At 71.7% G+C, this 110,191-nt stretch carries 110 protein-coding genes, 3 pseudogenes and 1 riboswitch (2 of these 114 running past the window's edge); of the genes and pseudogenes, 59 read left to right on the top strand and 54 right to left on the bottom strand.

What is annotated here, in order from left to right; translation table 11 throughout:
• The 8 genes from ACWFR4_RS30610 to ACWFR4_RS30575 all read left to right on the top strand — a co-directional run.
• Positions 1–674: the 3' portion of a DUF881 domain-containing protein gene (locus ACWFR4_RS30610; RefSeq protein ID WP_453465305.1), read on the top strand. It extends 235 nt beyond the left edge of the window; only the last 674 of its 909 coding nucleotides appear in the window; its start codon lies beyond the left edge, outside the window; it ends in the stop codon at positions 672–674.
• Positions 671–1,003: a small basic family protein gene (locus tag ACWFR4_RS30605; protein ID WP_100597644.1), complete on the top strand. Its 333-nt coding sequence runs from the start codon at positions 671–673 to the stop codon at positions 1,001–1,003. The genes ACWFR4_RS30610 and ACWFR4_RS30605 overlap by 4 nt, the downstream gene beginning before the upstream one ends.
• A gap of 5 nt (positions 1,004–1,008) precedes the next feature.
• Positions 1,009–1,887, top strand: coding sequence for a DUF881 domain-containing protein (locus ACWFR4_RS30600; RefSeq protein ID WP_453465303.1), 879 nt, complete (start codon positions 1,009–1,011; stop codon positions 1,885–1,887).
• A gap of 82 nt (positions 1,888–1,969) precedes the next feature.
• Complete coding sequence (locus ACWFR4_RS30595; protein ID WP_453465308.1) at positions 1,970–2,932, top strand: FHA domain-containing protein; 963 nt, start codon at positions 1,970–1,972, stop codon at positions 2,930–2,932.
• 16 nt (positions 2,933–2,948) lie between these two features.
• A complete protein-coding gene (gene ftsR, locus ACWFR4_RS30590) occupies positions 2,949–3,692 on the top strand; it encodes a transcriptional regulator FtsR (protein ID WP_453465301.1) in 744 nt (247 codons plus the stop codon).
• 86 nt (positions 3,693–3,778) lie between these two features.
• The gene (locus ACWFR4_RS30585) at positions 3,779–4,252 is read left to right on the top strand and encodes a bifunctional nuclease family protein (RefSeq protein WP_100597640.1); all 474 of its coding nucleotides are present in this window, start codon (positions 3,779–3,781) and stop codon (positions 4,250–4,252) included.
• Between the two features lie 194 nt (positions 4,253–4,446).
• The gene (locus tag ACWFR4_RS30580; RefSeq protein WP_453465299.1) at positions 4,447–5,091 is read left to right on the top strand and encodes a MerR family transcriptional regulator; all 645 of its coding nucleotides are present in this window, start codon (positions 4,447–4,449) and stop codon (positions 5,089–5,091) included.
• A gap of 56 nt (positions 5,092–5,147) precedes the next feature.
• Positions 5,148–6,578, top strand: a complete 1,431-nt coding sequence (locus ACWFR4_RS30575) for a DNA polymerase IV (protein WP_453655449.1) — start codon at positions 5,148–5,150, stop codon at positions 6,576–6,578.
• Here ACWFR4_RS30575 and ACWFR4_RS30570 read toward each other — a convergent pair.
• Positions 6,564–6,947 (bottom strand): PRC-barrel domain-containing protein, encoded by a 384-nt coding sequence (locus ACWFR4_RS30570; protein WP_227293540.1) that lies wholly within the window; start codon positions 6,945–6,947, stop codon positions 6,564–6,566. The two genes, ACWFR4_RS30575 and ACWFR4_RS30570, sit on opposite strands and share 15 nt — an antisense overlap.
• A gap of 114 nt (positions 6,948–7,061) precedes the next feature.
• Positions 7,062–7,158: riboswitch (glycine riboswitch) on the top strand.
• A gap of 184 nt (positions 7,159–7,342) precedes the next feature.
• On the opposite strand from ACWFR4_RS30570, the gene gcvP reads away from it, so the two are divergent.
• On the top strand, positions 7,343–10,228 hold the full coding sequence (gcvP, locus tag ACWFR4_RS30565) for an aminomethyl-transferring glycine dehydrogenase (protein WP_453465295.1): 2,886 nt from the start codon (positions 7,343–7,345) through the stop codon (positions 10,226–10,228).
• An 89-nt stretch (positions 10,229–10,317) separates the two neighbouring features.
• Here the strand turns inward: gcvP and ACWFR4_RS30560 are convergent, their stop codons facing one another.
• Both ACWFR4_RS30560 and ACWFR4_RS30555 read right to left on the bottom strand, forming a co-directional pair.
• The gene (locus ACWFR4_RS30560) at positions 10,318–10,515 is read right to left on the bottom strand and encodes a DUF5999 family protein (protein WP_165914281.1); all 198 of its coding nucleotides are present in this window, start codon (positions 10,513–10,515) and stop codon (positions 10,318–10,320) included.
• A 341-nt stretch (positions 10,516–10,856) separates the two neighbouring features.
• A complete protein-coding gene (locus ACWFR4_RS30555) occupies positions 10,857–11,444 on the bottom strand; it encodes a hypothetical protein (protein ID WP_405482880.1) in 588 nt (195 codons plus the stop codon).
• A gap of 492 nt (positions 11,445–11,936) precedes the next feature.
• Here ACWFR4_RS30555 and ACWFR4_RS30550 point away from each other — a divergent pair, with 492 nt between their 5' ends.
• A complete protein-coding gene (locus ACWFR4_RS30550) occupies positions 11,937–13,457 on the top strand; it encodes a glutamate-cysteine ligase family protein (protein ID WP_453655448.1) in 1,521 nt (506 codons plus the stop codon).
• A 23-nt stretch (positions 13,458–13,480) separates the two neighbouring features.
• Here ACWFR4_RS30550 and ACWFR4_RS30545 read toward each other — a convergent pair whose 3' ends face one another.
• Complete coding sequence (locus ACWFR4_RS30545; RefSeq protein ID WP_453655447.1) at positions 13,481–15,253, bottom strand: substrate-binding and VWA domain-containing protein; 1,773 nt, start codon at positions 15,251–15,253, stop codon at positions 13,481–13,483.
• Positions 15,254–15,417: 164 nt separating this feature from the next.
• On the opposite strand from ACWFR4_RS30545, the gene ACWFR4_RS30540 reads away from it, so the two are divergent.
• Positions 15,418–16,218 carry a CPBP family intramembrane glutamic endopeptidase gene (locus ACWFR4_RS30540; RefSeq protein WP_453465289.1) on the top strand — a complete coding sequence of 267 codons (801 nt, stop codon included), beginning with the start codon at positions 15,418–15,420 and terminating at the stop codon, positions 16,216–16,218.
• Between the two features lie 68 nt (positions 16,219–16,286).
• Here the strand turns inward: ACWFR4_RS30540 and ACWFR4_RS30535 are convergent, their stop codons facing one another.
• Complete coding sequence (locus ACWFR4_RS30535; protein WP_266566789.1) at positions 16,287–17,096, bottom strand: PhzF family phenazine biosynthesis protein; 810 nt, start codon at positions 17,094–17,096, stop codon at positions 16,287–16,289.
• Between the two features lie 140 nt (positions 17,097–17,236).
• Here ACWFR4_RS30535 and ACWFR4_RS30530 point away from each other — a divergent pair, with 140 nt between their 5' ends.
• Positions 17,237–17,854, top strand: a complete 618-nt coding sequence (locus ACWFR4_RS30530) for a PadR family transcriptional regulator (RefSeq protein ID WP_330280323.1) — start codon at positions 17,237–17,239, stop codon at positions 17,852–17,854.
• A 90-nt stretch (positions 17,855–17,944) separates the two neighbouring features.
• Here the strand turns inward: ACWFR4_RS30530 and ACWFR4_RS30525 are convergent, their stop codons facing one another.
• Both ACWFR4_RS30525 and ACWFR4_RS30520 read right to left on the bottom strand, forming a co-directional pair.
• A complete protein-coding gene (locus ACWFR4_RS30525; protein ID WP_116500040.1) occupies positions 17,945–18,373 on the bottom strand; it encodes a type II toxin-antitoxin system Rv0910 family toxin in 429 nt (142 codons plus the stop codon).
• Between the two features lie 124 nt (positions 18,374–18,497).
• Positions 18,498–18,665 (bottom strand): hypothetical protein, encoded by a 168-nt coding sequence (locus ACWFR4_RS30520; protein ID WP_165914282.1) that lies wholly within the window; start codon positions 18,663–18,665, stop codon positions 18,498–18,500.
• 222 nt (positions 18,666–18,887) lie between these two features.
• On the opposite strand from ACWFR4_RS30520, the gene ACWFR4_RS30515 reads away from it, so the two are divergent.
• The 3 genes from ACWFR4_RS30515 to ACWFR4_RS30505 all read left to right on the top strand — a co-directional run bounded on the left by ACWFR4_RS30515 (position 18,888) and on the right by ACWFR4_RS30505 (position 21,796).
• Complete coding sequence (locus ACWFR4_RS30515) at positions 18,888–19,400, top strand: Clp protease N-terminal domain-containing protein (RefSeq protein WP_453655446.1); 513 nt, start codon at positions 18,888–18,890, stop codon at positions 19,398–19,400.
• Positions 19,401–19,560: 160 nt separating this feature from the next.
• Positions 19,561–20,607, top strand: a complete 1,047-nt coding sequence (locus tag ACWFR4_RS30510) for an EamA family transporter (RefSeq protein WP_453468824.1) — start codon at positions 19,561–19,563, stop codon at positions 20,605–20,607.
• Between the two features lie 283 nt (positions 20,608–20,890).
• The gene (locus ACWFR4_RS30505; protein ID WP_453468827.1) at positions 20,891–21,796 is read left to right on the top strand and encodes a DMT family transporter; all 906 of its coding nucleotides are present in this window, start codon (positions 20,891–20,893) and stop codon (positions 21,794–21,796) included.
• Positions 21,797–21,871: 75 nt separating this feature from the next.
• Here the strand turns inward: ACWFR4_RS30505 and ACWFR4_RS30500 are convergent, their stop codons facing one another.
• A complete protein-coding gene (locus ACWFR4_RS30500; protein ID WP_453468823.1) occupies positions 21,872–22,570 on the bottom strand; it encodes a pyridoxamine 5'-phosphate oxidase family protein in 699 nt (232 codons plus the stop codon).
• A gap of 35 nt (positions 22,571–22,605) precedes the next feature.
• Here ACWFR4_RS30500 and ACWFR4_RS30495 point away from each other — a divergent pair, with 35 nt between their 5' ends.
• Positions 22,606–23,937: an aminotransferase class I/II-fold pyridoxal phosphate-dependent enzyme gene (locus tag ACWFR4_RS30495; protein ID WP_453655445.1), complete on the top strand. Its 1,332-nt coding sequence runs from the start codon at positions 22,606–22,608 to the stop codon at positions 23,935–23,937.
• Here ACWFR4_RS30495 and ACWFR4_RS30490 read toward each other — a convergent pair.
• The gene (locus ACWFR4_RS30490) at positions 23,928–24,917 is read right to left on the bottom strand and encodes a DMT family transporter (protein WP_453463790.1); all 990 of its coding nucleotides are present in this window, start codon (positions 24,915–24,917) and stop codon (positions 23,928–23,930) included. The two genes, ACWFR4_RS30495 and ACWFR4_RS30490, sit on opposite strands and share 10 nt — an antisense overlap.
• 75 nt (positions 24,918–24,992) lie before the next feature.
• Here ACWFR4_RS30490 and ACWFR4_RS30485 point away from each other — a divergent pair, with 75 nt between their 5' ends.
• Entirely contained in the window at positions 24,993–25,949 is a 957-nt protein-coding gene (locus tag ACWFR4_RS30485) for a LysR family transcriptional regulator (RefSeq protein WP_453655444.1), read from the top strand.
• Here ACWFR4_RS30485 and ACWFR4_RS30480 read toward each other — a convergent pair.
• Positions 25,946–26,413: a pyridoxamine 5'-phosphate oxidase family protein gene (locus ACWFR4_RS30480; protein WP_453655443.1), complete on the bottom strand. Its 468-nt coding sequence runs from the start codon at positions 26,411–26,413 to the stop codon at positions 25,946–25,948. The genes ACWFR4_RS30485 and ACWFR4_RS30480 overlap by 4 nt on opposite strands.
• A 124-nt stretch (positions 26,414–26,537) precedes the next feature.
• Here ACWFR4_RS30480 and ACWFR4_RS30475 point away from each other — a divergent pair, with 124 nt between their 5' ends.
• Positions 26,538–27,182: a cysteine hydrolase gene (locus tag ACWFR4_RS30475; RefSeq protein WP_453655442.1), complete on the top strand. Its 645-nt coding sequence runs from the start codon at positions 26,538–26,540 to the stop codon at positions 27,180–27,182.
• Between the two features lie 9 nt (positions 27,183–27,191).
• Here the strand turns inward: ACWFR4_RS30475 and ACWFR4_RS30470 are convergent, their stop codons facing one another.
• The gene (locus tag ACWFR4_RS30470) at positions 27,192–27,635 is read right to left on the bottom strand and encodes a Rieske (2Fe-2S) protein (RefSeq protein WP_376541188.1); all 444 of its coding nucleotides are present in this window, start codon (positions 27,633–27,635) and stop codon (positions 27,192–27,194) included.
• Between the two features lie 119 nt (positions 27,636–27,754).
• Between ACWFR4_RS30470 and ACWFR4_RS30465 the strand changes: the two genes are divergently transcribed.
• From ACWFR4_RS30465 to ACWFR4_RS30435, 7 genes are all read left to right on the top strand, one after another.
• The gene (locus ACWFR4_RS30465; RefSeq protein ID WP_453463779.1) at positions 27,755–28,582 is read left to right on the top strand and encodes a HipA family kinase; all 828 of its coding nucleotides are present in this window, start codon (positions 27,755–27,757) and stop codon (positions 28,580–28,582) included.
• On the top strand, positions 28,579–28,968 hold the full coding sequence (locus ACWFR4_RS30460; protein WP_453463776.1) for a DUF3037 domain-containing protein: 390 nt from the start codon (positions 28,579–28,581) through the stop codon (positions 28,966–28,968). Before ACWFR4_RS30465 ends, ACWFR4_RS30460 begins: the two co-directional genes overlap by 4 nt.
• Positions 28,969–29,127: 159 nt before the next feature.
• On the top strand, positions 29,128–29,889 hold the full coding sequence (gene fabG / locus ACWFR4_RS30455) for a 3-oxoacyl-ACP reductase FabG (RefSeq protein WP_266566823.1): 762 nt from the start codon (positions 29,128–29,130) through the stop codon (positions 29,887–29,889).
• A 17-nt stretch (positions 29,890–29,906) separates the two neighbouring features.
• Positions 29,907–30,674: an SDR family oxidoreductase gene (locus ACWFR4_RS30450; protein ID WP_453463774.1), complete on the top strand. Its 768-nt coding sequence runs from the start codon at positions 29,907–29,909 to the stop codon at positions 30,672–30,674.
• Positions 30,675–30,839: 165 nt separating this feature from the next.
• Positions 30,840–32,420 carry an ABC transporter substrate-binding protein gene (locus ACWFR4_RS30445; protein WP_453463771.1) on the top strand — a complete coding sequence of 527 codons (1,581 nt, stop codon included), beginning with the start codon at positions 30,840–30,842 and terminating at the stop codon, positions 32,418–32,420.
• 105 nt (positions 32,421–32,525) lie between these two features.
• Positions 32,526–33,209 carry a uracil-DNA glycosylase gene (ung, locus tag ACWFR4_RS30440; protein ID WP_453463768.1) on the top strand — a complete coding sequence of 228 codons (684 nt, stop codon included), beginning with the start codon at positions 32,526–32,528 and terminating at the stop codon, positions 33,207–33,209.
• Positions 33,210–33,373: 164 nt separating this feature from the next.
• Complete coding sequence (locus ACWFR4_RS30435) at positions 33,374–33,925, top strand: hypothetical protein (protein ID WP_453463766.1); 552 nt, start codon at positions 33,374–33,376, stop codon at positions 33,923–33,925.
• Positions 33,926–34,567: 642 nt separating this feature from the next.
• On the opposite strand, the pseudogene ACWFR4_RS30430 reads toward ACWFR4_RS30435, so the two are convergent.
• A pseudogene (locus ACWFR4_RS30430) lies at positions 34,568–35,205 on the bottom strand (TetR/AcrR family transcriptional regulator).
• Here ACWFR4_RS30430 and ACWFR4_RS30425 point away from each other — a divergent pair.
• On the top strand, positions 35,088–35,414 hold the full coding sequence (locus ACWFR4_RS30425) for an FAD-dependent oxidoreductase (RefSeq protein WP_453463763.1): 327 nt from the start codon (positions 35,088–35,090) through the stop codon (positions 35,412–35,414). The pseudogene ACWFR4_RS30430 and the gene ACWFR4_RS30425 overlap by 118 nt on opposite strands.
• A gap of 37 nt (positions 35,415–35,451) precedes the next feature.
• Complete coding sequence (locus tag ACWFR4_RS30420; protein ID WP_453463760.1) at positions 35,452–36,357, top strand: Gfo/Idh/MocA family protein; 906 nt, start codon at positions 35,452–35,454, stop codon at positions 36,355–36,357.
• Here ACWFR4_RS30420 and lnt read toward each other — a convergent pair.
• Together lnt and ACWFR4_RS30410 are read right to left on the bottom strand one after the other, a co-directional pair.
• Positions 36,281–37,975 carry an apolipoprotein N-acyltransferase gene (lnt, locus tag ACWFR4_RS30415; protein WP_453655441.1) on the bottom strand — a complete coding sequence of 565 codons (1,695 nt, stop codon included), beginning with the start codon at positions 37,973–37,975 and terminating at the stop codon, positions 36,281–36,283. The genes ACWFR4_RS30420 and lnt overlap by 77 nt on opposite strands.
• 92 nt (positions 37,976–38,067) lie before the next feature.
• Positions 38,068–38,568, bottom strand: a complete 501-nt coding sequence (locus ACWFR4_RS30410) for a nuclear transport factor 2 family protein (protein ID WP_453463754.1) — start codon at positions 38,566–38,568, stop codon at positions 38,068–38,070.
• A gap of 87 nt (positions 38,569–38,655) precedes the next feature.
• On the opposite strand from ACWFR4_RS30410, the gene ACWFR4_RS30405 reads away from it, so the two are divergent.
• Positions 38,656–39,294 (top strand): maleylpyruvate isomerase N-terminal domain-containing protein, encoded by a 639-nt coding sequence (locus ACWFR4_RS30405; protein WP_453463752.1) that lies wholly within the window; start codon positions 38,656–38,658, stop codon positions 39,292–39,294.
• A gap of 46 nt (positions 39,295–39,340) precedes the next feature.
• Here ACWFR4_RS30405 and ACWFR4_RS30400 read toward each other — a convergent pair whose 3' ends face one another.
• Positions 39,341–39,517, bottom strand: coding sequence for a hypothetical protein (locus ACWFR4_RS30400; protein ID WP_227293511.1), 177 nt, complete (start codon positions 39,515–39,517; stop codon positions 39,341–39,343).
• Between the two features lie 485 nt (positions 39,518–40,002).
• Here ACWFR4_RS30400 and ACWFR4_RS30395 point away from each other — a divergent pair, with 485 nt between their 5' ends.
• The gene (locus ACWFR4_RS30395; protein ID WP_453655440.1) at positions 40,003–41,631 is read left to right on the top strand and encodes a TROVE domain-containing protein; all 1,629 of its coding nucleotides are present in this window, start codon (positions 40,003–40,005) and stop codon (positions 41,629–41,631) included.
• A gap of 37 nt (positions 41,632–41,668) precedes the next feature.
• Here ACWFR4_RS30395 and ACWFR4_RS30390 read toward each other — a convergent pair whose 3' ends face one another.
• Positions 41,669–42,544 (bottom strand): undecaprenyl-diphosphate phosphatase, encoded by an 876-nt coding sequence (locus ACWFR4_RS30390; RefSeq protein WP_453463747.1) that lies wholly within the window; start codon positions 42,542–42,544, stop codon positions 41,669–41,671.
• A gap of 193 nt (positions 42,545–42,737) precedes the next feature.
• Positions 42,738–43,208, bottom strand: a complete 471-nt coding sequence (locus ACWFR4_RS30385) for a winged helix-turn-helix transcriptional regulator (protein WP_453655439.1) — start codon at positions 43,206–43,208, stop codon at positions 42,738–42,740.
• Between the two features lie 118 nt (positions 43,209–43,326).
• Here ACWFR4_RS30385 and ACWFR4_RS30380 point away from each other — a divergent pair, with 118 nt between their 5' ends.
• Positions 43,327–44,496: a thiolase family protein gene (locus tag ACWFR4_RS30380; protein ID WP_453463743.1), complete on the top strand. Its 1,170-nt coding sequence runs from the start codon at positions 43,327–43,329 to the stop codon at positions 44,494–44,496.
• A 34-nt stretch (positions 44,497–44,530) separates the two neighbouring features.
• Here ACWFR4_RS30380 and ACWFR4_RS30375 read toward each other — a convergent pair whose 3' ends face one another.
• Positions 44,531–45,256 (bottom strand): TVP38/TMEM64 family protein, encoded by a 726-nt coding sequence (locus tag ACWFR4_RS30375; protein ID WP_453463741.1) that lies wholly within the window; start codon positions 45,254–45,256, stop codon positions 44,531–44,533.
• Positions 45,257–45,306: 50 nt separating this feature from the next.
• On the opposite strand from ACWFR4_RS30375, the gene ACWFR4_RS30370 reads away from it, so the two are divergent.
• The 4 genes from ACWFR4_RS30370 to ACWFR4_RS30355 all read left to right on the top strand — a co-directional run bounded on the left by ACWFR4_RS30370 (position 45,307) and on the right by ACWFR4_RS30355 (position 49,396).
• Positions 45,307–46,011 carry a DNA alkylation repair protein gene (locus ACWFR4_RS30370; RefSeq protein WP_453655438.1) on the top strand — a complete coding sequence of 235 codons (705 nt, stop codon included), beginning with the start codon at positions 45,307–45,309 and terminating at the stop codon, positions 46,009–46,011.
• A 327-nt stretch (positions 46,012–46,338) separates the two neighbouring features.
• Positions 46,339–47,517 carry an elongation factor Tu gene (tuf, locus tag ACWFR4_RS30365; RefSeq protein WP_453463736.1) on the top strand — a complete coding sequence of 393 codons (1,179 nt, stop codon included), beginning with the start codon at positions 46,339–46,341 and terminating at the stop codon, positions 47,515–47,517.
• An 88-nt stretch (positions 47,518–47,605) separates the two neighbouring features.
• On the top strand, positions 47,606–48,445 hold the full coding sequence (locus ACWFR4_RS30360; protein ID WP_453655437.1) for a patatin-like phospholipase family protein: 840 nt from the start codon (positions 47,606–47,608) through the stop codon (positions 48,443–48,445).
• Between the two features lie 105 nt (positions 48,446–48,550).
• Positions 48,551–49,396, top strand: coding sequence for a spermidine synthase (locus ACWFR4_RS30355; RefSeq protein WP_453463731.1), 846 nt, complete (start codon positions 48,551–48,553; stop codon positions 49,394–49,396).
• Here ACWFR4_RS30355 and ACWFR4_RS30350 read toward each other — a convergent pair.
• Complete coding sequence (locus ACWFR4_RS30350; protein ID WP_453463728.1) at positions 49,358–50,662, bottom strand: MFS transporter; 1,305 nt, start codon at positions 50,660–50,662, stop codon at positions 49,358–49,360. The two genes, ACWFR4_RS30355 and ACWFR4_RS30350, sit on opposite strands and share 39 nt — an antisense overlap.
• 170 nt (positions 50,663–50,832) lie before the next feature.
• On the opposite strand from ACWFR4_RS30350, the gene ACWFR4_RS30345 reads away from it, so the two are divergent.
• On the top strand, positions 50,833–51,162 hold the full coding sequence (locus ACWFR4_RS30345; RefSeq protein ID WP_453655436.1) for a hypothetical protein: 330 nt from the start codon (positions 50,833–50,835) through the stop codon (positions 51,160–51,162).
• Positions 51,163–51,233: 71 nt separating this feature from the next.
• On the opposite strand, the gene ACWFR4_RS30340 is transcribed toward ACWFR4_RS30345, so the two are convergent.
• Both ACWFR4_RS30340 and ACWFR4_RS30335 read right to left on the bottom strand, forming a co-directional pair.
• On the bottom strand, positions 51,234–52,271 hold the full coding sequence (locus tag ACWFR4_RS30340; RefSeq protein WP_453655435.1) for a hypothetical protein: 1,038 nt from the start codon (positions 52,269–52,271) through the stop codon (positions 51,234–51,236).
• A 95-nt stretch (positions 52,272–52,366) separates the two neighbouring features.
• Positions 52,367–53,323: a hypothetical protein gene (locus tag ACWFR4_RS30335; protein ID WP_453459732.1), complete on the bottom strand. Its 957-nt coding sequence runs from the start codon at positions 53,321–53,323 to the stop codon at positions 52,367–52,369.
• Between the two features lie 87 nt (positions 53,324–53,410).
• Here ACWFR4_RS30335 and ACWFR4_RS30330 point away from each other — a divergent pair, with 87 nt between their 5' ends.
• Both ACWFR4_RS30330 and ACWFR4_RS30325 read left to right on the top strand, forming a co-directional pair.
• A complete protein-coding gene (locus ACWFR4_RS30330; protein ID WP_453459833.1) occupies positions 53,411–53,848 on the top strand; it encodes a DUF4442 domain-containing protein in 438 nt (145 codons plus the stop codon).
• A gap of 101 nt (positions 53,849–53,949) precedes the next feature.
• A complete protein-coding gene (locus ACWFR4_RS30325; RefSeq protein ID WP_453459735.1) occupies positions 53,950–54,585 on the top strand; it encodes a DedA family protein in 636 nt (211 codons plus the stop codon).
• Positions 54,586–54,594: 9 nt separating this feature from the next.
• Here ACWFR4_RS30325 and ACWFR4_RS30320 read toward each other — a convergent pair whose 3' ends face one another.
• Positions 54,595–55,128 carry a gamma carbonic anhydrase family protein gene (locus ACWFR4_RS30320; RefSeq protein WP_453655434.1) on the bottom strand — a complete coding sequence of 178 codons (534 nt, stop codon included), beginning with the start codon at positions 55,126–55,128 and terminating at the stop codon, positions 54,595–54,597.
• A gap of 145 nt (positions 55,129–55,273) precedes the next feature.
• Between ACWFR4_RS30320 and ACWFR4_RS30315 the strand changes: the two genes are divergently transcribed.
• Positions 55,274–56,038 (top strand): acyltransferase, encoded by a 765-nt coding sequence (locus tag ACWFR4_RS30315; RefSeq protein ID WP_453459741.1) that lies wholly within the window; start codon positions 55,274–55,276, stop codon positions 56,036–56,038.
• A 195-nt stretch (positions 56,039–56,233) separates the two neighbouring features.
• Here the strand turns inward: ACWFR4_RS30315 and ACWFR4_RS30310 are convergent, their stop codons facing one another.
• Positions 56,234–57,100 carry a DMT family transporter gene (locus ACWFR4_RS30310; RefSeq protein ID WP_330280339.1) on the bottom strand — a complete coding sequence of 289 codons (867 nt, stop codon included), beginning with the start codon at positions 57,098–57,100 and terminating at the stop codon, positions 56,234–56,236.
• Between the two features lie 103 nt (positions 57,101–57,203).
• On the opposite strand from ACWFR4_RS30310, the gene ACWFR4_RS30305 reads away from it, so the two are divergent.
• The 4 genes from ACWFR4_RS30305 to ACWFR4_RS30290 all read left to right on the top strand — a co-directional run bounded on the left by ACWFR4_RS30305 (position 57,204) and on the right by ACWFR4_RS30290 (position 60,197).
• Complete coding sequence (locus tag ACWFR4_RS30305) at positions 57,204–57,776, top strand: helix-turn-helix domain-containing protein (RefSeq protein WP_326714133.1); 573 nt, start codon at positions 57,204–57,206, stop codon at positions 57,774–57,776.
• Positions 57,777–57,819: 43 nt separating this feature from the next.
• The gene (locus ACWFR4_RS30300; protein WP_453655433.1) at positions 57,820–58,377 is read left to right on the top strand and encodes a YbaK/EbsC family protein; all 558 of its coding nucleotides are present in this window, start codon (positions 57,820–57,822) and stop codon (positions 58,375–58,377) included.
• A gap of 112 nt (positions 58,378–58,489) precedes the next feature.
• On the top strand, positions 58,490–59,326 hold the full coding sequence (locus ACWFR4_RS30295) for a hypothetical protein (RefSeq protein WP_453655432.1): 837 nt from the start codon (positions 58,490–58,492) through the stop codon (positions 59,324–59,326).
• 100 nt (positions 59,327–59,426) lie between these two features.
• The gene (locus ACWFR4_RS30290) at positions 59,427–60,197 is read left to right on the top strand and encodes a cupin (RefSeq protein WP_453655431.1); all 771 of its coding nucleotides are present in this window, start codon (positions 59,427–59,429) and stop codon (positions 60,195–60,197) included.
• A 39-nt stretch (positions 60,198–60,236) separates the two neighbouring features.
• Here ACWFR4_RS30290 and ACWFR4_RS30285 read toward each other — a convergent pair whose 3' ends face one another.
• The 4 genes from ACWFR4_RS30285 to ACWFR4_RS30270 form a co-directional block, all read right to left on the bottom strand.
• Complete coding sequence (locus ACWFR4_RS30285; RefSeq protein ID WP_453459750.1) at positions 60,237–60,644, bottom strand: CoA-binding protein; 408 nt, start codon at positions 60,642–60,644, stop codon at positions 60,237–60,239.
• 77 nt (positions 60,645–60,721) lie between these two features.
• Positions 60,722–61,654, bottom strand: coding sequence for a M56 family metallopeptidase (locus tag ACWFR4_RS30280; RefSeq protein ID WP_453459752.1), 933 nt, complete (start codon positions 61,652–61,654; stop codon positions 60,722–60,724).
• An 8-nt stretch (positions 61,655–61,662) separates the two neighbouring features.
• A complete protein-coding gene (locus ACWFR4_RS30275; RefSeq protein WP_453655430.1) occupies positions 61,663–62,079 on the bottom strand; it encodes a BlaI/MecI/CopY family transcriptional regulator in 417 nt (138 codons plus the stop codon).
• Between the two features lie 75 nt (positions 62,080–62,154).
• Positions 62,155–64,131 carry an amino acid transporter gene (locus ACWFR4_RS30270; RefSeq protein ID WP_453459758.1) on the bottom strand — a complete coding sequence of 659 codons (1,977 nt, stop codon included), beginning with the start codon at positions 64,129–64,131 and terminating at the stop codon, positions 62,155–62,157.
• Positions 64,132–64,304: 173 nt separating this feature from the next.
• On the opposite strand from ACWFR4_RS30270, the gene ACWFR4_RS30265 reads away from it, so the two are divergent.
• The 3 genes from ACWFR4_RS30265 (at position 64,305) to ACWFR4_RS30255 (ending at position 69,184) form a co-directional block, all read left to right on the top strand.
• Positions 64,305–64,931 carry a YigZ family protein gene (locus ACWFR4_RS30265; RefSeq protein WP_453459761.1) on the top strand — a complete coding sequence of 209 codons (627 nt, stop codon included), beginning with the start codon at positions 64,305–64,307 and terminating at the stop codon, positions 64,929–64,931.
• 96 nt (positions 64,932–65,027) lie between these two features.
• Positions 65,028–66,191, top strand: coding sequence for an exonuclease SbcCD subunit D (locus ACWFR4_RS30260; protein WP_453459764.1), 1,164 nt, complete (start codon positions 65,028–65,030; stop codon positions 66,189–66,191).
• Positions 66,188–69,184: an AAA family ATPase gene (locus ACWFR4_RS30255; RefSeq protein ID WP_453655429.1), complete on the top strand. Its 2,997-nt coding sequence runs from the start codon at positions 66,188–66,190 to the stop codon at positions 69,182–69,184. Before ACWFR4_RS30260 ends, ACWFR4_RS30255 begins: the two co-directional genes overlap by 4 nt.
• Before the next feature lie 27 nt (positions 69,185–69,211).
• Here ACWFR4_RS30255 and ACWFR4_RS30250 read toward each other — a convergent pair whose 3' ends face one another.
• The gene (locus tag ACWFR4_RS30250; protein ID WP_116500112.1) at positions 69,212–69,667 is read right to left on the bottom strand and encodes an Lrp/AsnC family transcriptional regulator; all 456 of its coding nucleotides are present in this window, start codon (positions 69,665–69,667) and stop codon (positions 69,212–69,214) included.
• A 146-nt stretch (positions 69,668–69,813) separates the two neighbouring features.
• Here ACWFR4_RS30250 and ACWFR4_RS30245 point away from each other — a divergent pair, with 146 nt between their 5' ends.
• Positions 69,814–70,299 (top strand): rhodanese-like domain-containing protein, encoded by a 486-nt coding sequence (locus ACWFR4_RS30245; protein WP_453459773.1) that lies wholly within the window; start codon positions 69,814–69,816, stop codon positions 70,297–70,299.
• Positions 70,300–70,358: 59 nt separating this feature from the next.
• Here the strand turns inward: ACWFR4_RS30245 and ACWFR4_RS30240 are convergent, their stop codons facing one another.
• The gene (locus ACWFR4_RS30240) at positions 70,359–72,062 is read right to left on the bottom strand and encodes a DUF885 domain-containing protein (protein WP_453459776.1); all 1,704 of its coding nucleotides are present in this window, start codon (positions 72,060–72,062) and stop codon (positions 70,359–70,361) included.
• Between the two features lie 35 nt (positions 72,063–72,097).
• A complete protein-coding gene (locus ACWFR4_RS30235) occupies positions 72,098–72,592 on the bottom strand; it encodes an Lrp/AsnC family transcriptional regulator (protein ID WP_453459779.1) in 495 nt (164 codons plus the stop codon).
• Between the two features lie 60 nt (positions 72,593–72,652).
• On the opposite strand from ACWFR4_RS30235, the gene ACWFR4_RS30230 reads away from it, so the two are divergent.
• Positions 72,653–73,864, top strand: a complete 1,212-nt coding sequence (locus ACWFR4_RS30230) for a trans-sulfuration enzyme family protein (RefSeq protein WP_453459782.1) — start codon at positions 72,653–72,655, stop codon at positions 73,862–73,864.
• An 88-nt stretch (positions 73,865–73,952) separates the two neighbouring features.
• Here ACWFR4_RS30230 and ACWFR4_RS30225 read toward each other — a convergent pair whose 3' ends face one another.
• From ACWFR4_RS30225 to pdxR, 3 genes are all read right to left on the bottom strand, one after another.
• The gene (locus ACWFR4_RS30225; RefSeq protein WP_453459785.1) at positions 73,953–75,404 is read right to left on the bottom strand and encodes a GNAT family N-acetyltransferase; all 1,452 of its coding nucleotides are present in this window, start codon (positions 75,402–75,404) and stop codon (positions 73,953–73,955) included.
• A 96-nt stretch (positions 75,405–75,500) separates the two neighbouring features.
• Positions 75,501–77,084, bottom strand: coding sequence for an alkaline phosphatase D family protein (locus ACWFR4_RS30220; protein WP_453459788.1), 1,584 nt, complete (start codon positions 77,082–77,084; stop codon positions 75,501–75,503).
• Positions 77,085–77,260: 176 nt separating this feature from the next.
• Positions 77,261–78,739: a MocR-like pyridoxine biosynthesis transcription factor PdxR gene (gene pdxR / locus ACWFR4_RS30215; RefSeq protein WP_453459791.1), complete on the bottom strand. Its 1,479-nt coding sequence runs from the start codon at positions 78,737–78,739 to the stop codon at positions 77,261–77,263.
• A gap of 47 nt (positions 78,740–78,786) precedes the next feature.
• Between pdxR and ACWFR4_RS30210 the strand changes: the two are divergent.
• Positions 78,787–79,575 (top strand): annotated as a pseudogene (locus tag ACWFR4_RS30210) (EamA family transporter); the annotation flags it as partial.
• Positions 79,576–79,659: 84 nt separating this feature from the next.
• Here the strand turns inward: ACWFR4_RS30210 and ACWFR4_RS30205 are convergent.
• Entirely contained in the window at positions 79,660–80,490 is an 831-nt protein-coding gene (locus ACWFR4_RS30205; protein WP_453655428.1) for an alpha/beta fold hydrolase, read from the bottom strand.
• Positions 80,491–80,673: 183 nt separating this feature from the next.
• Between ACWFR4_RS30205 and ACWFR4_RS30200 the strand changes: the two genes are divergently transcribed.
• Positions 80,674–81,552, top strand: a complete 879-nt coding sequence (locus tag ACWFR4_RS30200; protein ID WP_453459797.1) for an RNA polymerase sigma-70 factor — start codon at positions 80,674–80,676, stop codon at positions 81,550–81,552.
• A 260-nt stretch (positions 81,553–81,812) separates the two neighbouring features.
• A complete protein-coding gene (locus ACWFR4_RS30195; protein WP_453459800.1) occupies positions 81,813–82,580 on the top strand; it encodes a GntR family transcriptional regulator in 768 nt (255 codons plus the stop codon).
• A 90-nt stretch (positions 82,581–82,670) separates the two neighbouring features.
• On the opposite strand, the gene ACWFR4_RS30190 is transcribed toward ACWFR4_RS30195, so the two are convergent.
• The 3 genes from ACWFR4_RS30190 to ACWFR4_RS30180 form a co-directional block, all read right to left on the bottom strand.
• Complete coding sequence (locus ACWFR4_RS30190; RefSeq protein ID WP_100597568.1) at positions 82,671–83,828, bottom strand: ROK family transcriptional regulator; 1,158 nt, start codon at positions 83,826–83,828, stop codon at positions 82,671–82,673.
• Positions 83,829–83,922: 94 nt separating this feature from the next.
• Positions 83,923–84,573 carry a response regulator gene (locus ACWFR4_RS30185; protein WP_453459803.1) on the bottom strand — a complete coding sequence of 217 codons (651 nt, stop codon included), beginning with the start codon at positions 84,571–84,573 and terminating at the stop codon, positions 83,923–83,925.
• 45 nt (positions 84,574–84,618) lie between these two features.
• Positions 84,619–85,860, bottom strand: coding sequence for a sensor histidine kinase (locus ACWFR4_RS30180; protein ID WP_453655427.1), 1,242 nt, complete (start codon positions 85,858–85,860; stop codon positions 84,619–84,621).
• 108 nt (positions 85,861–85,968) lie between these two features.
• Between ACWFR4_RS30180 and ACWFR4_RS30175 the strand changes: the two genes are divergently transcribed.
• From ACWFR4_RS30175 to ACWFR4_RS30160, 4 genes are all read left to right on the top strand, one after another.
• Positions 85,969–86,898 (top strand): ATP-binding cassette domain-containing protein, encoded by a 930-nt coding sequence (locus ACWFR4_RS30175; RefSeq protein ID WP_453655426.1) that lies wholly within the window; start codon positions 85,969–85,971, stop codon positions 86,896–86,898.
• Between the two features lie 2 nt (positions 86,899–86,900).
• A complete protein-coding gene (locus tag ACWFR4_RS30170) occupies positions 86,901–87,638 on the top strand; it encodes an ABC transporter permease (protein WP_453459836.1) in 738 nt (245 codons plus the stop codon).
• 65 nt (positions 87,639–87,703) lie between these two features.
• Positions 87,704–88,138, top strand: a complete 435-nt coding sequence (locus ACWFR4_RS30165) for a hypothetical protein (protein WP_453459812.1) — start codon at positions 87,704–87,706, stop codon at positions 88,136–88,138.
• Between the two features lie 90 nt (positions 88,139–88,228).
• On the top strand, positions 88,229–89,035 hold the full coding sequence (locus ACWFR4_RS30160; RefSeq protein WP_453459815.1) for an SAM-dependent methyltransferase: 807 nt from the start codon (positions 88,229–88,231) through the stop codon (positions 89,033–89,035).
• 33 nt (positions 89,036–89,068) lie between these two features.
• Here ACWFR4_RS30160 and mug read toward each other — a convergent pair whose 3' ends face one another.
• The 3 genes from mug to ACWFR4_RS30145 all read right to left on the bottom strand — a co-directional run bounded on the left by mug (position 89,069) and on the right by ACWFR4_RS30145 (position 92,008).
• Positions 89,069–89,638 carry a G/U mismatch-specific DNA glycosylase gene (gene mug / locus ACWFR4_RS30155; RefSeq protein ID WP_453655452.1) on the bottom strand — a complete coding sequence of 190 codons (570 nt, stop codon included), beginning with the start codon at positions 89,636–89,638 and terminating at the stop codon, positions 89,069–89,071.
• The gene (purB, locus tag ACWFR4_RS30150) at positions 89,635–91,077 is read right to left on the bottom strand and encodes an adenylosuccinate lyase (protein ID WP_453655425.1); all 1,443 of its coding nucleotides are present in this window, start codon (positions 91,075–91,077) and stop codon (positions 89,635–89,637) included. Before purB ends, mug begins: the two co-directional genes overlap by 4 nt.
• 628 nt (positions 91,078–91,705) lie before the next feature.
• Positions 91,706–92,008 carry a DUF1876 domain-containing protein gene (locus ACWFR4_RS30145; RefSeq protein ID WP_372564869.1) on the bottom strand — a complete coding sequence of 101 codons (303 nt, stop codon included), beginning with the start codon at positions 92,006–92,008 and terminating at the stop codon, positions 91,706–91,708.
• A 128-nt stretch (positions 92,009–92,136) separates the two neighbouring features.
• On the opposite strand from ACWFR4_RS30145, the pseudogene ACWFR4_RS30140 reads away from it, so the two are divergent.
• Positions 92,137–92,895: pseudogene (locus ACWFR4_RS30140) on the top strand (DUF72 domain-containing protein); the annotation flags it as partial.
• A gap of 12 nt (positions 92,896–92,907) precedes the next feature.
• On the opposite strand, the gene ACWFR4_RS30135 reads toward ACWFR4_RS30140, so the two are convergent.
• The 8 genes from ACWFR4_RS30135 to ACWFR4_RS30100 form a co-directional block, all read right to left on the bottom strand.
• Positions 92,908–94,053 carry a CapA family protein gene (locus ACWFR4_RS30135; protein ID WP_453655424.1) on the bottom strand — a complete coding sequence of 382 codons (1,146 nt, stop codon included), beginning with the start codon at positions 94,051–94,053 and terminating at the stop codon, positions 92,908–92,910.
• Positions 94,054–94,170: 117 nt separating this feature from the next.
• Positions 94,171–94,959: an SGNH/GDSL hydrolase family protein gene (locus ACWFR4_RS30130; RefSeq protein ID WP_453655423.1), complete on the bottom strand. Its 789-nt coding sequence runs from the start codon at positions 94,957–94,959 to the stop codon at positions 94,171–94,173.
• 79 nt (positions 94,960–95,038) lie between these two features.
• A complete protein-coding gene (locus ACWFR4_RS30125; RefSeq protein ID WP_453655422.1) occupies positions 95,039–96,052 on the bottom strand; it encodes a hemolysin family protein in 1,014 nt (337 codons plus the stop codon).
• Entirely contained in the window at positions 96,049–97,389 is a 1,341-nt protein-coding gene (locus tag ACWFR4_RS30120; protein WP_453467219.1) for a hemolysin family protein, read from the bottom strand. The genes ACWFR4_RS30125 and ACWFR4_RS30120 overlap by 4 nt, the downstream gene beginning before the upstream one ends.
• Positions 97,390–97,581: 192 nt before the next feature.
• Positions 97,582–98,007: a GNAT family N-acetyltransferase gene (locus tag ACWFR4_RS30115; protein ID WP_453467217.1), complete on the bottom strand. Its 426-nt coding sequence runs from the start codon at positions 98,005–98,007 to the stop codon at positions 97,582–97,584.
• Between the two features lie 70 nt (positions 98,008–98,077).
• A complete protein-coding gene (locus ACWFR4_RS30110) occupies positions 98,078–98,968 on the bottom strand; it encodes an LLM class F420-dependent oxidoreductase (protein WP_453467215.1) in 891 nt (296 codons plus the stop codon).
• 71 nt (positions 98,969–99,039) lie between these two features.
• Positions 99,040–101,607, bottom strand: coding sequence for an ABC transporter permease (locus ACWFR4_RS30105; protein ID WP_453655421.1), 2,568 nt, complete (start codon positions 101,605–101,607; stop codon positions 99,040–99,042).
• A 10-nt stretch (positions 101,608–101,617) separates the two neighbouring features.
• A complete protein-coding gene (locus ACWFR4_RS30100; protein WP_453655420.1) occupies positions 101,618–102,412 on the bottom strand; it encodes an ABC transporter ATP-binding protein in 795 nt (264 codons plus the stop codon).
• A 177-nt stretch (positions 102,413–102,589) separates the two neighbouring features.
• On the opposite strand from ACWFR4_RS30100, the gene ACWFR4_RS30095 reads away from it, so the two are divergent.
• The gene (locus tag ACWFR4_RS30095) at positions 102,590–102,817 is read left to right on the top strand and encodes a toxin-antitoxin system HicB family antitoxin (RefSeq protein ID WP_100597555.1); all 228 of its coding nucleotides are present in this window, start codon (positions 102,590–102,592) and stop codon (positions 102,815–102,817) included.
• A 49-nt stretch (positions 102,818–102,866) separates the two neighbouring features.
• Entirely contained in the window at positions 102,867–103,205 is a 339-nt protein-coding gene (locus ACWFR4_RS30090) for a fic family toxin-antitoxin system, toxin component (protein ID WP_227300257.1), read from the top strand.
• Positions 103,206–103,272: 67 nt separating this feature from the next.
• Here the strand turns inward: ACWFR4_RS30090 and bioD are convergent, their stop codons facing one another.
• Genes bioD through bioB form a run of 3 tightly spaced genes read right to left on the bottom strand, consistent with a single transcriptional unit; the run spans position 103,273 to position 106,545 of the window.
• Complete coding sequence (gene bioD / locus ACWFR4_RS30085) at positions 103,273–103,992, bottom strand: dethiobiotin synthase (protein WP_453655419.1); 720 nt, start codon at positions 103,990–103,992, stop codon at positions 103,273–103,275.
• Between the two features lie 5 nt (positions 103,993–103,997).
• Complete coding sequence (locus ACWFR4_RS30080; RefSeq protein WP_453467208.1) at positions 103,998–105,335, bottom strand: adenosylmethionine--8-amino-7-oxononanoate transaminase; 1,338 nt, start codon at positions 105,333–105,335, stop codon at positions 103,998–104,000.
• Positions 105,328–106,545, bottom strand: a complete 1,218-nt coding sequence (gene bioB / locus ACWFR4_RS30075) for a biotin synthase BioB (RefSeq protein ID WP_453655418.1) — start codon at positions 106,543–106,545, stop codon at positions 105,328–105,330. Before bioB ends, ACWFR4_RS30080 begins: the two co-directional genes overlap by 8 nt.
• A gap of 200 nt (positions 106,546–106,745) precedes the next feature.
• Here bioB and ACWFR4_RS30070 point away from each other — a divergent pair, with 200 nt between their 5' ends.
• Positions 106,746–107,906 (top strand): 8-amino-7-oxononanoate synthase, encoded by a 1,161-nt coding sequence (locus ACWFR4_RS30070; protein ID WP_453655417.1) that lies wholly within the window; start codon positions 106,746–106,748, stop codon positions 107,904–107,906.
• Here the strand turns inward: ACWFR4_RS30070 and ACWFR4_RS30065 are convergent.
• On the bottom strand, positions 107,890–108,126 hold the full coding sequence (locus tag ACWFR4_RS30065; protein ID WP_453655416.1) for a DUF397 domain-containing protein: 237 nt from the start codon (positions 108,124–108,126) through the stop codon (positions 107,890–107,892). The genes ACWFR4_RS30070 and ACWFR4_RS30065 overlap by 17 nt on opposite strands.
• 9 nt (positions 108,127–108,135) lie before the next feature.
• A complete protein-coding gene (locus tag ACWFR4_RS30060) occupies positions 108,136–109,017 on the bottom strand; it encodes a helix-turn-helix domain-containing protein (RefSeq protein ID WP_453467200.1) in 882 nt (293 codons plus the stop codon).
• A gap of 275 nt (positions 109,018–109,292) precedes the next feature.
• Between ACWFR4_RS30060 and ACWFR4_RS30055 the strand changes: the two genes are divergently transcribed.
• Positions 109,293–109,727: an ATP-binding protein gene (locus tag ACWFR4_RS30055; protein ID WP_453655415.1), complete on the top strand. Its 435-nt coding sequence runs from the start codon at positions 109,293–109,295 to the stop codon at positions 109,725–109,727.
• Positions 109,728–109,749: 22 nt separating this feature from the next.
• Here ACWFR4_RS30055 and ACWFR4_RS30050 read toward each other — a convergent pair whose 3' ends face one another.
• Positions 109,750–110,191 carry the 3' portion of a DUF6328 family protein gene (locus ACWFR4_RS30050; protein ID WP_453467198.1) on the bottom strand. The gene runs 116 nt beyond the window's last position, so only the last 442 of its 558 coding nucleotides appear in the window; the start codon falls outside the window, past its right edge; the stop codon is at positions 109,750–109,752.

Below are 110,191 nucleotides of genomic sequence, written 5' to 3'. Positions count from 1 at the left end.
CGGTGGGGGCGGCGCAGGCGCGGGTCGCGGCACCGGTCGTGGCGAAGGAGCGTGAGGAGCTCATCGCCCGTATCGACCGGGAGACGGCGGCCGCGGACAAGCTCGAGCGCAGGGTGGACACGCTCCGTAACGACGTGAGCGACCGCCAGCGTGAGGCGCTGAAGAAGCACGGCGGCGACAAAGGCGAGTTGGTCGGTCTGCTCTCCGGGGCCACGGCGGTGCACGGTCCGGGCGTGAAGCTGGTCGTCGACGACGCCAAGGAGGCCGACCAGGGCGGAGGGGGGCCGCGCGAGAGCGCCGGCTTCTCGGACACCGGGCGGGTGCGCGACCGGGACATGCAGCGGGTCGTCAACGGGCTCTGGCAGTCCGGTGCCGAAGCGGTCGCCATCAACGGACAGCGGCTGACGGCCCTGTCCGCGATCCGCGCGGCGGGTGACGCGATACTGGTCGACAACAGACCGCTCGTGCCGCCGTACACGGTGCTCGCGGTGGGGGACGGCCAGCGGCTGAGCACCCGGTTCCAGAACAGCCCTGACGGTCTGTACCTGCACGCCCTGCAGGAGAACTTCGGGATCCGGACCAGCATTTCCGCCCAGGACGACGTCCGCCTGCCCGCAGCGCCGAGCGTGACCGTACGTACAGCACAGCCGAGAACAGAGAAGGGCACATCGTGATCGCCGTACTGGGCCTCGTCGTGGGAGTTGTGGTCGGACTGTTCGTCCGGCCCGAGGTTCCGGCGGTGGTCGAGCCCTATCTTCCGATCGCCGTGGTGGCGGCCCTCGACGCGGTGTTCGGGGGCCTGCGGGCGATGCTCGACGGGATCTTCGACGACAAGGTCTTCGTCGTGTCGTTCCTGTCGAACGTCGTCGTGGCGGCCCTGATCGTGTTCCTGGGCGACAAGCTGGGCGTGGGCGCGCAGCTGTCCACCGGCGTCGTCGTGGTGCTCGGAATCCGCATCTTCTCCAACGCGGCCGCCATCCGGCGGCACATCTTCCGGGCGTGAGGCCGATGTCCGAGGACGAGAACAAGAAGAAGAACAACGAGCAGCACCGCCTGCGCAAGGAACTGCCGGACGAGGTCGCTCCCGAAGCGGCGGACGGCGAGGACCGCGCAGACGGCGCCGACGATGCGGAAACGCCGGCCGCGGAGACGAAGAACCCGTCACTGACCGGACGTCAGCGGCTGGCCAAGGGGCTGTGGCCGCCGCGGGTCTCCCGTGCGCAACTCATCGTCGCCGTCCTGTTGTTCGTGCTCGGCCTGGGTCTGGCCATCCAGGTGCGGTCCAACAGCGACAGCAGCGCGCTGCGCGGCGCACGTCAGGAAGATCTCGTACGCATCCTCGATGAACTGGATGACCGTACTCAGCGTCTGGGAGATGAGAAGCAGCGTCTCGAGGGGCAGCGCACCGAGCTGGAGAACAGCTCGGACCAGGCCGAGGAGGCCCGCAAGCAGACGGTCGAGAGGGAACGGCAACTCGGCATTCTGGCGGGAACCGTGGCGGCGCAGGGCCCCGGGATCACGCTGACGATCACCGACAAGAAGGGCGCGGTGCAGGCGGACATGCTGCTCGATGCGATCCAGGAGCTACGCGCGGCGGGCGCCGAGGCGATCCAGGTGAACGACGTGCGGGTCGTGGCCGACACGTATTTGACGGATGCGAGCGGCGGGAAGGTGAGTGTGGACGGTCACAAGATCCGCGAGCCTTTCGTCTTCAAGGTCATCGGCAAACCGCAGGACCTGGAGCCGGCGCTCAACATCCCTGGTGGGGTGGTTCAGACTCTGGAGAAGGAGCAGGCCACCGTTACCGTGACACAGGCGCAGAAGATCGTTGTGGACGCCTTGCGACCGGCGAAGCGGCCTGACTACGCTCAGTCGTCGTCCCAGTGAGACGGGGGCGCATGGCGGCGTTCCGGCCAAGGCGTGAGGTTGCGGGGGGTCGGCGCACCGTAAGCGGGGTGCGTGGTGGAAACTGTTTGGCGGATACGGACGTTGTGAGGATGTCTGTGTCGCCGATGTACGGCGGTGTGTGCAATCAGGGTTCGTCCTGCCCCACGGGCGGGTCTGTTTCGGTCAAGGGGAATCGCCCGTGAAGTTGTTTGCGAAGTTGTTCGGCAAGAGCGCACGTGAGGACAGCGGCAACGCCAATGCCACTGCCCGCCACCGTGCACCGCGCACCCAGGACGCGGAGGTGCAGGGGACGGAGCGTCCGCTGTTCCGTGATCAGGTCGGTCCTCAGAGTGGTGACATTTCGGGCGGACAGGGCGCGTCGTCTGTTGACCCTGCCGCGTCCGGCCGCATAGGTTTCGGGGAACCGTCAACCTCAAGTGCGGGTGGAGGGTTTACCCCCGATCCGTATGCGTCCCATGCCCCCGCGGGGCAGCCGCGGCAGGAGGATCCGTCCATGTCGGCACTGGTGTGTACGAGGTGCGGAAACCGCAACGCCGAGGCGAGCCGGTTCTGCTCCAACTGCGGGGCGCCTCTGCGCGCCGCAGCCGAGCGTCCGTCCGAGACGACCTCGACGATTTCAATTTCGGGCCTTGAGGCCTACGACGCCGAAGTCACCGGTCAGACGCTGTCGCCGGCGCTCTCCCCGGAGGCCCAGGCCGCAGTCGACGCACTGCCGCTCGGCTCGGCGCTCCTGGTGGTGCGACGCGGTCCGAACTCGGGCAGCCGCTTCCTCCTCGACGGCGAACTGACCACGGCGGGACGCCACCCGCAGAGCGACATCTTCCTTGACGACGTGACCGTCTCGCGCCGCCACGTGGAGTTCCGTCGCGGTGCCGACGGTGCCTTCACCGTCAGCGACGTGGGCAGCCTCAACGGAACGTACGTCAATCGGGAGCGGATCGACTCGGTCAGGCTGTCGAACGGCGACGAGGTGCAGATCGGCAAGTACCGGCTGGTCTTCTACGCGAGCCAGCGGGGCATCTGACCTGTCAGGAAGGTCCATGCTTCAAACACCGAAGGGCGGTGCCGGTCACGGCATCGCCCTCACGGACAGTCGGCTGATGAGCATCGGCACCGTGCTGAACGTGCTGCGCGACGAGTTCCCCGAAGTCACCATCTCCAAGATCAGGTTCCTGGAGTCGGAGGGGCTGATCGAGCCGCAGCGCACCCCCTCGGGGTACCGCAAGTTCAGCCCGGACGACGTCGAGCGACTTGCCCACGTACTGCGTATGCAGCGGGATCACTACCTGCCGCTGAAGGTCATCAAGGAACAGCTCGACGCACTCGAGCGGGGAGAAGCGATCACGCTGCCCTCTCCGGGACGGCCGGGCCACGGCGAGGACGGCAGCGCCCCTGAGGGCGGCGAAGGGGCGACAGTGGCCCGTGTGGGCCGTGACGAGCTGCTTGCCGCCGCCGGCATCGAGTCTCCCGAGCTCGACGAGTGGGAGTCGTACGGCCTCATCGCGCCGCTGCCCGACGGCGGATACGACGCGGAGGCGGTCACCGTCGCCGAGCTGGTCATGGAACTGGGCCGCTTCGGGATCGAGCCGCGGCATCTGCGGGCGATGAAGGCCGCGGCCGACAGGGAGGCCGGTCTGGTCGACCAGGTCGTCGCGCCGCTGCGACGGCACCGCAATCCCCAGACCAGGGCGCATGCGCAGGCCCGCGCGAAGGAGCTGGCGGGGCTGACGGTGAAACTTCACGGCGCGCTTGTGCAGACCGCGCTCGGCGTGCGTCTGCCCTGATCCGAGGGGTGCTCGCGCGGTGTGCGTCCGGCGATCGAAGGGTGCCCGACTACCCAAACCTGCCGGGCACGTCCTAGGGTTGCTGTGTGAACGAGCTCGACGTCGTAGGTGTCCGGGTCGAAATGCCCTCCAACCAACCGATCGTGCTCCTGCGTGAAGTGGGAGGCGACCGCTACCTCCCCATCTGGATCGGACCGGGGGAGGCGACGGCCATCGCCTTCGCACAGCAGGGCATGGCCCCCGCACGCCCGCTGACGCACGACCTTTTCAAGGACGTGCTGGAAGCGGTCGGGCAGGAGCTCACGGAAGTACGCATCACGGACCTGCGCGAAGGCGTCTTCTATGCGGAACTGGTGTTCTCGAGCGGGGTCGAGGTCAGTGCCCGCCCGTCGGACGCCATAGCGCTCGCGCTGCGCACCGGTACGCCGATCTACGGCAGTGACGGTGTGCTCGATGATGCCGGGATCGCGATCCCGGATGAGCAGGAGGACGAGGTGGAGAAGTTCCGCGAGTTCCTCGACCAGATCTCGCCCGAGGATTTCGGGACCAACAGTCAGTGACGCGAGCGGCCGTCGTAAGGCGGCCGCTGCCGCGCCGGGGGCCCGGCCGGACCATTCGGCTAGCCTTTCCCCGCGGTGAGGTACGGGAAACCACTCGTAGGGTGATTATCACTCGGCGTGCCGAGTGTGGCGATCGTTGACGCACCCCTGGTGACTGCCTACCGTCGAGAAGGCAGGTCAAAGAGGAGGTCGGCGTGAGAAGCAGCGGCGACGGTACGGCTGGGGGCGGCGGACACAGTCCGGCGGAGAGCGGCCCGTACTCGCTTCACGGCCACGCGGCCGATCACATTCCGCGTCGGCCGACGGTGTTGCCGGTGGTCGCTCAGGGGGATCACGACGCGACGCCCGAGCAGGTCGGGTACCGGGGACCCACCGCGTGCGCGGCGGCCGGTATCACCTATCGGCAACTGGATTACTGGGCGAGGACCGGACTGGTCGAGCCGAGTGTGCGCCCGGCCCACGGGTCGGGTACCCAGCGGCTCTACAGCTTCCGGGACGTCGTCGTCCTGAAGATCGTGAAGCGATTCCTGGACACCGGTGTCTCCCTGCAGAACATCCGCACCGCGGTGCAGCATCTGCGGGAGCGCGGCTTCAGCGATCTGGAGCGGCTGACCCTCATGAGCGACGGCGCCACGGTCTACGAGTGCAGCTCGCCGGCGGAGGTCCACGATCTGCTCCAGGGCGGTCAGGGAATCTTCGGTATCGCTGTCGGTGTGGTGTGGCGGGACGTCGAGAGCGCCCTGTCGCAGCTGCACGGGGAGCGCATCGACACCGGTGAGACGCTCCTCGGGAACAACCCGGCGGACGAGCTGGCGAGACGGCGCCACCGCGCGGTGTGAGCGGGGCCGATGCGTCAGCCGGGGCATTGTCAGTGCCGTAGGGCAGCATCGGACGTGTGAGAACCGCGCCCACGATCCTGCATCTCGACATGGATGCCTTCTACGCCTCGGCGGAGCAGGCATCGAAGCCGAGTCTGCGCGGGAAAGCCGTGGTCGTGGGCGGGATCGGGCCTCGTGGGGTGGTGGCCACAGCCTCGTACGAGGCCCGGGTGTTCGGGGTGCACTCGGCGATGCCGATAGGGCAGGCGCGCAGGCTCGCGCCCAATGCCGCGTATCTCGTGCCGCGCTTCCAGCTCTACCGGGAGGTCAGCGAGCAGGTGATGGGGCTGCTGCGGGAGCTGTCGCCGCTCGTGGAGCCGCTGAGCCTCGATGAGGCGTTCGTCGATCTGGAGGCCGGTGAGGCGGCCTGGGACGCCGCGTCAGCGCGGCTCGTCGGCGAGCGGCTGCGGGACGAGATCAAGGCCGTGACCGGTCTGACCGGATCGGTGGGGCTCGCTGCGTCGAAGATGCTGGCGAAGATCGCCTCCGAGGAGGCGAAGCCGGACGGGCTGGTGCTGATCGTGCCCGGCACCGAGCGCGCCATGCTCGGGCCCATGTCGGTGCGCACGCTGCCCGGCGTGGGGCCGGCGACCGGGGACCATCTGAGACGTGCCGGGATCACCACGGTCGAGGAGATCGCCGAGGCAGGCGAGGACGAGCTCGTACGGCTGCTGGGGAAGTCGCACGGGGCGTCGCTGTATGCCATGGCCCTCGCGCACGACGACCGGCCGGTGGTGGCCGAGCGTGACGCCAAGTCGGTGTCGGTCGAGGACACGTACGACGTGGACATCCACGACCGGGTGCGGGTGCGTACCGAGGTGCAGCGGCTTGCGGAGCGGTGTGTGCAGCGGCTGCGGGGGGCGGAGCGGTCCGGGCGGACCGTGGTCCTCAAGGTGCGGCGCTACGACTTCTCCACGCTGACGAGATCAGAGACGCTGCGCGGGCCCACCGACGACCCCGCCGTGGTGCGCGAGGCGGCCGCCCGGCTCCTGGAGTCCGTGGACACGACGGGCGGGGTGCGGCTGCTCGGCGTGGGGGTGACAGGCCTGGCCGACTACACGCAGGAGGACCTGTTCGCGCAGGCGCGGGCGCAGGCCGAGGCCGATGCGCAGGCGGCCGAGGGGGAGCGTGAGGGCGAGGCGGAAGGGGCGGGTTGTGCGGGGGACGAGGGGCAGGCGGCTACCGAAGAGGTCGTCGAGGCCGCGGGCCGTCGCTGGGTGGCCGGGCACGACGTGCGGCACGAGCAGTTCGGGCACGGGTGGGTGCAGGGCAGCGGGCTCGGGCGGGTGACCGTGCGCTTCGAGACGCCGTACTCGGAGCCGGGACGGGTGCGTACGTTCCGGACCGACGACCCCGCGCTCGTGCCGGCGGAGCCGCTGCCACTGGTGGAGGGCGGGGCCGGGCGCTTTGTGGCGTGGGAGCCGGATGCCGGGTCAGGTGTCGTCTGACGGGCGGGCGATCTTGCCGAAGTCGCGGTCCTCAGGGGGTTCGGGGTCGCCCGGGGCCGAGATGTCGAGACCGTAGTGGTGGTAGAGCTGGAGCTCCTGTTCGGGGGAGAGGTGACGGCCGACCCCGAAGTCGGGGGCGTCCTTGATCAGGGAGCGTTCGAAGGGAATGCGCAGGGTGCCCTCCACCAGCTCGCTCGGCTCCAGGGGGACGAAGGCGTCCCGGCTGAACAGGCCTGTACGTATCGCCGCCCACTCGGGTACACCGGTCGCGTCGTCGAGGTAGACCTCGTCGACGGTCCCGATCTTGGCTCCGTTGCGGTCGAACGCCTTGCGGCCGATCAGGTTGCGCGGATCGACATCGGTCTGCACGGGGCCCTCCAGCTGCTCGCAACTCATCCGTAAGCACTACCAAAGTGCACATTGGGGAAGGCGGCCACTCGAGGTGGGGGGTGTTGTTGCCGCTGGTAGGCTGGCGATGGCTGCCGACCCCGTGCGGGAGAGTCCTCCGAGATGGCATCGGAGGCGCCGAAGGAGCAACTCCTCCCCGGAATCTCTCAGGCCCCTGTACCGCACGGACGAGGTCACTCTGGAAAGCAGGGCGGGCGTTCAGGCCTCCGCTCTCACCGACGGTGAAAGTCGTCATGCCCTTCGTGATGTGGGGTGTGCCGGTGAAACTCTCAGGTTGAGATGACAGAGGGGGAGGCCGTCCGGGCACCCGCGCCGTGGTGCCCCTCGCAGGTCGCAATGACCAGGAGGCCTCCGCAATGACCGCCAACCGTATTCCGCTCTCCCAGCTGGAGCAGGGAATCCCCTTCGAGCAGCGCCATATCGGTCCGGATGAAGCAGCGCAGGCCAAGATGCTCGCGCAGGTCGGGTACGGCTCGCTCGACGAGCTGACGGCGGCCGCGGTCCCGGACGTGATCAAGAGCGCCGAGGCGCTCGATCTTCCCGGAGCCCGCACCGAGGCCGAGGTGCTCGCAGAGCTCCGCTCCCTCGCCGACCGCAACCAGGTTCTCGACTCGATGGTCGGACTGGGCTACTACGGCACGTTCACGCCGCCCGTCATACTGCGCAACGTCATGGAAAACCCGGCCTGGTACACGGCGTACACGCCCTACCAGCCGGAGATCTCGCAGGGCCGGCTCGAGGCGCTGCTCAACTTCCAGACGATGGTCGCCGAGCTGACCGGCCTGCCTACCTCGGGCGCCTCGCTGCTCGACGAGGGCACGGCCGCGGCCGAGGCCATGGCGCTGTCCCGGCGCATGGGCAAGGTCAAGAACGGCGCCTTCGTGGTCGACGCGGACACGCTGCCGCAGACCATCGCAGTGATCCAGACGCGTGCCGAGCCGACCGGTGTCGAGGTCGTCGTCGCGGACCTGTCCGAGGGCATCCCGGCCGAGGTCGCCGAGCGCGGCGTCGTCGGTGTCCTGATCCAGTACCCGGGCGCCTCCGGTGCAGTCCGCGACATCAAGCCCGTCATCGAGCAGGCCCACGAGCTGGGCGCCGTCGTCACGGTCGCGGCCGACCTGCTCGCCCTCACGCTGCTGACCTCGCCCGGTGAGCTCGGCGCCGACATCGCCGTCGGTACGACGCAGCGCTTCGGTGTCCCCATGGGCTTCGGTGGTCCGCACGCCGGCTACATGGCCGTCCGCGAGAAGTTCGCGCGCAGCCTGCCCGGCCGCCTCGTGGGCGTCTCCGTCGACGCCGACGGCAACAAGGCGTACCGCCTCGCGCTGCAGACCCGTGAGCAGCACATCCGGCGCGAGAAGGCCACCAGCAACATCTGTACCGCTCAGGTGCTGCTCGCCGTCATGGCCGGCATGTACGCCGTCTACCACGGGCCCGAGGGCCTGAAGGGCATCGCGCGGCGCACGCACCGGTTCGCGACGCTGCTCGCCGAGGGCCTCAAGGCCGGCGGCGTGGAGGTCGTGCACGGCGCGTACTTCGACACCCTGACCGTGAAGGCCGGGGGCCGGGCCGCCGACGTCGTGAGCGCCGCGCGCGAAGGTGGCGTCAACCTCCACCTCGTGGACGCCGACCATGTGTCGATCTCGTGTGACGAGACCACGACGCGTACCCAACTGGGCGCCGTCTGGACCGCGTTCGGTGTCGAGGCCGATGTCGACGCGCTCGACGCGGCGGCCGTGGACACGCTGCCCGCGGGCCTCCTGCGCGGCGACGACTACCTGACGCATCCCGTGTTCCACACGCATCGCTCCGAGACCTCGATGCTGCGCTACCTGCGCAAGCTGGCCGACCGCGACTACGCGCTCGACCGCGGCATGATCCCGCTGGGCTCCTGCACGATGAAGCTCAACGCGACGACGGAGATGGAGCCGGTCACCTGGCCCGAGTTCGGCCAGCTGCACCCCTTCGCGCCCGCCGAGCAGGCGCAGGGCTACCTCACGCTCATCCGTGAGCTGGAGGAGCGCCTGGCGGAGGTCACCGGCTACGACAACGTGTCGCTCCAGCCGAACGCCGGTTCGCAGGGCGAGCTGGCCGGTCTGCTCGCCGTCCGTGGCTACCACCGCGCCAACGGCGACGACCAGCGCACGGTCTGCCTGATCCCGTCGTCCGCGCACGGCACGAACGCCGCGAGCGCCGTGATGGCCGGCATGAAGGTCGTCGTCGTGAAGACGGCCGACGACGGCGAGATCGATGTCGCGGACCTCCGCGCCAAGATCGAGCAGTACGCCGGCGAGCTCTCCGTCCTGATGATCACCTACCCGTCCACGCATGGTGTGTTCGAGGAGCACGTCGCCGACATCTGCGCGCAGGTGCACGACGCCGGCGGTCAGGTCTACGTCGACGGCGCCAACCTGAACGCCCTGGTGGGTCTCGCCAAGCCGGGCCACTTCGGCGGCGACGTCTCGCACCTCAACCTGCACAAGACGTTCTGCATCCCGCACGGCGGCGGCGGCCCCGGCGTCGGCCCGGTCGGCGTCCGTGCGCACCTCGCGCCGTACCTGCCCAACCACCCGATGCAGCCCGCCGCCGGACCCGAGACCGGCGTCGGCCCGATCTCCGCGGCGCCGTGGGGCTCCGCGGGCATCCTGCCGATCTCGTGGGCGTACGTGCGTCTCATGGGCGGCGAGGGCCTCAAGCGGGCCACGCAGGTCGCGGTGCTCAGCGCCAACTACATCGCCAAGCGGCTCGAGCCGCACTTCCCGGTGCTGTACACGGGCCCCGGCGGCCTCGTCGCGCACGAGTGCATCATCGATCTGCGCCCGATCTCCAAGGCGACCGGCGTCAGCGTCGACGACATCGCCAAGCGGCTCATCGACTACGGGTTCCACGCGCCGACCATGTCGTTCCCCGTGGCCGGAACGCTCATGATCGAGCCGACCGAGAGCGAGGACCTGACCGAGATCGACCGGTTCTGCGAGGCGATGATCGCTATTCGCGGGGAGATCGAGAAGGTCGGTTCGGGCCGGTGGCCCGCCGAGGACAACCCGCTGCGCAATGCGCCGCACACCGCGGCCGCGCTCGGCGGCGAGTGGGAGCACGCGTACAGCCGCGAGGAGGCCGTCTTCCCCGCCGGTGTCGTGGCCGCCGACAAGTACTGGCCGCCGGTCCGCCGCATCGACCAGGCGTACGGCGACCGGAATCTCGTCTGCTCGTGCCCGCCCATGGACGCGTACGAGGACTGATACTCACGCTGACATGCGTCAGGGCCGGTTCCGGGGTTTCCCGGGGCCGGCCCTTTCGTACTGGGGACGCCGTCGGCGTCCGGATGCGCTCAGGCTGCGGTCACGACGTGCACCGGGCGGTGCGGAGCGATGATCTGCCCGTTGGGCAGCAGCTCACCGGTGTCCTCGAAGAGCAGGACGCCGTTGCAGAGCAGACTCCAGCCCTGTTCGGGGTGGTGGGCCACAGGGAGTGCGGCCTCCCGGTCGGCGGAGTCTGCGGACGGGCACGGTGGCTGGTGCTGGCACATGGATGGGATCTTTCCCTGTGAAGTGATGTCGGTGATGGGTGTGATGTCGCTGTCTGTCCTGCGGCTCGAAGCGTTGTTCATGGCCGCCCCCCGTTTGTCGGTCGGTCCGGACCCCAGTGTTGCCCCACGGGCGTCAATCCGCAGGTATTTCGTCGCAGCGGTCCTCACTGGATGAGGACGCGTCACCCGTGCGGACGGTTCACCCCAACTGCACTGTCCCTTCGGGTGGTTCGGGGTGGCCTGACCGGGCTAGTCCGGACGGGCCCGCGCGGGCATGGCTGCGCCCCGCGACCGGTCGGCATCGGTAGCGGGGCGCGGGCGCCTCGGACGGCCCGGTCGCGTCAGGCGGGTGAGCCCAGAAGTGGCGCGGGGGTCAGTCGATGGGTGAGGACGGGCAGCAGTTCGGCGACCCGGTGGGGGCGGTGGGCGGCGATGCCGGGAGGCGCGGGCGCGAGCGGGACCAGGAGGTCACTGGCCGCGGGATGTCCCGTGGAGGCGTCGGCGTTGCAGTCCCCGTGCAGCCAGAGGGTGAGCATGTACAGCTCCGGGACCGAGAGCAGGCGCGGTTGGTAGGCCGCGGGCATGGACTCGGCCTGGCGCAGCGCGCGTTCGGTCGCCGCGACATACGGGCCCTCGAAGAAGTGCGAGAACGCCCAGCCGTCGGCGGTCAGCATCGTGTCGGCGGCGGCGACCGCGCGCTCCCCGCAGCGGATCAGGAACCGCCAGCCGGCGAGTCGGGTCGGTGAGGGGCCCGCGCTGCCCGTGACCCGGTCCAGCACGTGGACGGGCAACGGGAGTTCGGGGCTCGCCGGTCCTTGGGCGGAGCGCAGGGAAGGGGTGCGGGCCTCGCGGACTGCGGTGGGGGAACCGAGGGCCGTGAGGACGGTGCGCAGGGCGGGCGCGGGAGCCGGAGGGACATGCAGCGGCATGGTGGGTCGCCTCTCATTCGACAGGCACGTTGGATCGAGGGCGTGGCGGGACGAGCGGACGGCGCTGTCTGCTGACCGGGCCAGAGGGGGCGGGGGGCAGGTACCGCGAGCGCCAACTCTCTGCCTCGTTCGCGAAGTTTATACGACACGTGTTCACGCAGTGTTTCGGCTAGCTGTCGCGAAAATGCTCGGCAAGGCGTTATTCGGTCGCCGAGATGAGGGAAATCTACCGATTTCCAGCGGGGTTGGGTTCGTGACCTCGTAATCTTCACGGCGAGCGGACGGCCGATTCTCGTCGGTGTTTATCACCAGGCTAGGTGGAATCGACTCCTCGACATGCTGCATGCCCCGTGAATGTGCCCCGTGACAACTGCTGCGAGCCTACTCGCCCGCGACGGGGAGCGGGGCGTTATCGATCACATTGCCTGGGCATCATCCACCGTGACACAGCGGCCGGGTGGCCGTGTCGTCCATGCGAGGAGGGACGCTTCCATGGGGGAGAAGGTCGTGGCGGGCGCGTTCGACCTGTCCGATCGGCGGCACTACCGCAGGAAGCTGCAGCAGTGTCTGGCGGGGCTCGCGAGGCTCCTGGAGGAGGAGAGGTTCGATCGTCCGAGGAATCTGATGGGCCTGGAGATCGAGTTGAATCTCGCGGGGCCCGACGGCATGCCGAAAATGATGAATGCGCAAGTTCTCGAGCGCATCGCGAGCCGTGATTTCCAGACCGAACTCGGAATGTTCAATCTGGAAGTGAACATTGCCCCTCATCGATTGGAAGGCCGCGTTCTCGACCGGCTCGCCGAGGAGCTCAGGACCGGCCTCGCCTATGCCCACCGGAAAGCGAACGAGGTGGACGCCGGGATCGTGATGATCGGCATTCTCCCGACGCTCGTGCCCGATGATCTCGTCTCCGCGAACCTGTCGGACGTGGACCGCTACAGCCTCCTCAACGACCAGATGGTGGCCGCGCGCGGCGAGGACTTCGTGGTCGACATCGACGGGGTGGAGCACCTTCGCTGCAGCTCGGGGTCCATAGTGACCGAAGCGGCGTGCACCTCCGTGCAGTTGCACCTCCAGGTCACGCCCGCCCGCTTCGCCGACGTGTGGAACGCGGCGCAGGCCGTCGCGGCCGTGCAGGTCGCGGTCGGCGCCAACTCGCCGTTCCTGTTCGGACATGAGCTGTGGCGCGAATCGCGGCCGCCCCTGTTCCAGCAGTCGACCGACACCCGCCCGCCCGAGCTCCAGGCCCAAGGGGTCCGGCCGCGCACCTGGTTCGGCGAGCGCTGGATCAGCAGCGCGTACGACCTCTTCGAGGAGAACCTGCGCTACTTCCCCCCGCTGCTGCCCCTGTGCGACGACGAGGAGCCGCTGCGCGTCATCGACGACGACGGAGTGCCGGCGCTCGGCGAGCTCGTCCTGCACAACGGCACCGTCTACCGCTGGAACCGACCCGTGTACGGCATAGCCGACGGCATGCCGCACCTGCGCGTGGAGAACCGCGTCCTGCCCGCGGGCCCCACCGTCATCGACGTCATCGCGAACGTCGCCTTCTACTACGGCGTCGTACGCGCCCTCGCCGAGGATGCCCGTCCCGTCTGGACCCGGCTGCCCTTCGACGCGGCGGCTCGCAACTTCGACGAGGCCTGCCGGTACGGGATCGAGGCGCGCCTCGACTGGCCGCGCCGGGGCCGCTTCGGCGGGGTCGAGAAGGTGCCCGCCGTCACGCTCGTACGGGACGAGCTGCTGCCGCTGGCCGCTGCCGGGCTCGACGCCTGGGGGGTCGAGGCGGCCGACCGTGACTTCTACCTCGGGGTGATCGAGGAGCGCTGCCGACGGCGGGTCAACGGGGCCTCCTGGCAGGTGGCCACGTTCCACCGCGCGCTGGAGAGCGGCCTGGAGCGCGACGCGGCGCTCGCGGCGACCACCCGGCGCTACTGCGAGCTGATGCACGCGGGCGAGCCGGTGCACACGTGGCCGGTGGGGCTCCCGGCACCGGCGGTGCAACTGGGCTGACCGGTGCGGCGGTCCAGCCCGGGTCAGCCCTTGGCGCCCGCCTCCACGATCGCCTTGAGGATCACCGCGTGGATCTCCGCCGGGTCGCTGACCTGGTGCCCGGAGCCGCCGGTGGCCCCGGCGATCTGCTCGACCTCGTCCTTGTCCGCGTCCGGGCCGACCGCGATGGCGATGAGCGGCACCGGGTGCTGCGGGTCGGCGAGGCTCTGGAGCCGTGAGACGAGGTTGCTGCGCGAGACGGACCCGGGGTCCTGGTTCGCGCCGTCGGTCACGACCACGAGGGCGTTGAACTTGCCGTTCCGGTAGGAGGACGTGGCCTCCTCGTAGGCCGCGAGCGTGGTGTCGTAAAGACCCGTGGCGCCGCCCGGCACGGGCTGCAGGCCGCTGAAGGCCTCGGACAGCTTGTCGCGCTGGGTGCCGCCGCCCTTGCGGTCGCCGAGGCGCTCGGTGGGTACGAGCTTGCGGTAGTCGCGGTTACCGTCGAGGAGCGTGGCGAACTCCCACAGGCCGATCTCGTCCTCGGGCGTGAACGTGGCGAGCGCCTGGAGCATCGAGGCCTTCGTGACCTCCATGCGGGACTGGTTGCGGCCCGGCACATAGTTCGCCATGGAGGCGGAGGCGTCCACGACGACGGTGATCCGGGCGCTCTGCACCGTGATCGTCCACATGCCGAGGGTCTCCTGGAGCTCCTTGTCCGTCGGCGGCTCGGATTCCGACGCTGCGTACGGCTGCGGGCTGCGGCCGCCAGCCCCGGCGACCAGCGCGTCCGAGGGCTCCTCGTCGTCCGTCCTGAAGCCGTGCTTGTCCAGGATCCTGAGGCCGGCGTCCTCGCCGAGCAGGGTCATGAAGCGGATCGCGGCCCGTCGCTCGTCCGTCGACTTGACGCCCTCGTCGACCAGCGCGAACGGGTAGTCCAGCTGCGGCGAGCCGTCGTTCGGGTAGAAGAGTTCGAGCCCGTCCTTGTCGCCGGCGGTCGCGTTGTACCGGAACGAGGACTGCTCGGAGAGGATCAGCGCCTGATTGCGGCGCGGATTGCCCTGCTCGGTGCCGGAGGAGTCGCGCGCCAGGGTGTCGGTCAGCTGGCTGTCGCTGTCGGTGGTGCGCTGCGAGAGCGCCTTGGCCATGGCAGCGGCCTGGGTGTCGCCCTCCGACCCGGACTTCTTGGTGGAGGCGCCCAGCTGGGTCAGGGCGAGGAGACCGGTCGCGCTGCGCGCGGGGTCCGCGGTCCCGAGTCGCAGCTTGTCGCTCTCCATGGCCGCGCCGGTCAACTGCGCCCAGGTGTACTTCTTCGCGGGCCAGCCCATGCTCTTCGCGGCCGACGGCACCATGCTGATGCCGATGGGGGAGGAGGCTATGTTGCCCATCGCCGTGACCGGAGTGGCGTTCCCGCCGAGGCCGGCGCGCTGGATCCACAGACTCGAATCCGGCACCCACGCCTCGTAGTCCCCGGTGCCCTTCCGGCCCTTGCGCAGGGCATCGGCGATCTTGTACGAGTCACCCGCCTGCACGCGGGTGTCGAGGCACTGTCCGTCGGAGGTCAGGTGGTTCTTGCGGGCGAGGTCCGCGGCGTCGTGCAGTGCGGGGGCGATGTCGGGCGAGGCGGCGATGTCGAGGTGGACCGTCCTGCCGTCGCAGGCCCCGCCGAAGGAGAGCAGGCCGCTCCTGGCAGCCAGGGCCGTGCCCCCGGCGACCACGAGGACGAGGGCCGTGGCGATGGCGACGGTCCGGCCGCGCGTGCGGGGGCGGGGGCCGACCGCGTCCGTCCCATACTCGTCGGGCAAGCTGTGACGTCCCATGCGGTGGTGCCCTTCCTTGGGTCCCGGCCCGACGGAAGGGGAGAGGTACACCAAAGAACGGCCTTCGTCCCCCCGGCCTGTCGCGCGCGATCTTCGTACCTGTATTCGAGACCCTAGCGGGGCTAGGTGGGGGATGAGGCGGGATTACTCAACTGGAGGCAGGTGTGCAGGCGGAGGCGGGTGCGGTGGCCGATTCTTTTCCGAACGAGCGGCTCTCGCGACAGATTCTTCGGAACGAGACACTGCTCGTCCTGGCGCTCTCGCTAGGTGCGAGCGGAGTGTCCGCGCTGATCAGCTTTGTCGGATCGGTCACCAAGCCGGGGGGTCTGAAGGACCAGGCGGCGACCCTGAACGCCTCGGCGGCTCCAGGGCGGCCGTGGCTTGATCTGGCGTGGCAGTTGTTCGGGATCGCGAGCGCGCTCGTCCCGGTCGCGCTCGTCGCGCACCTGCTGCTGCGCGAGGGTGTCGGGATGCGGACGATCGGCTTCGACCGCACGAGGCCACTCTTCGACGCGACCCGCGGCGCGGTGATCGCGGCGGTCATCGGCAGCACGGGCATCGCCTTCTACCTGGCGGCCCGTGGCCTCGGCTTCAACCTCACGGTGGTGCCGGAGGCACTGCCCGACGTGTGGTGGAAGTTCCCGGTCCTGATTCTCTCGGCGATCCAGAACGCCGTCCTCGAGGAAGTGATCGTCGTCGGCTATCTGCTGCGCAGGCTGGGGCAGTTGGGCTGGACGCCCGGCACGGCGATCGTGGCCAGTTCGGTGCTGCGCGGCTCGTACCACCTCTACCAGGGCATCGGCGGCTTCTTCGGGAACCTCGCGATGGGCCTGGCCTTCGCGTATCTGTACCGGCGGTGGGGGCGGGTCGGGCCGCTGGTGGTGGCGCACTCGCTGCTCGACATCGGTGCGTTCGTCGGATACGCGCTGCTCGCGGGGAAGGTGGGGTGGCTGCCCACGGCGTGAGGCCGGGGCGGGTGCCGGAGGCAGGGGGCGTACGAGATCTTCGTACGCCCCCTGCGGCGTGAAAGGCCCTAGGCCAGCAGGTCGCCCTCGATGACCGTGACGGCGCGGCCGGTCAGCAGGGTGCGTGCGCCGCGCAGTTCGGTGCGCACGAAGCCCGTGCGCGCCGAGGCCTGGAGGCCGGTGAGTTCGGCGCGGCCGAGGCGCGCGGACCAGAACGGCGCGAGGGCTGTGTGGGCGCTACCGGTGACCGGGTCCTCGTCGATGCCGACGCGCGGGAAGAAGCAGCGGGAGACGAAGTCGTAGGCGCCGTCGGGGTCCGCGGCGCGGGCGGTGGCGATCACGCCGCGCTCCGAGTGGGCGGCGAGCGCCTTGAGGTCGGGTGCGAGGGCGTGCACGGTCTTCTCGTCCGCGAGCTCGACGAGCAGGTCGCCCACCTGGCGGCCCGTGTCGTGCACCGAGAGCGGCTCGGCGCCCAGGGCTGCCGCAACCCCTTCGGGGCTGTCGATACGGGTCAGGGGCGCGGTCGGGAAGTCGAGCGTGATCGTGCCGTCCTCGCGCGGGGTCGCGACGAGCACGCCGCTGCGGGTGGCGAAGCGGACCGGGCCGTGGGTGGCGCCGGTGCTGTGCAGCACGTGCGCGGTGGCCAGGGTGGCGTGGCCGCACATGTCGACCTCGGTGGCGGGGGTGAACCAGCGCAGCGCCCAGTCGGCACCGCCGCCGGCGGGCAGCGGGTGGGCGAAGGCCGTCTCGGCGTGGTTGACCTCGGTGGCGATGTCCAGGAGCCGGGCGTCGTCGGGGAAGGCGTCGAGGAGCAGTACGCCGGCCGGATTGCCGGCGAAGGGGCGGTCGGTGAAGGCGTCCACGATTCGAATGCGCATGGGGTCGACGCTACGGGGACGGCGAAAGTGCAGGCCAAGGCCAATTCGGAAGAGCTGGACCGGCCGAGGGTTGTCAGGCGAACAGTTCCGATATATCGTTGACGCATCGCGACCGATCAACGATGGAAGGAATGATTGCGATGCGTTCCCATGGCCACGAGCATGAACACGGACACGGACATGGACAGTGCGGGCCCGGCCATCCCGGTCGGGGCGGCTTCGAAGGGCGGCGCGCCGCCTTCGGCCCCTTCGGGCCGGGCTTCGGCCCGGGCCCCTGGGGCGGCGGCGGGCGCGGCGGCCGGGGCGGACCTCGTGGGAGGGCACGGCGCGGCGACGTACGCGCGTCGATCCTGGCCCTCTTGAAGGACCGTCCGATGCACGGCTACGAGATGATCCAGGAGATCGCCGAGCGCAGCGGCGGGGCGTGGAAGCCCAGCCCGGGTTCGGTGTACCCGACCCTTCAGCTGCTGGAGGACGAGGGCCTGATCGCCAGCGAGAGCGAGGGCGGCAAGAAGCTGTTCGCGCTCACCGACTCGGGCCGTTCCGCGGCCGACGAGGGACCCGACGCCCCCTGGGAAGAGGCCGGGCGCGGGGTCGACTGGGACACCCTGAACGAGATCCGGCAGGCCGGCTTCGGTCTGATGGAGGCGTTCGGGCAGGTCTGGAAGACCGGCAGCAAGGAGCAGCGCGAGAAGGCGCTGACCGTCATCAACGACGCCCGCAAGAAGCTGTACCTGATCCTCGCCGACGAGGACTGACGTCCTCGGGGTGATGCCCCGTACCGACAGATGAAGGCGCCCCGCACCGAGTGTGCGGGGCGCCTTCGCGTGTTCGCCGGCGTGTCCGGCTCAGGCGACGAGGCCGGCCAGTTTGCGCAGCGACTCGTTGAGCGCGGCGGTCGCCGAGTCCTTGAGCTTGCCCGCCATCAGGGACACCGCGGCGCCGGTGAACTCGCCGTCGATGCGGACCGTCGTGCCGTCGCCGTCCGCGGTCAGGGTGTAGCGGGTGCCTACGTTGACGCCCATCGGACCCTTGCCCCTGATGGCGAGGGTGCGGGTGGTCTCCAGGTCCTCGACGGTCCAGGTCACCTCCGCCGGGAAGCCCATGAGCTTCATGTTCTCCTCGAACGTGCCGCCCACTTCGAGCGCCGTGGGGGCGCCCTTCGGGAAGCTCGTGTGTGTGGCGTTCCACTCCCCGTACGCGGTGAAGTCGGTGAGCTGGGCCCAGACCTTCTCCGCGGGCGCCCCGATCCGTGCTTCCGCGCTGACTTCGGCCATGCGACCACCCCTTCTCGACGAGAGCTGCGGCGGGCGCAGCCGTGGTGTCGCGGAAAGTAGCCGCAGGGCCTCGAACATTCAATACTGATGAAGTGTCAGAAGTGGATGGGGCGGGGACCGCGCGTCAGCCGAGCTTCTCGATGACCGCGGCGTCGAAGAGGTCCGAGGCGCGCGGGAACGGCCCCTCGTCGTGGCAGTGCCAGGCGTCCCAGAACAGGTCGGCGAGCAGCGCGTCGTCAGGTGCGTACACCCGGTACACGTACTGTCTGCCGTCGATCGCTGGCAGGGCCACGAGCCAGCACCTGCTCTTCATACTTGTGAAGGACGAGTTCCGGTACATCTGCGGTTGCGTGAGGGGCGCGATGCAAGGCGGCGCGCGCGCCCCTCGGGGTAAAAAGGCGCGATCTCATCCGTAAGGAGGAGAACCCGCTCGTGCGTGCCCACCTTGTGTTGGACGTGGAAATGCTTCCCGCCGGGGATGCCTGGCCGGACAGGGGCTGATGAGGTGGGAGATGTGCAAAGCCCTACCCCGTCCGAGGCCGCCGCAAGCGGCCACAGTCGTGCAGATGTTGACGCCAGGCTCAGTCCCGAGCTCGCCTCGGTGGTGGCCGGCGCGCGTCGCAGGGCCGTCCGTGACGGGGACCTTCAGATCGACACCGCGCATCTCCTGCACTCGCTCCTCGAGGTCGACCCGCAGGTGCGCGAGGCCTTCGACGGCGGACCGCAGCTCGCCCGCCTCCTCGGCTACCTCGTGCAGCGGAGCATCGGCTACGGCCTCCAGTGGCAGGGCACGGTCGAGGACTCCGGAGCCGTGCCCGTCGTGACGGGGCTCGGCTGGTCACCCGCCGCGGCCGCCGCGATGGAAGCCGCGCTCGACCGTGCCGAGCGCCGTGGCGACCCGCATGCGCGCGGCGTCGACCTCCTCGCCTCGCTCGCGGCGGACCGGGAGTGCCGCGCCGTCGAGGTGCTCGGGCGGGCCGGGGTCGATGCGGAGGGCCTGCGGCGGCGTGTCGAGGCCGGGTGCTGAGGCGAGCACTTTCGGGGCTGAGGCCTGGCTCTGTGTCGAGGCTTGGTTCTGTTTGGGGGCGTGGCACCTGAGGTCGTGCTTCCGTTCGTCATGCCCGGTGCGTCCGGCACGTGAGACAGGGGTCATCGGGGATGACGGTCATGACGCCGGCTGTCATGATGTGCCGGTGCATGCGTCTCAGGGGATTCAGGCGAACCGCGGGCGAGGTGTCGGACTGGGGCTCGCCCTTGTCTCGGCGCTCGCCTTCGGCGGTTCCGGTGTGGCGGCGAAGCCGCTGATCGAGGCGGGTCTCGACCCGCTCCACGTGGTGTGGCTGCGCGTCGCCGGCGCCGCGCTCGTCATGCTGCCCGTCGCCTGGCGGCACCGCTCCCTGGTCGTCCAGCGGCCCGCGCTGCTCGCCGGTTTCGGCCTGCTCGCCGTCGCCGGTGTACAGGCCTGCTACTTCGCCGCGATCTCCCGTATCCCCGTCGGAGTCGCGCTCCTCATCGAGTATCTCGCCCCCGCGCTCGTCCTCGGCTGGGTGCGTTTCGTGCAGCGCAGGCCCGTGACGCGCGCCGCCGCGCTCGGCGTGGTCCTCGCCGTCGGCGGCCTCGCCTGCGTCGTCGAGGTGTGGGCGGGCCTCAGTGTCGACCTGATCGGCCTGCTGCTCGCCCTCGCCGCCGCCTGCTGCCAGGTCGGCTACTTCGTCCTGTCCGACCAGGGCAGCGAAGCGGGGGACCGGGCGCCGGACCCGCTCGGCGTGATCGCGTACGGGCTGCTCGTCGGCGCCCTCGTCCTGACGGTCGTGGCGCGCCCCTGGGGCATGGACTGGTCCGTGCTCGGCGGCAGCGCCTCGATGAACGGCACCTCCGTGCCCGCGTGGCTGCTGCTCTGCTGGATCGTGCTGATCGCCACGGTCATCGCCTACGTCACCGGAGTCCTCTCGGTGCGCCGGCTCTCGCCCCAGGTGGCCGGGGTCGTGGCCTGCCTGGAAGCGGTTATCGCGACCGTGCTGGCCTGGGTGCTCCTGGGTGAGCATCTGTCGGCACCGCAGATCGTCGGCGGCGCGGTCGTCCTGGTCGGGGCATTCATCGCGCAGTCCTCGGCTCCGGCGAAGCCCGAGGTCGTCGCGGTTGCAGTCGAGGCCGCCCCGGACAGGGCTGCCCCGAACGAGGCGTCCCCGGAGTCGCCGGATAAGACGTTGTCCGGCCGCGGCAGCGCGAACTAAGGTGTTGATCATGCATTCACGCGCACTCGTGCTTCCGCCCCCGGCCGCTTGACGCGGGCGGTGGCCGTCCGAAGCATCGCGCTCCGGCGACCCATCTGACGAAGATCCGGCTCGGGACGACCCGAGCGGGTCACGGCTGCCCGCAGACGACAGTCCGTGTCCCCGCCCCGCCCCCATCCATGGGGCGCGGAGGCCATTCCTCGTGGAGATCCACGTGTCGCACACTGTCGCGGCTGACTCAGCCGACACCTCGTCCCGTACGTCGCCCGCCGGAGCAGCACCGCTGTTGTCCGTCGGGCGCGGGCTCCTCTACCTCATTGTCGCCGGCGCCGCCTGGGGCACCGCGGGCGCTGCCGCCTCGCTGGTCTTCCGGGCCAGCGACCTCGGCCCCGCAGCCCTGTCGTTCTGGCGCTGCCTGGGCGGCCTCGTCCTGCTGCTCATGGCGCGGGCCCTGCGACCGCGCAAGGCCCGGCCCGCGGCGGAACCGCGCCTGCGCAAGGCGGTGCGGATCGTCGTCACCGGGATCGCCCTGAGCGTCTTCCAGACCGCGTACTTCGCGGGGGTCCAGGCGACCGGACTCGCCGTCGCCACCGTGGTCACCCTGGGCGCGGGACCCGTACTCATCGCGCTCGGCGCGCGCCTGACCATGGGCGAACGGCTCGGCGGCGGTGGGCTGTCGGCCGTCCTGGGCGCGCTCGCGGGCCTTGCCGTCCTTGTGCTCGGGGGCGGGGGCGCGGCCGTGCGTCCCGCCGGGGTCGCCTGGGCCCTGGTCTCCGCGGCCGGCTACGCCGTGATGACCCTGCTGACGCGGTGGTTCGGCCGGGACGGCCGGTCGGGCGATCAACTCGACACGTCCGTCCTGACGTTCGCCGTCGCCGCCGCGAGCCTCCTGCCGCTCGGCGCGCTGGAGGGTCTGGTGCCGCATACCTCCGAGCCGCTCCAGGTGCTGGGGACGCTGGTCTACATCGCGTCAGTACCTACTGCGCTCGCCTACGCCCTGTACTTCTCGGGCGCAGCCGTCGTCAGGTCCGCGACCGTCTCGGTGATCATGCTGCTCGAACCGGTGAGCGCCGCCGTCATCGCGGTCGTGCTCCTCGGCGAGCGGCTGACCGTGCCGACGGTCGCGGGCACGGTCCTGATGCTGGCCGCGGTGACCGGGCTCGCCGTCGGCGAGGCGCGCGCGAGGTAGCCGGAGAGGACGCCCCGGTGCGCGTACCGACGCTCACCGGGGCGGTCTCGCCCCAAGAGGCGCCACAGGAGCGCCCTACAGACCCGTCAGGTAGTCCGGCACCGCGATGCCCGGCGCGAGGTCGTCGGCCGGGACCGGCGAGCCGTGGCCCTTGGTGAGCGGGACGACGCCGGTCCAGTACGGCAGGCCGAGGTCCTCTTCGTCGTCGTTCGGGCCGCCGGCGCGGACCCGCGCGGAGACCTCCGCGAGGTCGAGGCGCAGGACGGACGTCGCCGCGAGCTCCTTGTCGTTCCCGGGGCGCGAGTCCTGGGAACGGCCCGGCACCACGTGGTCGACGAGCGCGTCGAGAGCCGTGCGCTTCTCGTCGGGGTCGGTCACCTGGTGGGCGAGGCCGTGCACGACCACGGAGCGGTAGTTGAGCGAGTGGTGGAAGGCGGAGCGCGCGAGCACGAGACCGTCGACGTGGGTGACCGTCAGGCAGACCTGCAGTCCGGGGTCGGCCGCGCCCGCCATGCGCTGGACGCGCGCGCCCGTCGAGCCGTGCACGTAGAGGGTCTCGCCGACGCGGCCGTACAGGGTCGGCAGCACGACGGGGGAGCCGTCGCGGACGAACCCGAGATGGCAGATGTACGCCTCGTCGAGTATCGAGTGGACCAGCTCACGGTCGTAGTGCGTCCGCTCGCGCATGCGGGCCGGGACGGTGCGGTCGGTCACCGGGTAGGAGGCGGAGGCGTCCCCGGAAGCGACGGTGCCGGGCTCGGATGCCACGCTCATTGCAAACTCCATTACACTAGTGCATAATCTGCTTTGTGCTAGGAGAGTATCCGATCGAAGGACGGCGCGCAGCAGAGATTGCGGCCAGCGTGGAGCGCGCGGTGGGCGGGGGTGACCTGCAGCCGGGACAACTTCTGCCGCCGATGAGGGAGTTGGCCCAGCATCTCGGGGTCAATCCCAATACGGTCGCGGCCGCCTATCGCACGCTCCGTGAGCGCGGAGTGATCGAGACCGCGGGGCGCCGCGGCAGCCGCGTGCGGTCCAAGCCGGCCACGACGGCGCGGGAGTTGATCCGCGTCGACGTACCGGCCGGCGTGCGCGACGTCTCGAACGGCAACCCCGATACGGGCCTGCTGCCCCCGCTCGCCGAGGCCTTCGCCTGGGCGGCCGCGCAGGGAGACAAGGCGCCCGTCCTCTACGGCGACGGACCCCTGGAGCCGGAACTGGCACGCCACGCGCGCGTGGCCTTCGACAAGGACGGGATCCCGGAGGGCCCCGTCGCCGTCGCGTCGGGCTCCCTCGACGCCATCGAGCGGGTGCTCGCCGCGCACCTCAAGCCCGGCGACGCCGTCGCCGTCGAGGACCCGGGCTGGGGCAGCCTCCTCGACCTGGTCCCGGCGCTCGGGCTGCGCCTGGTGCCCGTCGGCGTGGACGACGACGGGCCGCTGGCCGACGAGGTGGAGCGGGCCCTGAGCGCGGGGGCGCGGGCCCTGGTGGTCACCGACCGCGCCCAGAACCCCACCGGCGCTGCCGTCACCGCGCCACGCGCGCGTGCGCTGCGCAACGTCCTTGCGGCCCACAAGGACGTACTGCTCATCGAGGACGACCACGGGCACGGGATCGTCGACCTGCCGCTGCATCCGCTGGCCGGTGTGACGCGGCACTGGGCGTTCGTACGCTCCGCCGCCAAGGCCTACGGGCCCGACCTGCGGCTCGCCGTGCTGACGGGCGACGCGGTCACGGTCGACCGCGTGCAGGGGCGGCAGCGCCTCGGCCCCGGCTGGGTGAGCCGCATCCTTCAGCGGGCCGTCGCCCGACTGTGGACCGAAGGCGCGGTGGACCCGCGGGCCGTCGCCGCGTCGTACGGGCAACGGCGCGACGCTCTCGTCGCGGCCCTCGCCGAGCGCGGGGTCGAGGCGCACGGGCGCAGCGGCATGAACGTGTGGGTGCCCGTACCGGACGAGACGGGGGCGGTCGCGCGGCTGCTGCACGCCGGGTGGGCCGTCGCGCCCGGGGCGCGCTTCCGGATGGGGGCGGCGCCCGGGGTGCGCATCACCGTGTCGACGCTCGGCGCGGACGACATCGGCCCGGTGGCCGACGCCGTCGCGTCCGCCACCGGGCCGGCCCCCGCGCGCCGTTACGGCTGAGCGCTACGCCGAGGGGTCCGCGCCCTGGACTGTGTGAGCGCCGCGCCCGCCAGCACGATCACCGCGCCGATCGGGGTGGACCAGGTCAGGGACTCGCCGAGCAGGGCGACCCCCGCGGCCGTCGCGATCACCGGGATGAAATAGGTGACCATCTGCGCCGTGGTCGGACCGACCTCCGCCACGAGGCCGTACTGGATGAGGAAGGCGAGGCCGGTGCCGAGTGCGCCCAGGGCGACGATCGCGAGCAGGGGCACGACCGGGAGGTGGGCCGGGAGTGTCGTGAACACCGGGGTGACGACGGCCAGCTGGACCGTGGCCATCAGGAGCTGCGCGCCGGAGAGCGACAGGTTCGAGTGGCCGGTCCCGGCCAGCGTACGGCGCAGATAGATCCAGCCGATCGGGTAGCTCAGCGAGGCGAGCAGTGCCATCGCCGTGCCGGACAGGTCCAGGCCGTGGAAGCCCTGCCACACGCCGAGGACCGTGAGCACCCCGAGGAAGCCGATGCCGAGTCCCGCGACCCTGCGGCGCGTGGGCCGGTCCTCGGAGAGCGCCACCAGCGACAGGGCCATGCCCCACAGCGGAGACGTCGCGTTGCAGATACCCGCGAGCGTCGATGGGATCGTCTGCTCGGAGAACGCGAACAGCGAGAACGGCAGGGAGTTGAGCAGCAGCGCCGCCACCGCGATGTGCCCCCAGGTCCGCAGGCCCCTCGGCAGCCGCTCACGCTTCACGGCCATGGCCACGGCAAGCACCGCCGTACCGAACGCGAGCCGCCCCAGCGTCACCTGGAATGGCGCGTAGCCGTCCGTGCCGACCTTGATGAGGAGAAAGCTGAAGCCCCAGATCAGCGACAGGACGCCGAAGCGGACGCGCCAGTCGAGGGCGCGGCGGGGCCGTGCGGAGGCAGGTGTTTCCGTAGGAACGCCGGAAGGCGCGGGGGCCGGAGTCGCAGGGGGCGACGAGGAGGCGACGGTGCTCATGGGCGTAACCATGCCGCCCCACAACCTCTTAGCACAAGCGAGACTTGTTTCCTGGTATCGCTTAGCATCACTTACATGTTGAACCTGGAGCGCCTGCGCACCCTCGACGCCCTCGCCCGCCACGGGTCCGTCAGTGGCGCCGCGGCAGGGCTGCACGTCACGACGTCCGCCGTCTCGCAGCAGATGGCCAAGCTGGAACGCGAGGTCGGCCAGCAGCTTCTCGCCAAGAACGGCAGGGGAGTGCGCCTCACCGACGCCGGGCGGCTGCTCGCCGAGCATGCGGGGCGGATCCTGTCCCAGGTCGAGCTCGCGCAGTCGGACCTGGAGGCGCACCGCGGGCAGGTCGTGGGGGAGCTGCGGATCTCCGCGTTCCCGACCGCGGCCCGCGGCCTCTTCCCGCGCGCCCTCGCGGCCCTGCGCGCGGAGCACCCGGGCCTGCGGCTGCGCTCGCAGGAACTGGAGCCCGAGCTGGGGGTCGCCGGGGTCGTGCGCGGCGACCTCGACCTGGCGGTCGTGCTCGACTGGTACAACAAGCCGATGCCGCTCCCCGACGGCCTCGTCAAGGCGGCGATCCTCGACGATCCCGCCGATGTCGCGATGCCGGCGGACCACCCTCTCGCCGGTCGCCGCGAGGTGGGCCTGGAGGACTTCGCCGACGACGAGTGGATCACGTGGGGCGAGGGCGAGTTCTGCCACGAGTGGCTGCTCTTCACGCTGCGCGCCAAGGGCGTCGAGCCCCGCATCGGCCATCGCGCCGCCGAGACCCACACCCAGCTCGGCCTCGTCGCCGCCGGGCTCGGTGTGTGCGTGGCACCGGTCCTCGGGCGCGATCCGGTGCCGGACGGGGTGGTGACCGTGCCGGTGCGTCAGCGCGTACGGCGGCACGTGTACGTCGTGTGGCGGGCCGACGCGGACCGGCGGCCGTCGATCAGGGCGGCGGTGAAGGCGCTCCGGAGCGTGGGTGAGAGTCTGGGCGGGGACGTCGCCCCAGGAGAGGGCTCCCCAGGAGATGGCTCCCCAAATGAGAGCTAGAGCGACGCCAGCTTCCTGAAGTCCCACGACGCGATCTTGTCCGGCGTGAGCCGGGCCCAGGCGTGCCGGCCGTCGTGCACCATCTCGTCCATCGCGAAGTTCTTGCGGGCGAACAGCCGTTCGGGGACGTCCAGTTCGGGCACGGGCTCGCCGGTGCGCGGGCTCTCCCCGACGAACTCCACCGCCCCCGACAGCTCGGCGCCGCGCAGCTCCCCGTACTCCTCGCCCGCGTCGATCACGACGGCGATGCGCGGGTCCTTGAGGAGGTCGGCCCAGCGGCGGCTGCGCGTGATCGAGTACAGCCACAGGCAGGCGCCGTCCCAGACGAACCACAGGGTACTGACGTGCGGGGAGCCGTCGGGCGAGACCGTGGCGACGCGGCAGGTGCGCTGGGACCCCAGGAACTCGTCCAGCTCGGCCGGTGTCATCATGATCCTTCGGCCCCGACGCTGTGTGACGGTCATGCGCACTCCCCTTCGCGGGCTTGTCGCTGACGGTGTGTCAGATAAGAAGCATGCGGTGTCTTCCCCCATGGCGCAATGGTGGCTAGTCTCTCGCCGCTCAGGACGCCTGCGACAGGGGGACCCCGTGCCGTCGTACGAAGAGCTCGCCGAACTGCTCGATCCGGCCACCACGGTGCTGCTGACCGTGGAGTGCCAGCAGGGGGTCGTCGGTCCCGACAGCGCCCTGCCCGAACTCGCCCAGGAGGCCAGGTCGTCCGGGGCGCTCGGCAATGTGGCGCGACTCGTCTCGGGCGCCCACGAGAGCGGCGTACAGGTGCTGCACGCCGTGGCGGAGCGGCGGCCCGACGGGCGCGGCGCCAACCGCAACGGACGGCTGTTCCGTGCCGCCGCACGCCTGCCCGTACAGCAGATCTCCGGCACCAAGGCGGTCAGGATCGCGCCGCCCGTCGAGGTGGCGGACGAGGACATCGTCGTACGCCGGCTGCACGGCCTCTCGCCCATCGCGGGCACCGACGTGGACGCCCTGCTGCGCAATCTCGGCTGCCGGACGCTGATCGTCACCGGCGTCTCGGCGAACGTCGCCATACCGAACGCCGTCTTCGACGCGGTGAACCGCGGCTACACCGTCGCCGTGCCCGCCGACGCCGTCGCGGGGGTGCCGTCCGACTACACCCCCGCGATGATCCGCAACACGCTCGCCCTCGTCGCCACCGTGACGTCCACACAGGACGTGCTCACCTGCTGGAAGCGCCCGCGCAGAGGCCGCTGACCCGCGTCGCTACGCGAGCGTGATCGAGTCGCCGGAGACGGTGATCTCCTTGGTGGCCAGGGGCTGCGCGGCGGGCGGGTGCTTCACGCTGCCGTCCTCGATGGAGAACTTGCTGCCGTGGCACGGGCAGTTGATGGTGCCGCCCTCGATCGCGGTGACCGGGCACTGCTTATGGGTGCAAATGTTCGTGAAGGCCTTGAACTCGCCCTTCTTCGGCTGCGTGACCACCACGCCCGCGTCACCGAAGATCTTTCCGCCGCCGACGGGGATGTCGGCGGTCTTGGCGAGTTCCTTCCCTGCCCCGTCCTTGGCCGCGTTTCCCGCCGGCTCGGAGGACGACGAATCGTCCGAGCTCCCGCACGCGGTGAGCGCGGCGGCGATACCGGCGGCTCCCACGGCCGCGACGACGGTGCGGCGGGTCGGGGCGGATACGGACTCGTGCGAAGCGGTCATTACTGGTGTTTCCCTTCGGTTCGAGGGGGGTGGCCCACTCCCGTACGGGCCGCGGGACCGGAATGTTCAACACCGGACGGACTTTCGTACGGCGATGATGTCTCGCCTAACCTGGGGCAATGCTCACCGAAGTCACGGCGACCCGTTATGTCACCCCGATGAGGGAGGGCGGATCGCTCCCCGGGCTCGTCGAGGCCGACGATCTCGCCCCCTACGTCATGAAGTTCACCGGCGCGGGACAGGGCCGCAAGACGCTCGTCGCGGAGGTGATCTGCGGAGGGCTCGCGCGGCGGCTCGGATTCCGGGTGCCCGGACTCGTACGGATCGGACTCGACCCCGTGATCGGCCTCGGTGAGCCCGACCAGGAGGTGCAGGGCCTCCTCAAGTCGAGCGGCGGCGTGAACCTCGGGATGCGGTACCTCTCCGGCGCGCTCGGCTTCGACCCGCTCGCCTACGAGGTGGATCCCGTGGAGGCGGGCCGCGTCGTCTGGTTCGACGCCCTGATCAACAACGTCGACCGCTCCTGGCGCAACCCCAACATGCTGGTCTGGCACGGCGACCTGTGGCTCATCGACCACGGCGCGAGCATGATCTGGCACCACAACTGGCGGGGCGCCCAGGCCTCGGCGGCCCGGCCGTACGACGCCCTTGACCACGCCCTCGCCCCCTTCGCGCCCGACGTCGCGGCGGCCGCCGCGGAGCTGGCGCCGCGTCTCACCGAGGAACTGCTCGCCGAGGTCACCGCCGACGTCCCGGACGCCTGGCTCGCCGACGAGCCGGGCTTCGACGACCCGGACGCGGTGCGGCGCGCGTACGCCGCAGTGCTGCTGCCCCGCGCGGCGACCGTCCACGAGCGGATCGGCCTGCCCGAGCCGGATCCCGACCGCGTCCCGCGCACCCCGGGCTGGCTGACCGGCACGGCGAGTGTGAAGGGCGGCACCCGGTGACCACGACCACCCGAGACGTCTTCGAATACGCGCTGCTGCGCGTCGTCCCGCGCGTCGAGCGCGGCGAGCAGATCAACGCGGGCGTGGTCGTCTACTGCCGCGCAAAGTCCTACGTCCGCGCGCTCACGCACCTCGACGAGACGAAGCTGCGCGCCCTCGACCCGGAGGCGGACGTGACCGGCGTCCGCGCGTCGCTCGCCGCCGTCGAGAGCCACTGCCGAGGGGGCGGCGACGCGGGCCAGGCGGCGGACGACGACGCGGGCCGGCGCTTCCGGTGGCTGATCGCGCCGCGCTCCACGGTCGTGCAGCCGGGCCCCGTGCACACCGGTCTCACCGAGGACCCCGAGGCCGAGGCCGACAGGCTTCTCGACCTCCTGGTGAGGTGACCTCGCGGGGGCCCCTTCGCGGTGAGTGATCAGGCGCACCCGGTGGGTACGTTGACACCGGGTGCCAGGACTTCTAGCGTCACGTCCACAGGGTACTAAGCGGTCGCTCACCGAGTTGGGACGTGAGGGCCGCACTCTAGGGCGAGGAGACCGAAGAGCATGTCCACCACTGAGCAGCGCGTCGCGATCGTCACCGGTGCCGCACGCGGCATCGGCGCCGCAACCGCCGTACGTCTGGCCGCCGAGGGTCGCGCCGTAGCCGTGATCGACCTCGACGAGGCCGCTTGCAAGGACACCGTCGAGCAGATCACCAGCGCCGGTGGCAAGGCCCTCGCGGTCGGCTGCGACGTCGCCGACGAGGCGCAGGTCGAGGCCGCGGTCGCGCGCATCGCCGAGGAGCTCGGCGCGCCGACGATCCTCGTCAACAACGCGGGCGTGCTCCGCGACAACCTGCTGTTCAAGATGAGCGCCCTGGACTGGGACACCGTCATGAACGTGCACCTGCGCGGCGCGTTCCTGATGTCGAAGGCCGTCCAGAAGCACATGGTGGACGCCAAGTTCGGCCGCATCGTCAACCTGTCCTCGTCGTCGGCGCTCGGCAACCGCGGCCAGGTCAACTACTCGGCGGCGAAGGCCGGCCTCCAGGGCTTCACCAAGACCCTCGCCAAGGAGCTCGGCAAGTTCGGCGTCACCGCGAACGCCGTCGCCCCCGGCTTCATCGTCACCGAGATGACGGCCGCCACCGCCGCCCGCGTCGGCATGGGCTTCGAGGAGTTCCAGGCCGCCGCCGCCACGCAGATCCCGGTCCAGCGCGTGGGCAAGCCCGACGACATCGCCAACGCCATCGCCTTCTTCACCGGCGAGGCGGCCGGATTCGTCTCCGGCCAGGTCATGTACGTCGCCGGCGGACCGCTCAACTAGGGCAGGGGGAAACGGACATGACTTCATCCCAGCTTCCGGAGCTCTCCGGCAAGGTCGCCCTCGTCACCGGCGGAAGCCGCGGCATCGGCTATGGCGTCGCCGAAGCGCTCGTCGCCCGCGGTGACCGCGTGTGCATCACCGGACGCGGCGAGGACGCCCTCAAGGAGGCCGTCGAGCAGCTCGGCGCCGACCGCGTCATCCATGTCGCCGGCAAGGCCCACGACGAGGCGCACCAGGCCGTCGCCGTCGAGCGCACCATGGAGGCCTTCGGCCGCGTCGACTACCTGGTCAACAACGCCGGCACGAACCCGGTGTTCGGTCCCATCGCCGAGCTCGACCTGAACGTGGCGCGCAAGGTCTACGAGACCAACGTGATCTCCGCGCTCGGTTTCGCCCAGCAGACGTGGAAGGCGTGGCAGAGCGAGAACGGCGGGGCGATCGTCAACATCGCCTCCGTCGCGGGTCTCGCCCCGTCCCCGTTCATCGGCGCGTACGGCATGAGCAAGGCGGCGATGATCAACCTGACCGTCCAGCTCGCGCACGAGTTCGCGCCCAAGGTGCGGGTCAACGCGATTGCCCCGGCGGTCGTCAAGACGAAGTTCGCGCAGGCCCTCTACGAGGGGCGCGAGGAGGAGGCCGCGGCCGCCTACCCGCTGGCCCGGCTCGGCGTGCCCGAGGACATCGGCGGCGCCGCCGCCTTCCTGACCTCGCAGCAGTCCGACTGGATCACCGGTCAGACCCTCGTGGTGGACGGCGGAATCTTCCTCAATGCGGGCGTCGTCTGACAAACCCCCGACGGGGGCGTATCGGACCAAGTTCGCCTAAGTGAAGTTCCCCGCGTATGTCGCGTACGTACGCATCAAGTGCCCTGCCGGAGTGCCTCGTTGGCCCGGCGGGGCACTGCGGTATGGTCTGCCGACCTGTGGCATGGCCGATCGAGGAGCGCGCGCGTGTTCAACCGGATCCAGGGCCCCCGTCAACTGGCGGCGATAACGTGCATATCGCTCCTTGCCGGATGTGGACTGATGTCGTCCGGAGAGTCCGACGACACCGAACCCATCGTCGTGGGGACCACCAGCGCGCCGAGCACCCTCGACCCGGCCGCGTCCTGGGACGGTTCCTGGGAGCTGTTCAGGAACGTCTACCAGACCCTCGTCAGCTTCCCCTCCGGCGCCTCCGAGCCGAAGCCCGACGCCGCCGAGCGCTGCGAGTTCACCGACCCCTCCAACAGCGTCTACCACTGCAAACTGCGCGAGGGCATGGAGTTCTCGAACGGCGACAAGCTCGACGCGGCGGCCGTCAAGTTCTCCATCGACCGCATCAGCAGGATCAACGTCAAGGGTGGCCCCAAGGGGCTCCTCGGCAGCCTGAAGTCGGTCGAGGTCAAGGGCGACCGTGACGTCACCTTCGAACTGAACAAGCCCGACGCGACCTTCCCCTTCGTGCTCGCGACACCGGCGATGTCCATCGTGGACCCCGCCGAGTACCCGGCCGACGCGGTCCGCGACGACGGCAAGATCGCCGGCTCCGGGCCGTACGCGCTCGACGCGTACACCGACGGTGACAAGGCGGAGCTCGTCAAGAACGACCACTACGACGGGTTCGCCGAGCGCAAGAACAGCGCCGTCACCATCCGCTACTTCAAGGACTCCGCCTCGATGGTCGGCGCCCTGCGCGCCAAGAAGATCGACGCCACGTACCGCGGGCTCGCCGCGTCGGACGTCGTGGGGCTCCAGGGCAAGCAGGCCAAGGACGGCATCCAGCTCGTCGAGGGCGCGGGCATGGAGATCAGCTACCTGGTGTTCAACCCCAAGGACCCCTGGGCGCGCAAGTCCGCCGTCCGCAAGGCCGTCGCCCAGGTCGTCGACCGCGGCGCGATCGCCCACAAGATCTACCAGGACACCGTCGAACCGCTCTACTCGATGGTCCCGAGGGGCCTGACCGGGCACACCACCGGCTTCTTCGACGACTTCGGCAACCCGAACGCGGCCAAGGCCAAGGCCATCCTCAGCCGGGCGGGCATCACGGACCGGGTCCCGCTCACCCTCTGGTACACCACCGACCGCTACGGGTCCGCGACCGGCGCCGAGTTCACCGAGCTCAAGCGACAGCTGGACGCGTCCGGACTGTTCGAGGTCACGATCAAGGGACGCCCCTGGAAGACGTTCGAGGCCGGATACCGCAAGGGCGAGTACCCCGCCTTCGGACGCGGCTGGTTCCCCGACTTCCCGGACGCGGACAACTTCATCGCGCCCTTCGTCGGCCAGCAGAACGCGCTCGGAACGCCCTACGCGTCCAAGGAGATCACCGACGATCTGCTGCCGCAGTCGCGCCGTGAGAGCGACCGCGCCGCCGTGGTGGGCCAGTTCAAGCGAGCCCAGCAGATACTCGTCGACGACGCCCGGCTGCTGCCGCTGTGGCAGGGCAAGCAGTACATCGCGGCCAGCGAGGAGATCTCGGGCGGCGAGCGGGCCCTCGACCCGTCGACGATCATGATGATGTGGGAGCTGCAGCGCAAGACCAGCTGGTAGGCGGGCCGCCGGGACCCGTTGTCAGTGGCCGCGGGTAGGTTCTGGGGTGTGTAGCGGCCGTGCCTCGTACGGCCGTGAAGTGACCGTACCCCGGAGGTTGTTGACGTGACCGACACCGCGATGCTGCCCGAGTCCTGGCGCGGCGTCCTCGGCGAGGAGCTGCAGAAGCCCTACTTCAAGGAGCTCACCGAGTTCGTCGAGGAGGAGCGCGCGAAGGGTCCCGTCTACCCGCCGCGCGAGGAGGTCTTCGCGGCGCTCGACGCGACTCCGTACGACCGGGTCAAGGTCCTTGTCCTCGGCCAGGACCCGTACCACGGGGAGGGGCAGGGGCACGGTCTGTGCTTCTCCGTGCGGCCCGGCGTGAAGACGCCGCCCTCCCTGCGGAACATCTACAAGGAGATGAAGGAGGAGCTCGGCCACCCGGTCCCGGACAACGGGTATCTGATGCCGTGGGCCGAGCAGGGCGTCCTCCTGCTGAACGCGGTGCTCACGGTGCGGGCCGGCGAAGCCAACTCGCACAAGGGCAAGGGCTGGGAGCAGTTCACCGACGCGGTGATCCGCGCGGTGGCCGACCGTCCCGACCCGGCCGTGTTCGTCCTGTGGGGGAACTACGCGCAGAAGAAGCTGCCCCTCATCGACGAGGAGCGCCATGTCGTCGTGAAGGGCGCGCACCCCTCGCCGCTCTCCGCGAAGAAGTTCTTCGGCTCGCATCCCTTCACGCAGATCGACAAGGCGGTGGCCGCTCAGGGTCACACGCCGATCGACTGGCAGATCCCGAACCTGGGCTGACGCCCCCGGGCGCTTGTCCCTCCGGGTGCGTGCAGCTCCGCGTGCGGTGAACGCCCGGCCCCCGGAGGGACCCCCGCCCGCGCCTGACCGGGATTGTCAGCGGCTGCCTATAGCGTCGGAATCGTTATCAGCTTGGACGATCGGCATACGAGCGTGGAGGACCTGTGGCTGAGCAGCGGGAGCAGGCGGCGGACGACGCCATGATGACCCGGATCGGGCAGGTGATCATGCTTCATCACGCCGGTGACCGCGAGGAGGCCAGGGACCGGTACCTGGTCCTCTGGGCGGAGATCGGAGAGGACGGCGACCCCCTCCACCGCTGCACGCTCGCGCACTACATGGCGGACGCCCAGGACGACCCGGACGACGAGCTGGCGTGGGACCTGCGGGCCCTGTCCGCCGCCGAGGGCCTGACCGAGGCGCGGCTCGCACGCCACGAACAGTCGCTCGCGGTCCGCGCGCTCTACCCCTCGCTGCATCTCAACCTGGCGGCGGACTATGTGAAGCTCGGCCGCCCCGACGCGGCCCGCTGCCATCTGACGCAGGCGCGCGCCGTGGTGGGCGCGCTCGGGGACGACGGTTACGGGGACGGCGTACGGGCGGCCATCGTCCGCCTGGAAACGCGGGTCGCGGCGATGCCGCCCGGGAGGGACGAGGGCCCGGGCCGCGGTTCCGCCGGGGGCGAGCCGCTGGGGCCGCCCAGACGGAGTTCGTAGGCGGCCACCCCCACACCGCCCCCGCTCGATGCGCCGCCCGCCTCGCCTCATTCTCCGTCGCCCCTCGCCTTCCGGCCCGCCTCATCCTCCGTCGCCTCTCACCCTCCGTATGTCTCCCGGCAGATGCGAGCCTCGGGGCTGTCCGGGTTCCACTTGCCGTACTGGTTGCCCAGTGCGCACACATAGCCCGGGACGCCCGGTGCCGCGGGGGTGGCCGTGTGCGGGTGGTGCGGCGGAGGCGCCGCGGGGCGTGCCGCGTGGCCGGGTCCCGACCGGTGCGGGGCTTCGTGGTGTGGCGGCTGGGGCGGGCGTGGCGCACCGGTCGGCTCGGGTGAGGGTGAGTGGGCCGGTGGCGTACGTCCCATCCTGTCCAGCGCCTCCCGCACCGGCGCCTGCACGACCTGGGGGTCCGCCCGGCCGTCGGGGCGGGGCGCCGCCGGAACGGCCGGGGCGCTGGGGGACGTGGCCGAAGGCTCCGGCTGCCGTACGCTCACGCAACCGGACACCGCGGCGGCCGTGGCCGTCACCGTGAGCAGAAGCGCTGCTGAGGTCGTCGATCGATGCACCCGCGCAACTCTGTCGGGTACGGACCCTCGTGGCGGGCCCGTCGGCCGATGATGCCCCGCACGGGTGACGCGCAGGTCAGGACGGGGACGCGTCGAGCATCCCGCGCAGCAGTTCCCCGAATCCCGCCCGCAGTTCCGCCAGGTCCGGGACCGACGCGTGGAACGCTCCGGCCACGCACGAGAACATGATCCCCTCGGACCAGCCACCAGTGACAGCGTGTGCCGCTCCGGATTCCGGGACCCCGCGGCCCGCAGCAGCGCGGTGAGCGGTTCGTGGAACTGCCGGCCTGTCTCGTCGAAGAACGCCCGCAACTCCGGCCGCCGCGTCGCCTCCAGCGCCAACTCGTAACGTCATACCAGCAGTTGAGGGTGGCTGGTCAGATAGCGGTGCAGCGCGAGCGCCATGCCGTCGACGAGCGAGTGGATCCCGCCCGCCGGATCCGGCAGTTCGTCCACGGCGAGCACCCGTGACTCGCGCACGGCGAGGCGCCGCACCGCCGCCTCCAGGAGAACGAGCCGGGTCCGTGCGTAGTTCGACGTCGACCCCTGTGGCAGGCCCGCCGCCTCGTCGACAGCTCGGCGACGCGGCCCACGCCATGCCACCGACCCTCGGTCAGGGCGGCAACCAGGCCATCGAGGACGCCGTCGTGCTCGCCCACCACGCGGACCCCGCGCAGCCCGACGCCCCGGGCCTCGCCGCGTACACCGCCGCACGCAGGCCGCGTACGACCGCTGTCGCCCGCAAGGCCGTCGCGGTCGGCCGGGTGAACATGCTCAGGAACCGGCCCGCGATGGCGCTGCGCAACACCCTCATCGCCGCTCTCGACAAGACCGGACCCGCCGTCATGCTGCGCGGATTAGACGAGATCGCTGACTGGCGGCCCCCGCAGCGGCCGTATGCTGCCCAGACACAGAGGGCTTAGCCGAACACGGACGGCCCGGGGCGAGGGGAAGACGGACGTGAAGGTCGGCTGCATCGGGCTCGGAGACATCGCGCAGAAGGCGTATCTGCCGGTGCTCACCACCTTGCCGGGGGTCGAGCTGCATCTGCAGACCCGCACACCCGCGACGCTCCGGCGGGTCGGAGACACGCACCACATTCCCGCCGAACACCGGCACACCGACCTGGACGCGCTGCTCGCGCAGGGGCTCGACGCGGCCTTCGTGCACGCGCCGACCGCCGTCCACCCCGAGATCGTGACGCGGCTGCTCGAAGCGGGCGTCGCCACCTATGTCGACAAGCCGCTCGCCTACGAACTCGCCGACTCGCAGCGCCTCGTGCGGCTCGCCGAGGAGCGCGGGGTCAGCCTCGCCGTCGGCTTCAACCGCCGTCACGCGCCCGGCTACACGCAGTGCGCCGAGCACCCCCGCGAGCTGATCCTGATGCAGAAGAACCGGATCGGGCTGCCCGAGGAGCCGCGCACGCTCGTCCTCGACGACTTCATCCACGTCGTCGACACCCTGCGCTACCTCGTGCCCGGTCCGATCGACGACGTGTCGGTGCGCGCCCGGGTCGAGAACGGCCTGCTGCACCACGTGGTACTCCAGCTCGGCGGGGACGGGTTCACGGCGATCGGCGTCATGAACCGGCTCAGCGGCTCGACCGAGGAGATCCTCGAGGTCTCCGGGCAGGACACCAAGCGGCAGGTCGTCAATCTCGCCGAAGTCATCGACCACAAGGGCCAGCCGACGGTGCGCCGCCGCGGCGACTGGGTGCCGGTGGCCCGCCAGCGCGGCATCGAGCAGGTGGTCCTCGGCTTCCTCGACGGCGTGCGCGCGGGCAAGGTCCTCAGCGCCAAGGACGCGCTGGAGACGCATGTGCTGTGCGAGCAGGTCGTACGTGAGGTGCAGCGGTTCGCCGCCTGAAGTGGCGGACGGCCTCCGCCGCGCCCAGCAGGGCGAGCACGGTGACGGCCGCGTGCACGGGCCAGTCGCCGAACCGCACGTACAGCGTCGTGCCGTGCGCCGTCGGCACCTCGTAGACCCGGGCCGCGCTCGCCGATGTGCCGAGCCAGGGACCGACGCGTGATCCGTCCGGGCCGTACACGGCCGACACCCCGGTCAGCGTCGCGTGCACCATCGGACGGCCCGTCTCCGCGGCGCGTACGGCCGCGAGCGACGCGTGCTGCTCGGGCGCCCAGCTGTGCTGGAACGTCGACGTCGAGGACTGCGCGAGCAGCACCTGAGCCCCGTCGCGTGTGAGCCTCCGTGTCATGTCGGGGAACGCCGACTCGAAGCACACGAGCGGGCCGATCCGCAGGTCGCTGTCCCGCGCGGACCTTACGTCCATCACGACCTGCCGAGTCCCGCTCACCCGGTCCTCGCCCGCTGCCTTGCCCACCGACGTGGCCCAGCCGAGCAGAGGGCGCGCCGGGATGTACTCACCGAAGGGGACGAGCCGCATCTTGTCGTAGCGCTGCCCCGTGAGACCGTCCGGGCCCACCAGGACCGAGCTCTTGAAGATGCGGGGGGCGCCGCCGGGGGAGACGCGTCGCGCGTCCACGTTCACCAGGACGTCCGAGCCCACCTCGCGCGAGAGCGCCGCGATCCGGCGCGCGAGGTCCGGCCGCTGCGAGAAGTCGAAGCCGACGCTGCTCTCGCCCCAGACCACCAGGTCGACGCCCTGCCCGGCCAGTCCGCGCGTCAGCTGCTCCTCCCGGTCGAAGCGCTTCTCGCCGCTGTCGGCGCCGCCTATCGGGCCCGGCTGGACGACGGCGACCCTGACCTGGCCATCCGGCTCAGGGCGCGGAGCCCAGGCCCAGGAGGCCGTCGTCACCGTGGCCGTCACCAGAAGCCCCGCCACCGCGGGCGTACGGGCGCTGCGCGCCACGAGGAGGACCGTGACGGCGGTGTTGACCGCCACGACGAGCAGGCTGACCAGCCACACCCCACCCACCGACGCGACGCGCAGGGCGGGCTGCACCTGCCACTGGCTCGATCCGATGAGCCCCCACGGGCCGCCCAACCCCTGCCAGGACCTCACCAGTTCGACCATCAGCCACGCCGACGGCACCGCGACCAGGGCAGCGGCCGCCTGCCCGCGCGTGGGCGTGCCGCCGAGCAGCCGCCGCACGAGCCGGCCCCAGGGCGCCCACAGTGCGCCGAGCAGCGCCGCGATCACAACCGTGAACACATGCAGACTCGGCAGCAGCCACTGGTGCACCGCCAGCATGAACCCGAGCCCGCCGAGCCAGCCGTCGAGGGCCGCGCGGCGCGGTGTGCGGGCGGACCGGGCAAGGAGCATCCACGGCACCAGCGCGACGTAGGCCAGCCACCACAGCGACAGCGCCGGGAAGGCGACGGCGGGCAGCGCGCCGGCGCACACGGCGGCGACGCCACGCCACCAGGGGGACGCCGCGAGGCGGGAGGCGATGCCCTGCCACGACGCGGCGGGCGCCGCCCACGCCGCCGGTGGCGCCGACGCCGGCCACGACTGCGTCGTACTCGACGAGCGCGACCGACCGTTCCCGCCCGACCCGTCCATGCGCCGCCTCCCTTGTCGTCCGACGCCCGGTACGTGCTTTCAGTGTGCGCGCCCGGGACGATCTTTGACAGTGGGCATCGGGGGCGCTCGCGTCAGGGCGTGGTGGCCGCCGCGGCGCCCTCGGTGCGGCGCCACTTCTCGTGCACCGTCACCCCGCGCAGCCGCCAGCCGGAGTGCGTCCGCACCAGGGCGAAGGCGTAGCGGCCGCCACACACGAAGTCGGGCGCACCGGCGGGCGTGTCAGAGGCGCTGCCCGCGCCGTCTCCGGCGAACCGCATCGGGTTGATGTAGTCGGCCTGCACTTCGGCCGTGTCCCCGGTGTCGTTGTCGAGGCGGCCGAAGCGCAGGCGCCGGTTGACGATCAGGTGCTGGCGCATCGGGAACAGCTCCATCGTCCGAATCAGCCACTCGGTGATCTCGGCCGCGCTGCCCTCGATGCCGCCGGCCCGCCGGTAGTCGGCGTGCCCGTCGGGACTGAAGAGTCCGCGGTACGCCGTCCAGTCCCCGTCGTCCACGGACACCGCGTAGTCGGTGATCAGCTCCTCGATGGCGAGTCGGTCCATCACGGTGGCGAGTTCTACGCGCTGTGTCATTGAGTCAGTCTTGGGCACCGGAACCGCAGATCCAAGGGGCGCGACGGGGGAGAGGCCCGGGGCAGTGATCATTGGTACCTTCTCGGCATGTCCCGAGAGAGCACCTCACAGACCGCCGCCGACGACCTCGCGCACTCCGTGCGGCTCGCGGTGGACACCTTCGGCGGGGCGCCGGGTGCCGACTGGGGCGTCAAGGCCGGTTCGCTGGAGTGGGACTGCTGGGAGACGGCCGAGCATCTGGCCGACGACCTGTTCGCCTATGCGGCCCAACTCGGCCCGGCGAAGCCGCCGTTGGACACCGAAGTGCCGTTCGACTGGACGCGCCGCAGGCCGGACGGCCCCGCGAACGTCATCTTCGCGAACCGCGACGCGGGCCCGGCGGGACTGCTCCAGGTGCTCGACGCGAGTGGCGCCCTGCTGGTCGCGATGGTGCGGACGGCCGCGCCCGAGACTCGCGCCCACCACGTGTTCGGCCTCTCGGACCCCGCGGGCTTCGGCGCGATGGGCGTCGTGGAGACCCTTGTCCACACGCAGGACATCGCCGAAGGCCTCGGCCTCGACTGGACCCCGCCCGCCGGCCTCTGCGCCCGGGCCCTCGCCCGGCTGTTCCCCGACGCGCCGCAGGGCGGTGACCCCTGGCGTACATTGCTGTGGGCGACGGGGCGCGGCGAGCTGCCCGGCAGGGAGCGGCTCACGTCCTGGCGCTGGAACGCCGAAGTCCGCTAGCAGGGGGACAGGCTGACCGGGCCGGGCACAGAAAATTGACGGGACGTCAGGCCGCGGCCTGGACGACCTCCGTACGGACCGCGACCGCCCACTCGGTGACGAGCCGCGCGTACTGGGCGCGCTGCTCGGTGGAGAGCCGGCCACCCGCGCGCAACCACAACCCGCGGATCTGCTCGTTGACTTCCTCGGCAGACCGCGCGGAACCCGAACACTCAAGCGGCATGCGGTAAGGCTAGGGTGCGTGCCGCCCACTGGGAACCCTAAGCGACGGAACATATTCGCCAAGTGATCCTAAACATCTATCAGTTGCCTGCCAGTCCCTGGCAACAGCCGTCGGGGAGGGGCGGATCGTGCGCGGACCGGCCGGTGAAAAACCAGGTGGCAGCGTCGCGTCCCGTCACTACAGTTGCAGCATGCCCAGGTGCGAAGGAGCGGGTTACTTCCACTGTTAATGGGGTGGTCGCGGGTTCGAGTCCCGTCGTCGGCTTCAGGTCGGCGTAGCTCAGTCGGCAGAGCACCTTGTACCTGCACCGAACTTGATCTCTGGGCAGCACACGTCACGCACCTCCCGGTGCGCAGGTCCGCGGCTACTTCTTGTGGTGAACGCCGCCGCGGACCGATCCGATCTCGGGAGGCACCCAGCAGCGCCGCGCCCCGGTTCGGCATGCCCGCACGCGGTGCCTCCCCTCCACAGAGAGGGGCCGCCTCATGGCACGCTTCAACACCCGCGGCACCCGCCCGGTGGGCCGGTCGCCGATCGCCACCGTGACGGGCGAGCGGGCGCGCACGCACGAGGGCGCGACCGGATACCTGCGCGACACGCGCAGCGAACTGTTCCTGCTCGCCGTCTCGAACCTCGTCGCCACGGACGCCTTCTACGAGTCCGCGGACGACCGCGACGACCGCTACAGCACCCTCGTACGGCAGCTCGCCGTCGAGGACCCCGAGTGGACCGCGGGCCTGCTCGGCTGGCTGCGTGGCGAGGGGAACATGCGGACCGCCGCGCTCGTCGGCGCCGCCGAGTTCGTCAAGGCCCGCATCGACGCGGGCGAGCCCGGCCACTCCCGTCAGGCCGTCGACAGCGTCCTCCAGCGCGCCGACGAGCCGGGCGAGCTGCTCGGCTACTGGACCTCGCGGCACGGCCGGCGGCTGCCGAAGCCGGTGAAGCGCGGCATCGCCGACGCCGCCCAGCGGCTCTACGACGAGCGCTCGCTCCTCAAGTACGACACCGACTCCAAGGGTTACCGGTTCGGTGACGTCCTCAACCTCGCGCACCCGGCACCCGCCACCGACAAGCCGTGGCAGGGCGACCTGTTCCAGCACGCCCTCGACCGCCGGCACGGCAACGCCGAGGAGATCCCGGAGCGGCTGCGCACCCTGCGCGCCCGCGAGCGGCTGATGCGCGTACCGGTGGAGGAGCGCCACGCGGTGCTCACCACGGACACCGGCCGGCTCGCCGAGGCGGCCATGACGTGGGAGTCGCTTGCGGGCTGGCTTCAGCGGCCGATGGACGCGGCGGCGTGGGAGGCGATCATCCCGTCCATGGGTCTGATGGCTCTCGCGCGGAACCTGCGCAACTTCGACGAGGCCGGTGTCTCGGACGAGATCGCGCAGCGGGTGGCGGCGCGGTTCGCCGACGCGGACGAGGTGCGTCGGTCACGCATGTTCCCGTTCCGCTTCTGGGCGGCGTACAAGCACGCCCCGTCGCTGCGCTGGGGACACGCTCTGGAGCGGGCGCTCGCGCACTCGCTGGCCGGTGTGCCCGCGCTGCCCGGCCGTTCGCTGATCCTGGTGGACCGTTCGCCGTCGATGTTTCCCGGCTGCGTATGGTCGACGCCGCACCGCTCGGACATCCCGCTCGCCGAGCAGGCGGCGGTGTTCGGCGCCGCACTCGCCATGCGCGCGGAGGTGCCGACGCTCGTCGAGTTCGGGATGGAGAGCCGGCGCCTGAACTTCCGGAGGGGCGGCAGTGTTCTGCGGATCGTCGAGAGGTTCGGGCAGATCTCCGGCACCGACATCCCGACCGCGGTGAAGAAGCACTACTCCGGGCACGACCGCGTGGTCGTCGTCACCGACGAGCAGACCCGGCCCGGCTGGTTCCCGTCGAACGCCGAGGGCTTCGGCGGCATGGCCGAGACCGAGATCGACGCGCTCGTGCCGAGGGACGTGCCCGTCTACATGTGGAACATGGCCGGATACAAGGTGGGCGCGACCCCTTCGGGCGGCGCGAACCGGCACGCCTTCGGCGGCCTCACCGACCAGGCGTTCCGCCTGATCCCGCTCATCGAGCGGGGCGGCGGCGCGAGCTGGCCGTGGGAGAAGCAGCGGGAGAGGTGAGTGAGGGGTGGTCCCGTCCGGCTCGGGCCGGGCGGGGTCAGCCCGCCGACTCCCCGGCGTGCGGGCTCAGGACGCCCGCCGTCACCAGCGCGATCAGCACGATGCCGAGCAGAATCCGGTAGTACACGAACGGCATGAAGCTCTTCGTCGAGATGAACTTCATGAACCATGCGATCACTGCGTATCCGACGCCGAAAGCGATGATCGTCGCGAAGACGGTCGGGCCCCAGGAGACGGAGCCGTCCTGGCTGGCGTCCTTCAGTTCGAAGACTCCGGAGGCGAGGACCGCGGGGATCGCGAGGAGGAACGAGTAACGGGCCGCGGCCTCACGGGTGTACCCCATGAGGAGGCCGCCGCTGATGGTCGCGCCGGAGCGCGAGACTCCGGGGATCAGGGCCATGGCCTGGCAGACGCCGTAGATCAGACCGTCCTTGACGCTCAGGTCCTTGAGCCCCTTGCGCTCCCGCACCGCGCGGTGCTTGCCGCCGACCTCGTCGCGCGCCGCGAGACGGTCGGCGACACCGAGGACGATGCCCATCACGATGAGGGTTGTCGCGGTCAGGCGCAGATCGCGGAACGGGCCCTCGATCTGGTCCTTGAACGCGACACCGAGCACGCCGATCGGAATCGAGCCCACGATCACGAGCCAGCCCATCTGCGCGTCGTGGTCGCTGCGCAGCGCCTTGTTCGTGAGCGAGCGGAACCACGCGGAGATGATCCGCGCGATGTCCTTGCGGAAGTAGATGACCACCGCCGTCTCCGTGCCGAGCTGGGTGATCGCGGTGAATGCGGCCCCCGGGTCGTGCCAGCCCGCGAAGGCCGCGGTCAGCCGCAGATGCGCGCTCGACGAGATGGGCAGGAACTCGGTCAGCCCCTGGACGAGCCCGAGGATGAATGATTCGAACCAAGACATGAAGTTACGCGATCCAAGTGCTGACGTGAGCTGACCGCAGACGCGCAGGCCAGAGGCGGACACGGAGGAAGGACGGACAGGCGGGCGAGGCCGTACGGGTCAAGGGGTACGGAAGGGGAAGGGCGCCCGCCGTGGGGCAGCGTAGCGCCCTTGTGTGAAGAGACGATGACAGGGCCTCTTCACCCGGACGGCGCTACGCCGCGGCCGGGCCCGCCGTGGTCCAGCCCGGGGCCTGCGGATGGGCGCTGAGGTCCTCGTGGTGGACGGTGCCGCCGCACGCGGAGCAGGTCACGACAGGGACCAGTTCGTTGCCGCAGGTGTGCTCGATCACCATCGGGCGGTCGCCGTCGTCGCGCAGATGACGGTCACCCCACGCCATGAGGGTCATGAGGACCGGCTCCAGTTCGAGCCCTGCCGTGGTGGGCCGGTACTCGAAGCGCTGCGGGCGCTCCTGGTAGGCGGCCTTCTTGAGGATGCCGGCGTCGACGAGGCGGCGCAGACGCGTCGCCAGGATGTCGCGCGGCGCCCCGATGTTGCGCACCAGCTGGTCGAAGCGTCCGTTGCCGAGGCACACCTCGCGCAGGACCAGGAGCGAGTACTTCTCGCCGACCACGGCCAGCGTGTCGGCGATCGAGCAGGGGCGCGGGTCCTTGGCGGCTGGCATGCGCATCAGTGTAAGCGAGGGTTTGCTTTTCCAACTAGCAGGGCTATGGTGAGTTCAGTTTTCCTACTCACTGGTAATCGGTGCCGGCACCGACCCGTCGGCCAAGGAGGCCCGCACCATGCGTGACGCAGTCATCGTCGAAGCCGTACGCACCCCCGTCGGGAAGGGCAAGCCGAACGGGACGCTCGCTCAGGTCCACCCCGTCGAACTCCTCGCCCACACCCTGCGCACCCTCGTCCGCCGAGCCGGGATAGACCCCGCGCAGATCGACGACGTCATCGGCGGCACGGTCGACCAGGTCGCCGAGCAGGCCATGAACACCACCCGGTACGCCGTCCTGTCGGCGGGCTTCCCGGAGTCCGTGCCCGCCACGACCGTCGACCGCCAGTGCGGCTCGTCCCAGCAGGCCGTGCACTTCGCCGCCCAGGGTGTGATCTCCGGCGCCTACGACATGGTGATCGCCGGCGGCGTGGAGTCCATGAGCCGCGTACCGATGTGGTCGAACGTGCCCGAGGGCGCCGACCCGTTCGGTCCCGGCGTCGCCGCACGCTATCCGGAAGGGCTGGTCCCGCAGGGCGTCAGCGCCGAGCTGATCGCCGCCAAGTGGTCGCTGTCCCGCGACCTGATGGACGCCTACGCCGTCGAGTCGCACCGCAAGGCCGCCCAGGCCTGGGCGGCCGGGCTCTTCGACGCCGAGGTCGCGCCCCTCGAAGGCGTCACCCGAGACGAGTCCGTGCGCCCCGGTACCACCGCCGAGATCCTCGCCGGCCTCAAGCCCGCCTACTACGATCCGCACTTCGCCGAGCGCTTCCCGCAGATCGACTGGTCGGTGACCGCGGGCAACGCGAGCCCCATCAATGACGGCGCCTCCGCCGTCCTCATCACCACGAGCGAGAACGCGGCCCGGCTCGGCCTGCGCCCCCTCGCCCGCCTGCACAGCTTCGCCGTCACCGGCTCGGACCCGCTCCTGATGCTCACGGGCGTCATCCCCGCCACCGAGAAGGTGCTGCGCAGGGCGGGTCTTGAGCTGGGCGACATCGACCTGTTCGAGGTCAACGAGGCGTTCGCGGCCGTCGTCCTCGCCTGGCTCCAGGAGACCGGAGCCGATCCGGCGAAGCTGAACGTGCACGGCGGCGCCATCGCGCTCGGCCACCCGCTCGGCGCGAGCGGCACCCGCCTGATGACCACCCTGGTCCACGCGATGCGCGCCCGCGGCGCACGCTACGCACTCCAGACGATGTGCGAGGCCGGCGGGCTCGCCAACGCGACCGTCCTCGAAGCGCTCTGAGTCTTCAGAAGCGCTCTGAGTCTGCGGGGGTGCGTCAGCCGCGGAGGCGGTGGCGCTTGCACCACGCGACCACCGCACCCGCGAGGCCGGTCAGCGCGATGAACCCCATCGCGATCAGGAACGCGGGCGACGTCGGAGTCGAGGCCCTGGCCCCGGCGACGACGTACGCCGCCGTATTGGGGACCGAGCCGATCGCCGTGGCGAGAAGGAACGGCGCCCAGCGCATGCGCGAGATCGCGGCGCAGTAGTTGGCCGCCCAGAACGGCACCCCCGGAAACAGCCGCGCCGCCAGCATCGCCCGGAAGCCGTGCCGGCTGAGCTGCCCGTCGGCCGCCTTCAGCCAGCGGCCGCGTACGAGGGGCCGCAGCGCCTCCTGGCCGAGCACCCGGCCGAGCCCGAACGCCACCCCGGCGCCGAGCACCGTCCCACCGAGCGCCGCCAGGGTGCCGAGCTGCGAACCGAACAGCGCGCCCGCCGCGAGGTTCAGCAGGGGCCGCGGAACGAAGGCCACCGTGCACAGGCCGTACGCGGCGCCGAACAGGACGACCGCGGCGGCGCCGCCCATCTGGGGTGGCCAGCCGTCCGCGAGGAGCCGCTGCGGCTGAAGGAGCAACACCATGGCCCCGCCCGCGGCCAGCAGCGCCACCAGGAGCGACAGCCGCGACCACGGCGACAGCAGAACTCTCGTGCAACGCAGGGCAAGGCCCGCCGGCCGGGCGGCGGCGAGTCCCTCGGGACGGGTCGCGACGGTGTCGGGCATCCGGGGAGACTAACCGACCCATATGTAAGTTCGCCGTAGGGTTGTGTCGCATGACCGTCACAGTCCCGCGCAGCGCGCTGGCCGACACCCTGCTGGAGCGGCTCACCGCCTTGTACCCCACGGCGGCCGACCCCGAGCGGGCCGGGCAGATGCGCGCGTACATGAAGGACGTGGCCCCCTTCCTCGGTCTCACCACCCCCGTACGCCGCGCACTCTCGCGCACGGTCCTGGCCGGGGCCCCGCGCCCCGACGAGATCGACTGCACCGCGCTCGCGCTGCGCTGCTGGGAGCTGCCCGAGCGCGAGTACGCGTACTTCGCGGTCGACTACCTGCGCCGGTACGCGGGCCGCTGTTCGTCCGGTTTCCTGCCCGTCGCCCGGCACCTCGTGTCGACGGTCCCGTGGTGGGACACCGTCGACCTGCTCGCGGCGCACGTCGTCGGCGCGCGCGTCGCGGCCGACCTGCGCCTGGCGAAGGACATGGACGCGTGGATCGAGGACGACGACCTGTGGATCGCCCGCACCGCGCTCCTGCACCAGCTCCGCCGCAGGGAGACGACCGACACGGAGCGCCTCTTCGGCTACTGCCTGCGCCAGGCGCCGCACCCCGACTTCTTCATCCGCAAGGCCATCGGCTGGTGCCTGCGTGAGTACGCGAAGACCGACCCGGACGCCGTACGTTCCTTCGTCGCCGCCCACCGGGACCGGCTCGCGCCCCTGTCGGTGCGCGAGGCCCTGAAGAACATCGGACCCTGAACTCCCTTACGCCCCAAGGGAAATCCGGCCACCCGCCGAGCCACCCGTGCCGCCGGAAAACCATTCGACCTGCGCCGCTTCTTCGGCAATGATCGGCGTCATGTTCCGGTACGCCTTCCCCGCAGCCACGTCCGCAGTCGCGGACGCTGCGAAGGCTGCCGTCTTCCTGGCCGCCGCAGCAGACGGCGCCCGAAGCTGACCCTCTCCGGACATTCCGGCGGACCCCGCAGGGGGAGGGTCGGTGGGAATCCGGGGTCCCCGCCTCATCAAGGAGGCCATCACACCCTGTTCCGCTGAGGAACACGTTCCGGGAGGAACCACCCAGTCATGCCCAAGACGGCATACGTGCGCACCAAACCGCACCTCAACATCGGCACCATGGGCCACGTCGACCACGGCAAGACGACCCTCACCGCCGCCATCACCAAGGTCCTCGCCGAGCGCGGCGCCGGCACGTTCGTGCCCTTCGACCGCATCGACCGCGCCCCGGAGGAGGCCGCCCGCGGCATCACCATCAACATCGCGCACGTCGAGTACGAGACCGACACCCGCCACTACGCGCACGTCGACATGCCCGGCCACGCCGACTACGTCAAGAACATGGTCACCGGGGCCGCGCAGCTCGACGGGGCGATCCTCGTGGTCTCCGCGCTGGACGGGATCATGCCGCAGACCGCCGAGCACGTCCTGCTCGCCCGCCAGGTCGGCGTCGACCACATCGTCGTCGCGCTCAACAAGGCGGACGCGGGGGACGAGGAGCTCACCGACCTCGTCGAGCTCGAGGTCCGCGAGCTGCTCTCCGCGCACGGGTACGGCGGCGACTCCGTCCCCGTGGTGAGGGTCTCCGGGCTCAAGGCCCTTGAGGGCGACCCCCGTTGGACCGGGGCGATCGACGCGCTGCTCGACGCCGTGGACACGTATGTGCCCATGCCCGAGCGGTACGTGGACGCACCGTTCCTGTTGCCGGTGGAGAACGTGCTCACCATCACCGGACGCGGAACGGTCGTCACCGGGGCCGTCGAGCGCGGCAGGGTACGCGTCGGCGACCGCGTCGAGATCTTCGGCGCGGACACCGACGAGGCGGCGACCGTGGTCACCGGCCTGGAGACCTTCGGCAAGCCCATGGAGGAGGCGCAGGCCGGGGACAACGTCGCGCTGCTGCTGCGCGGAGTGCCCCGCGACGCGGTCCGCCGCGGCGACGTCGTCGCGGCCCCGGCCAGCGTCAGCCCGAGCCGCCGCTTCACGGCCCAGGTGTACGTCCTCTCGGCGGCCGAGGGTGGCCGGACGACACCGGTCGCCACCGGCTACCGCCCGCAGTTCTACCTGCGGACCGCGGACGTCGTCGGCGACGTCGACCTCGGCGAGAGCGCCGTCGCCCGGCCCGGGGACACCGTCACGATGACGGTCGAGCTCGGCCGCGACATGCCCCTGGAGGCGGGCCTCGGTTTCGCGATCCGCGAGGGCGGGCGCACCGTCGGCGCGGGCACCGTCAGCTCCGTAGGCTGAACCGCACCGCCCGCCTCCCGCACCCCGCGGGAGGCGGGCGGTCGCACGTCGGCCACACTGGACGCCGGCACGGGCAGGGAGGTCTCAAGTGGCGGGCAGGGCACTCGTACTCGGGGGCGGCGGCCTCTCCGGCATCGGCTGGATCTCCGGAATCCTCCACGGCCTCGCCGAGGCCGGCGCCGACCTGTGGGACGCCGACACCGTGATCGGCACCTCCGCGGGCTCTGTCGTCGGCGCCCAGCTCACCTCCGGCAGACTGCCCCCCGCCGAGCTGTACGAGCGCCAACTCGGCGCGCCCGTAGGGGAGATCGCCGGGCACCTGAGCGCCGCCGCCACCCTGCGCCACGCCCGCGCCGCGCTCTCTTCCCGTACGCCGGAGGACTTCGGCCGCAAGGTGGGGCGCATCGCTCTGGCTGCCGACACCCCGGACGAGGCGACGCGCCGCGCGGTCATCGCGGGGCGGCTCGTCTCCCACAGCTGGCCCGAGCGGCCGTTCCTGGTGACGGCGGTACGGGCGACGACCGGCGAGTTCCGTGTCCTCGACCGGGGCAGCGGCGTCGGCCTGGTCGACGCCGTCGCGGCCAGCTGCGCCGTGCCGGGCGTCTGGCCGCCGGTCACGTTCGAGGACGACCGCTGGATCGACGGCGGCGTCCGCTCTCCGGCCAACGCGCACCTCGCCGAAGGCCACGACCGCATCGTGATCATCGCCCCGATCGCCGCGGGCGGCGGCACCCTCGAATCGGCCCGCGCCCAGGCGGAACGCCTCACCTCGAACGGGGCGAGGGTCACCCTCATCACCCCGAACCGCGCCACCAGAAAGGCGATGGGCCACAACAGCCTCGACCCGACACGCCGCGCCCCCTCGGCCCGCGCGGGCCGGGAACAGGCGGCGGCGCATGTGGCGGGCGTGGCAGAGGTGTGGGGCTGAGGCACGCTGCGGCGAATGCCGTCCCGCACCACCCGCCGGGCGCCGACGACCCCCCGCGCACCCGCCCGGCGCCCACCACCCCCACCTGCCCGGCACAATGGACGGGTGGACGAGCCGATACCCGTGACCAGGACCGTCGATCACGGCACCGCCAAGCTGATGCCCGACGTGGACCGGCGCAGGGCCTGGCTGCTCACGGTCGACGGTGCGCCGCAGTCGTACGTCGATCTGGACGCGCCGGAACACCTCGAATTCGAGTACGCGCGCCGGCTCGGGCATGTCCTCGACTGTGCGGACGAACCCGGAAAGCCGCTCGACGTGCTGCATCTCGGTGGTGGCGCGCTGACCCTGCCGCGCTATGCGGCGGCGACGCGGCCCGGCTCGCGTCAGGACGTGGTCGAGGCCGACCGGGGGCTGCTCGCCCTGGTCGCCGAGCACCTGCCCGTCGCCGACGGCGCCGGGATCACCGTCCACGGGGCCGACGCCCGCACCTGGCTGGAGTCGGCCGACGCCGACAGCGCCGACGTACTCGTGGCGGACGTCTTCGGCGGCTCCCGCGTCCCGGCCCACCTGACCACCGTGGCGTACGCCGAGGCCGCCGAGCGGGTCCTGCGCCCCACGGGCGTCTACGCGGCGAACCTCGCGGACGGCACGCCCTTCGCCTTCCTCCGCTCCCAACTCGCCACGTTCTCAACGGTGTTCGAGCATCTCGCGCTGATCGCGGAGCCCGCCGTGCTGCGCGGCAGGCGCTTCGGGAACACGGTCCTCGTGGCCTCTCACGAGGAACTCGACATCGCGGCGCTCGCCCGGCGCGCCGCGGCCGACGCGTTCCCGGCCCGCGTCGAGCACGGCGCTCAGCTGCGCCGCTTCACCGGCAGCGCGAAGCCCGTACGGGACGAGGACGCGGTGCCGTCACCCGAGCCGCCCGGCGGCTCCTTCGGCATCGGCTGAGACGAGCTCCGGCGCGGGCTGCTCGGTGGTGTCGGGGCGGCGCGTCAGCCGGCGTACCTCCGGCACGAACAGGACCGCGCCCGTCGCGATGACGACGAGCGCCGCGCAGCCCCACAGCGCGGGGGCCAGGCCGAATGCGGCCTCCGCGGGGCCCGCGAGCGCGGTGGCGACCGGCACCATCGCGACGGAGCCGAACCAGTCGTACGCGGAGACCCGGGACAGCTTGTCCTCCGGGATCTCCTGGTGCAGTGCCGTCATCCAGGAGACGCTGAACACCTCGATCGTCACGCCGCTCACGAACATCACGCAGACCAGCACGGCAAGAGGCACCGGTACCGCGAGCGCCGCCGAGGGCAGCGCCAGCGGGAACACGCACAGGGTCCCGGCGAGCAGCAGCCGCCGCGGCTTCCACCGCATCATCAGCAACGCCCCGGCGACGGTCCCGACGCCGAACGCGCCGAGCGCGAGCCCCCAGGGTCCGGGTCCGCCGAGGGAGTCGCGCGCGACCAGCGGGCCGAAGACCGCGTCGGCGGCGCCGACCACCGCGACCACGACGGAGAACTGCGCGACGACGCCCCACAGCCACGGCCGGCCGATGAACTCCTGCCAGCCGTCCCGCATATCGGCGAGGAGGCCACCGCCGGGCTCGCGCGGCGCGATATGGCTGACGTCGAGGAACGAGCGCAGGGCGCCCGCGACGGCGAACGCGACCGCGTCCACGGCGAGCACCCAGCCGGGCCCGACGGCCGCGACCATCGCGCCGCCGAGCGCCGCGCCGCCCACGGCCGCGCCCGACATCGCCATCCTGAAGAGGGCGAAGGCGCGGCTCGCCTGCTCCCGGTCGACCGACGACATCAGCATGCCTTCGGCGGCGGGGTTGAAGAAGGCCTGCCCGGTGCCGCCCAGCGCGCTGAGCAGCATCATCTGCCACAGCTCGGGCTTCCCGGTCAGGACGAGCAGCGCGAAGGCGCCCTGGGAGAGGAAGTTGAGCGCGTTGGCCGCGACCATCACGTGGTGGCGCGGCAGCCGGTCGGCGACGGCTCCGCCGACGAGCAGGAACAGGACGAGTGTCAGGGTGCGTGACGCGGCGACGAGGCCGACGTCCCCGCCGTCGCCCCCCGTCTCGAGCACCGCGAACGCGGACGCGATCAGCGCGCCGTTGCTGCCGAGCGTCGTCACGAACGCCGCCAACGCCAGCAGGCTGTAGTTGCGGCCCGCCCACGCGGGTCGGCGGGGTCTGAGCGGTGAGGGGGCGGCAGAGTTCACTGAGGGACTATCGCCGCAGTGGGTCCGACTTGCCAAACGAGATTCTTTCGGCCTGGCCGAACCTGATTGTTACCGGCGCGTCACTCCGATAGATTGATCATGAATCTTCGTGTCATGTTCACGATAAATCTGCCCCCGGGGACCGGCTGGTTCTCGAGGAAAGGGATGAAATGCGGAAGTACTTCTCGTCTTTCCTGGCCGCGGCCGCGCTCGCCGGCGCCGCCGCACTCCCCGTCGTGACGGCGGCGCCGGCGTCGGCGGCGGCGACCACGTGTGCGCCGGCCAGCCACGACTACACGGTCGCCGAGGAGAAGGTGCCGGTCCACTCCTCGATCTCGGGGAACGCGGCAGTGATCGACTACGTCTACAAGAACAACTCGGTGCACGCCTACTGGGCCTGCACCAACAGCTCCGGCAACCCGTGGGTGTGTATCGGCAGTTGCAAGGTGACCGAGGACGCGATCTCCGGCAGGTGGGTCTACCGGAACTACCTGCGCTGATCGGATCACGCCGCTGACAGCGTCCGGCCTGTCCCTTCACCGGGCGGTCCGGACGCTGTGCTGTGTGCGGCTCAGTCCACGCCGGGGTCGCCCTGGAGCCGTACGGTGCTGAGGATCTTCTGCACCGTGGCGTCGGGGACCTCGTCCTTCACGCCCTTGGCACCGTAGAACGTCCAGGAGACGAAGTCGCCCTGGGAGTTCTTGAAGGCGAACACGGTGGCCTTGCCGTCCGTGTCGCACTTGCCGGTCTTCGGCACACCGGACGATGTGGTGGTCGCCACGCTGCCCTTGACGCCGGAAGCGGTCGTGAAGTCCTTCGGCTTACCGATCTTCAGGAGCTTCTTCGACGCGTTCTTCTGGTCGGTGTAGCCGCCGAACACCCACCACGCCGAGTCGTTGCGCGCGACGTCCTGGGTGTTCTTGGCGCCGTTCTGCCCCTTGGTGCCCGCCCCGGCGAGGGCGCTGTCGTCCACGGTGCCGTCCTTGTCGTCGTCGGACGTGCACCACTTCTCCTTGAGGAACGCGGGTGCGGACATCGTGATGAGGGGCTTGGCGCCCTCGTCCTTCGCGTCGTCGAAGCCGGTGATCAGGCCGTCCGACTTGACGACCCAGTCGGCCGGTACGTCGAACGCGGTCCCGTACTTGGGGTTCACGACGACCTGCCAGCCCGCGATGGTGGCCTTCGGCGCGTTCGACGGGTCGCGCGGGTTGACGTCGTCGCTCGCGTCGGGGCTCGGGTCCTTGGAGGCGGACTTCGTGGGGGACTTGGACGGCTTGGGGTCCGCCTTGTCCTCCTTGTCGCCCCCGAGAACGAGGAACCCGGTCACGCCGGCGGCGACCACGACGGCCGCGGCCGCGACGATCGCGGTGATCTTCGTCTTGTTGCCGCCGCCGTTACCGCTCGGCGGCTGGGGAGCGCCGAGCGGGACGGTGGGAGCGCCCCACTGCCCGGGAGGCTGCTGCCCGGGCTGCTGCTGGTACGGATTGGGCTGCTGCTGATAGCCCGGCTGCTGATAGGGGTTGGGCTGCTGCTGGTACCCCGGCTGCTGGTACGGATTCTGGTCCTGCGGGTTCTGCTCGCCCCCGGGCGGCTGCTGTCCTGGCCACATGGCGCCCAACAATAGAGGTCCCGGCAGCCGCCGGGGCCGTCGCCCTGTACCGGACGTGCAACGGTTCGCCGGCGGCCGCGTTTGCGCGCCGTGTCTCAGGAGTCGCTGACGTCCACGAGCCGCACGGTGCTGACGATCTTCCTGACCGTCGCGTCGGGCACCTCGCCCTTGACGCCCGTGGGCCCGAAGAACGACCAGGACGCGAAGTCGCCGTCGGCATCCTTGAAGGCGAACACGGCGGCCTTGCCGTCGGAGGAGCACTTGCCGTGCTTCTTCTGCTTGACGCCCGTCGAAGAGGCGGTCACCAGGCTGCCGGTGAGGCCGGACGCGGTGGTGTACGACTCCGCCGGCTTCGTGGTGATGCTCTTCTTGTCGGGCTGCGCGTACGCGCCGTAGACCCACATCGTGGCGTCCTTGGTGGCGGCGTCCTCGGTGCTCTTGGAGCCGTTGTTGCCCCGCGACCCGGTCGCGCCGAGCGAGGACTCCTCCTCGTTGCCGTCCTTGTCGTCGTCGGAGACGCACCACTTCTCTTCGAGGAACGCAGGGTTGCTCATGGCGATGAGCGGCTTCTCGCGCGGGTCGCCTTCTTTGGAGACCCAGTTGACCCATCCGTTCGACTTCACCAGCCAGGTGGAGGGAACGTCGAACGCCATGCCGTGGTCGGTGTTCACCACGGTCTTCCAGCCGTGCACGGTGGGCTCGACACCGCCGCCCGCGCGCGGGTTGCCGGTCGCGCTCGGCGCTGCCGCCGAGGACTTCGTGGGGCCCGGCCCGGCGTTGTCGCCCTTCTTGTCTTTGTTGCCGCCGAGGACGAGGACCCCGGTGACCACGGACGCGACGACGACCGCGGCGGCGGCCACCACGGCGATGAGGGCCGTCCGTCTGCGCTTCGGAGGTTCGGGTGACGGCTGGGGTGAACCGGCGGGAATCGTGGGCGCGTTCCAGACCTGCGGTCCGGACGGCTGCGCATACGGGTTCGGCTGCTGGTACGGATTCGGTTGGCGGCCCTGCGGGTTCTGCTCGCCCCCGGGACCCTGCTCTCCTGGCCACATGGCGAGCAACGATAGAGCCACTGCCGGACCGAGGATGGCCAAGGTCGCTACTCGTGGGTAACATCACGCACCATGAGCGCAGAACAGATGTCGATCGGCGAGATGCTCGCCGCCACCGTGCCGATGGCCCGGACCCTGAACATCGAATTCCTCGAGACCACCCCGGAGAAGGCCGTCGTGGCCCTGCCGGACCAGAGCGAGTACCACAACCATGTCGGCGGACCGCACGCCGGAGCGATGTTCACGCTCGGCGAGTCCGCGAGTGGCGCGATCGTCCTCGCCGCCTTCGGGGACCAGCTCTCGCGGGCGGTGCCGCTCGCGGTGCGCGCCGACATCGCGTACAAGAAGCTCGCCATGGGCCCCGTCACGGCGACGGCCACGCTCGGCCGGCCGGCCGCCGACGTGGTCGCCGAGCTCGACGCGGGGGAGCGCCCCGAGTTCCCGGTGACCGTCGCGATCCAGCGCGCCGACGGTGCGGTGACCGGGGAAATGAATGTCGTCTGGACGCTGCGCCCCAACAGCTGAGCCGGACATCTCCGTTTCCCTCGAACAGGTAGGCTGCCCGGCATGCGCACCCGGGGGAGCGTGCGCCGGGCACACGCCCACCGACACGGGAGGAATCGGCGTTGCACGTCCAGGAGTGGCTCGACACGGTACCGGCGGTCGCCATCTATGCCCTGGTGGCCGGCGTCATCGGGCTCGAAAGCCTGGGCATCCCGCTGCCTGGAGAGATCGTCCTGGTCTCGGCTGCGCTGCTGTCGTCCCAGCACGGTGACGTCAACCCGATCATCCTCGGTGCCTGCGCCAGCGCGGGAGCCGTCGTCGGCGACTCCATCGGATACGCGATCGGGCGCAAGGGTGGACGCCCCCTGCTGGCCTGGCTCGGCAACAAGTTCCCGCGCCACTTCGGCGAGGCCCATGTCGCGACCGCCGAGCGCTCCTTCGAGAAGTGGGGCATGTGGGCGGTCTTCTTCGGCCGCTTCGTCGCCCTGCTGCGCATCTTCGCGGGCCCGCTCGCGGGCGTGCTGCACATGCCGTACTGGAAGTTCCTCATCGCGAACTTCCTCGGCGGGGTCATCTGGGCCGGCGGCACGACCGCCGTCATCTACTACATCGGTGTGGTCGCCGAGGACTGGCTCAAGCGGTTCTCGTACTACGGGCTCGCCGCGGCCGTGCTGATCGGCGTGGGCTCCATGCTGATCGTCAGGCGCAAGGCGAAGAAGGCGGCGGCCGAGGCAGAGCCGGTCCCGGCCGCCGACTGACCAGGCCGGTCAGCTGTCCTCGTGCGCCGCGCGGTGCGCCTTCGCCAGTTCCACGTAGAGCGTGCCGTTCAGGGTGATGCCCGCGCGCTCCTCGTCGGTCAGCGGGCGCTTCACCTTGGCGGGCACCCCGGCGACGAGTGAGCCCGGCGGGACCTGCATCCCCTGCGGGACGAGCGCCTGGGCGGCGACCAGGGAACCGGCGCCGATCACCGCGCCGTTGAGGACCGTGGCGCCCATGCCCACGAGGCAGTCGTCCTCGACGGTGCAGCCGTGCAGGACCGCGTTGTGTCCCACGGAGACCCGCTCGCCGACCGTCACCGGGAAGCCGGGGTCGACGTGCACGGTGCAGTTGTCCTGGATGTTGCTGTCGGCGCCGAGCGCGATCGGGCCGCAGTCCGCGCGCAGCACCGCGCCGTACCAGACACTCGCCCCGGCGTGGAGGGTGACCTCGCCGATCACGACCGAGGTCGGCGCGGCGAACGCCTCCTGGTCGAGGTCCGGGTCCTTGCCGCCGATCCCGGTGATGAGTGCCTGCTGGCCCATCGCTGTTTCTCCTCTTCCGTGCTTCCGCACCGACCGTGTCGCGCCAGAGCGAACCGTACGGGACGGCCCCGGGCAGGTGCCGCGTGGGGCGAAGATCACAGGCCATGGCTCCGCGCGGTGGCGTACGGCTGAGTAACGTGAGGCTGTGCCGAAGAACTGGAACGCGTTCTCATCCCGTGACTTCACCGGACGCCTCGCCCATCGCGCGGTGCAGGCGGGCTGGCGCCTGGCGCAGCGCGCGGGCGCGGTGACCGCCGCGCATCCCGGCCGCTACCGCTTCGGATCCCTCGGCCACGGCACCAAGTTGGCCTTCCCGCAGGGCACGGTCTTCGGCGAGCCCTGGATCCATCTCGGCGCGCACTGCATCATTGCCGAACAGGTCACTCTCACCGCGGGCCTGATGCCCGACCTCGACCTCGGGTCCGAGCCGATCCTGCGCATCGGCGACGGCGTCGTCCTCGGCCGCGGCAGCCATGTCATCGCCGACACGACGGTCACGATCGGCAGCGACTGCTACTTCGGGCCGTACGTCTACGTGACCTCGACCAACCACTCGTACGACGACCCGCATCAGCCCATCGGCAAGCAGTGGCCGCGCATGGAGCCGGTGGAGATCGGGCCGGGCTGCTGGATCGGCACCGGCGCGGTGATCCTGCCGGGCGCGCGGATCGGCCGGAACGTCGTGGTGGCCGCCGGTGCCGTCGTGCGCGGCGAGGTGCCGGACCGCGCGGTCGTGGCCGGCGCGCCCGCCCGGGTCGTACGGAGCTGGGACGAAGAGAACGGGTGGCAGCCGCCGCTGCGCACACCCACCCCCGCCCCGATCCCCGAAGGTGTCACCCCAGAGCAGCTCCTCGCGCTCGCCGACCTGGAGGAGCTCGAAGAAGGCGCCCAGCCGGGCGCGAGCGCCTAGGGCCTTTCGTTCGGATCAGGATGGGCTCGCGGGGGCTGGTGCCGCACCTCGCGGCGTTGTCGTGCGTCGTCGACTCCCCGAGCTCTCGGCTGCGCTCGCGCAGGGGGACCCCCATCGCGTCGACTCCCTCCTCCGCCGTGCAACTGCACGCGCCGGATCCCGCTCCCTGATCCAGCCTGATCCAAACGAAAGGCCTTAACCCGTCGCCAGCAGCACGGTGCCCACCAGTGCGAGACCCGCCCCCGCGGCCTGCACCCCGCGCAGCCGCTCGCCGAGGAAGCCGCGCGCGGCCAGCGCCGTCACGACGGGGTAGAGCGAGGCGAGCACGGCGGCCACGGTGACCGGGCCCTGCTGCGCCGCCATCGCGTACGTGCCGTTGGCCGCAACGTCGGCGAGGCCCACGAACGCCAGCGCCGGGAGCGCCGACCGGACGACCTGCATCCCGCCGTCCTCGGGAAGCGCCCGGCCGCCGCGCCGCACGGACACGTACAGGGCCGTGCCGCCCGCCGTCACATTGGTCACCCGCTGTACGAAGAGCGCCAGGAAGAGTCCGGTCACGGTGGTCGAGGCCTCCGCGATCAGGGCCATCACCGCGCCGAAGCCGAACGCGGCGAGCAGCGTGAGCAGAACTGCCTGACGCTGCACCGGTGCGCCCCTGAACTGCGGACCGCCCGCCAGGATCACCCCTGCGACGGCCACGCCGATCCCCGCGAACTGGAGCAGCCCCGGACGCTCCCCGAGCACCAGGCCGACGGCGACGGGAACGGTGACGCCGAGCGAGCCGAGGGGCGAGACGACGCCCATCGGGCCGAGGGCGAGCGCCTTGTAGAAGGCGAGCATGGCGACCGGGCCGACGAGACCGGCCGCGACCGCGAACCACAGCTGCGGTCCCGCCTCGCTCCAGGCGCCCGTCGCCGCCACGATCGCGCCGAGCACCACGACGGCAATGCTCTGCGAGACCACCACGACCGTGAGCGCGGGAGTTCGCCGGGTGAGGAGCCCTCCGCCGAAGTCGGCCAGGCCCCACATGAGGCTCGTGGCCAGGGCGAAGAGTGCTGTCATGGTCTGCCTCGCAGTACAGTGTGGTGAACATCGGTGAATGCTTTGTTGCACTACACGTTAGTTCAATGAATTGAACTCTGTCATCCAGAATATTGGACGGAATGTGTCGGACCTCGACCTGCTGACCCAGTCACTCGGCCGCAACGTCAAGCGCTGGCGCACCGAGCGCGGCTTCACCCTGGACGGTCTCGCGACGCGCGCCGGAGTCAGCCGCGGCATGCTCATCCAGATCGAGCAGGCCCGCACCAACCCCAGCATCGGCACCGTGGTCAAGATCGGTGACGCGCTCGGCATCAGCATCACCACCCTGCTCGACTACGAACAGGGCCCGAAGGTCCGCATCGTCCCGCCCGAGCAGGCCGTACGCCTGTGGAGCACGGACGCCGGCAGCTACAACCGGCTGCTCGCCGGAACCGAGGCCCCCGGCCCCCTGGAGATGTGGGACTGGCACCTGGAACCCGGCGACGGCAGCGGCTCCGACCCGCACCCCGCGGGCACGGTGGAGCTGCTCCATGTGACGGCCGGGGAGCTGACCCTCGTCGTGGACGGCGCCGAGTACCGCGTGCCCGCCGGATCCAGCGTCTCGTTCGAGGCCGACGCCTCGCACACCTACCGCAACGACGGCACCGAGACGATGGAGATGACCATGGCCGTGTCGGTGCCGCCCGTACGCTGAGACGCCCGACTCGGCCGCCGCGGACGGCTGTTAGCGTGCCGACATGCGCGCACCCATCGGAAACTTCGACCACGTCCGCCCCGCTCCCGAGGCGCTCGACCTGCTGACGGACCCGGTGGCCGACGCCGTACGCAACTGGCACGGCACGGTCCCGGCGGAGCAGCTGATCCATGTGGACACCGAGCCCGAGTGGGCGGACACGGCCACGTTCGTCGAGCACTACGGCCCCGAGCTGCTCGAGGACTCCGCGAACTGCGTCGTCGTCGCGGGCAAGCGCGGCGGCGAGGCGACCCTCGCCGCCTGCCTGGTCCTCTCCGGCACCCGGGTCGACGTCAATGGAGTCGTACGCCGTCAACTGGGTGCCCGTAAGGCGTCGTTCGCCCCGATGGAGACGGCCACCGGCGCCACCGGCATGGAGTACGGCGGCATCACCCCGATCGGGCTGCCCGCCGACTGGCCGCTCCTCGTGGACGCGGCCGTCGTCGACCGGCCGCACGTCCTGATCGGCAGCGGAACGCGCCGAGGCAAGCTCATCGTGCCCGGCAAGGCCTTCCTCGACCTGCCCGGCGCGGTGGTCCTCGAAGGACTCGGCGTGAACTGACCCCGCCCGCCGGTGAACGAAGCCGGAGGCCGCCGCGTCTGAGGAGCGGCTCCGCGCAGCAGCGCGGGGTGGGGCGGAGAGACGGGTGGGGCGAAGTATGAGAATCCGGACGGTGACCGTGCTGGCTGCGGCGTTGGGGGCACTGGCATCCGTGGCGGCCTGCGGCACGGAAGTCCCCGAGGATCTGGTGGTGACCGGCTCCGCGCCGGCCGTCCCCTACCGCGGTCCGCTCAAGGCGAAGGCGCCCGATATCGACGGCGACGAGGACAACGTCCAGGGCGGGGGCGCCTCCGTCCGCGCCCTCGAATGCGCCGGCAAGCCGTACCAGGGCGGCGGCGGGGACGACGGCTGGGGCGCGTCGGACGGCGCGGACTCGCCGGACGAGGCCCTGAACGCGCTCGTGGCCGACGAGCTCGCCCGGTCCCTGCCGCGGCGCGGCTATCGCGTCGAGCGCGAGGCGGGCCGCCGCGTCCTGTACTCGTACGACGTCGGCGGCCGCACCCGCGTGGCCGTGATCGTCGCCAAGGACCTGCCGCGCAGGCCGGGTTGGGGTCTGGAGACGTACGCCCAGTGCGATCCGTCCGAGTTCGCACGCCGGGACCGCGCCCACCTCGACATCCGGGTGTGGGCGGATCGGGACGGGCGTCCGGTGCCCGCGTCCGAGATCTTCAGCGCGGCCGGGCCCGAGCACTGCGACTGGCAGTCGGTGGAGTTCCTGCACCTCGGCGACCGCCAGTATCTCCGGGACCCCGAGCATGCGCTGTCCCGCGAACTCCTGCACTCCTCGTACGCGCCGAAGACCCAGCTGCCGGACGGGGCTACGGACACCGGGTACCGCGACGGGCGGCGCCAACTGTGGCTCTCCGCCGACAGGTCCGACGCGTATGTGCGGACCGGGGGCGGCGTGGAGCGGTGGCCGGGGGCGATCGAGCCGATCGCGTGCATGTGAGGACGGGGGCGCTTAGGCTCCATCTCGGGGCAAGCGCTTTCCACGGCCTGTCCCGCTCGCCCCTGCCCCGCTCCGCACGGCCTGGATGAGGAGCCCCCGTATGCCCTCCGAAACCGCCCTCCCGTCGACCGACTTCTCACATCCGCTGCCCGGAGCCGTCGGCCTCTCCCATCTGAACGCCTACGAGTGGGAGGCCGCCGACGGTGTGTGCGGCGGCACCCCGCATCTGCACCTGGTGTGCACTGAGGCCTACGTCGTCACCGGCGGACGCGGCGCCGTCCAGACACTCAGCCCCGGCGGCTACCGCGAAGTCCCCCTGGAAGCGGGCTCGGTGGCGTGGTTCACGCCGGGCACCGTGCACCGGATGGTGCAGCGCGGCGACTTGCGCATCACCGTCCTGATGCAGAACAGCGGTCTGCCCGAGGCCGGGGACGCCGTTTTCACCTTCCCGCCCGACGTGCTCGCCGACCCCGAGCGCTACGCCGCCGCCGCGGCACTCCCGGCGCGGACGGGACCCCTGGCGGAGGCGGCCGCACGGCGGCGGCGCGACCTCGCCGTCGAGGGCTATCTGCCGCTGCGCGAGGCGCTGTTGGCCGGGGACGACGTGCCCTACCTGGAATTCCAGCGGGCCGCGGCGCGCCTCGTCCGGGACAAGGTGCCCGCCTGGCGCGAGCTGTGGCGGGCCGGCGCGCTGGCCACCGCCGAGCGCACCGGAGCCCAGCTCGCGGCCCTCGAATCCGGCGACCCGTCCTACCTCACGGGATCGGCCTCCTACGACACGGGTCCCACCCGGCGCGGCGGCTACGGCATGTGCGGCCGCCGCGACGAGTACGAGCTGCCCGGGATGACGCTGCCGCAGCGTGACGTGTGACTGCCGCCTCGAGTGCGGCAGGTTCCGGGGTGGAGGGACTCAGCCCAGGCGGGGGATCTCGATCGCCGGGCACTTGTCCATGACCATCGCAAGCCCCGCGTCGCGCGTGCGCTCGTACGCCGCCTCGTCGATCACGCCGAGCTGGAACCAGACCGCTTCCGCGCCGATCGACCGGGCCTCGTCGGCGACCTGGCCCGCGAGGTGGGAGTTGACGAACGCGTCGACCACGTCGACCTTGAACGGGATCTCTCCGAGGGACGCGTAGCCCTGCTCGCCGTGGACCGTCTCGGCCTTCGGGTGGACCGGCACGACGCGCTTGCCGAAGCGCTGGAGGACCTCGGCGACGCCGTGCGCGGCGCGCGCCCTGTTCGACGAGAGGCCCACGACCGCCCAGGTGTCACCGAGCTCCGTGAGGATCCTGCGGACCGTCTCCTGATCGCCGTACATGCGCTGCCTCCTGGGGTCGACGGGTGTCCACCGTGGTCAACAGAGCGGTGCCGTGCGGGATTCCCCCCCGGACGAGGTCAGAGGAACGTGGCCGCGTGCAGGATGCGGATCATGGTCACCGCAGAGTTCGCCGACGACATCGCCGACACCGCCGTGCCCACGGCCGCCGCCCACGCCGCGAGGCCGATCCCCGTGCCGACCGGTGGCCAGCTGTGCGCCGTAGGGGCCGGGCGCAGGAGGGCCGCGACCCGGCGCGGGACCGGGCCCGGCGCCGCGAGGCCCGCCAGCGTGGGGGCCGGCGCGGCGCGCGAGACGAGGGCGGCCTTGCCGATCGCACGGGCCACGACGCGGCGGTCGTGCACGGAGCGCGCAGCGTCCTCGTCGGCCCACCGCTCCGTCGAGTACGCCACCGCCGTGCGCAGCGGCAGCAGGAACGGATTGGCTCGCGCCGCCAACTGCGCCACCAGCAGATGACGATGGTGCCGGGCCGCCAGATGGGCCCGCTCGTGCGCGAACAGCGCCCTGCGCTCCGGCCCGGTGAGCACGCCCAGGAGCCCGGTCGTGACCACCACCCGGTCACGGTCGCCACCGGGCAGGGCATACGCGTACGGCACCGTGTCCGGCACGACCGCGACGCCCCGGTCGTGCAGCCCGGCGAGCGCCCGCCGGGCCCGGCGCCGCACCAAGTGGTGCCGGACGACGACCCGCGTACAGACCACGAGCACGACGCCGAGGGCGGGGATCGCGGCCCTGCCCGCCACCCCGTCATACGGCACGGCCGCCCGCACCTCGGGGTCCGACCAGCCGTCGGGGAGGGGGTTTCCGGGCAGTTGGGCCGTGCCGACGACCATGAGCAGCGCCAGGCACAGTGTGCTGCACAGGGCCATCACTCCCGTGACGGCCGTCAGGAGACGGGTCGCGGTGCGCGGGTGGAGATGCTGCTCGGCCAGGCGCGCCACGGGCCACGCCGTCAGCGGCAGCACCAGCGGCAGGAAGACGAAGACCCCCATCGTCCGGCTCAGCCCTCGCCGGGGCCGGGGGCTTCGTCCGGCCGTTCCGCCTGTTCGAGGAGGTCCCGCAGCAGTTGTTCGTCGCCCGGAGGAAGCGCGGTGACGAAGCGTGCGAGGACCGCTTCGCGGTCCGTCTCGCCGTCGAGCACCTTGCGCATCCGCAGCGCGGCGAGCCCCGCCCCGTCGGCAGCCGGCGTCCACAGGAAGGAGCGGCCGTCGCGGGCGCGGGTCACCGCGCTCTTCGCGAGGAGCCGCGTCAGGATCGTCACCACGGTCGTGTAGGCGAGGTCGCCGCCGACCCGCTCCTGGACCCAGGCCGCCGTCACGGGACCCGGCGCCTCGCACAGCGCCGAGAGGACCTGGGACTCCAGCTCGCCCTGCCCCCGGCGCCGCGGCCGCCGGCCGTCGTGTCCGTCCCGCGTCATGTCCCGTCGCCCTCCGCCCCGGCCGTCACCCACACGTGGGCGCCACATCCTATTCCGCAGGGATGCGGGTGCAGGTCAGCCCACGTGGACGCGGGGCCGCCGGGCGGGCTCGGGCTCGGCGCGGCGCAGCACCTCGCGGGTGACCGGCGCGACCTCGCCGTCGCCGAACACCAGGAAGCGCAGCAGATGGCTGACGGGATGGCCCTCGGTCCAGTTGAAGTACGCGTGCGGCACCTCGCCCGTGCGGGCCCGCAGGCTCATCAGGACAGCGGCGATGGTGTTCGGCACGCCCGCGCCCTGGACGCGCAGGCGGCGTACGCCGTGCTTCTCGTCGCCGTGGACCTCGACCGGCGCGGTGAAGTCCGACGAGTCGTGGACGAAGACCTCCAGGAACAGGACGGGCCGCCCGTCCGGGATGTGGGTCTGCTCGCGCTGGCTGTACTCCTTGGCGCGGTACTCGGCCTTGGAGTGCTCGTCGGGCTCGTTCGCGATGATCCGCAGCGGGCCGTGGCCCGCGGCCTCGTCGACGATCCGCGCCGCCGTCTCGTCGAACGTCACGTCGCCCGCCCGCAGTTCGAAGGCGCGGTGCACGCGCGACGCGAACGAGGTGAGGAGGATCCCGACGATGAACAGCAGGGCGATCTTGATGCCGTCGGGCCGCTCGATGACGTTCGTGACGAGCGTGTACCCGAACACGGCGGTGATCGCCCCGAAGCCGACGGTCGCGGCCTTGCGCCCGCGCGAGCGCACCGCAACCGTCGAGGCGAACGACGCCGACAGCATCAGGACCAGGACACCGGTCGCGTACGCGCCGCTCTGGTCGTCGACGTTCGCGTTGAACCAGAGTGTGATGAAGAGGGCTATCGCCATGAACAGGAGCACCAGCGGACGGACAGCGCGCGTCCACTCCGGGGCCATGCCGTAACGCGGCAGGTAGCGCGGCACGAGGTTGAGGAGCCCCGCGAGCGCAGAGGCTCCGGCGAACCACAGGATGGCGATGGTCGAGACGTCGTACACCGTGCCGAAACCCTCGCCCAGGTACTGGTGCGCGAGGAACGCGAGGGCGCGGCCGTTGGCCGGGCCGCCGCTCTCGAACGCGGACTGGGGGATGAGGATCGTCGTCGCGAGGCTGGAGAGCAGCAGGAAACCGCTCATGATCAGCGCGGCGGTGGTGAGCAGCTTGCGGGTGTCCCGCACCCGCCCCTTGGGATGCGCGTACGTGTCCGTGGCGTCGCCGCGCACCTGGGGCATCACGGCGACGCCCGTCTCGAAGCCGGACATGCCGAGCGCCAGCTTCGGGAAGACGAGGAGCGCCACGCCGATCATCGCGACGGGCGAGGAGTGCGCGGCGGTCATGGCGTCCCACCAGTTGCCGATCTTCACCGGCTCGGTCAGGACGTGCCAGGCGGCGGTCATGAGGACGACCACGTTCAGCATGAGATAGAGGGCGACGAGCACGACCGCCACCCGTATCGCCTCACGGAACCCCTTGAGGAACACCGCGCCGAGGCCCGCCACCAGGAACAGCGTGATCCAGGTGTTCGCGCCGTCGAGCGACGCGGGCGCGAAGGGGTTCTCGACGACGTGCGCCGCGGCGTCGGCCGCCGACAAGGTGATCGTGATCATGAAGTCGGTGGCGGCGAACCCGAGCAGGACGAGGACGAACAGCTTCCCCGCCCACCACGGCAGGAGCCGCTCCAGCATCGCGATGGAACCCTCGCCGTGCGGGGACTCCTTGGCGACGCGGCGGTAGACCGGCAGCGCGCCGCCCAGCGTGAGCGCGATCAGGACGAGGGTGGCCAGCGGGGACAGGAGCCCCGCGGCGAGGGCGGCGATGCCCGGCTGGTAGCCGAGGGTCGAGAAGTAGTCCACACCCGTCAGGCACATCACCCGCCACCACGTGTGGCCCTTGTGCTCGGCCGGCGGCGTGCCGTGCGGTCCCGGATGCCGGGCCGTCGTCTCGCTCAGACCTTCGAGGAGCCAGGACCGCCATCGTGGGGACGGTGGCCGGACGGCCGTGCCTTCGACGCGTTCGGCCTGCGTGCCGGTCATGGGCGAAACTGCTTTCTGTCGTGCCGGTACGGACCCGGGGGTGCATCCGCGCAGGAAGCCACGGGAAAGGGACGTCCCGTGAGCGCTGCGACGACGAGCGAGTATTCACCACCGCGTGACCGGGGCGACGGGCGGGGGCGAGCGAACGCCGGCACGCGGCATACGCTGGCCGGATGCAGGACGAGTACCGCACCGTGGCCCGTGAGGGCGTGCACGAGACCGAGATCAACCGCTCCCGGTTCCTGTGCGCGCTCGCGCCCGCGGCCACCGAGCGAGAAGCCCAGGACTTCGTGGCGCGCATCCGCAAGGAGCACCCCACCGCGTCCCACAACTGCTACGCGTACGTCATCGGCGCCGACGCCTCCGTGCAGAAGGCGAGCGACGACGGCGAACCGGGCGGCACGGCCGGCGTCCCCATGCTCCAGATGCTCACGCGCCGCGAGATGCGGTACGTCGTCGCCGTCGTGACCCGCTACTACGGAGGCGTGAAGCTCGGCGCGGGCGGTCTCATCCGTGCCTACGGAGGGGCCGTCGGCGAGGCGCTCGACGCGCTGGGCACCCTCACCCGGCGCCGCTTCCGGCTCGCCACCGTCACCGTCGACCACCAGCGCGCCGGCAAGGTGCAGAACGATCTGCGGTCCACGGGACGTGAGGTGCGTGACGTCCATTACGGGGAGGCGGTCACGATCGAGATCGGTCTGCCGGACGCCGACGTGGACGCGTTCCGCGCGTGGCTGGCCGATATCACCGCAGGCACCGCGGAGTTCGAGCTCGGGGGAGAGGCGTACGGGGACGCGTGACCGGCTCCGGCGGGCGGTGCGCGTGCGCGGCGGAGCAGGTACCGATACGCCAGTAGCCGCCCGTGATGTCCGACCCGCCCGTTAGTCTCGGGGATCATGAGGCTGCTGCACACTTCCGACTGGCATCTCGGCCGGGCGTTCCACCGGGTGAACATGCTCGGCGCCCAGGCCGAGTTCATCGGTCACCTCGTCGCGACCGTCCGTGAGCGGGGCGTCGACGCGGTGGTCGTGTCGGGCGACGTGTACGACCGCGCGGTGCCGCCCCTCGCCGCGGTCGAGCTGTTCGACGATGCCCTGCACCGCCTCGCCGAGCAGGGCATCCCCACGGTGATGATCTCCGGGAACCACGACTCGGCGCGCCGTCTCGGCGTCGGCGCCGGGCTCATCGGCCGCGCCGGCATCCACCTGCGCACCGACCCCGGCGCGTGCGCGACCCCCGTGCTGATCCCGGACGCCACAGGTGACGTGGCCTTCTACGGGTTGCCCTATCTCGAACCGGCGCTGGTGAAGGACGAGTTCGGGGTGTCGAAGCCGGGCCACGAGGCCGTCCTGGCCGCCGCCATGGACCGGGTGCGGGCCGATCTCGCCGAGCGCCCGGCAGGGACCCGGTCCGTCGTCCTCGCCCACGCCTTCGTCACCGGCGGCGAGGCCAGCGACAGCGAGCGCGACATCACCGTCGGCGGAGTCGCCGCCGTCCCCTCCGGCGTCTTCGACGGCGTCGACTACGTGGCGCTCGGGCATCTGCACGGCAGCCAGGTCATCTCCGAGCGCGTGCGCTACTCCGGCTCGCCGCTCCCGTACTCCTTCTCCGAGGCCGACCACCACAAGAGCATGTGGCTCGTCGACCTGGACGCGGACGGCTTCGCCGCCGCCGAGCGCGTCGACTGCCCGGTGCCCAGGCCGCTCGCCCGGATCCGCGGGGACCTCGCGGACCTGCTCGCGCGCCCGGACCTCACCGCGCACGAGGAGTCCTGGGTCGAGGCCACCCTCACCGACCCGGTCAGGCCCGACGACCCCATGGCCCGCCTCACCGAGCGGTTCCCGCACACCCTCAGCCTCGCCTTCGATCCGCAGCGAGCCCCCGAGGACCCCGACGTCTCGTACGCGCAGCGCCTCAAGGGGCGCGACGACCAGCAGATCGCGGAGGACTTCGTGACGCACGTGCGCGGCGCCGGACCCGACGAGCGCGAGCGCGCCGTCCTGCGCGAGGCACTCGACGCCGTACGCATCGACGACACCCGGCGTGAGGTCGCCCGATGAGGCTCCACCGGTTGCGGATCACCGCCTTCGGCCCCTTCGGGGCAAGCCAGGAAGTCGACTTCGACGACCTGTCCTCGGCGGGTCTCTTCCTGCTCCACGGCCCGACGGGCGCGGGCAAGACCTCTGTCCTCGACGCCGTCTGCTACGCCCTGTACGGCTCGGTCCCCGGCGCCCGGCAGGGCAGCGGTCAGGGCACGTCCCTGCGCAGTGACCACGCCGCGCCCGGCACCCGCACCGAGGTCACCCTCGACCTCACCGTCGCGGGACGCCGTCTGGAGCTGACCCGGCAGCCCCCGTGGGAGCGCCCCAAGAAGCGCGGCACGGGCACCACCATGGACAAGGCCCAGAGCTGGCTGCGCGAGTACGACGCCACGGCGGGCACCTGGAAGGACCTCAGCCGCTCCCACCAGGAGATCGGCGAGGAGATCAGCCAGCTCCTCGGGATGAGCAAGGAGCAGTTCTGCCAGGTCGTCCTGCTGCCGCAGGGGGACTTCGCGCGGTTCCTGCGGGCCGACGCCGAGGCCCGCGGCAAGCTCCTCGGCCGGCTCTTCGACACGCGGCGCTTCGCCGCGGCCGAGCAAAGGCTCGCCGAGCAGCGCCGCGCCGCCGAGAGCGAAGTACGCGCAGCGGACGCCGAGTTGCTCGCCGACGCGCACCGCATGCAGCAGGCCGCGGGGAACATCGTCGAACTGCCCGCCACCGACGCCGAGCCCGGTGACCCCGGGCTCGCCGACTCCGTCCTCACCTGGGCCGCCGTCGCCCGCTCCACCGCCCGCGAGCGGTTCACCGTCGCGCACCTCGCGCTGACCGCCGCCGACGCGGCCCGCACCGAGGCGCAGCGCGACCTGGCCGGCGTACAGGAAGTGCACCGGCTCCAGCGGCGGTTCGAGGAGGCGAGGGAGCGGGCCGCGCGGCTCGAAGAGCGGGCCGACGAGCACCGGCGGGTCCAGGAACGCATGGAGCGGGGCCGCAAGGCCGAGGCCGTCGCGCCCGCCCTCGCGCTGCGCGAGGCCGCGGAGACCGAACACCGCAGGGCCACGAGCGAGGACGCACGCGCGCGTGCAGCGCTGCCCGATTCGTTCGACGGCGCCGGCGCGTCGGGTCTCGCCGTCGCCGCGCGGAAGGCGGCGGAGGAGCTGGGCGGTCTGGAGTCCGCCCGACGCGCCGAACTGCGCCTGACGGAACTCGCCGGGCAGCGCCGAGGACTCGACCGCGAGGAGCGCGCCGACGACGAGCTGCTCCAGGACGCGGCGAGCTGGCTCGACGGCTGGGACAGCACCCGGGCCGCGCTCCAGGAAGCCGTCGAGTCCGCGCAGGAGGCCGCGACGCGCGCCGAGCACCTGGCGGGTCAACTGGAGCCCGCGCAGCAGAAGCTGGAGGCCGCCCGGCGCCGCGACCGGCTCTCCGGCGAGGCCGCCGACGCCCGGACGCACACCCTGCGGGCCCGCGAGGAGGCCGCGGCCGCCCATGAGCACTGGCTCGGCCTCAAGGAACAGCGGCTGAACGGGATCGCGGCCGAACTGGCCGCGCAGCTCGTCCCCGGCGCGAGCTGCGCCGTGTGCGGATCCACCGAACACCCCGACCCCATGCGCAAGACCGCGGAGCATGTCGGCCGCGACGCCGAGGAGTCCGCCCTCGCCGCATACCGCCGCGCGGACGACGCGCGCACGGCGCAGGAGAGCCGGCTCGCCGCGGTGCGCGAGTCCCTCGCCGCCGCGACGGCCGCCGCCGGAGAGACGTCCGCCCGGGAACTCGCCGATGCGGCCGATGAGTTGCGCGCCCGACACGCCGAGGCGCGCGGCCGGGCCTCCGGACTGCACGCCGCACGTGAGGCCCTCGGCCAGGCCGAGGGTGAGCACGACCGCAGACTCGCCGCGCAGCAGGAAGCCGCACGTCGCGCCGTCGCGCGAGCCACCCTGCGCGAGAGCGTCGATCGCGAACAGGGCGTCCTGGAGCGTGAGTTGGCCCAGGCGCGCGGGTCGGAGGTCAGTGTGGGGGCGCGCGCCGCGCAGCTGGAGGGCCTCGCCGCGCAGCTCACGGCCGCCGCGGATGCCGCCCGGGGCGCCGACGAGGCCGCCAAGCGGCTCAAGTACGCCGACGCGCGACTCGCCGACGCGGCGTTCCGCGCCGGGTTCGACACGCCGGAAGCCGCGGACGCCGCCCTCCTGGACGACGAGCAGCACCGAGACCTTCAGCACCGGCTCGACGCCCGCCAGTCCGAGGAGGCCTCGGTGCGCGCCGTGCTCGCCGAGGACGACACCGCGGCGGCGGCCCGGCAGTCGCCCGCCGATGTGCCCGCGGCGCAGCACAGTGCCGAGGCGGCCGACCGGAGGGTGCGCGACGCGGCCTCCGCGCGCGACGACGCGGACCGCCGCTGCACCGAGCTCGACCGGCTCTCGGCCCGCTGCGCCACGGCCGTGCGACGGCTCGCGCCGCTGCGCGCCGCGTACGACCGAGTGGCGCGCATGGCGGGTCTCGCCGCCGGCACGTCCGCGGACAACGAGCGCAAGATGCGCCTGGAGTCCTATGTCCTCGCGGCCCGGCTCGAACAGGTCGCGGCCGCGGCGACCGCGCGACTGGCCCGCATGTCGTCCGGCCGGTACACGCTGGTGCACTCCGACGGTCGTTCGGGGCGCGGTCGTTCGGGCCTCGGCCTGCACGTCGTCGACGCGTGGACGGGGCGCGAGCGGGACACCGCGACGCTCTCCGGCGGGGAGACGTTCTTCGCGTCGCTCGCCCTCGCCCTCGGCCTCGCGGACGTCGTCACCGACGAGGCGGGCGGTGTCCGTCTCGACACCCTCTTCATCGACGAGGGCTTCGGCAGCCTCGACGACCAGACCCTGGACGAGGTGCTCGACGTCCTGGACTCCCTGCGCGAGCGGGACCGCAGCGTCGGCATCGTCAGCCACGTCGCCGACCTGCGCCGCCGGGTGCACGCGCAGCTCGAGATCGTGAAGGGGCGGTCGGGGTCGGTCGTACGGCAGCGGACCTGAGCCCGGCCGTGGCTGCCCGGCGGCGGGTCAGTGGCCGAGCGGCCGCCGGGGGAGCGGGGACGAGTAGACCACGCTGGTCGTCACCGAGCCGAGCGCACCGATCCGGCCGGAGACCTCCTCCAGGTGCTTCATCGAGCGCGCCGCGACCTTGATGACGAAGCAGTCGTCGCCGGTGACGTGATGCGCCTCAAGGATCTCCGGCGTCACCTCGACGAGGTCGTGGAAGGGCTTGTAGTGACCGTTCGGATAGCGCAGCCGCACGAACGCCAGGATGGGCAGGCCGATCCGCTCGGGGACGACCACCGCCGCGTACCCCGCGATCACCCCGGCCTCCTCGAGGCGCTTCACCCGCTCGGTGACGGCGCTCGCGGACATGGAGACGGCCCGGGCTAGCTCGGCGTAGCTCGCCCGGCCCTCGCGCTGGAGGACGTCGAGGATGCGCCAGTCGGTGGCATCGGGGGTGTACGGGGATTCACCGGTCATATGGCAGGAATAGCAGGGACATCCCCGGCCGATCAAGAGGGATGCCGGGGATCGTCACTTCAGGAAGATCGCCACGGACCGTAGATTTCTGGTCGAGGGCGGCACGGTCGTGCGGCCCGCAGCGATCCGCCAGGGAGGCCGACATCATGACCGCGACCACCACCGTCACCCCCAACGCCGTGCTCCGTGTGTCCCCGGCGTCCCCCGCCGCGGCCGTCGCCTATTTCGGCGCGAGCCTCGCCTTCCACGCCGACGTGTCCGACGTCGCCTCGGCGCTCGCCGCCGACGGGGACCCGGGCTTCGTCGTCATCGACACCCGCTCCACCGCCTCGTGGGACCAGGGACACGTACCCGGCGCCGTCCACCTGCCCACCGCGCTCATCGCCGAGCAGGCCGGGCAGCTCCTCGACAGGACGGTGCCCGTCGTCACGTACTGCTGGGGCCCGGGCTGCAACGGCGCCACGCGCGCGGCCCTCGCCCTCGCCGAGCTCGGCTTCCAGGTCAAGGAGATGCTCGGCGGGTTCGAGTACTGGGCGCGGGAGGGCTTCGCCTACGAGACGTGGGAGGGGCCCGCGCGGCGCGACGCCGACCCGCTGACGGCGCCGGTCGACTCGGACGACTGCGGCTGCTGACACCGCGAGAGGGGCCGCCGTGCGGGCGGCGGCTCCAACAGCCGCCGCCCGCAGCGGAGTTACAGCTGGGACAGCTCGTCCACCAGGTCGTCGAGGCCGAGCGACCCCTGCGAGAGAGCCGCCATGTGCCAGGCCTTCGCGTCGAACGCGTCCCCGTGCCTGGCCTGCGCGTTGGCCCGGCCGAGCAGCCACGCCCGCTCGCCCAGCTTGTAGCCGATCGCCTGCCCGGGGATGGACAGATAGCGGGTCAGCTCGCTCTCCACGAAATCCGCGGGCCGGCTGCTGTGCGCCCCGAAGAACTCCTGCGCGAGGTCGGGCGTCCACCGCTCGCCCGGGTGGAACGGCGAGTCCGCCGGGATCTCCAGCTCCAGATGCATGCCGATGTCGACGATGACACGGGCCGCTCGCATCATCTGCGCGTCCAGATACCCGAGCCGCTGCTCGGCGTCCGTGAGGAAGCCCAGCTCGTCCATCAGGCGCTCCGCGTACAGCGCCCACCCCTCGGCGTTGGCGCTCACCATGCCGATGCTCGCCTGGTAGCGGGAGAGGCTGTCCGCGACGTGAGTCCACTGCGCGAGCTGGAGATGGTGGCCGGGCACGCCCTCGTGGTACCAGGTGGAGACCAGGTCGTAGACGGGGAACCGGGTCTGGCCCATCGTCGGCAGCCAGGTGCGCCCCGGCCGCGTGAAGTCCTCGGACGGCGCCGTGTAGTAGGGCGCCGCGGCGCTGCCCGCCGGGGCGATCCGGGACTCCACCTTCCGTACCCGCTCCGCGAGTTCGAAGTGGGTGCCGTCGAGGGCTTCGATCGCCTCGTCCATCACGCTCTGGAGCCAGCGCTGCACCTCCTCCACGCCCTCGATGTGCGTGCCGTGCTCGTCGAGGTGCGCGAGCGCCACCCACGGCGTCGCCGCCCCGGGCAGGATCTTCTCCGCCTCGGTCCTCATCTCGCCGAGCAGGCGGTGGTACTCCGCCCAGCCGTACGCGTACGCCTCGTCCAGGTCGAGGTCCGTGCCGTTGTAGTAGCGCGACCAGCGGGCGTACCGCTCACGGCCCACCGTGTCGGGGGAGCCCTCGATCGCGGACGCGTACACGTCGCGCATCCAGTCGCGCAGGTCGACCACCGCGGCCGTCGCGGCGGCACCCGCCGCGTCCAGCTCGGCGCGCAGCGCGTCGGGCCCGTCCGCGGTGAAGTCCTCGAACCAGCCGCGCCCTTCGCCCGCCCACTCGGTGAGCTGCTCGATGAACGTGGCGGTGGGACGCGGTCCCCCGTGGAGCTTTTTCTCCAGGCCCAGCGACAGCGTCTCGCGGTATCCGGCGAGCGCCCCCGGCACGGCGCGCAGCCGCTCGGCGACGGCCGCCCAGTCAGCGTCCGTCGCGGTCGGCGTGAGGGTGAAGACCTCCCGCACGTTGTGCACGGGCCCGCCCAGGTTGGTGACGGCCCGAAGGCCCTCCTCCGCGTCGTGCACGGCGAGTTCGGCCGTGAGCCGCTCCCGCAGGAGCCGCCCGCAGCGGCGCTCGATCGCACTGTCGGCGCCGGGCCTGCGCTCGGCCTCGTCGAGCCGCGCGAGGGTCGCCCGCGCGAGATCGGCGAGGGCCTCCAGACCGGCGGGTGAGAGGTCGGGCAGCTTGCTGTGGCTCTCGGGCACGCCGAGGTAGGTGCCGGTGACGGGGTCGAGGGCGATGAGCTCGTCGACGTAGGCGTCGGCGACTTCGCGCGGGAGCGGACCGGTGACGGCCGCTGCTGTGGCTGACGAATCTGACATGCCGCCATCGTCGTACGAGGTGGGGGGCCGCGTCATCAGGATTCGCCGACGGCATCGGCCGACGGGGGCAGGAGCGGGCCGCACTCCCATTGCTGGAAGATCAGCCGCGTCTCGACGCGCGCCACCTCGCGGCGCGCGGTGAACTCGTCGAGCACCAGCCGCTGGAGATCGGCGGTGTCGCGGACGGCGACATGCACCAAGTAGTCGTCGGGGCCCGTCAGATGGAAGACGGACCGCGCTTCCGGCAGCGCCCGGATCCGCTCCACGAACGGGCCGACCAGCTCGCGTCGGTGCGGCCGCACCTGCACCGAGAGCAGCGCCTGGAGCCCGCGGCCCAGCTTCGCCGGGTCGAGGCGCAGCTGATGCCCGAGGATCACGCCGGACCGGCGCAGCCGGGTCACGCGGTCGAGGCAGGTGGACGGCGCGACACCGACCTGCGCGGCGAGGTCCCGGTAGGTGATGCGGGCATCGTTCTGGAGCAGGCGCAGTATGTGCAGATCAACCGGATCGAGTACGACGGAATCGGTCATCGGTCGAACGTAGCACGGGTTTCCTCCAGTGAAGCCCGGCCGTTGTTCAGGCTGTCGTCCATGGACAACGACCTGTACGCAGGGACGCGCCCGGGCCCCGCCCACCGGCGGGCCCTGGCCACCGAAGCCGTGCACGCCGGCCGCGACGACCTCGCCGGACTCGGCCTGCACGCCCCGCCCATCGACCTGTCCACCACCTACCCGTCGTACGACAGCCGTGGCGAGGCCGCCCGCATCGACGCGTTCGCGGCGGACGGCGTCGTCGACGAGGGCCCGCCGGTGTACGCCCGGCTCGGCAACCCGACCGTCGGCCGCTTCGAGACCGCGCTCGCCCGGCTCGAAGGGACCGAGAGCGCGGTCGCCTTCGCGAGCGGCATGGCCGCGCTGACCGCGGTGCTGCTCGTACGCAGCGGCGCAGGGCTGCGCCATGTCGTCGCCGTCCGGCCGCTGTACGGATGCAGCGACCACCTGCTCACCGCCGGGGCGCTCGGCACCGAGGTGACCTGGGTCGATCCGGCGGGCATCGCGGACGCGATCCGGCCCGACACCGGGCTCGTGATGGTGGAGTCACCCGCCAATCCGACGCTCGCCGAACTCGATCTGCGGGCCGTGGCCCACTCCTGCGGAACGGTCCCGCTCCTCGCGGACAACACCTTCGCCACGCCGGTGCTCCAGCGGCCCGTCGAGCACGGCGCGCGGCTGGTGCTGCACAGCGCGACCAAGTTCCTCGGCGGGCACGGGGACGTCATGGGCGGGGTCGTGGCGTGCGACGAGGCGTTCGCCCGGCAGCTGCGCCAGGTGCGGTTCGCGACGGGTGGCGTGCTGCATCCGCTCGCCGGCTATCTGCTGCTGCGCGGCCTCGCGACGCTGCCGGTGCGCGTGCGGGCTGCGTCGGCGACGGCGGCCGAACTGGCGGCGCGGCTGTCCCGGGACCCGCGCGTCGCTCGCGTGCGCTATCCGCGGATCGGCGGCGCGATGGTCGCCTTCGAGACCGTGGGTGACCCGCACGAGGTGATCCGAACGGTCAGGCTGGTCACACCGGCGGTCAGTCTCGGCAGCGTCGACTCGCTCATCCAGCACCCGGCGTCCATCAGCCACCGCATCGTCGATGCAGGCGACCGCAGGTCGGCCGGGGTGAGCGACCGGCTGCTGCGGCTGTCGGTGGGTCTCGAGGACGTCGAGGACCTGTGGGCGGACCTGGACCAGGCGCTGGGGGAGCCGGGCGGCGGTACGGGGCGTGCGACCGTGGCGCGCCTGCGGGTGCCGGAGTGACGTAGAACCGCCTGCCCGGACCGGCCGGAAAGGGGAGGGGACCGGTCCGGGCCGGCTCGCGTGGAGTCGGTCCCGGCCGGCTCGGCCCTCAGTGCTGTTCGGCCTGCTCGTACGCCGCGCGGGGCCCCTCGTACGGCAGCCGCGACCTGACCGGGGTCGCCTCCAGACGCGCCGTGATCACCAGCGTGCCCTCCTCGATCTGATAGTCGAGGGGCAGCCCGAGGCCGCGCATCGCCGCGACCATCGCGGTGTTGGACGCCTGCGTGACCGCGTACACGCTTTCGCAGCCCGCCTCGATCGCCATCGCCACCAGGCGGCCGAGCAGCTCGGTGCCGATGCCGCGGCGCTGCCAGTCGTCCTCGACGAGCAGCGCGATCTCCGTCTCGTCGCCGTCCCACAGCAGATGCCCGAGGGCGACGATCCGGCCCGACGCCGTCTGCGCGGCGAGCGTGCGGCCGAAGCGGGGGCTGAGCAGGTGGTTGAGGTAGCGGTCCGCGTCGCCGACGGGCCCGTGGTAGCGCTTGCTCAGCGTCGCGCGGGAGCAGCGCTCCTGCATCGCCTTGGCCGCCTCCACGTCGTTCGAGTCGGCCCGGCGCACGGTGATCGCGTTGCCCTCGGGGAGCGTCAGGACGTCCTGGCTGCGCGGGATGCGCGGGCCGAGCCGCGCGTCGAGCTCGACCAGGGCGCGGGCGCGCGCGAACTCGGTGGGCGTGAACGGCAGATACGGCCGCTCCACGGTGATCACGCCGCCTTCGGGGGCACGGAGCCGTATCACGGTCCCTTCGAGCGCGCCCTCCACCGGTGCGCTCTCCGTCCTTCGGCCGCTCATCGTCGTGGCCGGCAATGACCTGATGGTGCATCGGCCGAGCAACTGGCGCAGTGCCAGGGGGAGTTCGGCGGCGTCCAGGGCCGTGCGCGTGGCGAGACCGAGGATGCGGGTGGGCGCGTCCACGAGGTCGTGGGCGTCGGCCCGCTCGATCCAGGTGCCGGAGCCGCCGGCCTGGGACACGACCCGGCTGAGTTCGGCGGCGGGCAGCTCCTGCGGCGCGCGCAGCAGGAACTCGTCCACGGTGCCCTCGCCCAGGGGGTGCGTCTGGAGGCTCAGGATGTCGACCCGCAGCGGGGCGAGCGCCGTGCACAGCGACGCGAGCGACCCCGGCTCGTCACGGACCGTCGTCCGCATGCGCCACAGCGCGGTGGCCGTGGCCTCGTTCGTCGCCTGCGGGCCGGCGCCCGCGGGGACCTCTGTGTCGGGCTGCTCCGACTGCCCGGCGCGCTCCGTGGGGAGCCGCCGGGCGTCGGTATCGCCTGTCGGGGGTGCGTGGTTGTGGCGTCGTGCCCACCAGGTGTGGAATCCGGCCGTGGCGAGGAGCACGACCGCCGAGATGGCGAGCAGCGCGGGGCCGTCGGGGCCGTGACCGACGAGGTTCGCCACGGCGTCCGCGACGGCCACGGCCGTGAACAGGGCGGCGAGCTCGACGACATCGCGCCGCCAGTGGTGGACGGGGCGGCCGTTCCTGGTCCGCCTCACATCAGACATGTCTGGACTCATGCAGCCACTGTGAAGGAACGGTGTTGCGTGATCACGAACGCTTTGTGACCGATGAGTAAAGACTGCTTACGTCCCGTTTGTTGATTACTGTCCCACTCGCCCCGGCTGGAGCACCTTGGAGAACAGCACGTCGCCGCCCTGCTGCCGCAGCCGTACCGTCAGCTCGCCGCTGCCGCCGTCGATGTCGACCTCGCCGAAATACTGCGGGGTCTCCATCGGGGACGTGTTGGCCCGGTCCGGCGCCTTGATGAAGCTCTGCTCGGGGCCGAAGGTGGCGTCCAGCTTCACCGCCTGGAAACCGCCCGCCGCCAGCGGGCCGGAGACGAACTCCCAGAACGGCTCGAAGTCCTGGAACGCGGCGCGCGACGGGTCGTAGTGCTGCGCCGACGTGTAGTGCACGTCCGCCGTGAGCCATAGCGTGCCCGTGATCCGGTCGTGCTTGATGTGCCGCAGCAGCTCCGCGATCTGCAGCTCGCGGCCGAGCGGGGCTCCCGGATCGCCCTGCGCGACGGCCTCGAAGTTCACCTTGCCGTCGGCCACGACCAGGCCGAGCGGCATGTCGGAGGCGATCACCTTCCAGACGGCCCGCGACCGCGACAGCTCGCGCTTCAGCCAGGCCAGCTGCCGCGCGCCGAGGATCCCGGTCGCGTCGTCGGGCTGCCGGCCCGGGGAGTTGGCGTTGCGGTACGAGCGCATGTCGAGCACGAACACATCGAGCAGGGGCCCTTGCCGCAGGACCCGGTACACACGTCCTTCGTCGTCGCCCGGCGGCAGCGTGGACACGGGGAAGTACTCGCTGAACGCCCGCAGGGAGTGCGCGGCAAGGACGTCCGTGTCCTTCTCCGTGTAGCGGGCGTCGTCCAGGATCTGGCCCGGGTACCAGTTGTTGTGCACCTCGTGGTCGTCCCACTGCGTGATCGTTGGCACCTGCGCGTTGAAGCGGCGCAGGTTCTCGTCGAGGAGGTTGTAGCGGAACGCGCCGCGGAACTCGGCCAGTGTCTCGGCGACCTTGGACTTCTCCTCGGTCGTGACGTTCCGCCACACACGCCCGTCGGGCAGCGTGACGCTGGGCAGGATCGGGCCGTCGGCGTAGATGTTGTCGCCGCTGCACAGGAAGAAGTCGGGGTTCAGGGCGCGCATGTCCTCGTACACGCGGTAGCCGCCGAGGTCCGGGTTGATGCCCCAGCCCTGGCCCGCGATGTCGCCCGACCACAGGAAGCGCACCCCGTCGCGGCGGCCCACGGGGGTGGTGCGGAACGTGCCGGTGACGGGTTCGCCCGTGCGGCGGGGGTCGTCGGGGTCGGCGAGCACCACGCGGTAGTGGATCTGCTCGCCCGGCGGCAGGCCGCGCAGGCGGGTGGTGCCCGTGAAGTCCGTGCCCGCGCCGATCAGCGGCCCGTGCCACTTGGTGGCCCGGCGGAACGACTCCGTCGCGGAGGTCTCCACGATCATGCGGGCGGGGCGGTCGGAGCGCGTCCAGATCAGCCCCGAGTTTGCGCCGACGTCGCCTGCCTGGACACCCCACGCCGCCTTGGGGCGACCCGAGAGGGCGAAGGCCGGTGCGGCGGCCGCGCCGACGGCGGGCAGGGCCAGCGCGGCCGAGGCGGCGAGCGAACCGCGCAGCACCCCGCGGCGGCCGGGCAGAGAACTCGGCGGACGGTGTGACATGAATACGCCTCCAGAAACGGGTTCCGACGACAGTGCGGTGCCACCACTGCGGGGCGCCGCGGCGAAGCCACACCTACGGGCTCACCACGGCGCACACGCGAACCCCAAGTGAACAACTGCCCCTGGGGATCAGGGAACCCGGCGCGCTGCATCGCCCCACACGGCCTCGCCGCCGTTCACGCGCGCGTGGCCCCCTCTTGGGCCGCGCGCGCCAGGAGGCGTACGCCGTCCGCGATCCGGGCCGGCGGCAGATGCGCGTAGCCGAGGACGAGGCGCACTCCGCCGTCCGCGCTGTCGGAGGTGCCGTAGTGCGTCAGCGGACGGACGGTGACCCCGGCCGCCGCGGCCCGTTCGAGGAGCTCCTCCTGCGGCCCGTAGCGCTCGGGGAGTCGGGCGATGACGTGCAGTCCGGCGGCGATCCCCGTCACCTGAGCGCCCGGCAGATGTGCGTGGAGCGCGGCCACGAGGGCGTCGCGGCGCTCGCGGTAGGCGCGCTGGCAGCGCCGCAGCTGACGGTCGTAGTCGCCGCGCTCGACGAAACGGGCCAGGAGGGCCTGGTCGAGGGCCGGATTGCCGAGATCCATGTAGCGCTTGCGCTCGACGACCTCGTCGGTCAGCCTCGCGGGCACGACCATCCAGCCGAGCCGCAGTCCGGGGGCGAGCGACTTGCTCACCGATCCCGTGTACGCGACATGCTCCGGGTCGAGACCCTGAAGCGCGCCCACCGGCGCGCGGTCGTAGCGGAAGTCGCCGTCGTAGTCGTCCTCGATGACGAGACCGCCCACCGACCGTGCCCAGCCGAGGAGTTGAGTGCGGCGTGCCGGTGAGTAGGCGATGCCCGAGGGGAACTGGTGCGACGGCGTCGTCACCGCGGAGCGCACACCCGAGTTCCGCAGCGGCCCGATGGCCAGCCCCTCGCCGTCCAGCGGGATCGCGGTCGTGCCGACACCGGCCGAGGCGAACAGCGAACCGAGATCGGGACTCCCAGGGTCCTCGACGCCCACGGACCGCTCCCCGCGCGCGTGCAGCACGAATCCGAGCAGCGTCACCGCCTGTGCCACCCCGGAGCAGACGATGATCCGCTCCGGATCGGCGACCACGCCCCGCCGCCGCGCGAGGAGTTCGGCCAGCGCGGTACGCAGCCGGGGGATGCCTCGCGGGTCCGGGTAGCCCAGCATGTGGTGCGGCAGTTCGGCCAGCACGCCACGCTGCGCCGCCGCCCACGCGGCGCGCGGGAACAGCGACAGATCGGGGCTGCCTGCCACGAAGTCGGCCCGGGTGCCCGGCGGACGGGGCGCCAGGTCCCGCACACCGGCGGCCGCCGCGGCGCGCACCGCCCCGCCCACCCAGGTCCCCGCACCGCGCCCGCTGCGCAGATACCCCTCGGCGGTCAACTGCTCGTACGCCTCGGTGATCAGCCCGCGCGAGACGCCCAGATCAGCCGCGAGATCGCGGCTCGACGGCATCCGTGTCCCGGGCGCGAGCCGCCCCGACCTGACGGCGTCCCGCAGCGCCGCCTGGAGACCGCGGCCACGCGCGCGTGCGGGCGCCGATGCGGCGGGCAGCAGTAACTCCCAGGATGCGGAAGGCGGTTGGGCCCCACTTTCCGCAGCGCCTGGACCGGCCCCGCGCGGATTGGTCCCCGATGACGTCATGAACGTGGACCTTAATCCGGGCCGCCGCCCTCCCTAGCGTCAGGGCCATGAACGCGCACTCGATCCGAGGGGCCCTGCCGGCCGCCCTCGCCTGCGTCCTCGTCGGCGCCTCCTTCACCGCCAACAGCGTCCTCGGGGACTACCCGTACGCGGGCGGCCAGTTCCTCCGGTACGCCCTCGCCTGCCTGCTTCTGCTGCCGCTGCTCGGCCGGGGCGGCACGGCCCCGCTGCGCCACCTCACCGGGCGCCAATGGGGGCGGCTCGCCCTGCTGGCGGCCGTCGGGATGGTCGGCTTCAACCTCGCGGTGCTCGCCGCGGAGCGCAGCGCCGAACCGGCCGTCCCAGGTGTCTTCGTCGGATGCGCCCCTGTCGTCGTGGCGGTGCTCGTGCCCCTGCTCGCGGGCCGTCGGCCCCAACGGGTCGTCCTCTACGGGGCGTTGCTGGTCGCCTTCGGCGCGTTCACCGTCCAGGGCTGGGGGCGCACGGACACGGCAGGTCTCCTGTTCTCCGTAGGAGCCCTCGTCGGAGAGGTCGGTTTCGCCGTCCTCGCGGTGCCGGTGCTGCGCCCCCTTGGCCCGAAGCTGCTGTCCTGCACGGTCTGCGGGGTCGCCGCCCTGGAGTCGGCCCTGGCCGGCGCGGTGCTCGACGGCACGCACATGCTCCGCGTACCCGACGCCACCGAGGCGACGGCCCTGCTGTGGCAGGCCGCCGTCGTCACAGTGATCGGCTTCGTGTGCTGGTACATCGGCATGCAGCGCATCGGTGCCGAGCGCGCCACTCTGTTCTCCGGGCTCATCCCCGTGGCGGCGGCGTGCACCGCGCCGCTCGTCGGCACCGGGACGTACGGCGCCGCGCAGGCCGTCGGCAGCGCGCTCGTCGGCGCCGGAGTGGCGCTCGGCTCCGGGGTGTTCGGGGCGAGGTCAGCGGCTGGTGTCCAGGATGACGCGGGAGACGAGCGCCGGGTCGTCGCTCATGGGGACGTGACCGCAGCCGGGCAGCCGCACGAGGCGGGCCCCGGGGACGGCGTGCTTGGCCCTGATGCCCTGGCGGCGCAGCAGCAGCCGGTCGCGGGTGCCCCAGGCGACGGTCACCGGGATGTCCGGCACGTCGTCCGTGAACTGCACCTCCAGACCCGCGGCGAGGGTCTGCGCGAACCCGGGAGCGTGGCGCAGCGCCAGCGTCTCCGCGACGACCGCGTCGGGTGAACGGCGGCCGGGACGGGCGTAGATGGTGCTCGTCAGGGCCGCCCGGCCCGCGGCCGACCGCGCGAGCCGTTCGATCGCGGGAACCGGCAGCGCCCGTGCGCCCTGCCGCATCGCGCGCAGCGTGCCGAACGCGTAAAGGCGCTCGGCCTGCGACCAGAACCCGCCGGGCGACAGCGCGGTGACCGACCGTACGAGCTTCTCGCGGCCGAGCTCCAGCGCCAGCAGACCACCCAGGGAGTTGCCCGCCACATGCGGCCGCTCGATGCCGAGAGCCGCGCAGAGCGAGCCGAGCATGGCCGTCACCGTAGGAAGGTCGTAGTCGACGCCGTCGGGCAGCGCGGGAGAGGCGCCGAAGCCCGGCAGGTCGATCGCGATCACGTCGCGTTCGGCGGCCAGGACCGGGATCACGGGGGCCCAGGCCTGCCAGTGGTGGCCGATCCCGTGCAGGAGAAGCAGGGGCTCCCCGGTGCCCACGCGTTCGTACGCGACGGTCACCTCACGGGGGCCACCGGGGGTTTCGATGCTGAAGGACACCTCTGTGGCCATGTCGCTCCCTGTCCCCGACGCCCGCGCGACGGTTCCTTAGACGGCTTGTCAGCAACAATTACCGCTCAGTAGCCTCCAGTTCAAGGGGGAGTGGGCGAAACAAGCCCGGCGCGGAGCCGTTTGTGGTCACCGCCGCATCGATTCCGCCTGGACACGTGCCGCCGCGTCCGTTGGGATGGAGGGGTGGCAACCGACACCGTGATTGAGGTCTTCGAAGAGCACCGGCCGGTCCTGATGGGGGTCGCCTACCGCATGCTGGGCCGCGTGGCGGACGCCGAGGACGTCGTCCAGGACGCCTGGCTGCGCTGGGCGCAGGCCGACCGCGACGAGGTGCGCGAACCACGCGCCTATCTCGTCCGCGTCGCCACCCGCCTGGCCATCGACCGGCTGCGGCAGGCACAGGTCCGGCGCGAGGCATACGTGGGTCCCTGGCTGCCGGAGCCGCTGGCCACCGACTTCGGGCCGACCGCGCCCGACACGGCGGAGGCGGCCCTGCTCGCCGAGTCGGTGTCGCTCGCCGTCCTCGTCGTCCTGGAGTCGCTCTCGCCGCTGGAGCGCGCCGTGTTCGTGCTCCGGGAGGCGTTCGGGTTCCCGTTCGCCGAGATCGCCACCACGCTCGAACGCAGCGAGTCCGCCGTGCGCCAGCTCGCGGGGCGTGCCCGCAAGCACGTGGACGAGCGCCGGCCGCGCTTCGACGTCGACCCCGTCGAGCAGCGCGATCTCACCGAGCGCTTCCTCGCGGCCGCGACGGGCGGAGACCTGGAGGGCCTGATGGCGCTCCTCGCACCGGACGCGCGCCTCGTCGGCGACAGCGGCGGCAAGTCCAAGGCGCCGCTGCGCGTCATCGAGTCCGCCGACAAGGTGGGCCGCTTCCTGCTCGGGGCCGCCAAGGGCGGCGGCGCCGCGTTCACCTTCCGGATCGTGGAGCTCAACGCAGGGCCTGCCGTGCTCGCCCTCGTCGACGGCAAGCCGGACAGCGTCTTCCAGGTCGATGTCGCCGACGGCCACGTGCAGTGCGTATACATCGTGCGCAACCCGGACAAGCTCACGTCGCTCGCCTGACGTCCTCTCCACGGCGTCCGCCGTCACCGAAGCCCCCGCCCCGACCGGGCGGGGGCATTCGTCGTTTCGCGAACGCGGTGTGAACGCTCTGCGGACCGCCATGAACGCTTTGCTCCGGAGCCCCCGCGGGCCCCGGAGCGGACCGAGGATTGGTCTTGACCAAGTCGGAGGGCGGGCCTACCCTCGCAGAGATAGTGCAGGAACCTTTAATAAACAAGGGCGCTAAACGCCGCCGGGACACAGCGATTGCGGAGGACAGGGTGGGGACCACGCAGTTGGAAGCGGCGCCGGAGCCGAAGTACTGGCACCTCAAGAACGTGCTGACCGAGGCACTCGACTCCGAGTTCGCCGTGGGAGAGATCCTGCCGAACGAGCGGGACCTCGCGGCCCGCTTCGGAGTCGCCCGTGCCACGCTCCGCCAGGCGCTCGAACAGCTCGAACTCGAAGGCAGGCTCCAGCGCCGCCGTGGCGTCGGCACCACCGTCGCCCCGCCCCGCGTGGGCGTGGCGGTCGACTCGTCCGACGACCAGGATTGGCCCGGCGCCGCCGACGGCGAAGCCTGGCAGGCCGTCGACAGCGAGCCCGCGGTGCCGCCGGCGGCCGTGGCCCGCATCCTCGGCACCGCGCCCGACGAGCGCGTCCACCGGGTGCGCCGTACGCGTGTGTCGCACGGTCAGCCCGTCGCCGCCGAGCTCCTCTACGTACCGTCGTCGTCCGTGCCCGAACTCTCCGCCATAGACGCCCCGTCCGGGCCCTCACGCGCGCGTGTCGTGCTCCGCGAACTGGCGCGGCTCGGGCTCGAGGGCCAGGACCGCGCCGTCGAGCTGGGCTCGGCCCGTGCCGACGACGCGAAGGAGCTCGACCGGCTGCCGGGCGCGCCCGTCCTCGTCGTCACGACCCGGTTCTTCAGCGAGGGAGAGACGGCCGCGGTCTCCGTGGCCACCTACCGCGCCGACACCTGCCGCCTCACCTTCGGCGACTCGGGCGGCGTCGAGATCCACCACGGCCCGGACCGCCGCGCCTCCTGACAGACGCGCGGCCAGACCCGCGCGCGCCGCGTTCCGAAAAGGCCCACCGTTATCCTCCACGGTGGGCCTTCGGCGTCTGTGCGTTTCCGGCTAGCGGCGCGCCGTGACCGTTCCCTCGACGGCGAACAGCTGCTCCTCGACATGATCCAGCGCGAGCCGCAGCGCCCCGGTCGCCACCGCCGCTTCGCCCAGAACCGACAGGGCCACGCGCGGGGGACGCAGGCAGTAGCGGGCCAACTCCCGGCGCAGCGGCTCCAGTACGCCGTCCAGGCCCGCCGCCCAGCCGCCCACGACCACCAGTTCCGGGTCGAGGGCGAGCACCAGCGCCGCCACGTCGTGCACCAGGCGCTGGAGGAACCGGTCGACAGCCGCGCCGGCACGCTCGTCGCCCTGGCGCGCGAGAGCGAAGACCTGCGCGACGGCCTGCTCGTCGAGCGGGTGCAGCGGCTCGTCCGTCGTCGAGAGCAGCGTCTCGGGGCGCACCTCGCGCCCCAGGAGGTGCAGCGCCCCGATCTCCCCGGCCGCGCCGCCGTACCCGCGGTGCAGCCGGCCGCCGATCAGCGCGCCGGCGCCCGGGCTGAGCCCCGCCAGCACGAACACGATGTCGTCGGACTCGGTCGCCGCGCCCTTCCAGTGCTCGGCCACCGCCGCCGCGTTCGCGTCGTTCTCCACCAGGACCGGGCACTTGAAGGAGCGCCGCAGCCGCTCGCCCAGCTGAAGCCCCGTCCACTCCGGCAGGGCGGTGCCGAGGCGCACGGTGCCGTCGGCCTCCACGATGCCGGGGCTGCCGACGCCGACCGCCCGCAGCGAGTTCCGGGCTACGCCCGCGCGGCGCAGCAGATCCGCGACCGCGGTCCGCAGCCGCTCGATGCGCTCGTCGGCCGGAGCGGTCTCGTCGACATCCTTCGCGGCCGTGCCGAGCACCTTGCCGTCCAGGTCCGACAGGACGGCGGCCACGCGGTGCGGGCCGATCTCCAGACCGAGCAGGTGCCCCGCCTCGGCCCGGAAGCGGAACCGTCGCGCGGGCCGCCCCTGACGCCGCGTCCCGCTGTCGTCGACGGCCGTCTCGACGACGAGCCCCGCCGCGATGAGCCCTTCGACGACGCCCTCGACCGTGGGCCGGGAAAGCCCCGTGACCCGGGTGATCTCCGTGAGCGTCGCGAGATCCGTGGCGCGCAGGGCATGCAGCACCACCGCGGAGTTGATCCGCCGTAGCAGGGAAGGGTCCCCGCCGGTCAGCCGCCCCAACGTCCGTCCTCCCAGCTCGCGCGCGTGTTGGGCGGATCGTACTCGCCGCGGCGGACACCGGCGAGCGCGGGTGCACTTCTGTGTCCCGGGACGCTCAGCCGGGCGAGACGAAACCGGATTCGTACGCGGCGATGACGGCCTGCGTCCGGTCCCGCGCCCCGAGCTTGGCGAGGACGGAGCTCACATGCGACTTGACCGTCTCCGTGCCGACGACGAGCCGCTCGGCGATCTCCGCGTTGGACAGGCCCCGCGTCATCAGGCGCAGCACGTCCGCCTCCCGCTCCGTGAGCGACGCGCGGTCCATCGCCTCCCGTGCCGACGTGTTGCCGTACTCGGCGGCGAGCCGCCGCACGGCCGCGGGGAACAGCAGGGAATCGCCCTCGGCCACGAGCCGCACCGCGTTCACGATCTCGGCGGGCCGCGACCGCTTCAGCAGGAACCCGTCGGCGCCCGCCCGCAGCGCCCCGTACACGTACTCGTCGTTCTCGAAGGTCGTGATCACCAGGATCTTGGGCGGTTCGGACACACTGCGCAGCACCGCGCGCGTGGCCTCGATCCCGTCCAGGAGAGGCATGCGTACATCCATGGCGACCACGTCCGGACGCAGCTGCCGGACGAGCGGGATCACCGCGGCGCCGTCGGCCGCCTCACCCACCACCTCGATGTCCGGCTGCGCCGACAGCACGGCACGCAACCCCGCGCGGACCAGCGGTTCATCGTCGACAAGGAGCACGGTGAGCGGCATCCGGACAGCCTAGGGGAGCGGCCGGGGCGTACGTGAGGACGGGGATCAGCCGAGCGGCAGTTCGACGTGCACCCGCCACTGCCCGTCGTCGGGACCCGTCCGCGCCCGGCCGCCGAGGAGCGCCGCCCTCTCACGAATGCCCCGCAAACCGCTGCCGCCTCCCGCGAGCGCACCGCTGCCCTGGCCGTACACCGGTGCGCCCGCGGGAAGCGGATTGCGTACGTCGAGCCACAAGCGGGCGTCGTCGACTGTGACGGCGACCCGGATCGGGACGGTCCCCGAGTGGCGCAGCACGTTCGTCAGCGCCTCCTGAAGGATGCGGTAGCCCTCTCTGGAGACGGGACCGGGCACCGTGTCCAGCGCGCCGAGGACCTCCGCGTCGACCTCGGCTCCCGAGGCGCGCGCCGAGTCCAGAAGACGGTCCGCCTCCGTGAGCGTGGGGCGGCGGACCGCGGGTTGCTCAGACTCGCGCAGCACCAACAGGACCCGCTCCAGGTCCTCCAGGGCCGCCCTGCCCGTCTCCTCGATGGCGTCCAGGGCGCGGTCGGTGAACGCCGGGTCGGCGGCCGCCCGCGCCGCGCCGGCCTGCACGACGGCGACGGTCAGCGCGTGCCCGATGGAGTCGTGGAGTTCTCGGGCGATGCGATTGCGTTCGAGCAGCTGCTCGGTGCGCTCCTCCAGGGCGGCCAGGCGCTCCGCCGCGGACGGACCGAGCAGACCGAGGGCGGCCCAGGCCATCATGCGCCCGGCGAGTGCGACCACTCCCAGCAGCACCAGCGGCGGCACCGGCACGAGCAGCCCGTACACCCAGCCGTGCCCCGGTACGGGGATGAGGGACTCGGCCTCGACGGGGCCGCCCGACGTGGCGTCGACCAGTTCCAGGGCGAGAGCCATGAGCTGGCCGGTCACGAACGCGACCGCGCAGCCGGCCCACAGACGCAGCACCAACCACACCGCGGTCCTGCCCCGGTCGCGCCACGACGCCGACGGCGCCACGGACACCCCCGCCTCCCCTGGACCCGAACCGCCCTCCACGCGCGCGTGCGCACCCGGAAACAGCATCAGGCGGGCCTGAAGACCCTCGGCCCTGCGCACCACGGGGATCACGGCGGCCGCCATCAGGAGCGGGACCGGAATCAACAGCATCAGGGCCCACTGCCCGTACCCCGGCCGGATGAACCCCGGGTACACGAACCCGCACACCAGGGCGATGATCGCGCCGACGAGGAGGTGCAGCCAGCGGGTGTACGTGACCGCGCGGGTCAGCGGCGCGAGGAGGCGGGACATGCGGCCATCGTGCCAGCGGTGCGGGTGCGGATGGCTCCCCCTCATGGGGGAGACGCTCTCCACGCCCGGGGGAGGACCCGGCGAGGGCGCGGCCGGAAGGCTGGAGCCATGACCAGCATCGACGTCCAAGAGCTCACCAAGGAGTACGGCACGACCCGCGCGGTGGACCGCCTGACGTTCAGCGTCGGGCCCGGCCGGGTCACCGGATTCCTCGGCCCGAACGGCGCCGGGAAGTCCACCACCATGCGCCTCGTCCTCGGCCTCGACCGGCCCACGTCGGGCACCGCCACACTCGACGGCCGCCCCTACGCGACGCTCGGCGAACCCCTGCGCGAGGTCGGCGCCCTCCTCGACGCCCAGGCCGCCCACGGCTCCCGTACTGCCCGCGACCACCTCCGCGCGCTTGCCGCCTCCAACCGCATCCCGGTACGCCGGGTCGACGAGGTCCTGGAGCTCGCCGGCATCGCGGCCGTCGCCGGACGCCGGATCAAGACGTTCTCGCTGGGCATGCGCCAGCGTCTCGGCATCGCCGCCGCACTCCTCGGCGACCCGCGGGTCGTGATGCTCGACGAACCGTCCAACGGCCTCGACCCCGAAGGCATCATCTGGATCCGCGAACTGATGCGGAGCCTCGCCCGCGAGGGCCGCACGGTCCTCGTCTCCAGCCATCTCATGAACGAGACCGCCACCTTCGCCGACCACCTCGTCGTCCTGGGCCGGGGCAGGCTCCTCGCCGACACCCCGATGCAGGACTTCATCGACGCGCACAGCGAACGGCGCGTCCGCGTCCGCACCACCGACCCCGCGAGCCTGCGCGCCGCACTTCGCCGTAAGGGACTCGAAGCCGTGGCAGCCGGCGACGGCCGCTGGACCGTCGCAGGGGCCCGCGCGGAGGAGATCGGCGCGCTCGCCGCCACGGACGGCATCCCCGTCCTCGAACTCGCCGACGAATCAGCCTCCTTGGAGGAGGCCTATCTCGCCCTCACCGCGGGAGTCACCGAGTTCGCGTCCGCCGCGACCCCCCTCCAGGAGGCCTGATGATGTCGACCACCGCCGTGCTGCGTTCCGAATGGATCAAAGTGAGGTCGGTGCGCGCCGGCGCCGGCTCACTTGTTGCGGTCTTCGTCACGACCGTCGCCATCAACATCCTGGCCTCGGCCACGGTCGGGCAGGCCGAGGCCGACAACGAAGGCGCCGACCTCCTCTTCGGAGCCTTCTACGCACTCAACTTCGGCCAGATCGCGGCCATCGCCTTCGGTACGACGGCCGTGTCCTCGGAGTACCTCAACGGCGCCCTGCGCGTCTCCCTCGCCGCGGTCCCCAACAGGAACCTGCTCTACGCCGCGAAGATGACGGTCGTCGGTGCCCTCGCCGTCGTCGCGGGCCAGCTCACCTCGTTCGTCACCTTCCTCTCCGGGCAGGCGTTCATGGGGTCCTACGCCCTCGGGCTCGGCGATCCGGGCGCGCTGCGCGCCTGCGTCGGAGGAGGCCTCTACCTCGCGCTGATGGCCCTGTTCGCCGCCGGTCTCACCGTCGTCCTGCGCAGCGCGGTCGCCGTCCTGAGCCTGCTGATCCCGTTCATCCTGATCGTGTCCTTCGTCGTGGGTGACATGGCAGCCTCCGTCGCCGACTTCCTGCCGGACCACGCCGGACAACAGGTCCTGCACCAGGACCCGGTCGGCACGCTCGGGCCGTGGACGGGGCTCGCCGTCACCGCCGGGTGGGCGGCGGCCGCGCTCCTCGCCGGCTGGTGGGCGCTGCGCCGCAGGGACGCGTGACGGCAGGGGCTCGTAACCGCCGGACGCCCCGCCAAATGTCAGTGGTGGCCGCTTTACTGGACGTCATGAGCACCGCACAGCATCTCGCGACGATCGACCTGCTGCGCTCCCGTGAGTTCCCCGCGGAGCACGGCAGATCGGACGCGGGCTCCGGCGGACCGGGTTACCACATCGCGGAGTTGGCGACGTGCGACGAGCTCCGGGAGCCGGCCCCCGAGGGCGCCGCTCAGGACCAGTGGGTCGCCGACCGGGACGGGCTCTCCTCGGTGCTCACCGAGCGCTGGGGGGAGCCGCAGTGGTTCAGCCTGTGGAGCGTCAGCCTGCGCGCGGTCGAGGGCGGCGAGGACATACCGGAGCCCTGGGCCGCGCTCAGCGCGTATGTGCCGGACGTCCAGGTGTGGCAGGCCGACGGGCGGTGGATCGTGCTGGGCATCCCGTTCGGCGCCGAGGACCTGCCGTTCCGGCTCGTCGCCGCCGTCACGGACGTGGACCCGCCCTGATGACGCGCCTGGACCCGGTAAGCAGGAACTGCCGTGCCACCATGGGATCTTGACATCGGATCAGGGCGCGACCGAGGTGAGGGAGAGCACGTGAGCGAGCAGAGCGGGCAGGAGCCGGGGGAGCGGACCGCGAGCCACATCGCGCACAACGCCCGCGTGTGGAACTACTGGCTCGGCGGCAAGGACCACTACGAGGTGGACGTGCAGGTCGGCGACCAGGTCACCTCCATGTACCCCAGCATCGGCGAAGTGGCGCGCGCCGACCGGGCCTTCCTCGGCCGCGCCGTGACCTACCTCGCCGGCCAGGCAGGCATCCGCCAGTACCTCGACATCGGCACCGGCCTGCCCACCGCGGAGAACACGCACGAGGTCGCCCAGCGCATCGCCCCCGACTCCCGCGTCGTCTACGTCGACAACGACCCGATCGTGCTCACACACGCCCGCGTGCTCCTCACCAGCACGGACGAGGGCGCCACCAGCTATGTGGACGCGGACGCGCGCGACCCCGCGGCCATCCTCCGCGCCGCGTCCGGCACCCTCGACCTCGGCCGGCCGGTCGCCGTCATGATGCTCGGTATCCTGAACTTCGTCCTCGACACCGCCGAGGCCACGTCCATCGTGCGCCACCTCCTGGACGCGGTCCCCTCCGGCAGCCACCTCGTCCTCACGCACCCCACGCTGGAATTGGGCGGCGAGGGGAACGAGGCGGCGATGCGCTTCTGGAACGAGAACGCGACGCCGCCGATCACGGCACGCGACCGGGCCGAGATCGAGGGCTTCCTCGACGGGCTCGACGTCCTGGAGCCGGGCCTCGTCTCCTGCGCGCGCTGGCGGACGGACGGCGCCGACGAGGGGCCGCTCGTCGCCCAGTTCGGCGTCATGGCCCGCAAGCCCTGACGCACGCCACCGCGCTACCCGTCACGTGCCGCGTCAGCCGGGGAGCCCCGCGCCGTCGTCCCCCGAGGCGGCGGCGCGCAGCCGCCCGTACTCCTCAGCCATCGTCGCCGCCGTCCAATGCGCGTTCAGACCACTGGGATTGGGCAGCGCCCACACCCGGGTCCCGCCGATCATCCGCTCCTGCGGGCCGATCCGAGCCCGCGGCTCCCCGAAGGCCGACCGGTACGCCGTCACGCCCACGACCGCGAGCCAGCGCGGCCGCAGCCGCTCCACCTTGGCGGTGAGCAGGCGGCCGCCGTCGCGGTACTCCTGCGCGCTCAGCTCGTCCGCCCGCGCCGTGGCCCGCGCGACGACGTTCGTGATCCCGAGCCCGTACGACAGGAGTTCCTCCTGCTCGGCGGGGGCCAGCTGCCGGGGTGTGAACCCGGACAGGTGGAGCACCGGCCAGAAACGGTTGCCGGGGCGCGCGAAGTGGTGGCCGGTCGCCGCTGTCATCAGGCCCGGGTTGATCCCGCAGAAAAGCACGGAGAGGCCGCTCGCGACCACATCGGGAACGATGCGGTCACGGGCGGCCTCCAGGTCCGCGGGGGTCAGCCGGGTCAGAGGATCGCTCCGGGCGCGTAACCGGCGGCCTCGGGGTGCTGCTTGAGGATCTCCTCGATGCGCGCGACGACGGTGGCGACCTGGTCGCTCGCGGCGCCCGTGAAGGACAGCTTGTCGGCCATCAGCTCGTCGAGCCCGGCGCGGTCCAGCGGGATCCGGGAGTCCGCGGCGAGCTTGTCGAGCAGCTCGTTGCGCTCGGCGCCCTGCTCGCGCATGGCGAGGGCCGACGCGACGGCGTTCTCCTTGATGGCCTCGTGGGCCTCCTCGCGGCCGACGCCCGCCCGCACCGACGCCATCAGGACCTTCGTCGTGGCGAGGAACGGCAGGTAGCGGTCCAGCTCGCGGGCGACGACGGCCGGGAACGCGCCGAACTCGTCGAGCACCGTCAGGAACGTCTCCAGGAGACCGTCGAGCGCGAAGAACGCGTCCGGCAGCGCGACGCGGCGCACCACGGAGCAGGAGACGTCGCCCTCGTTCCACTGGTCGCCCGCCAGCTCACCGGTCATCGACGCGTAGCCGCGCAGGATGACCATGAGGCCGTTGACGCGCTCGCAGGAGCGGGTGTTCATCTTGTGCGGCATCGCGGACGAGCCGACCTGGCCCGGCTTGAAGCCCTCGGTGACGAGCTCGTGCCCGGCCATCAGACGGATCGTCTTCGCGGTCGAGGACGGCGCGGCGGCGAGCTGCACGAGCGCGGTGACGACCTCGTAGTCGAGGGAGCGCGGGTAGACCTGGCCGACCGAGGTGAACGCCTGCGAGAAGCCCAGGTGGCCCGCGATGCGCTGCTCCAGCTCATCGAGCTTCGCCGCGTCGCCGCCGAGCAGGTCGAGCATGTCCTGCGCGGTGCCGACGGGGCCCTTGATGCCGCGCAGCGGGTAGCGGGAGAGCAGCTCCTCGACCCGGGCGTACGCGACGAGCAGCTCGTCGGCGGCGGTCGCGAAGCGCTTGCCGAGGGTCGTGGCCTGCGCCGCGACGTTGTGCGAGCGACCCGCGATCACCAGCTCGCCGTACTCGGCGGCCAGCTTGCCGAGGCGCGCGAGTACGGCGACGGCGCGGTCGCGGACCAGTTCGAGGGAGAGGCGGATCTGGAGCTGCTCGACGTTCTCCGTCAGGTCGCGGGACGTCATGCCCTTGTGGACCTGCTCGTGGCCGGCGAGGGCGTTGAACTCCTCGATGCGGGCCTTCACGTCGTGGCGCGTGACCTTCTCGCGCTCGGCGATGGAGGCCAGGTCGACCTGGTCGAGGACGCGCTCGTAGTCGGCGAGAGCGGCGTCCGGCACCTCGATCCCGAGGTCCTTCTGCGCGCGCAGCACGGCGAGCCAGAGCTGACGCTCCAGCTTCACCTTCTGCTCGGGGGACCAGAGAGTGGCGAGCTCGGCGGAGGCGTAGCGTCCGGCGAGAACATTCGGGATACGGGGCTTTGCAGGCGCGGCAGTCACGTGTACGGAGTTTACCGGGCGTCCATACAGGCTCCGAACCATCCAGGTGATGTAGGAACGTACAGGTCAGAGGCTTCCTGACAGTTCTTGTCACGTCACGTCGGTGAGACGGGTGTGAGACGCGTGTGAGACGGGCGGGTGAGGGTGGGCGCACGACGAGCCCCGGGAATCCGGCGGGGGCTCGACGTGCGTCAGCTCAGGAGCAGGTGCTGTGCTCATCCCGGGGGCATTCCGATTCACCGCTTTCGAGTACGCGGAGTAGCGGCGCTGTTGCGGAATGCGGAATGCGGCCGATCCGTAGCAGGCGGCAGGGGAACTGTTCGCGGCGGACGAGGCCGTACCCCTTCGACCTTGACATGCCGAATGCCTGGGCTGCGTCCTCAATGCTGGCCGTTCCGTTCCAGGTGGCTCAGAAGTGTGCGGCGCTGAGCGTGCCATTCTGCGCTGTGCTGTTCTGGCTGGGCATCTCTGTCGGCAGTACCTTTCGACTCGGCGCTGATTCCGGCGGTAGGGAAGGGCTGAGCAGGGCCATGTCGTGCAGGGCCGCGAAGCCCGCGTCCTCGTCGTCGGTGCCGCGGGATCGTGCATGCCGGAACAGTGCGACGCTCAGCCGTGGCAGCGAGGCGGTCTACCTGGCCAGGCCCGCGTCATCAGGCCAGCCGTAGGCGGTGCGCGGCAGATCGGGTACGGCGCCCACCGCCGCCAGGTCCCGGTCGGCGGCGTGCATCAGCTGACCGGCCAGGTCGCGCATCGCCCGGCTCGCCGCGAGCTCGTCCCCTATCGCGGGGATTTCCACGTCCTGGGGATTGCAGCGCGCCTTGCCGCGTCCGACCATCTGCGTCTTCCCGTTGGCGAGCACTGCCCGGGCTTTGGTAATGCCGTCCTCCTCGGTCAGGTAGACGCCGACCTTCCACTCTTCGGCGTGTGTCATGACGTGCCTCCTCGGGCTCCGGTCCCTCTGATTCCAGCAGTTTCCAGAATCCCTCCGTGCGGGCTCATTCGGCGAGTTCATCACGTTCCGTTATGGATATACCCATTTCTCGCGGGTAGGGGTCGGGCATGGCCATGCTCGTCGGAACCTCGGGGTGGCAGTACGAGGACTGGCGCGGCGCTCTCTACCCGCCCGGCCTGCCGCAGCGGTTGTGGCTGGAGGAGTACGCCCGGCGATTCGCGACCGTCGAGAACAACAACGCCTTCTACCGGCTTCCGACGAAGGAGATCTTCGGGTCTTGGCGGGAGCGGACGCCTGAGGGGTTCGTCATGGCGGTCAAGGCCAGCCGCTATCTGACCCATATGAAGCGGCTGCGCGACCCCGAGGAGCCGGTGCACCGTCTGCTGGACCGTGCCGAGGGCCTTGGTGACCGCATGGGGCCCGTACTGCTGCAATTGCCGCCCCACCTCCGGGAGGACGTCGGGGCGCTGGATGCGTGCCTGGGCTGCTTTTCAAGCACGGTTCGGGTAGCCGTTGAACTGCGGCACACCTCGTGGTGGGACGCGGGGCGGGAGCTTCGGGCGGTACTTGAGCGGCACGGCAGCGCGCTGTGCTGGGCGGACCGGGGATCACGTCCGGTGACGCCGCTGTGGCGTACCGCGTCCTGGGGGTACGTGCGCTTCCACGGCGGCATCGCCCAGCCGCCGCCCCGCTATGGCCGGCAGGCGTTGAAGTCCTGGGCCGGACGCATCGCCGACGCCTGGCCGGACCGGGACGACGTGTACGTGTACTTCAACAACGACCTGGGCGGTGCGGCCGTCGTCGACGCTACGAAGTTCGCCCGGGCCGCGGTCGCGCTGGGCCGGACAGTGAGCCGGACGCCGTCGTCCCTCACGGGCTTATGCCGGCCGTGCGCCGTTTTGGGCGGGCGACCCGTCGACGCCGAGGGTGAGGATGCCGTCCGGGTCGTACGCGATGCGCGAGCCGAAGCCGCGGCTGATCCGGCCCAGGCGGTCCTGAAGCCACTGGCAGTCCTTTGCCGACGCCCTCCGAAGCCGCATCCGCCGGCTCTGGAAGGGCGTGATGCGCAGTTCGCGGAGTCTGCCGGTGCACGGCTCCAGCGAGGGGGAGTAGAGCAGCCGCAGGTCGTCGCGGTAGTTCTCGTAGCCGGAGATGCCCTCGTAGTCGTTGACCAGGTCGCCGCAGCCGTAGACGATGAGCTTTCCCCGATACAGCTCAAGCGGCCGGGGATGGTGCGAGGAATGCCCGTGGACGACGTCCGCGCCTCCGTCGACGAGTGCGTGCGCGAAGCGGACCTGGTCGCGGGGAACGGAGTAGCCCCAGTTGGAACCCCAGTGGATCGAGGTGATGACGATGTCACCCGGTCGTTTCACCTGCCGGATCCGGGTGACCACCGCAGCCGCTTCGGTGTCCGACGCCTCGGCCACGTAGTCGATCCCACTTCGGTCCACCGCGGCGGCCCAGCTCGGCGGGATTCCGCTGGACGGCATGCCGAAGGAGTGGACCAGGATCCGCCGGCCGCCCTTGACGGGGACGATCGCCGGCCGCCGGGCCGCGTCCGCGTCGTGTCCCGCACCCGCTGAGGCGATACCGGCGCCCGCCAGCGCGTCGAGGGTCTCCGCGAGCCCGCGGCGGCCGAAGTCGAGGATGTGGTTGTTCGCCAGGACGCAGACGTCGGGGCGGGCGGCGATGAGGCAGGGCAGGTTGGCGGGATGCATGCGGTAGTGGACGGCCTTGCCGGGTGCGAAGTCGTCGCTCCGCGTGACGCTGGTCTCCAGATTGAGCACCACGGCGTCGGAAGCGGCCCGGTCGAGGAGCCGCAGCGTGTCACCCCAGGGCCAGGAGAAATCGACCGGGCGGGGAAGCGGGCCGTGCGCGACCTCCGCCAGCTCGACGTAGGAGCGGGCGTCCCGGACGTACGTCTCCGCCAGTGCCGGATCACCGGGGTGCGGAAGTATCTGGTCGACGCCCCGCCCAAGCATCACGTCGCCGGCGAGGCACAGCGTGATCAGATCACCCTGCATCCCTCCAAGTTAGAACCCTGCCACCGGGATGGCGATTCGTGCAGGCCAGGGCCGGGCCCCCTTCGACGGAAGCTGCGAGGGCGGGGCGCCCGGGGCGCGCCGCCCCGTCCCGGCAGGTCAGCCGCGCGGGGCCTCGTACGGCAGCAGTTCGGGGCGCTTCGCCGGGCGGCCGTCGCCTGAGGAGCGGCCCGTCACACGGCGGCCGATCCACGGGACCAGGTGCTGCTTGGCGAAGCGGACGTCGGCGAGGCGGCGGGTGCCCCACCCGGGCGGCGCGGTCGGCGGGAGCACGGCCTGCCAGTCGCCCTCGGGCTCGTGGCCGAGCGCCTGCCAGACGGCCTCGGCGACTCGGCTGTGCCCTTCCGCCGTCAGATGCAGCCGGTCCACGTCCCACATGCGGGGGTCACCGAGGGCGGGCGGCCCGTACAGGTCCACGACCACCGCGCCGTGCCGCGCCGCGAGGTCGTCGATGCAGGCGAACAGCTCCTCCATGCGCGGCCGGAAGCGCTCCATCACGGGCCCGTTGCGGCCGGGGCTGCGCATCAGGACGAGCCGCTCGCAGGCCGGCGCCAGCTTCTCGACGGCCTCTTCGAGGAGTCCGCGCACCCGGCCCATGTCGACCTTGGGGCGCAGGGTGTCGTTGAGCCCGCCCACCAGCGTGATGACGTCGGCGCCCATCGCGGCCGCGACGTCCACCTGCTCGTCGACGATCTGGCTGATGAGCTTGCCGCGCACGGCGAGGTTCGCGTAGCGGAACTCGGGGGTGCGGGCCGCCATCCGGCCGGCCAGTACGTCGGCCCAGCCGCGGTAGGAGCCGTCGGGCAGCAGGTCGGACATGCCCTCGGTGAACGAGTCACCGATCGTGACGAGGCTGCTGTAACTGGTGTGGTTGGCATTTTTCTGCATGGCGGAAGTGATGGTATCCCGAGCCCTGGGACAGCCGACGAGGCGCCGTGTGCCCGGCGTCGGGCACACGGCGCCGAGATCACACCGGCTGTCCGAACAGCTCCCGAAGGACGTCCTCCATCGTCACGAGACCGGCGAGCCGCCCGTCGGCGCCGAGGACCGCCGCCACGTGCGTACGACTGCCGCGCATCGCCGAGAGGACGTCGTCGAGCGGCGTCGTCTCGCGGACGCGCGCGATCGGCCGCATGTCCGGAATCCGGAACGGCAGATCGCGCGGCGACGCGTCCAGGGCGTCCTTCACATGCAGATAGCCGACGATGCGGCGGTTGTCGTCGACCACGGGGAAGCGCGAGAACCCCGACCGGGCCGACAGCTGCTCCAGCTGCTCGGGCGTGACGCCCACATGCGCGTAGACCACCCGCTCCAGCGGCAGGACGACGTCCCTGACCGGGCGGCGGCCCAGTTCGAGTGCGTCGCGCAGGCGCTCCTGGGCGCGGTCGTCGATGAGTCCCGCGTCGCCCGAGTCCTTGACGAGACGGGCCAGCTCGTCGTCCGAGAACGTCGCGGACACCTCGTCCTTGACGTCGACACGCAACAGCTTGAGCAGCCCGTTGGCGAAGGCGTTGACCGTGAAGATCACGGGACGCAGCGCCCTCGCCAAGGTCACCAGGGGCGGCCCGAGCAGCAGCGCGCTGCGCACCGGCTCGGCGAGCGCGACGTTCTTCGGGATCATCTCGCCGAGCAGCATGTGCAGATACGTGGCCACCGTCAGCGCGATCACGAACGAGATCGGGTGGACGAGACCGTGCGGCACGCCGACCGCGTCGAACACCGGCTCCAGAATATGGGCGATGGCGGGTTCGGCGACGATGCCGAGTACCAGGGTGCACAGCGTGATGCCGAGCTGCGCCGCGGCCAGCAGGGCCGACACGTGCTGAAGGCCCCACAGGACGCTCTTCGCCCGCCGGTCGCCCTCGTCCGCGTGCGGTTCGATCTGGCTGCGGCGTACGGAGATCAGGGCGAACTCGGCGCCCACGAAGAAGGCGTTGACGACCAGCGTCGCCAGGCCGATCAGGAGCTGGATCGCGGTCATCGGTCCCCCTTCGGGGCGTCGTCGGACCGCTCGGCGAGCGGCGCGTGCAGCAGGACGCGGGCCGCGCGGTGGCCCGCGGCGTCCACGACGTCGAGCCGCCATCCGGCCACCTCGACGCTGTCGCCGACGTCCGGGATCCGGCCGAGCTCGGTGGCGACCAGGCCGGCGAGCGTCTCGTAGGGGCCGTGGGGGACGCGCAGGCCGACCCGCTGGAGCTGGTCGGTGCGGGCGGCGCCGTCGGCGGAGTAGAGGGCGCGGCCCACGTCGTCCACGCCGGCCGGGGCGAGGTCGGGCGTCTCGTGCGGATCGTGCTCGTCCCGCACCTCGCCGACGACCTCCTCGACGATGTCCTCCACCGTGGCGACGCCCGCGGTGCCGCCGTACTCGTCGATGACGACGGCCATCGTGCGCTTCCCGGAGAGCCGGTCGAGGAGCCGGTCGACGGTCAGGGTCTCGGGTACGAGGAGCGGCTCGCGCATCAGATCGGACACGGAACGGCGGCCCCGGAGCTCGGCGGGCACGGCGAGGACGTCCTTGATGTGCGCGACGCCGACGACCGAGTCGAGGTTGCCGCGGTACACGGGGAACCGGGACAGGCCCGTGGCCCGGGTCGCGTTCGCCACGTCCTCGCAGGTGGCCTGCGCGTCGAGCGCCACGACCTGGACGCGCGGTGTCATCACGTTCTCCGCGGTGAGGTCCGCGAGGTTCAGGGTGCGCATGAACAGCTCGGCGGTGTCCGCCTCGAGGGCGCCCTCCTTGGCGGAGTGGCGGGCCAGGGCCACCAGTTCCTGCGGTCCGCGCGCGGAGGCCAGCTCCTCGGCGGGTTCGATGCCGAAGCGGCGCACCGCCCGGTTCGCGGTGTTGTTCAGGTGCGTGATGAAGGGGCGGAACGCGGCGCTGAACAGGCGCTGGGGCGTCGCGACGCGCTTGGCTACGGCCAGCGGCGACGAGATCGCCCAGTTCTTGGGGACAAGCTCGCCGACGACCATCAGGAAGACGGTCGACAGGCCCGTGGCGATGACCAGTGCGGCCGAGGAGGCGGCGGAGCGGGAGAGCCCGAGACTCTCCAGGGGCCCCGCGATCAGTTTGGCGACGGACGACTGGGCGAGCATGCCGACGACCAGATTGGTCACGGTGATGCCGAGCTGGGCACCGGAGAGCTGGAAGGTCAGATTCCGTACGGCCTTGAGGGCGCCGGCGGCGCCCCGCTCACCGCGCTCGACGGCGCGCTCGAGGCCGGAACGCTCGACCGTGGTGAGGGAGAACTCGGCAGCGACGAACGCACCGCAGGCCAGCGAGAGCAGCACCGCCACGGCGAGCAGGAGCACTTCGGTCATCGGGTCACCTCCGTCCCATGATCGGCCAGGGCGGTGGGTATCGCGCGATGTCGCAGGCGCCGGGTACTGGGAGGCTCGCCCATGGGCGGACGCTCACACCTTTCAAGAGGAGGACGGGACAAGTGGAGCAACCATGGTAAAGGATCGGCAAAGCCCGTGCGGCCGGGACGCCGTCGCCCGGGCCGCGCTGGGTCAGTCCGTGAGGTGCTTGACCCAGCGCGTCCACTGCGGCTGCGGCGCATAACCGGCGGCACGCCACGCGTGCTGCGCGCGCTCGTTGCGGTCCAGGACCATCGCGTCGCCCCGCCGCCCACCGAGCCGTACGAATCGCTCCTCCGCGGCCGCGAGCAGCGCCGACCCCACGCCCTGCCGCCGCGCGTCCGGATGCACCGCGAGCCGGTACAGATGGCAGCGCCATCCGTCGAAGCCGGCGATGACGGTCCCCACCAGCTGCCCGTCGCGCTCGGCGAGCAGCAGCGACTCGGGGTCGCGGGCGACGAGCCGCTCCACGCCCGCGCGGTCGTCGCTGATGCTCGTGCCCTCGGCGGCCAGCTTCCAGAAGGCGAGGGCGGCATCGAGGTCGTCGGGCGTCGCGGCCCGTATCCGAAGATCACTCATGGGGCCGATCCCATCACCGGGCGGCCGGTCCCGCGCGCCATTTTTTTCAGGATGCGGACAGGGCCCCGGCTCAGACCTTCCGCAGCTCCTCGATGACCGGACCGAACGCCTCCATGTAGGGCTCCAGGACCGTGAGGTACGTGAACCCGTAGCGGTCGCGCTGCGCGCGCACCTGGTCCGCGATCTCACGGACCGTGCCGACGAGCAGCAGCGGCAGGTCCAGCGCCTCGTCCCGCGTGAACTGCGGGATGCGTTCGAGAACCGGCTGGATCGCCGCCCGCCGGTCGTCGGTCACCGTGACCATCTGGATCAGCAGATTGAGTTCGGCGGGCTCCGCGCGCCCCGCCGCGAAGCGCTGGTACGCGGCGACGCGCTCGTCCAGCTCCTCCGGGGTGAGGTGCTGGAGCTTCCCGCCCGGGTGGCCGGGGACGGAGCGCGCCCCGGTGAACGCCGCGATCTGCGCGTGCTCGGCCGTCAGCTTCAGCATCCGGTCGCCGTTGCCGCCGATCAGGAGCGGCGGGCGGGGGTGCTGCACGGGCCGAGGCTGATGCTCGTCCGACCCGAGCAGCCGGTCCAGCTCCTCCACGACGCGCCGCAGATGGTCCACTCGCTCACCGGGCGACCCCCAGGGCAGCCCGGCCGCCTCGTGCTCCGCCTGCACGTAGCCTGCGCCCAGGCCGAGTTCGAGCCTGCCGCCGGTGAGCGTGTCCGTGGTCGCCACCTCGCGGGCGAGGAGTACCGGGTTCCAGAAGCCGGCGTTGAGGACGAACGTGCCCACACGCGGGCGCTCGGTCGCCTCGGCGGCGGCGACCAGGGAGGGGAACGGCGAGGGCATGCCCAGGTGGTCGGCGACGAGGATCACGTCGTAGTCGAGCTCCTCGGCCCTGCGGCAGCGCTTACGCCACTCGTCGCCGGACGCGGGGGTGACCATGTTGACGCCGAAGCGGAACGCGCGACTCATGAACTCTCCTCAGTCTCGGGCGAGTTGAACTCGGTGGAGCTGAACGGCCGGGAGGCCGTGCGGCGAGTACATCATTCGTGGGCGATGGCCGCCAGCACGTTCATGCGCGAGGCGCGGAGCGCCGGAAGGAGCGCCGCCGCGAGCCCCACGACGACCGAGCCGACCACGACCGCGACGATCGTGCCCCACGGGATGGCGAGCGCCTCCATGCCCTGGAGCGCGAGCACCTCGTGGATCGCGAGCCCCCACACGACACCGAGCGTCAGCCCGAGCACCGCTCCGAACACGGCGATCACCACGGACTCCAGGCGGATCATCCTCCGCAGCTGGCGCCGGGAGAGCCCGATGGCGCGGAGCAGACCGATCTCCCGCGTCCGCTCGACGACCGACAGGGCAAGGGTGTTGACGACGCCCAGGACGGCGATGACGATCGCGAGCCCGACCAGCGCATACACGAGGTACAGCAGCACCGCGATCTGGTCGTGCACGAGCTTCTTGTAGTCGGCCAGGTCGCGGACCTGTACCTGTGGGTACGGATCGAGGGCCTTCTCCAGACGGGCGCGGAGCGCGTCCGCGCCCGTGCCGGGGGAGGCGTTCACGTACACCGCCGAGTCCTGGCCGTCGGGCAGGAACTTCTCCAGCGTCCCCATCCCCATGAACAGGCCGCCGGACATGCCGAATCCGTCGCCCCCGCCCTGGTCGGTGAGGGCCGCGACGGTGAGCCGGTCCGTGCGTCCGCCGGGCAGGTCCACGGGCACCACCGTGCCCACGCGCGCGTGGTGCTCCTTGGCGAACTCCGCGTCCATCGCGACCTTCCCGGGCGCGAGCGCGGCCGCCGAGTCGCCCTGGGAGTACGTGACGTGCGCGACCTCGTCGAGCTGTGCCTCGTAACCCGCGGCCGTCGTCTTCACGCGCTTGCCGTCCGGCAGACGCACCGCGAGCGGCACGAACCGCTGTCGCACGACGAGCCCCGCCCCTTCGGTGGCGCGGATCTTGTCGGTCACTTCCTCAGGGAAGGGTGTGAAGTTGGCATTCTGGACGGTGAAGTCGGCGCCCAGGGTCTTGTCGATCTGCTCGTCGAACGACTTGCTCATCGACGCGCTGGCCACGGACATGCCCGCCACCAGAGCGAGCCCGACCATCAGCGCGGCCGCGGTGGCCCCGGTGCGCCGCGGGTTACGCAGCGCGTTGCGCTGGCTCAGCCGCCCCACCGAGCCGAACACGGCGGGGAACGCGCCGCCCAGGACGCGGATCACGGGACGTACGAGCAAGGGGCCCGCGATCACCGTGGCCAGCAGCGTCAGGACGATGCCGACGATGAGGAGCAGCGAGGCACTCGCCGTCTTCGTGGCCGCGGCGCAACCGGCGAGAGCGGCCACCCCCGCCACGCCGACCACGGCTCCCGCCACCGCGCGCACCCGCAGCGGCCGCCCCGCACCCGCGATCTCGGCGTCCGCGAGCGCCGCCATGGGGGAGACCCGGGACGCACGCCGCGACGGCAGATACGCGGCCACGAACGTGACCCCGACGCCGACCGCGAAGGCGGCGACGGGCGTCCCCCAGCCGATCACCATCTCGGTCGACTTCAGGTTCATCCCGAACGCGCTCATGAGCCTGATGAGGCCGAGCGCCAGCCCGATACCCGCCGCGAGGCCGAGCACCGAGCCCACCAGGCCGAGCAGCACCGCCTCCGTCAGGACGGAGCGGCGCACCTGCCGCCGGTCGGCGCCGAGCGCGCGCAGCAGTCCCAGCTCGCGGGTGCGCTGCGCGATCAGCATCGAGAACGTGTTCACGATCAGGAAGATCCCGACCAGGACCGCGATCCCGGCGAAGCCCAGCATCACGTACTTGATCACGTCGAGGAACGGGCCGAGATCCGCCGCGTCCGACGTGGCCTGTTCGCCGGCGGTCTTCAAGTCGTAGCCGGAACCGAGCTGTTGGGCGATCCGCCGCTTCAGCGCGGCGTCGCTCACCCCGGGCGCCGCGTCCACGGAGATGCTCGTCGCGCGATCCGTGCCGCCGAGCAGCTTCGCCTGCGCCGTCGCCGTGTCCAGGAAGACGAGCGCGGCGCCGGGGTTGGTGGTGCGGAAGGTCGCGATGCCGACGATCCGGACGGTGAAGGACCCCGGTTGCGCGAGGACGGTGAGGGAGTCGCCGATGCGGATGTGCTTCTTGTCGGCGGTGTCCGCGTCGAGCAGCGCCTCGCCACTGCCGCGCGGGGCATGGCCCGAGGTCAGGCGGACCGGACTGCGGTCCGTCACATACCAGTTGGTGGCGATGGTGGGGGCACCGCTGGTCGGGCCGACCGAGTTGTTCTTGTCGTCCACGACGGTGATGTTCTCGGCGGCGGCGTCGATCCTGGCCGCGGCGACGCCGTCGACGGACCTGATCTGCCGGGCGAGCCGGGCCGGGACGGTCTCGACCGCCCCGGTCGGCACCGTCTCGCTGAGGGAGTCCTGCTTCGGATTCACCTGTACGTCGGCGGACGTGGACGCGAAGAGCCGGTCGAAGGTGCGGGTGACCGTGTCCGAGAAGACCAGACTGCCCGCCACGAACGCCACCGAGAGGACGATGGCAAGCCCCGACAGGACCAGTCGGCCCTTGTGCGCGAGGAAACTCCTGAGCGTCGCCTTCAGCACAGCGGCCTCTCTACGGCTGGGAGTTGTGGGGGTTGCCCCCGGTGAACAGACGCATGCGTTCCAGGACCGCCTCCGCCGTGGGCTGCGGCATCTCGTCCACGAGGCGGCCGTCACCGAGGAAGAGCACCAGGTCGGAGTGGCCCGCGGCGCCGGGGTCGTGCGTCACCATCACGACGGTCTGCCCGAGGTCGTCCACCGCCTCGCGCAGGAACCCGAGGACCTCGAGGCCCGCGCGCGAGTCCAGGTTCCCGGTCGGCTCGTCCGCGAAGATCAGTTCCGGTCGCGAGGCGAGCGCCCTGGCGCAGGCCACCCGCTGCTGCTGGCCTCCGGAGAGCTGCGCGGGACGGTGCTTGAGCCGGTCGCCGAGGCCCAGCGTGTCGATGACCTGCTTCAGCCAGCCCGGGTCCGGGGTGCGGCCCGCGATGTCCATCGGCAGCGTGATGTTCTCCGCCGCGTTCAGCGTGGGAATGAGGTTGAAGGACTGGAACATGAAGCCGATCCGGTCGCGCCGCAGCCGCGTCAGCTCCTTGTCGCGCAGGCCCGTGATCTCGGTGTCCCCGAGCCACACCTGGCCCGCGGAGACCGAGTCGAGCCCGGCCAGGCAGTGCATCAACGTGGACTTGCCCGACCCCGAGGGGCCCATGACCGCCGTGAACCGGCCGCGTGCGATGTCCACGTCGACCGAGTCGAGCGCGAGGACGGCGGTCTCCCCTGACCCGTACGCCTTGGTCAGGCCCCGGGCGCGCGCGGCGACATCGCGCGCCTCCGCCAGGCCGTGGGGCTGTTCTGCTGCCGCTGTGGACAAGGCCGCCTCCTGGGTCTCGCCGTCGTCCTGGCCGTACCGACTCCCGTGTCGCGTACGAGAGTAGTGCGGCGCGTCACACGCGCGGTATCCCTCCGAGGTCGGGCTCCAGATACGCGTGTAAGGGGCACATTCGCCGTCTCCTTGCCGGTGCTAGCACGTCGGCGCTAGCGTGAAGTCATGGCGAAGACTCAGCTGAACGTACGGGTGGACGAGGACACCGCCCGAGCCGCGCGTGAGCGTGCGCTGGCACGCGGCGTGAGTGTGAACCGGTACATCGAGGAGCTGGTCAGACAGGACGCGGGTGAGCTCGGCCGGACGTTCGTCGAGGCGGCGGCCGACTTCATGAAGCAGTACGAATCCGTGTTCGCCGAGGAATTCGGCGCGGAGCGCGAAGGCCGACGCTGAGCCCTTGAGCGAATCGAAGAACGTGCGGATCGACCTGGCCTGGCTCCTCATGATCGCCGAACAGAAGACCCCCGGAGACCCTCAGGTGACCGACTGGGGCGCGCTCGTCGCCGCCGTCAGCCGGCACGAGGCGGAGATATTCGGGACCGCCGTGTACGACAGCCCACAGGCGCGGGCCGCCGCACTGCTCCAGCTGCTCCTCCACGTCCCCGCCCTCGAACGCTCGAACGCGATGTTCGCGTCGGCCGTCGCGTACGCCTATCTCGTCGCGAGCGGCCTGAAGGTCGCCACGTCGCCCGACCAGGTCAGGGAACTGGCCCGCCTGGTCAAGGACGGCGGGGCGACCGTGCACGACATCGCGGAGGAACTGCGCAGATGGAGCCTGTGAGCCGCTAGGGCCTTTCGTTTGGATCCTGCTGGGCTCGCCCCCGATCCAAACGCAAGACCCTAGGCGCTCACCGGGGCGCCTCGGCGCTCGCGGCGAAGGCCGCCGCGTCCCATGTCCCCGCCAGCTCCGGCGCCAGCCAACTCGGCGCGGATTCACGGAAGTCGGGGTGCGTACCGGCCCCCTCGGGGATCGCGCCGAGGAGCTTCGTCCCCGAGACCTCGGGGAAGTCCGCGAGATTGCAGCGGGCCGCGAGGTCGGGGTGCTCCGGCCAGCTGCCGACGACCACGCCGAGCGGCGTCAGGTCCCGCGCGCGCAGGGCCTCCGTCGTCAGGGCCGTCGAGTTGAGTGTGCCGAGCCCCGCCGCCGCGACGACGAGGACCGGCGCTCCGAGCTGCCTGGCGGCGTCCGCGAGCGTGCCTCCGTCCGCGTCGAACCGCACGAGCAGGCCGCCCGCGCCCTCGACCAGGACGAGGTCGTGGTCCGTCGCCAGCTTTGCCGCGGCGTCGGCCACCTCGTGCGGGCGCACCGGGGGGAGGCCGGCGCGCAGCGCGGCCGTCGCGGGCGCCAACGGCTCGGGGTACCGCGCCAGTTCGACGGCCGTCACCCCGCCGCCCACCAGGCGCGTCACTTCGTCCGCGTCCCCGCGCTCACCGGGCCCGACCCCGGTCTGGGCCGGCTTCAGGACGGCCACCGACCGCCCCGCGGCCAGCGCGGCGGCCGCCACGGCCGCCGTCGTGACCGTCTTGCCGATCTCGGTTCCGGTCCCCGTGACCACCAGTACCGTCATGCTGTTCAGCCCTCCCGCGCGGCCGCGCACACCGCGCGGCCGATCCGTGCCAGATCCTCGTCCCCCGTGATGTACGGAGGCATCGTGTACACGAGGTCACGGAACGGCCGCAGCCACACGCCCTCGCGCACCGCCGCCCGCGTGGCCGCCGCCATGTCGATCTCGTGGTCCAGCTGTACGACACCGATCGCGCCGAGCACACGCACATCGCGCACCCCGGGCAGCTCCGACGCAGCGCCGAGCGACTCCCGCAGCCCCGACTCGATCCGCTTGACCTCCGTCGCCCAGTCCTGCCCGAGCAGGAGGTCGATCGAGGCGCAGGCCACCGCGGCGGCGAGGGGGTTCCCCATGAACGTGGGCCCGTGCGCGAGCACCGGCACGTCGCCCCGCGAGATCCCGTCCGCCACACGCGCCGTGCACAGCGTCGCCGCCAGTGTCATATAGCCACCGGTCAGCGCCTTGCCGACACACATCACATCGGGCGTCACCGTCGCGTGCTCCGCGGCGAACAGCGCCCCGGTCCGGCCGAACCCCGTGGCGATCTCGTCGAACACGAGGAGCACGTCGTGCGCGTCGCAGGCCTCACGCAGGACCCGCAGATACGCGGGGGAGTGGAACCGCATCCCGCCCGCGCCCTGCACCACGGGCTCCACGATCACGGCCGCCAGCTCATGGGCGTGCCGCCCGATCAGCTCGTGCAGATGATCCGCGTAGGTCTGCTCGTACTCGGTGGGCGGGGCGTCGGCGAACACGTGCCGCGGCAGCGCCCCCGACCACAGCTCGTGCATGCCGCCCTCGGGGTCGCAGACCGCCATCGGCTGCCAGGTGTCGCCGTGATAGCCGCCGCGCCACGTCAGCAGGCGGCGCTTCTCCGGCCGCCCGAGGGAACGCCAGTGCTGGAGGCACATCTTGATCGCGACCTCGACGGACACGGAGCCCGAGTCGGCCAGGAACACATGCTCAAGCCCCTCTGGCGACATGTCGACAAGACGCTTCGCGAGCGCGACGGCGGGCTCGTGCGTGAGCCCGCCGAACATGACGTGGCTCATCCGGCCGAGCTGGTCGCGCACCGCCTCGTTGAGCACGGGGTGGTTGTAGCCGTGGATCGCCGACCACCACGACGACATCCCGTCGACCAGCTCGGCACCCTGACCGCTCTCACCGCCCTCGCCGGCGAGTCGCAGCCGTACCCCGGCCGCCGACTCGACGACCAGCGGCTCCTGCCGCCCCGGCATCGGACCGTACGGATGCCAGACGTGCCGCCGGTCGAGGTCGAGCAGCTCCGCCACGGGCAGCCCCGTCACGGGCAGCCCCGTCACCGCGGGCCCGGGCAGCTCAGGCATTGGGCGCGAGATCCGTACCGGCACCCCGGCGGCGTACGGCGACCAGGTCCGTGCGCGCCTCGGGGACCTCGGCGACCGAGGGCTCCGCGGCTTCTTCATGGGAGCCGCAGCCCCCACCGGAACCGCAGGCCGAACCCGCGTCGGAACCGCATGCCGCATGCGCACCGGAACCGCAGGCCGCCTCCGCCTCGGAGCCGCACGGCCCGCCCCGGTGCTCGGGCAGTGTCACCTGGTCGGTGCCCTCGACCTCGAACCCGGCGTCCGTGATCATGTCCAGGTCCGCCTTGCCCGCCTGGCCCTCACTCGTCAGGTAGTCGCCGAGGAAGATGGAGTTGGCGAGGTGGAGCGCCAGCGGCTGCATCGAGCGCAGGTGCACCTCGCGCCCGCCCGCGATCCGCACCTCGACGTCGGGGCAGACGAAGCGGACCATCGCGAGGATCCGCAGGCAGCGCTGCGGTGTCAGGTTCCACTCCTTGGCGAGGGGCGTGCCCTCGAAGGGGATCAGGAAGTTGACCGGCACCGAGTCCGGGTCGAGTTCGCGCAGCGAGTAGACGACGTCGACCAGGTCCTCGTCGCTCTCGCCCATGCCCGCGATGAGCCCGGAGCAGGCGGACAGGCCGGCCGCGTGGGCCTTCTGCACCGTGTCGACGCGGTCGGCGTAGGTGTGCGTCGTCGTGATGTCGCCGTACGTGCCCTCGGAGGTGTTGAGGTTGTGGTTGTACGCGTCGGCGCCCGCGCCGCGCAGCCGCTCGGCCTGGCCCTCGGAGAGCAGACCGAGGCAGGCGCACACCTCGACGCCCTCGTTCTGCTCCTTGATCGCGCCGATGGTCTCCGAGACACGGTCGACGTCGCGGTCCGTCGGGCCGCGCCCGGACGCAACCAGACAGACCCGCTTCGCGCCGCCCGCGACACCGGCGGCCGCGGCCTTCGATGCCTCGTCGGGCTTCAGCCACGTGTACTTGAGGATCTCTGCCTTGGACCCGAGCCGCTGCGAGCAGTACGAGCAGTCCTCGGGGCACAGGCCCGACTTGAGGTTGACCAGATAGTTGAGTTTCACCCGCCGGCCGAACCACTGCCGCCGCACCTTGCCGGCCGCGGCCACCACATCGAGCAGTTCGTCGTCGGAAGTCGCCAGAACGGCGAGCGCTTCTTCGCGGCTCGGCAGCTCGCGCCGCAGCCCCTTGTCCACCAGCGTGTTCAGCAGGTCCATGGCCCGATCCTGGCTTACGTCCCCTGCTCAGGCCAAGGAGGCTTCGGACAACTCTGCCGGTTCGACGTGTGGGTATTGCCACACCCTGGGTGGCTGGATGTCCCGCTAGTGTCTGTGCGCTGCCTACAAAGACGCACCGGGCACGGGACACCACACTCCACTCGAGAACCGGTCGCGACACGGCCGTCGGAGGGACTCACATGGCGGGATCGCCGTTCGGCTGGATCGACGAGCAGGAGCGCGTGCGCCGCGGCGCCGGACTCGTCCGCACCCTGCGCCCCCGCCCCGCCTCGAACCCTCTCCTCGATCTCGCGAGCAACGACTACCTCGGCCTCACGCGCCACCCCGAGATCACCGGGGGAGCGGCGGACGCGGCGCTGCGCTGGGGTGGCGGCGCCACCGGCTCGCGGCTCGTCACGGGCACCACGGAGCTGCACGCCGAACTCGAGCGCGAACTGGCCGAGTTCTGCGGTTTCGAGGCGGCGCTCGTCCTGTCGTCCGGCTACGCCGCCAACCTCGCGGCCGTGACCGCTCTCGCCCCGCACGGCTCATTGATCGTCTCGGACGCGAGCAACCACGCCTCCCTCATCGACGGATGCCGGCTCGCCCGCGGCGCGACGCAGGTCGTCCCGCACGCCGAGCCCGACGCCGTCCGCAAGGCCCTCGATACGCATCAGGGGCAGGCCGTCGTCGTGTCGGACTCCGTCTTCTCGGTGGACGGCGACGCCGCTCCACTGGCTGAACTCGCGGGAGTGGCAAGGGAGTTCGGGGCGGGTCTGATCGTCGATGACGCGCACGGGCTCGGCGTGCTCGGCGACGGCGGCAGGGGCGCGCCGCAGGCGGCGGGGCTCTCGGGCGCCGACGACACCGTCGTCACCGTCACCCTCTCCAAGTCGTTCGGCAGCCAGGGCGGCGCCGTCCTCGGTCCGGCCCGGGTGATCGACCATCTCGTCAACACCGCACGGACGTTCATCTTCGACACGGGCCTTGCGCCCGCAGCGGCCGGCGCCGCGCTCGCGGCCCTGCGCCTGCTGCGCCGCGAGCCCGAGCGCGCCGAAAGGGCCCGCGCCGTGGCGTCCTCGCTGCACGAACTGCTCACGGCCCAGGGGCTCCAGGCCGTACGGCCCGACGCCGCCGTCGTCTCCGTGCGCGCGCCGTCCCCCGAGGAGGCGGTGCGCTGGGCGGCGGACTGCCGCGAAGCCGGCCTCGCCGTCGGCTGCTTCCGTCCCCCGTCGGTGCCTGACGGCATCTCACGTCTGCGGCTGACCGCCCGCGCCGACCTGACCGACGATCAAATCGCCCAGACCGTACGGGTGATCAGCCGCAACGCTCCCGACTCGGCGTTCACCGCAAGGAGTTGAGGAACCCCTCCCACGCGGAGGGCGAGAACAGCAGGGCGGGTCCGGTTGTGCGCTTGGAGTCGCGCACGGCGAGCAGTCCGGCCGAAGGGCCGCGGCGCAGCGGGGCCGTCTCGACGCAGTTGTTCATTCCGGTGCTTCGGCTGCTTCGCCGCCATGGCGCGTCGCGCAGAGAGGTGCTGGGAACCGCGGCGGATGGTACGTACCGAGGCAGTGCTGACATGGTGCCTCCTTACGTGCGTTCACTGTCCGGAGGGCGGTGCGCTCCGGCGATCCCGGCGATGAAATCCAACGAGTCCCCGGGCGAAAGGGCGTGGATCCGAAGGGTGTCGAAGGCATCCGTGTACGCCTTGAGGTCTTCTTTCCGCTCGAGGTAGAGGCTACTCGTCAAATGGTCGAGAACTACTACGTCCAGATCAGAAGTGTTCGGAAATGAGAACACAACGAAAGGGCCGGTTAGTCCGACATGCTCCCCTGCGGCGAACGGCAATACCTGAAGCCGCACATGGGGAAGTTTCGCCATGGCAGCCAGATGACGCAACTGCTCCCCCATCACCCGGGGACCGCCCACCGGGCGCCGCAGCACCGCCTCGTCGAGCACCGCGCTGAGCCGGAGCGGGGACGCGGAACGCAGCACGTCCTGCCGGGCGATCCGCACCTCGACCAGGGCGTCGACCTGCCCGTCCGGCAGCCCGCCGAGCGCGGCCCTGGTCACCGCACGCGCGTAGTCGGGCGTCTGGAGGAGGCCCGGCACGACGGACGTCTCGACCGTTCTGACCCGGCACGCCTGCGACTCCAGGCTGATGAAGTCCCGGTAGGCGGGCGGTAGAAGACCCCGGTAGGCGTGCCACCAGTGCTGGCCGCCGTCGTCCCCCGACCCGGCCAGCGCGACCAGCAGATCCCGTATGCCGGGGTCCGCGACCTCGAACGCGTCGAGCAGGAGGCGCACGTCCGACGCTTTCACGCCGCTGCGCCCGGTCTCGATACGGCTCACTTTCGACTGGTGCCAGCCGACGAGCCGGGCCGTCTCGCCACTTGTGAGCCCCGCGCGGGCACGCAGCGCGCGCAGCTCCGCGCCGAGCCTGCGGCGGCGCACCGCCGGACCGTGTTTCATCCTGTCTCCTCGGACCTGTGCGGCCCGGCTCCTTCCGGCCCGGCGGATCGGTGTTCTGAGCCGACGGTAGAGGAAGCAGGCGGCGTACGCCCAAATGCGGTCCACCGAGGCAGAGTTCACCGCTTCGAGCGACAGATATATGCATATCTCGGGGGATCGGCTCCACCGGCCGGGTGGGAATGGCACTCTGGCGCGAAGCACCAGTCCGGGGGTCGCCTCGAGTCATCCGCGATGTGTCGGATTCAGGCCCCGGCGAAAAAAGGGACGACGTCGCCATGGCAGATCACCAGGAAGCATCCGTCACTCTGCCGAGCGATCCCGCCTCGGTCTCCTCGGCCCGCACATATGTCAGCGACGTACTCGCCGAATGGGGCATGCCGCGCGATGCGGAAACCGCCGACACGGTCCGGCTCATCGTCTCCGAACTCGCCACGAACGCCGTGATGCACACCCGCGGACAGTCGCCCGTCTTCAAGGTCGACGTGCAGTTGGAGCGCGACGAACACCTGCGCATCGGCGTCACGGACAGCCACCCGCGCTACCCGAAGCGGCTCCCGGCCGCCGTTCAGCAGGACAACGGGCGCGGCATGGTGATCATCCGCTGGCTGACCGTCGAGTGCGGCGGAAGCCTGTCGGTCAGGCCCGCCCCCGAAGGCGGCAAGACCGTATGGATCGCCCTGCCGTGGACGGTCCCTGTCCAACAGGTGTGAAGGCCGGCAGGTAAGAAGGCGGCTACGGGGACGCAGTGTCCGTCCCCTTCTGCGCCCGGGTGAGCGAGCGCCGCACCAGACGCGGCAGCACACCCCACAGGCCCGCACAGACCGCGAACGTTCCCGCCCCCGCCGCGATCCCCGCCGCCCGCCCCGCCGTGACATCCACGACGAGCAGCACGGACCCGGTCAGGGCGAGCACCAGAACGCTCAGGCCGGCCGTGGCGAGCCGCGAGGACATCTGCACGATCTGCGGCTTGGCACCGCGCCGGAACAGCGCGCGGTGCAGCGCCGCGGGCGCCGTGAACAGCGCGGCGGCGAGCACCGCGAGCAGCAGCGTCGCGATGTAGGTCGCGCGCTGCATGGCGTCCAGCGACGGGAACCGCGGAGTGAACGCCAGCGTCAGCAGGAACGCGAAGAGGATCTGCACGCCCGTCTGGGTGACTCTCAGCTCCTGGAGCAGC

This window comes from Streptomyces sp. NPDC055140 (assembly GCF_053607285.1).
Note: the sequence above shows the minus strand (reverse complement) of the source record. Positions and strands in the feature narration are given on the sequence as shown.

What these genes read in the sequence shown, in the direction of transcription:
- ACWFR4_RS30275 (WP_453655430.1), bottom strand. Translation starts at nt 62,079, where the DNA reads ATGACGCGGGACGGACACGACGGCCGGCGGCCGCGGCGCCGGGGGCAG.
- ACWFR4_RS30090 (WP_227300257.1), top strand. Translation starts at nt 102,867, where the DNA reads ATGATCGCCGAACAGAAGACCCCCGGAGACCCTCAGGTGACCGACTGG.
- bioB (WP_453655418.1), bottom strand. Translation starts at nt 106,545, where the DNA reads ATGGACCTGCTGAACACGCTGGTGGACAAGGGGCTGCGGCGCGAGCTG.
- ACWFR4_RS30560 (WP_165914281.1), bottom strand. Translation starts at nt 10,515, where the DNA reads ATGTGCCAGCACCAGCCACCGTGCCCGTCCGCAGACTCCGCCGACCGG.
- ACWFR4_RS30380 (WP_453463743.1), top strand. Translation starts at nt 43,327, where the DNA reads ATGCGTGACGCAGTCATCGTCGAAGCCGTACGCACCCCCGTCGGGAAG.
- ACWFR4_RS30240 (WP_453459776.1), bottom strand. Translation starts at nt 72,062, where the DNA reads ATGTCAGATTCGTCAGCCACAGCAGCGGCCGTCACCGGTCCGCTCCCG.
- ACWFR4_RS30465 (WP_453463779.1), top strand. Translation starts at nt 27,755, where the DNA reads ATGCTCACCGAAGTCACGGCGACCCGTTATGTCACCCCGATGAGGGAG.
- ACWFR4_RS30165 (WP_453459812.1), top strand. Translation starts at nt 87,704, where the DNA reads ATGAGCACCGCACAGCATCTCGCGACGATCGACCTGCTGCGCTCCCGT.
- lnt (WP_453655441.1), bottom strand. Translation starts at nt 37,975, where the DNA reads ATGGACGGGTCGGGCGGGAACGGTCGGTCGCGCTCGTCGAGTACGACG.
- ACWFR4_RS30530 (WP_330280323.1), top strand. Translation starts at nt 17,237, where the DNA reads ATGCGTTCCCATGGCCACGAGCATGAACACGGACACGGACATGGACAG.
- ACWFR4_RS30235 (WP_453459779.1), bottom strand. Translation starts at nt 72,592, where the DNA reads ATGACCGATTCCGTCGTACTCGATCCGGTTGATCTGCACATACTGCGC.
- ACWFR4_RS30065 (WP_453655416.1), bottom strand. Translation starts at nt 108,126, where the DNA reads ATGTCAGCACTGCCTCGGTACGTACCATCCGCCGCGGTTCCCAGCACC.
- ACWFR4_RS30220 (WP_453459788.1), bottom strand. Translation starts at nt 77,084, where the DNA reads ATGTCACACCGTCCGCCGAGTTCTCTGCCCGGCCGCCGCGGGGTGCTG.
- ACWFR4_RS30145 (WP_372564869.1), bottom strand. Translation starts at nt 92,008, where the DNA reads ATGACACACGCCGAAGAGTGGAAGGTCGGCGTCTACCTGACCGAGGAG.
- ACWFR4_RS30095 (WP_100597555.1), top strand. Translation starts at nt 102,590, where the DNA reads ATGGCGAAGACTCAGCTGAACGTACGGGTGGACGAGGACACCGCCCGA.
- ACWFR4_RS30300 (WP_453655433.1), top strand. Translation starts at nt 57,820, where the DNA reads ATGCGCGCACCCATCGGAAACTTCGACCACGTCCGCCCCGCTCCCGAG.
- ACWFR4_RS30280 (WP_453459752.1), bottom strand. Translation starts at nt 61,654, where the DNA reads ATGGGGGTCTTCGTCTTCCTGCCGCTGGTGCTGCCGCTGACGGCGTGG.
- ACWFR4_RS30185 (WP_453459803.1), bottom strand. Translation starts at nt 84,573, where the DNA reads ATGCCGCTCACCGTGCTCCTTGTCGACGATGAACCGCTGGTCCGCGCG.
- ACWFR4_RS30250 (WP_116500112.1), bottom strand. Translation starts at nt 69,667, where the DNA reads ATGACCGGTGAATCCCCGTACACCCCCGATGCCACCGACTGGCGCATC.
- bioD (WP_453655419.1), bottom strand. Translation starts at nt 103,992, where the DNA reads ATGACGGTACTGGTGGTCACGGGGACCGGAACCGAGATCGGCAAGACG.
- ACWFR4_RS30330 (WP_453459833.1), top strand. Translation starts at nt 53,411, where the DNA reads ATGTCGATCGGCGAGATGCTCGCCGCCACCGTGCCGATGGCCCGGACC.
- ACWFR4_RS30110 (WP_453467215.1), bottom strand. Translation starts at nt 98,968, where the DNA reads ATGAGTCGCGCGTTCCGCTTCGGCGTCAACATGGTCACCCCCGCGTCC.
- ACWFR4_RS30375 (WP_453463741.1), bottom strand. Translation starts at nt 45,256, where the DNA reads ATGCCCGACACCGTCGCGACCCGTCCCGAGGGACTCGCCGCCGCCCGG.
- ACWFR4_RS30470 (WP_376541188.1), bottom strand. Translation starts at nt 27,635, where the DNA reads ATGACCGCTTCGCACGAGTCCGTATCCGCCCCGACCCGCCGCACCGTC.
- ACWFR4_RS30450 (WP_453463774.1), top strand. Translation starts at nt 29,907, where the DNA reads ATGACTTCATCCCAGCTTCCGGAGCTCTCCGGCAAGGTCGCCCTCGTC.
- ACWFR4_RS30060 (WP_453467200.1), bottom strand. Translation starts at nt 109,017, where the DNA reads ATGAAACACGGTCCGGCGGTGCGCCGCCGCAGGCTCGGCGCGGAGCTG.
- ACWFR4_RS30205 (WP_453655428.1), bottom strand. Translation starts at nt 80,490, where the DNA reads ATGGCCACAGAGGTGTCCTTCAGCATCGAAACCCCCGGTGGCCCCCGT.
- ACWFR4_RS30550 (WP_453655448.1), top strand. Translation starts at nt 11,937, where the DNA reads ATGGGGGAGAAGGTCGTGGCGGGCGCGTTCGACCTGTCCGATCGGCGG.
- ACWFR4_RS30490 (WP_453463790.1), bottom strand. Translation starts at nt 24,917, where the DNA reads ATGAGCACCGTCGCCTCCTCGTCGCCCCCTGCGACTCCGGCCCCCGCG.
- tuf (WP_453463736.1), top strand. Translation starts at nt 46,339, where the DNA reads ATGCCCAAGACGGCATACGTGCGCACCAAACCGCACCTCAACATCGGC.
- ACWFR4_RS30480 (WP_453655443.1), bottom strand. Translation starts at nt 26,413, where the DNA reads ATGACCGTCACACAGCGTCGGGGCCGAAGGATCATGATGACACCGGCC.
- ACWFR4_RS30270 (WP_453459758.1), bottom strand. Translation starts at nt 64,131, where the DNA reads ATGACCGGCACGCAGGCCGAACGCGTCGAAGGCACGGCCGTCCGGCCA.
- ACWFR4_RS30370 (WP_453655438.1), top strand. Translation starts at nt 45,307, where the DNA reads ATGACCGTCACAGTCCCGCGCAGCGCGCTGGCCGACACCCTGCTGGAG.
- ACWFR4_RS30340 (WP_453655435.1), bottom strand. Translation starts at nt 52,271, where the DNA reads ATGTGGCCAGGACAGCAGCCGCCCGGGGGCGAGCAGAACCCGCAGGAC.
- ACWFR4_RS30265 (WP_453459761.1), top strand. Translation starts at nt 64,305, where the DNA reads ATGCAGGACGAGTACCGCACCGTGGCCCGTGAGGGCGTGCACGAGACC.
- ACWFR4_RS30180 (WP_453655427.1), bottom strand. Translation starts at nt 85,860, where the DNA reads ATGTCCCGCCTCCTCGCGCCGCTGACCCGCGCGGTCACGTACACCCGC.
- ACWFR4_RS30070 (WP_453655417.1), top strand. Translation starts at nt 106,746, where the DNA reads ATGGCGGGATCGCCGTTCGGCTGGATCGACGAGCAGGAGCGCGTGCGC.
- ACWFR4_RS30230 (WP_453459782.1), top strand. Translation starts at nt 72,653, where the DNA reads ATGGACAACGACCTGTACGCAGGGACGCGCCCGGGCCCCGCCCACCGG.
- ACWFR4_RS30535 (WP_266566789.1), bottom strand. Translation starts at nt 17,096, where the DNA reads ATGCGCATTCGAATCGTGGACGCCTTCACCGACCGCCCCTTCGCCGGC.
- ACWFR4_RS30055 (WP_453655415.1), top strand. Translation starts at nt 109,293, where the DNA reads ATGGCAGATCACCAGGAAGCATCCGTCACTCTGCCGAGCGATCCCGCC.
- ACWFR4_RS30135 (WP_453655424.1), bottom strand. Translation starts at nt 94,053, where the DNA reads ATGCAGGGTGATCTGATCACGCTGTGCCTCGCCGGCGACGTGATGCTT.
- ACWFR4_RS30285 (WP_453459750.1), bottom strand. Translation starts at nt 60,644, where the DNA reads ATGTACGGCGATCAGGAGACGGTCCGCAGGATCCTCACGGAGCTCGGT.
- ACWFR4_RS30260 (WP_453459764.1), top strand. Translation starts at nt 65,028, where the DNA reads ATGAGGCTGCTGCACACTTCCGACTGGCATCTCGGCCGGGCGTTCCAC.
- gcvP (WP_453465295.1), top strand. Translation starts at nt 7,343, where the DNA reads ATGACCGCCAACCGTATTCCGCTCTCCCAGCTGGAGCAGGGAATCCCC.
- pdxR (WP_453459791.1), bottom strand. Translation starts at nt 78,739, where the DNA reads ATGACGTCATCGGGGACCAATCCGCGCGGGGCCGGTCCAGGCGCTGCG.
- ACWFR4_RS30385 (WP_453655439.1), bottom strand. Translation starts at nt 43,208, where the DNA reads ATGCCAGCCGCCAAGGACCCGCGCCCCTGCTCGATCGCCGACACGCTG.
- ACWFR4_RS30255 (WP_453655429.1), top strand. Translation starts at nt 66,188, where the DNA reads ATGAGGCTCCACCGGTTGCGGATCACCGCCTTCGGCCCCTTCGGGGCA.
- ACWFR4_RS30555 (WP_405482880.1), bottom strand. Translation starts at nt 11,444, where the DNA reads ATGCCGCTGCATGTCCCTCCGGCTCCCGCGCCCGCCCTGCGCACCGTC.
- ACWFR4_RS30395 (WP_453655440.1), top strand. Translation starts at nt 40,003, where the DNA reads ATGGCACGCTTCAACACCCGCGGCACCCGCCCGGTGGGCCGGTCGCCG.
- ACWFR4_RS30290 (WP_453655431.1), top strand. Translation starts at nt 59,427, where the DNA reads ATGCCCTCCGAAACCGCCCTCCCGTCGACCGACTTCTCACATCCGCTG.
- ACWFR4_RS30545 (WP_453655447.1), bottom strand. Translation starts at nt 15,253, where the DNA reads ATGGGACGTCACAGCTTGCCCGACGAGTATGGGACGGACGCGGTCGGC.
- ACWFR4_RS30410 (WP_453463754.1), bottom strand. Translation starts at nt 38,568, where the DNA reads ATGACACAGCGCGTAGAACTCGCCACCGTGATGGACCGACTCGCCATC.
- ACWFR4_RS30115 (WP_453467217.1), bottom strand. Translation starts at nt 98,007, where the DNA reads ATGAGTGATCTTCGGATACGGGCCGCGACGCCCGACGACCTCGATGCC.
- ACWFR4_RS30390 (WP_453463747.1), bottom strand. Translation starts at nt 42,544, where the DNA reads ATGTCTTGGTTCGAATCATTCATCCTCGGGCTCGTCCAGGGGCTGACC.
- ACWFR4_RS30170 (WP_453459836.1), top strand. Translation starts at nt 86,901, where the DNA reads ATGTCGACCACCGCCGTGCTGCGTTCCGAATGGATCAAAGTGAGGTCG.
- ACWFR4_RS30320 (WP_453655434.1), bottom strand. Translation starts at nt 55,128, where the DNA reads ATGGGCCAGCAGGCACTCATCACCGGGATCGGCGGCAAGGACCCGGAC.
- fabG (WP_266566823.1), top strand. Translation starts at nt 29,128, where the DNA reads ATGTCCACCACTGAGCAGCGCGTCGCGATCGTCACCGGTGCCGCACGC.
- ACWFR4_RS30130 (WP_453655423.1), bottom strand. Translation starts at nt 94,959, where the DNA reads ATGCAGAAAAATGCCAACCACACCAGTTACAGCAGCCTCGTCACGATC.
- ACWFR4_RS30120 (WP_453467219.1), bottom strand. Translation starts at nt 97,389, where the DNA reads ATGACCGAAGTGCTCCTGCTCGCCGTGGCGGTGCTGCTCTCGCTGGCC.
- ACWFR4_RS30525 (WP_116500040.1), bottom strand. Translation starts at nt 18,373, where the DNA reads ATGGCCGAAGTCAGCGCGGAAGCACGGATCGGGGCGCCCGCGGAGAAG.
- ACWFR4_RS30600 (WP_453465303.1), top strand. Translation starts at nt 1,009, where the DNA reads ATGTCCGAGGACGAGAACAAGAAGAAGAACAACGAGCAGCACCGCCTG.
- ACWFR4_RS30485 (WP_453655444.1), top strand. Translation starts at nt 24,993, where the DNA reads ATGTTGAACCTGGAGCGCCTGCGCACCCTCGACGCCCTCGCCCGCCAC.
- ACWFR4_RS30175 (WP_453655426.1), top strand. Translation starts at nt 85,969, where the DNA reads ATGACCAGCATCGACGTCCAAGAGCTCACCAAGGAGTACGGCACGACC.
- ACWFR4_RS30125 (WP_453655422.1), bottom strand. Translation starts at nt 96,052, where the DNA reads ATGACCGCGATCCAGCTCCTGATCGGCCTGGCGACGCTGGTCGTCAAC.
- ACWFR4_RS30405 (WP_453463752.1), top strand. Translation starts at nt 38,656, where the DNA reads ATGTCCCGAGAGAGCACCTCACAGACCGCCGCCGACGACCTCGCGCAC.
- ACWFR4_RS30400 (WP_227293511.1), bottom strand. Translation starts at nt 39,517, where the DNA reads ATGCCGCTTGAGTGTTCGGGTTCCGCGCGGTCTGCCGAGGAAGTCAAC.
- ACWFR4_RS30425 (WP_453463763.1), top strand. Translation starts at nt 35,088, where the DNA reads ATGCCACCGACCCTCGGTCAGGGCGGCAACCAGGCCATCGAGGACGCC.
- ACWFR4_RS30080 (WP_453467208.1), bottom strand. Translation starts at nt 105,335, where the DNA reads ATGCCTGAGCTGCCCGGGCCCGCGGTGACGGGGCTGCCCGTGACGGGG.
- ACWFR4_RS30310 (WP_330280339.1), bottom strand. Translation starts at nt 57,100, where the DNA reads ATGACAGCACTCTTCGCCCTGGCCACGAGCCTCATGTGGGGCCTGGCC.
- ACWFR4_RS30245 (WP_453459773.1), top strand. Translation starts at nt 69,814, where the DNA reads ATGACCGCGACCACCACCGTCACCCCCAACGCCGTGCTCCGTGTGTCC.
- ACWFR4_RS30225 (WP_453459785.1), bottom strand. Translation starts at nt 75,404, where the DNA reads ATGTCTGATGTGAGGCGGACCAGGAACGGCCGCCCCGTCCACCACTGG.
- ACWFR4_RS30345 (WP_453655436.1), top strand. Translation starts at nt 50,833, where the DNA reads ATGCGGAAGTACTTCTCGTCTTTCCTGGCCGCGGCCGCGCTCGCCGGC.
- ftsR (WP_453465301.1), top strand. Translation starts at nt 2,949, where the DNA reads ATGCTTCAAACACCGAAGGGCGGTGCCGGTCACGGCATCGCCCTCACG.
- ACWFR4_RS30500 (WP_453468823.1), bottom strand. Translation starts at nt 22,570, where the DNA reads ATGAGCGTGGCATCCGAGCCCGGCACCGTCGCTTCCGGGGACGCCTCC.
- ACWFR4_RS30335 (WP_453459732.1), bottom strand. Translation starts at nt 53,323, where the DNA reads ATGTGGCCAGGAGAGCAGGGTCCCGGGGGCGAGCAGAACCCGCAGGGC.